This is a genomic window from Streptomyces sp. NBC_00490 (assembly GCF_036013645.1).
Taxonomy (GTDB): Bacteria; Actinomycetota; Actinomycetes; order Streptomycetales; family Streptomycetaceae; genus Streptomyces; species Streptomyces canus_F.
Map to the genome: position 1 here is coordinate 8,717,393 of NZ_CP107869.1, position 111,449 is coordinate 8,828,841.

Sequence of the window (111,449 nt, forward strand, 5' to 3'; positions counted from 1 at the left end):
GCGGGAGTCGCAGTCCCATCTCAACCGGGGTGACTCTCATGGTGGATAGCGCCGAACTCCTCGCCCTGTACGAGCAGATGGTCCTCATCCGCCGTACCGAGAAGGCCGCCCACGACCTGTTCCTCCAGGGACTCGTCAAGGGCACCACCCACCTCGCCGCCGGACACGAGGCGATCGCCGTCGGCGCGAGCGCCGCCCTGCGCGCCGACGACTACGTCTTCGCCACCTATCGCGGCCACCACCACGCCCTGGCCCGGGGCGCCACCCCCGAGGAGTGCCTCGCCGAACTCATGAGCCGCGCAACGGGGTTGTGCGGCGCCAAGGGCGGCTCCATGCATCTGACCAAGGCGGCCACGGGCATGCTCGGCTCCTACGCCATCGTCGGCGCGCACCTCCCGATGGCGGCCGGCGCGGCCTGGTCGGCGCGGCTGCGCGGCACCGACCAGGTCGCGGTGGCCTTCTTCGGCGACGGCGCGACCAACATCGGAGCCTTCCACGAGGCGCTCAACCTGGCCGCCGTGTGGAAGCTGCCCGTGCTGTTCGTCTGCGAGAACAACCTGTACATGGAGTACACGCCGATCGCCTCCGTCACCGCGGTCGCCCGGCCCGCCGCCGATCGGGCGCCCGCCTACGGCATCCCGGGCGAGACGGTCGACGGCAACGACGTCGTCGCGGTCCGGGACGCCGTCGCCGCCCTGGCGGGGCGGGCCCGGGCAGGAGACGGGCCCGCCCTGCTGGAGGCCGCCACCTACCGGCACTTCGGGCACAGCCGCTCCGACCCGGCGACCTACCGCCCGGCCGAGGAGGTCGAACGCTGGCTCAAGCACGACCCGTTGGACATCGCGCGGGGGCGGCTGACCGAGCTGGGGGTGTCCGAGGAGACGCTCACCGCGGCCGACGAGCGTGCCCTGGACGTCGTACGCAGGGCGGTCGAGGCGGCGAAGAGCGCGCCCGCGCCCGATCCGGAGCAGGCGCTGACCGATGTATGGGCCGACGGGAGTGCCGCATGGCGGACGTGATCACCTACCGGGAGGCGGTCGCCGAGGGCATCGCGCGGGAGATGCGCCGGGACGCGGCGGTCGTGTGCCTGGGAGAGGACATAGGAGAGGCCGGCGGGGTGTTCAAGACGACCGCAGGGCTGTTCAAGGAGTTCGGGCCGGAGCGGGTGTGGGACACGCCGATCTCCGAACAGGCCATCGTGGGCGCGGCGATGGGCGCGGCCATGACCGGGATGCGGCCCGTCGCGGAGATCATGTTCTCGGACTTTTTGGCCTGTTGTTGGGACTACCTCGCCAACGAGATACCCAAGGTGCGTTACATGACGGGCGGTCAGGTCACCGTGCCCCTCGTCGTTCGCACCGCCAACGGCGGCGGGCTCGGTTTCGGCGCCCAGCACTCGCAGGCCACCGAGAACTGGGCGCTCACCGTCCCCGGCCTGCAGATCGCGGCTCCGGCGACGCCCGCCGACGTGATCGGCATGATGGCGGCGGCGATCCGCAGCGACGACCCCGTGGTCTTCTTCGAGCACAAGGGGCTGCTGGCGTCGAAGGGTTCGCCCCCGCCGCCCGATCACGTGGTCGAGCTGGGGCGCGCCGCCGTCGTGCGCGAGGGTGCCGACGTGACCCTCGTCGCCCTCGCCGCGATGGTGCCGGTGGCGCTGCGGGCGGCCGCCCGGCTCGCCGAGGAGGGCATCGCGGCCGAGGTCGTCGATCTGCGCTGTCTGGTGCCGCTGGACATGAGTACCGTGCTCGCCTCGCTCGCCCGGACCTCGCGGCTCGTCACCGTCGAGGAGAACCCGTACCAGGGCGGCTGGGGCGCCACCGTCGTCTCGGTCGTCGCCGACGAGGGCTTCGGCCTGCTGGACGCGCCCGTGCGCAGGGTGGCGGGCGAGTGCGTCCCGTTGCCGTTCGCGGACGCGCTGGAGGAGCGGGTCATCCCCACCGTCGACAAGGTCGTGGCGACCGTCCGCGACCTCACCGCGTACTGAACACCCCGAAGGAGGAAGGGCGATGACCGTTCGGACACTCCTGCGCGCAGGTCACGTGATCTCGATGGACCCCGACATCGGGGACCTTCCCCGCGGGGACGTCCTCATCGAGGACGGAAGGGTCGCGGCCGTACGGCCCGAGATCAGCGCCGATGCCGAAGTCCTCGACATGAGCGGCCGGATCGTGATCCCCGGCTTCGTCGACACCCACCGCCACACCTGGGAGGCCTCGATCCGCGGGGTCGCGCCGGACGCCACGCTCGACGACTACTTCGTCGACATCCTCGACACCTTCGCGCCGCTCTACACCCCGGAGGACGTGTACGCGGCCAACCTGGCCGGCGCCCTGGAGTGCCTGAACGCCGGCATCACCACGCTCGTCGACTGGTCGCACATCAACAACACCCCCGAACACCCCGACGCCGCGATCCGGGCCCTCGCCGAGTCCGGCATCCGCGCCCAGTACGCCTACGGCAGCGCCAACACCTCCCTCGCCGACTACTGGTTCGAGAGCAAGATCGCGATCCCGGGCGACGACGTACGGCGGATCCGCGCCGAGCACTTCGCCTCCGACGACTCCCTGCTCACCATGGGCCTCGCCACCCGCGGCCCCGGCTTCTGTGTGAACGACGTCGTCACCGCGGAATGGGGTCTGGCCCGCGAACTGGACATCCCGCTCACCGTCCATGTCGGCATGGGACGGCTGGCCGGCCGCTTCGGCATGGTCAAGCAACTCCATGACCTGGGGCTCCTCGGTGCGGACACCACCTACATCCACTGCTGCTACCTCAGCGAGGAGGAGTGGCGGATGGTCGCCGACAGCGGCGGTACGGTGTCCGTCGCCCCGCAGGTCGAGACGCAGATGGGGCACGGCTGGCCGCCGGTGATGAAGGCGATCGAGTACGGACTGCGGCCCTCCTTGAGCATCGACGTCGTCACCACCGTCCCCGGCGACATGTTCACCCAGATCCGCGCGGCCTTCGGCGCCGAGCGCGCCCGCGTCAACGCCGAGTCCTGGCAGGCCGATGTCCCGGTGCCCGACACGATGCTGACGGCCCGTCGGATGCTGGAGATCGCCACGCTCAACGGTGCGCATGTCGCCGGACTGGAGGACCGCACCGGTTCGCTGACGCCCGGCAAGCGGGCCGACGTCGTCGCGATCGACGCCACCGCGCTGAACGTGGCGCCGGTGCACGACGCGGCGGCCGCGGTGACGCTGTCCGCCGATGTCTCCAACGTGGACACCGTGCTCGTCGACGGCGTGATCCGCAAGCGGGACGGGAAGCTGACCGGCGACGTGGCCCGCGCCCGGCGGCTCGTCGAGGAGTCCCGTGACCGGCTCCTGGCCGCGAAGGCCGCCCGGTGACCGCTCACCTGGTGCGCCGCGCCACCGACGTACCGCCACTGGAGTACGACGAACACGACTACCGGCGGCGGGAGTTGGTCGGCGAGGAAGACGGCAGCGTCCATACCGGCTTCGGCGTCTGCGAGTTGCTGCCGGACGGTGCGATCGGGCCCCACGTCCACTCGTACGAGGAGAGCTTCTGCGTGCTCGACGGGACCGTCGTCCTCGACGTGCCCGACGGGTCCTACCTCCTCGAAGAGGGCGACTACGGGCTGCTGCCGACCGGTGTCCCGCACGCCTGGCGGGGCGCCGGGGACACCGCCGCACGCTGGGCGGACATGCTCGCGCCCGTGCCGCGCGCCCGCTACGGCCACGACACCCAGGCGGTGCCCGCGCTGCCCCGCCGCAGCCCCGTCCGCCTCGACGTCCGTGACCCGCGCACCCGTTCCTTCGGGCACTTCGAGCCCGCGCAGATGGAACCCGGCAAGCAGTCCCAGGACGTGCTCGCGGTGTCGGCGAGCATGCGCACCGCGCTGCTGGTCTACAGCGGGATCACGGTGAAGATGATGGTCGACGGCGACCTGGGCGCGGTCGCCTCCACGATGTTCATGGTGCAGTACGCCCCGGACGGTGTCGCGGGCACGCACGACCATCCCTTCGAGGAGACGTACCTGATCCTCGAAGGGACCGTCGACGCCACCTTCGACGGCTCGGTGTACCGGCTGGGGCCCGGCGATGTGGCCTGGGCGGGCGCCGGATGTGTGCACGGGTTCACCAACGCCGGTGCGGGGCCGGTGCGTTGGCTGGAGACACAGGCGCCGCAGCCGCCGGTCCGCCACTCGTACCGGTTCACACGGGACTGGGAGTACCTGAGGGAGGTGCTGGAGTCATGAGCAGTGTGCTCGTCGTCGGCGGTACGTCGGGGATCGGCCGCGAGTTCGCCCGCTTCCGTGCGGGGCGGGGGGACGAGGTGGTCCTCACCGGCAGGGACGCCCATCGTGCCGACACGGCGGCCAAGGAGACCGGTGCGCTGCGCGGCATCGCGCTCGACCTGTCGCGGCCGCGGGAGATCGCGGCGGCGCTCGACGGCATCGGGCCTGTCGACCATCTGGTCCTGGCCGGCGTCGCCCGCGACGACAACCGGGTGAGCGCGTACGACATCGAGGCCGCCCTGAACCTGGTGACGCTGAAGCTCGTCGGCTACACCGAGGTCGTCCACGCGCTCCGGGACCGGCTGCACGACGACAGTGCCATCGTCGTCTTCGGCGGACAGGCCAAGGAGCGGCCCTACCCGGGCGCGACCACCGTGGCGACCGTCAACGCGGGCGTACGCGGGCTCGTGCACACCCTTGCCGTCGAACTCGCCCCCGTCCGCGTCAACGCCGTCCACCCCGGGGTCGTCGGGGACAGCCCGTACTGGCTGGCCAAACCGGGGGAGGTGCTCGCCGGACTGCGCACCAGGACACCCAGCGGCCAGCTCGCCACGATGGCGGACGTGGTGGACGCCGTGGACTTCCTGCTGCGCAACCGGTCGGTCAACGCCGTCGAACTCGCCGTGGACGGGGGATGGTTGCTGGGCTAGGACTTGATCCCGACGGCCCCGTACAGCGACACCGGGCCCTCGTCGGTGTCCGGGGTCTCGTCCACCGCGAGTTCGGGACGCCAGTCCTTGACCGACACGATCCCCGGCTCCAGCACGTCGAGTCCCTCGAAGAACCGGCCGAACTCGTCCCGCGTACGGGCCACCAGCGTCACCCCGCCCGCCGCGTAGGCCTCGATGCCCCGCCGTACGTTCTCCGGCTCGAAGTCGGCGGTCATCGCGGACAGCACCAGCGCGCTGCCCGGGGCCAGCGCGCCGACCAGCGTGTCCACCAGGTCGTACGCACCGTCCTTGTCGGCGACGAAGTGCATGAGCGCGATGAGCGACAGGGCGATGGGCCGGTCGAAGTCGAGGATGCGGCCCGCCTGTTCGAGGATCGTCCGCGGCTCCCGCACGTCGGCCTCGATGTACTCCGTCACGCCCTCCTCGGTGCCGCGCAGCAGGGCGCCGGCGTGGGCGAGGACGATCGGGTCGTTGTCGACGTAGACGACGCGGGCGTCCGCGGCGACCTGCTGGGCGATCTGGTGGAGATTGGGCTCGGTGGGAATACCGGTGCCGATGTCCAGGAACTGGCGGATGCCCGCGTTCGCGACCAACTGACGGGTGGCCCGGTTCATGAACCAGCGGTTGGCGCGCGCGGCCCGCGGGGCGTCGCCGCTGAGCGAGGCGATCTGACGGCCGAGGGCCTCGTCGACCGGGTAGTTGTCCTTGCCGCCGAGGTACCAGTCGTAGACGCGGGCCGGGTGCGGCTTCGTCGTGTCGATCCGCTGGACGGAGGCCGGCTCGGTCCCGGTCACGTGTGGCTCCTCTGCTCGCCGGTCAGGGTTGCGAGCAGTCTCGCACGATGATCCGGGCCGGGCGGAGTCGGTCTTCGGCCACCTGGTTCAGGTCAACTGCGGTGCTGTTCCTACGGTTTGAGCGGATCGTGGCCCAGCGTCATCAGCAGGTGCCGACGCGGTGTGTCCTCGGCCGCCGGCTCGTTCTCCGAGTCCGTCTGTGCCGAGACGGTGTCCACCACCTCGTACATCACCTGGACGTCGTCATCGGTGAGATCCGTGCGCCGTTTCTGCAGGATCGCCAGGACGTGCTGCCCGGTGGGCGACCCGGCGTGTTCCGGCAGCGGCTCGGCGTCCTCGGCGGCGTCGCTGACCCGCAGCCAGGCCGCCAGCTCCTGCGAGGTCATGTTCACCACGCGGTGGAAGTCCTCCCACAGCGCGTCGAGTTCGAGGGCGTCGGTCATCGTGTGCCCCTTCCGTACGTGCGGGTGGCGGTCAGTCCTTCGGCCAGTTCTCCGCGTCGAACATCCAGCGCTGCTTCTCCAGTTCCGCCGTGATGCCGATCAGCAGGTCCTGGGTGACCGGATCCGCCTTCTCGGTCGCGGCGATGCGCTCGCGCAGCCGGCCGATGGCCGTCTCCAGCGTCTCCATCATCAGGGCGACGACGTCGTTGTCCCGCTGCCAGCCCTCCTTCGAGCCGGGCAGGGTGTACGCGCTGGCGATCGTCTCCGGGCGGCCGTCGGGCGGCAGCCCGAGCGCCGCGGCGCGCTCCGCCACGGTGTCGGAGTAGTTGCGGGCCGTGTCCACCACTTCGTCCAGCTGGAGGTGGATGGAGCGGAAGCGCGGGCCGACGATGTTCCAGTGCGCCTGCTTCCCGATCAGCGACAGCCCGAGCAGATCCACGAGCGTGCTCTGCAGGGCGTCCCCGGCGATCCGTCGGGCGTCCTCGGGAAGGGTGCTCCTCACCACGGTCATACCGTGCTCCTCCTTCTGGCGTGGTTCGTGCCGATCCGGAGCGGTGCGACGCGTCCCTGGTCACAGGGGGTCTGCCGCGACCACTCCATGTCGGCGCGGGTGCCCAGGGCGAACCGCCGCAAACGCCGCGGGATCATCCGTCGAGCACCGCGTCCAGGAAACGAGTGAGGTCGGCGAGGACTTCTGCGCTGTTCGTCTCGTTGAACACCTCGTGCCGGGCGCCCGGATAGATCCGCTCGGTCAGGACACCCCCGCTGAGCTGCTCGACCCCGACGCGGCTGCCGGCGAGCGGCACCAGCCGGTCGTCGGCTCCGTGCAGCCACAGCAGCGGGAGCGGGCCGATGTCACCGCCCTGGGCCACGGTCTCCAGCGTGCGCAGGAACGACTCGACCGTCGGCCGCTTCATCGGCCCGTGCCACACCAGCGGATCCGCCGCGTACGCCGCTCCCACCGCGGGATCACGGGAGAGCGAGGCCGGGCTGACGGGCGTGTCCGGGATCTCGTCCAGGGCTAGCAGCCGCCTGGGCAGCTCCCAGTCGCCGATCACCGGTCCGGACAGGACGAGCGCGGCGAGTTCGGTGCCGTGGCGCTGTGCGAAGCGGGCGCAGATCAGACCGCCCATGGAGTGTCCGATCAGGACGACCGGCAGGCCGGGGTGGGCGGCTCGGGCGAAGTCGGCCACGGTGTGCACATCGGTGACCACGTCCTCGAAGTCCTCGACCAGCACCCGCTCGCCCGCCGACTTCCCGTGACCCCGGTGGTCGGGCCCGAAGACAGCCGCGCCGTGCCGGTGGAGGACGTCGGCGAGCTCCTCGTAGCGCCCGATGTGTTCGCCGTAGCCGTGCACGACGAGCGCGAGCCGGCGCGGCCGCGGGTGCGGCCACTCGCGTACGACGAGTCCGTCGAGGGTGTGCTCGCGGGCCTCGGTCATCTCTCCTCCAGCTGCGTCGGTGAAGGTCCCCGGGGATCTTCCCAGGGCGCGAGGGGGCGGTCTACACTCCGAAACTAGCAGTGCTAATTAATTCGACCGGGGAGACCAGCCGTGCGTCCCGTCCACTTCGCGGCCGCCCGCCGCACCCCCATCGGCAAGCTGCGCGGAGCCCTGTCCCGCGTACGCCCCGACGACCTCGCCGCGGCCGTCATCCGCGGGCTCGTCGCCGATGTGCCCGCCCTCGACCCCGCCCGCGTCGACGACGTCTACTGGGGCGCCGCCAACCAGGCCGGTGAGGACAACCGCAACGTCGCCCGCATGGCGGCGCTGCTCGCGGGCCTGCCCGAGACCGTGCCGGGCGCCACGGTGAACCGGCTGTGCGCCTCGGGGCTGGAAGCGGTGACGACGGCCGCCCGCACCATCGCCGCGGGCGAGGCCGACATCGTGCTCGCCGGCGGCTCGGAGTCGATGAGCCGCGCCCCCTTCGTCCTGCCGCGCCCCGACGAGGCCCTGCCGCACCGCATCGAGACGGTGGACACCCGGCTCGGCTGGCGGCTGGTCAACCCGGCGATGAAGGAACTGCACGGACTGCTGTCCATGGGCGAGACGGCGGAGGAGGTCGCGGACCGCTACGCCGTCTCCCGCGAACGCCAGGACGAGTTCGCCCTGCGCAGCCATCAACGCGCCGCCGCAGCCCGCAAGAACGGCCACTTCGACGACGAACTCCTGCCCGTGGAGCTACCGGACGGCGTGGTCGTGGACGCCGACGAGTGCATCCGTGAGGACACCTCGTACGAGAAGCTGTCCCGGCTGAAGCCGGTGTTCCGGCAGGGCGGGAGCGTCACGGCGGGCAACGCCTCACCCATGAACGACGGCGCGGCAGGCCTCCTCCTGGTCAGCGAGGAGGCGCTGAACGACCTCGGCCTGGAGTCGCTCGGCCGCTATGTCGCCGGTGGCTCGGCCGGCGTCCACCCCGACGTGATGGGCATCGGCCCCGTCCCCGCCACACAGAAGGTGCTCGCCCGCGCCGGCTGGACCGTCGGCGACCTCCAGGAGGCCGAGTTCAACGAGGCCTTCGCCGCCCAGGCCCTCGCCTGCGTGGACCGCCTCGGCATCGATCCGGAGCTGGTCAACCCGAGCGGCGGCGCGATCGCGCTCGGCCATCCGCTGGGCTGCTCGGGGGCCCGCATCCTCACGACACTGCTGCACCGCATGCGGCGCACGGGGGCCGCGCGGGGCCTCGCGACGATGTGCGTGGGCGTGGGGCAGGGGAGCGCGGTGCTGGTGGAGAGGCACTAGGCACGGGAAGGGCCATCAGGCGAGACGCTGCTTACGTCACTCGTTAGATGCGCATAGCATCGGGTCCCGCATGAACACGATGACGCTCTGGCACATCACCGGCTGGGAGTTCGCCGCCCTCGCCTTCGCTGCAACCCTCGTCGGCTTCTCCAAGACCGCCGTGAGCGGGGCCAACACGGTCAGCCTCGCCATTTTCGCCGCCGTCCTGCCCGCCCGCGCCTCGACCGGTGTGCTGCTGCCGATCCTCATCGCCGGGGACGTGCTCGCCGTCCTCACCTACCGGCGCCACGCCCACTGGCCGACCCTGTGGAAGCTGTTCCCGGCGGTCGCGGCGGGCGTGGTCGCCGGCACGCTCTTCCTGATGTGGGCCGACGACGAGATGGTCCGGACGTCGATCGGCGCCATCCTGCTGCTGATGGCCGCCGTGACGGTGTGGCGCCGCCGCACCGCCGACCAGGCCGACGAACCCGACTCGGTCGCCACGAGAACGGGCCGGATCAAGGCCCGTTCCTACGGCGTCCTGGGCGGCTTCACCACCATGGTCGCCAACGCCGGCGGCCCCGTGATGTCGATGTACCTGCTGTCGGCGGGCTTCCGGAAGCTCGGCTTCCTGGGCACCTCCGCCTTCTTCTTCCTGATCGTCAACACGTCCAAGGTGCCCTTCAGCGTGGGCCTCGGCCTCATCGACGGGCACTCGCTCCTGCTCGACGCCGCACTCGTGGCGTTCGTCGTGCCCGGCGCGTTCCTCGGCAAGTGGGCCGTGAACAGGATCAACCAGCGGCTCTTCGAACAGCTCGTGATCGCGGCGACGATCGTCGGCGGCCTCCAGCTACTGCTCCGCTGACCACGCCCGGAGCAACGCGGGCAGCTCCGCGAACGAGTCGATCACATGGTCCGGGGTGCCGCTCGCGTCCCGATGCGTCTGAGGCAGATACTTGCCCGTCCTGACCAGCACGCCCGTGACCCCGGCGGCCTGCGCCGCCAGTACGTCCGACTCCACGTCGTCCCCCACCATCACCGCCTCGTCCGCACCGGCCCCCAGCCGGGCCAGCGCCGAGGCGAAGAACGCCCGCGACGGCTTCCCCGTCACCACCGCGTCGGTACGGGCCGCCTTCTCCAGCCCCGCCAGGAACGCCCCCGCGTCCAGCTGAAGCCCGTCGTCGGTACGCCAGTACAGATTCCGGTGCATCGCCACCAGCCGCGCGCCGCGCTGGAGGTGCCCGAACGCCCGGTTCAGCGCCACATAGTCGAACTCGGGCCCCGCACCCCCGACGATCACGACGTCCGGCACGGCCCCGGTCTCCCCGGCACCGATCACGTCCACCTCCCCGAGATCCTCCCTGATGTCCCCGCTGTTCAGCAGCGAACAACGCGCCCCCGGGAAATGCTCGGCGATGTACGCGGCGGTGACGGCGGGCGCGGTGAGGATGTCCCGCGCCGTCACCGGGAACCCCGCCTCCGCGAGCGTCCCGGCGATCGACGCCCGTGTCCGGGACGTCGTGTTGGTGACCAGCGCGACGGCGAGACCTGCCTCGCGGAGCTCCCGCAACGCCTCGACCGCACCCGGCAACGGCTCCCACGACACGGTGAGAACCCCGTCGATGTCGATCAGTACGGCGCGCACGGAGTCCATGGCAGGACGATAGCGATCCGCCCGGCCCGGCGGAGCGATCCGAACTCATGCCACACGACCCTCACACTTCAGGGCGCGGTGATCGTGGACAGATCGAACGAGTCCCCCCGTGCCCGCTCTCCCGCACACCCTTCGTACGCTCTCCTTCATGGCCCCCCACGTCCTCATCCTCGGCGGCACCACCGAGGCCCGTGAAATCGCCGCCGCGCTCACCGCGCTGCCCGGTGTTCGCGTCACCACCTCGCTCGCGGGGCGCGTGAAGCGCCCCGGAGCGGTGACCGGGGACGTGCGGATCGGGGGCTTCGGCGGTGCGGACGGGCTCGCGGACTGGATGCGGGAGCAGCGTGTGGACGCCCTCGTCGACGCCACGCATCCGTTCGCCGAGGCCATGACGGAGAACGCGGCCCGGGCCGCCGCGGCGACCGGCGTACCGGCGGTGGTGCTGCGCCGCCCGGGGTGGCGGCCCGGTCCCGAGGACCGCTGGTACCCGGTCGGTTCACTGGCGGAGGCCGCCGGTCTGCTGCCGCTGCTGGGCCCCCGGGTGTTCCTGACCACCGGCCGCCTCGGCCTCGCTGCCTTCGCGCACCTGACCGAGCTCCACTTCGTCGTACGCTCCGTGGAACTGCCCGAGCCGCCGATGCCGCCGCGCACCGAAGTCCTGCTGGCACGCGGCCCGTTCACCGTGGACGACGAGTCCGCGCTGCTGACCACGCACTGCGTCGACGTCGTGGTCACGAAGGACAGCGGGGGAGCGGCGACAGCCGCCAAACTCACGGCCGCACGCCGACTGGCCTTGCCCGTCGTGGTCGTACGACGTCCCCCGCTGCCCGCGGGCGTGGAGATGGTGCCCGATGTCGCCGGGGTCCTGGAGCGGCTGGGCCTCAGCCGGAGATGACCGAGGCCCGCATGCGGTCGATGGCGCGCAGCACCTCGGTGCGGTTCTTGGCACTCTTGATCCAGGCGGGGAGCCGGCCGATGTACGTCATCTTGCGCCCGTGCTCGTACCAGGGGTCCCGCTCCCGCAGGTCCGCCGCCACGAACCGCCTGAGCAGGTCGAGGTGTTCGAGGTTGTACGCCGACACCGTGCCGTGACGGGTCTCGGTCCGCAGCCACAGCGTCGGCCAGGCGCACCGGCCCGTGGGCCGGCACAGACCGCAGGACCGGCAGATCACCCGGGGCTGCGGCGGCGCGCTCCGCTCGAAGTGCGCGATCCGGTCGCAGCGCGGGCAGCGGACCAGCATCGAGCCGCTGAAGTGGTGCGCGTCGAGGCCGGGATCGTGGAAGCGGAGGGGAGGCATGCCGGGAGTATGACGAGTGTCCGGCCCGTCCCGCACCCGGATTCTCAGCGGGTGGAGGCGAGTTCCCCGGACCGTTGCGTCAGCCCGTTGCCCAGGTCCTCCACCAGCAGACGCTTGGAGATCGTGTCGACCGCGGCCAGCAGATCCGTGCCCGCCGGGCGGCCGATGTCCTGCTGCACCCGCTCCTCCAGCCACGTGGCCCAGGCCTTCCCGATGACACGGGCCTCGCGGGTGCCCGCGTCGGTGTGTGAGAAGAGGTTGCCGGCGCGGGTCAGGTAGCCCTCGTCGATCATCCGGTCGAAGACCGGCAGCAGCACCTCGGGCGGCATGTGTCGGCGGGCGGCGATCAGGCCCAGGCTGGCGTGGCCCGTCATCCGTGTGAACAGCTCCACCTGCATCACCGCCCAGGCGCCGGCGATGTCCAGACGGGTGTCGGACGCCGCCACGATACGGCGCGCGTCCTCCACCCCCGTGGTGCCGATGATCTTCCCGACCGCCGCCTCCAGCACCCGCTGCGAGTCCGCCCCGGACGGCTGCCCGAAGCCCTCGCCCATGTCGGTGGAGCCCGCCCGCGCGCTGTCGCGCAGCTGGACCTGTTTGAGGAACAGGGCGACCACGAACCCCAGCGCCGCCACCGGCACCGTCCACAGGAAGACGGTCTGGATGGTGTCGGCGTAGGCGTCGATGATCGGGGCGGCCACCGCCGGCGGCAGGTCGTGCACGCCCTCCGGACTGGTCGCCGCCTTGGCGATGACCGCCGGGTCGAGACCGCTGCCGGTCTGCGCGGCCCGCGCGACGCCCTCCTCGAGGTTGGGCTTGAGGGAGTTGGCGTAGATGGTGCCGAAGACGGCCGTGCCGAACGAACTGCCCAGCGTGCGGAAGAAGGTGACACCGGAGGTGGCGGTGCCCAGGTCGGTGTAGTCGACGGTGTTCTGCACGGCGATCGTCAGCACCTGCATGCACAGACCGATGCCGGAGCCGAGCACGAACATGTACAGCGACTCCAGCCAGGCCCCGGTGTCCGGCCCCATCAGGGACATCAGATACAGCCCGACCCCCATCACCAGGGAGCCGACGATCGGGAAGATCCGGTACTGCCCGGTCTTGCTGACCACGTTGCCGCTCGCGACGGACGCGAGGAGCAGGCCGATGACCATCGGCAGCGTCCGCACCCCGGAGACCGTGGCCGAGTCGCCGTCGACGTACTGCAGATAGCTCGGCAGATACGTCATCGCGCCGAGCATGGCGAAGCCGACGATGAAGCTGAGGATCGAGCAGACGGTGAACACCGGGTTCCTGAACAGCCGCATCGGCAGCATCGGTTCGGGCGCCCGGGTCTCCACCCAGCAGAACAGACCGAGGGCGACGGCGCCGCCGACGAACAGGGCGATGATGACGCCCGAACCCCACGCGTACTCGTTGCCGCCCCAACTCGTCGCCAGGATCAAAGTGCTGGCCCCGGCCGCGACCAGAGCGATGCCGAGATAGTCGATGACCGGCCGGGAGGCCGACTTCACCACCGGGATCGTGCGGGCGGCCGCGAAGACGACGACGATCGCGATCGGGACGTTGACGTAGAACGCCCAGCGCCAGGTCAGATGGTCGGTGAACAGGCCGCCGAGCAGCGGTCCGATGACGGTCGCGACGCCGAAGACGGCACCGATGGCGCCCTGGTACTTGCCGCGCTCCCGCAGCGGGATGACATCGGCGATCAGGGCCATCGACGTGACCATCAGACCGCCCGCGCCGATGCCCTGCATCGCCCGCCAGGCGATGAGCAGCGTCATGTTCCCGGCGAGACCGCACAGGAACGAACCCGTGATGAACACGATCGCCGAGACCTGGAACACCACCTTGCGGCCGAACAGGTCGCCGAACTTGCCCACCAGGACCGTCGAGACGGTCTCCGCGAGCAGATAGGAGGTGACCACCCACGACATGTGCTCGGCGCCGCCCAGGTCCGACACGATCGTCGGCAGGGCCGTGCCGACGATCGTCTGGTCGAGGGCGGCCAGCAGCATGCCCAGCATGATCGTCACGAAGACGACGTTGCGACGACGCTTGTCCAGTACCGGCGGCTCTGCGGCGGGCGGCGCGACTTCCTCGGTGACGGTCACGAGGTCACGATCACACCGGCCACCCAGGGGCGCCTGCGGGACGGGCCGCTCGGGTGCCCTACCGCTGCCCGGGGTTGCGGCGCAGCAGATACGTGTCCATGATCCAGCCCTTGCGCTCCCGGGCCTCGGCCCGCAGCCGCTCGATCCGGGGCGCGGCCTCGGCGATCGGGCCCGAGGCGAGGATCTCGTCCGGGGTGCCGATGTAGGCGCCCCAGTAGATGTCGATGTCCTCGTCCGCGTACTGCCGGAACGTCTGGTGGGCGTCGAGCATCACGACCACGTCGTCCACGCCCTCGGGGAACCCCTCGGCGAGCCGCCGTCCGGTGGTGATCTGCACGGGCCGGGCGACCCGGTTCAGTCCGGTGCGATGCCGGGCGACGAGGGCGGAGACACTGCTGATGCCGGGCACGACGTCGTACGCGAAGCTGACGGCACCCCGCTCCAGGATCTCCTCCAGGATCCCGAGCGTGCTGTCGTACAGCGCGGGGTCACCCCACACCAGGAACGCGCCGCTCTCGTCCTCGCCCAGCTCCTCGGTGATCAGCCGCTCGTAGATCCCGGCACGGGCGCTGCGCCAGTCCCCGACGGCGGGCGAGTAGGCAGCGCCGCCCGCCTTACGGTCCCGCTCCGGGTCCCGCGCCTCGACGACGCGGTACGTCCCCTCCGGTATGTGCGCCTCCAGCATGTCCCGGCGCAGATCCGTCAGGTCGCTCTTCACCTCGCCCTTGTCCAGGACGAAGAACACGTCCGTGCTCCGCAGCGCCCTGACCGCCTGGAGCGTGAGCTGGTCGGGGTCGCCCGCGCCGATACCGATGACATGAATCTTTCGCACGCCCCGAGTCTGCCGTACGCCACTGACAGGGAGGTCACCGCGTCCGGGGGCGCGGCGCGGGGCCGCGGGGAGAGGGCCGCGCCCGAGGCCCGGTGCCGTGCCCCGGCGCCGCTTCCGGAGTCACCGTCGCATTCGTATCGGCTGCGGGCCGGAGGGGGCTGGTCGCGCAGTTCCCCGCGCCCCTTGGGTCGGGTGGCGGCCCGGAGTCGCAGGGTGCGGCTTCCGTGGCTGCGTCGGCTGCGGGTAGTCGTGATGGTGCGGGTGAGTGGGGGCTGGTCGCGCAGTTCCCCGCGCCCCTGAGGTCGGGTACCGACCCGAGTCGCAAGGCGAGGCATCCTTGCCTGCGTCGGCTGCGGGCGGTCGTGATGCTGCGGGCGGGTGGGGGCTGGTCGCGCAGTTCCCCGCGCCCCTGAGGTCGGGTACCGACCCGAGTCGCAAGGCGAGGCATCCTTGCCTGCGTCGGCTGCGGGCGGTCGTGATGCTGCGGGTGAGTGGGGGCTGGTCGCGCAGTTCCCCGCGCCCCTTGGGTCGGGTGGCGGCCCGGTGTCGCAGGGTGTGGCTTCCTCGGCCGCCTTTGTTCCTGTCCTGGACGTCGACGTCGTGGCTACCACCGGTGTCACCGGCGCAGGCGTGGTGCCCGTAGTCCCGCGTCCACGGCCTCGCCGCCCCGCTCCACATCGTCCGCCAGCTCCCGAGCCCACCCGGCGAGTCCGGCCAGGTCCATTCCGTACGGCCGCCGCGTTCCCGTGTCCGACGCCCAGTCCTCGACCGCCCCGGCGCCGCGCCGCAGCAGCCGCGCCCCGCCCGTGACGTTGCCGCGGGCCGCGTGTGTGAGGCCGACCGCGAGCTGGGCCAGGCCGCGCCACAGGGCCCGCTCCTCGTCGGGGCCGGACTTCCAGGCGTCCTCGAAGACCTCGTGCGCATGGAAGGGCTTGCCCGCGTCCAGCAGCTCCTGGGCCTCCGCGACGCTCCGCTCGGGGGTGCGTACCACCCCCTCCGGCTGCCGCTCCACCCCGTCCGCGCCGTACGGCAGGGGCCGCCCGAGCCCGTCCCGCGGCCGGGCGTTGCGCGCCCGGCCCTCGTCGTCCCGGTCCCTGGCGTCGGCCTGCTGTCCTGAGGATGTGCTGCCCATGTGCCGATTGTCCCGCGCGGCCCGGGCCGTCTTCGAGGCGGCCCACCAAGTGGGGTAAAGTGCTCTTCGCGCGATCACGCGGTTCGCCGCGCGAAAACGCACCGGGACGTGGCGCAGCTTGGTAGCGCACTTGACTGGGGGTCAAGGGGTCGCAGGTTCAAATCCTGTCGTCCCGACGGTGTTCACCGGCGGATCTGCCTGAGGCAGGTCCGCCGGTCGCGTTTCAGCGGTCGCCCTGCCGCGTCCGGCCCCGGTAACGCTCCGCCACCTCCCCCAGATACCCCCGCAGCATGACCTTCGCCTCGTCCAGCAGCGCCGCGTCCCCCGTCCTGTCCCGCCGGAACGCCTCCTGGGCGAGAGCGTCGGCCGCGAGCATGGCCGCGTGGCAGGTGCGGGCCAGCGCCTCGTCGTCCTCGGCGAGGTCGAGGGCGAGGAGGATACGGCGGATGCCGTCGGCCATGCGGCGCTTGTGCTCACGGTCGGCGGCGCGGGTCTGCTCGGTCAGACCGCTGCCGAACCACAGGGCCCGGAAACCGTGCTCGGTGCGGTAGATGGAGGCGAACGCGTCGATGAGGATGCCGACCGGGTCGACCCAGCGCTGCGCCGCGGCCGCGTCGACCAGGTCGTCCATCGCGGCCTCCAGCTTCGCGAAGTACCCGGCCGCGAGCGCCTCGATGATCGCCCCCCGGTCCGGCAGGTACTGGTACAGCGAGCCGACCGAGACCCTCGCCTCGGCCGCGATCCGGGTCGTGGTGAGCGCCTCGACGCCCTCCTCGACCAGCACGCGCTCGGCGGTCTCCAGGACCCGGGCGAGCCGGGCCTTGCTGCGGGCCTGCTGGGGCGTGCGGCGCAGCGAGGCGACGCCCGCCGCCCAGTCCGTGTCCGTGAGGGGATCGGCCACGCAACAACCTCCGAATGTGAACGTGACTTTGTTTCATGTTTAGGTTAGCGTCGCGCGCATGACCGACTCAAGCTCGGCGTGGAGCGTGGAGCGGGCCGCCGTTGCCGACGCCTGCCGTCGGCTGGGCGCCGAGGGACTCCTCATCGGCACGGCCGGGAACGTCAGCGTGCGCACGGAGGACCGCGTCGCGATCACCGCCACCGGCGCGGTCCTCGCCGACCTCACCCCGGACCAGGTGACCGTCGTCGACCTCGACGGAAAGATCGTGTCCGGAGGTCTCAGGCCGACCTCGGAACTGGACCTGCACCTCGGTGTCTACCACCGCTACGGCACCGGCGCCGTCGTCCACACCCATGCGCCCATGGCGACCGCGCTCTCCCTCGTCCTCGACGAACTGCCCTGCATCCACTACCAGTTGCTCACTCTCGGCGGCACCGTACGCGTGGCACCGTACGCCACCTTCGGCACCCCGGAACTCGCCGAGTCGGTGCTCACCGCACTGGAGGGCCGCGGCGGAGCACTGATGGCCAACCACGGCGCGGTCACCCACGCCCCGACGCTCGACAAGGCGGTCGAGCACGCCCTGCTGCTGGAGTGGGCCTGCGGGGTCTACCAGAGCGCGGCCGCCCTCGGACAGCCCCGCGTCCTCGACGAACAGCAGCAACTCGCGGTCATCGAGGCCGCTGTCGCGCGCAATTACGGCACCACACAATCCGTACCACCTGTGCAGGAGGGACCCTGATGAAGGTCGTCACGATGGGCGTGCACGTACTGGACGTGCTGGTACGGCCGGTGGAGGCCATACCCGAGGGGCAGGGCGCCACCCTGGTGGAGGACATCCGCATGACCGCCGCCGGTACGGCCGCCGGCACCGCGCTCACCCTCGCCAAGCTCGGCGCACGGGTGCGTACCGCCGGAGCGATCGGCACCGACCCGACGGGCGACCTGCTGGTGCGGCTGCTCGACCAGGCCGGCATCGACACCGGGTTGCTCGTCCGCCGTATCGACACCTCCACCTCCGCGAGCGTGCTGCCCATCCGCCCCAACGGCGACCGCCCCTCCCTCCACCTCCTCGGCGCCAACATCACCTACGGCCTCGACGACGTCCCCTGGGACGCGGTCGCCGAGGCGACCCATCTCCACCTGGGCGGACCGGAGTTGATCGGCGCCGAGGTCGCCGCGCGCATCCTGGCGCACGCCAAGGAGCATGGCGTCGTCACCTCCGTGGACCTTCTCGCCCCCGGTGAGCTCGGCACCTTCGACCAGATCGAACCGCTGCTCCCGTACGTCGACTACCTGCTGCCCAACGACGACCAGGTCCTCGGCTTCAGCGGCGAGGACGACCTCGTGACCGGCGCGAAGAAGCTGGTCGCCGCCGGGGCCGGGCTCGTCGCCGTCACCCGCGGCGGTGACGGCGCGCTGCTGGTGACCGCCGAGGGCACCGAGGACGTCCCCGCCTTCGAGATCGAGGTCGTCGACACGACCGGATGCGGCGACGCCTTCTCCGCCGGCTTCCTGCGCGGCATCAGCCTCGACCGCACACCGCGAGAAGCCGCCATCCTGGGCAGTGCCGCGGCGGCCCTGGTGGCCCAGGGGCTCGGCAGCGACCACGGGGACTTCGACCTCGCCGAGGCCGACGAGTTCTCCATGACCGCCAAGGTGCGCGCCTGAGCCGAGGCCCCAGGAGCACCACGGAGCGCGGGACGCCTCCGTGGTGCATCCGCCCCGGGGCCTGACCGCCGGTGCCCGCACCGAAGCTCCCGGGGCTGATAGACAGGGAGGCATGACCACCTTGATCTTCCGCCCGACCTGGAACGCCCGATGACCGCCGGCATCGACACCCCCGACGGCCGGGGCCGCACCGGACTGCACCGCACCGGCCTCGACCTGAGCGGCAACCCCCGTGTCAAGGTCCGCGACGTGAAACTCCTGTCCAGCCACTGGTACGTCGAGCGGGCCACCACCTTCGACCTCCAACGCGCCGACGGCACGTGGAGCACGCAGCAGCGCGAGACCCACGACCGCGGCAACGGCGCCACCATGCTGCTCTACGACGCCGAACGCGAAACCGTCCTGCTCACCCGGCAGTTCCGCTTCCCCGTCTACGTCAACGGCCACCCCGACGGCATGCTGATCGAGACGCCGGGCGGGCTGCTCGACGACGAGGACGAGCACCCGGAGATCGCGGTACGGCGTGAGGTCATCGAGGAGACCGGGCACACCATCGGCGAGGTCCGGCACGTCTTCGACGTCTACATGAGCCCGGGGTCCGTGACCGAACGGGTCAGCTTCTACGCCGCCGAGTACGGCCCCTCCACCCACACCCACGAGGGCGGCGGCCTGGACGAGGAGGGCGAGGACATCGAGATCCTCGAACTGCCCTTCCGCCGGGCCCTGGAGATGATCCGCGCGGGGGAGATCGCCGACGCGAAGACCATCATGCTGCTGCAATGGGCTGCTCTGGAGGGGCCGTTCGCCGCCAGGGCGTGAATCCCCTTGCGTTGAAGTGCACTTCACCTTGCAGACTCCCGTTTGCGCACCCCGAACGCGGATGCGTGAACGGGAGGGGTTTCCCATGAAGTACCGCACGATCGGCACCGACCCGACGACCCGCCGCGAGGTCAGTGTGCTCGCCCTCGGCGCGATGCTGTTCGGCTCGCGCACCGACGAGGAGACCGCCTTCGCCGTGCTCGACCGCTACGTCGAGGCCGGCGGCAACTTCATCGACACGTCCGACAACTACGCCTTCTGGATCGACGGCGGCCAGGGCGGCCAGAGCGAGGAGCTGCTCGGGCGCTGGCGGCGCAGCCGCGGCATCGGCGCCGAGATCGTGATCGCCACCAAGCTCGGCGCCCGCCCCCTCGCCCCCGGCACCAGCTATGTCGACAACGCGGAGGGCCTGTCCGCGAAGGTGATCCGTGAGGCCGCCGAGCGCAGCCGGGAACGGCTCGGCGTGGACAAGCTCGATCTGCTCTACGCCCACGTCGAGGACCACGCGGTGCCCCTGCGGGAGACCGTCGAGGGCTTCGCCGAACTGGTCGCCGAGGGCACGGTCGGCCTCCTCGGTGTCAGCAACCACGCCGTGTGGCGGGTCGAGCGGGCCCGGTCGATCGCCGCCGCGGCCGGACTGCCCGGCTACGAGGTGTTCCAGTACGCCCACAGCCACCTCCGCCCGCGCTACGACGTCCCCGACGACCTCTTCCCCGACGGCAGCCTCGGCCACGCGGGACCCGACCTCCTCGGCTATCTGCGCGAGGAGCCCGGACTGACCCTGGTCGCCTACTCGCCCCTGCTCAAGGGCGCCTACACGCACCCGGAGCGGCTGCCCGCCGACTTCGACCACCCGGGCACCCCGGCCCGCCTCCAGGTCCTGCGCGAGGTGGCCCGCGAGACCGGGGCGACCGTCAACCAGGTCGTCCTGGCCTGGCAGATCGGCGGCACGCTGCCGATCATCCCGCTGGCCGGAGTGTCCTCGGTGGCCCAGCTGGAGGAGAACCTGGCCGCGATCGACCTGGAGCTGACCGAGGAGCAGCGGGCCCGGCTGGACGGGGCGCACTGACCACGGCCGCAGTACGCTCCGAAGGACCCGAAGGGAGAGTGCGCCATGAGCCTGTTCCCCACCGAGCGGTCCGTCCGGACGACCCCCGAAGGCCTGCTGTGGGAGCCCGGCGAGCGGTGGGTGCGCGGGTACAAACGCGACGTCACCGTCGTCGACAGCCGCCACCCGGTCCTCGTCTGGGAGCCCGGCGTCCCCGTCCCGTGCTACGCGTTCCCCCGCGAGGAGGTCCGCACGGACCTCCTCCGCCCGGCGAAGAACCCGCGCACCGGCGCCCACACCGGATCGCAGACCTTCTACGACCTCGAGGTCGACGGCGAGCTCGTGGAGAACGCGGCGTGGACCTTCCCGGCCGACGACCTCGCCGGGCACATCGCCTTCGAGTGGTTCCGGCACTGGGACAGCGGCCTGGACCACTGGTACGAGGAGGAGGAAGAGATCTTCGTCCACCCCCGTGACCCGCACAAACGGGTGGACGCGCTGCCCAGCAGCCGCCATGTCGTGGTCGAGATCGCCGGTACCGTCGTCGCCGACAGCCGGCGACCGGTCCTGCTCTTCGAGACCTCGCTGCCCACGCGGTACTACCTCCCCCGCGAGGACATCCGCCTCGACCTGTTCACCCCGACCGACCACCGCACCGGCTGCCCGTACAAGGGCACGGCCGAGTACTGGAGTTGGCGCGGCGAGGGCGACATCCCCCGCAACATCCTGTGGAGTTACCCGGAGCCGCTGCTCGCGGTGGCCCCGGTCAGGGGACTCCTCGCCTTCTACAACGAGGCCGTCGACATCACCGTGGACGGCGAACGCCAGGAGCGGCCGGTCACGCCGTTCACCGCGAGCCTCACGACCTGACCAGCAGCTGGAAGTCGAACGCGTACCGGGACGCACGGTAGATGTGCGTCCCGTACTCGACCGGCCGGCCCGTGTCGTCGTAGGCCGTGCGCTGCATCGTCAGCAGCGCGGCCCCCGCCTTCTCGTCCAGGCGTGCCGCCTCCTCGGCGGTGGCGCAGCGGGCCCCTATGGTCTGGCGGGCGCTGTGCAGGGTGATGCCCGCCGAGCGCATCAGCCGGTACAGGCCCGTCGACTCCAGCCGGGCGGAGTCGAGTTCGAGGAGTGTCGCGGGCAGGTAGTTGCACAGGATCGCGACCGGTTGGCCGTGCGTGGCGCGCAGCCGTTCCAGGACGACGACGTCGCCGCCCTCCGCGACACCGAGCGCGGCGGCCACGTCGGCGGAGGCCGGGGTGTGCTCGTTGCGCACCACCACCGTGGTCGGCCCCTGTCCGGCGGCTTCCAAGTCGTCGTAGAGGCTGCTCAGTTCCAGGCCGCGCTTGACCTGGCTGTGCACCACCTGTGTGCCCACCCCGCGCCGCCGGACGAGCAGTCCCTTGTCGACGAGGGACTGGATCGCCTGGCGGACCGTCGGCCGGGACAGGCCGAGGCGTACGGACAGGTCTATCTCGTTGCCCAGGAGGTTTCCCGGGGCCAGGGCCCCGTGCTCGATCGCCGCCTCCAGCTGCTGGGCGAGCTGGTAGTAGAGCGGCACCGGACTGCCCCGGTCCAGGGCGAAGTCCAGGGAGTCGAGTGCGGGGGCGGTAGCGGCACGTGAGGAACCACCGGTCTTCGCCATGGAACGTCCCTCCCTTCTGAGGAAGCGTCAGGAGTGGCTGGGGAAGCCGAGGTTGATACCCGCGTCGGCCGGATCCGGCCAGCGCGTGGTGATCACCTTCCCCTGGGTGTAGAAGGCGACGCCGTCGTTGCCGTAGACATGCAGATCGCCGAAGAGGGAGTCCTTCCAGCCGCCGAAGGAGTGGTAGCCGACCGGGACCGGGATCGGCACGTTCACGCCGACCATGCCCGCCTTGACCTCCAGCTGGAACCGGCGGGCGGCGCCGCCGTCCCGGGTGAAGATCGCGGTGCCGTTGCCCCAGCGGGAGTCGTTGATCAGCTTGATGGCCTCGTCGTAGGACTGAGCACGGACCACCACCAGCACCGGGCCGAAGATCTCGTCCCGGTAGGCGTCCGCCGTCAGCGGCACCTTGTCCAGCAGCGAGACGCCGAGGAAGAAACCGTCCTCGTGGCCCTCGACGGAGTGTCCGGTGCCGTCGACGACGACCACCGCGCCCTGCTCGGCGGCCGACGTCACGTAGGACGCCACCTTGTCGCGGTGCTCGCGCGTGATCAGCGGACCCATCTCGGACGACGGGTCGTCGCCGGGGCCGATCGTCAGGTTCCTCGCGCGTTCGGCGATCTTGCCGACCAGTTCGTCCCCCGTGTCGCCGACCGCCACGACCACCGACACGGCCATGCAGCGCTCGCCCGCCGAGCCGTAGGCCGCGTTGATCGCCTGGTCGGCGGCGAAGTCCAGGTCGGCGTCGGGCAGCACCAGCATGTGGTTCTTGGCGCCACCGAGCGCCTGCACCCGCTTGCCGTGCTCGACCCCCTTGAGCTGGATGTACTTGGCGATCGGTGTCGAGCCGACGAAGGAGACCGCCTCGACGTCGGGGTGCTCCAGGAGGCGGTCGACGGCCACCTTGTCGCCCTGCACGATGTTCAGGACACCGTCCGGCAGACCCGCCTCGGAGGCGAGTTCGGCCAGCCGGAAGGAGGCCGAGGGGTCCTTCTCGCTGGGCTTGAGCACGAAGGTGTTCCCGCAGGCGATGGCGAGCGGGAACATCCACATCGGCACCATGGCCGGGAAGTTGAACGGGGTGATGCCCGCGACCACGCCCAGCGGCTGCCGGATCGAGGCGACGTCGACCCGGGTCGAGACCTGCGTCGACAGCTCGCCCTTCAGCTGCACGCTGATCCCGCAGGCCAGCTCCACGATCTCCATGCCGCGCGCCACCTCGCCGAGCGCGTCGCTGTGCACCTTGCCGTGCTCGGCGGTGATCAGCGCGGCGATCTCGTCGCGGTGGGCGTCCAGGAGCTCGCGGTACTTGAAGAGGACCGCCGTGCGCCTGGCCAGCGAGGAGGTGCCCCAGCTCTCGAACGCGGCCTTGGCGGAGGCCACGGCGGCGTCCACCTCGTCGACCGTCGCGAACGCGACCTGCTTCTCCTGCGCGCCGGTCGCCGGGTTGTAGACGGCGCCGTGGCGGCCGGAGAGGCCTTCGACGGGCTTGCCGTCGATCCAGTGGGTGAGGGTCTTCATGGTGCGGGGCCTTTCCTGAGCGGTGGTTCAGAGGTGGCGGCGGCGGTCGGCGACCTGGCGGTCGTACTCCCCGCGGGCCCGTACGGCCGCCTCGCGGGAGGCGGTCTCGGCGACCGGCACGTCCCACCAGGCCTCGGTCGGGGGAGCGGCCGGGTTGGCGGTGTCGGTCTCGACGTACACGCAGGTCGGCCGGTCCGAGGCGCGGGCCGCGGCCAGTGCCTCCCGCAGCTCGCGCACCGTCTTGGCGCGCAGCACGTCCATGCCGAGGCTGGCCGCGTTGGCGGCGAGGTCGACGGGGAGCGGGGCGCCGGAGAAGGTGCCGTCGGCGGCCCGGTAGCGGTAGGCGGTGCCGAAGCGCTCCGCGCCGACCGTCTCGGAGAGGCCGCCGATGGAGGCGTAGCCGTGGTTCTGGATGAGGACCAGGTTGATCGGCAGGCCCTCCTGGACGGCCGTGACGATCTCGGTCGGCATCATCAGATAGGTGCCGTCGCCGACCAGCGCCCACACGGGTGTGCCGGGGCTCGCCTGCTGGACACCGATCGCGGCCGGGATCTCGTAGCCCATGCAGGAGTAGCCGTACTCCAGGTGGTACTGGCGGGGGCTCCGGGCCCGCCAGAGCTTGTGCAGGTCGCCGGGGAGCGAGCCCGCCGCGTTGATCACCACGTCCTCGTCGCCGACCACCGCGTCGAGGGCGCCCAGGAGCTGGGTCTGGGTCGGGACGGCGTGCTCGTCGGCGGCGCCGAAAGCCGCGTCGACCACCTGCTCCCAGCGTTCCTTGCCGGAGCGGTACTCGGACTCGTAGGCCGGGTCCACCCGGTGGCCGGACAGCGCCTCCGTCAACGCCGTGAGCCCCGCCCGGGCGTCGCAGACCAGGGTCCGCGCCGCGAGTTTGTGGGCGTCGAAGCCCGTGATGTTGAGGTTGAGGAACCGGACGCCGGGGTCGAGGAAGAGCGTGCCCGAGGCGGTGGTGAAGTCCGTGTACCTGGTGCCCACGCCGATCACCAGGTCCGCGGTGCGGGCCAGGTCGTCGCTGACCGATGTCCCGGTGTGGCCGATGCCGCCGAGGTCGGCGGGGTGATCGTGGCGCAGCGAACCCTTGCCGGCCTGGGTCGAGGCGACCGGGATGCCGGTGGCGTCCACGAACGCCTTCAGCGCCTCCTCGGCCTTGCTGTGGTGGATGCCGCCGCCCGCGACGATCAGGGGGCGGGCGGCGGACCGTACGGCACGCACCGCCTCGGCCAGCTCGACGGGATCGGGAGCGGGACGCCGTACGCGCCACACGCGCTCGGCGAAGAACTCCTCCGGCCAGTCGTGGGCCTCGGCCTGCACGTCCTGGGGGAGGGCGAGGGTGACGGCGCCGGTCTCCGCGGGGTCGGCGAGGATCCGCATGGCGTTGAGGGCGGAGGGGATCAGGGCTTCCGGACGGGTGACGCGGTCGAACCAGCGGGAGACCGGGCGCAGGGTGTCGTTGACCGACACGTCCGCCTCCGTGGGGTGCTCCAGCTGCTGGAGGAGCGGGTCGGCGGTGCGGGTGGCGAAGTAGTCGCCGGGCAGGAGCAGGACCGGGATGCGGTTGATCGTCGCGAGGGCGGCGCCGGTGACCAGGTTGGTCGCGCCCGGGCCGATGGACGTGGTCACGGCCTGCGCGGAGAGCCGGTCGAGGTGGCGGGCGTGGCCGACGGCCGCGTGCACCATGGACTGCTCGTTGCGGCCCTGGTGGAACGGCATCACGCCCTCACCGGCCTCCAGCAGCGCCTGCCCGAGCCCCGCCACGTTGCCGTGGCCGAAGATGCCCCAGGTCCCGGCGATCAGCCGGTGCCGTTCCCCGTCCCGCTCGGTGTACTGGACGGACAGGAACCGCACCAGGGCTTGGGCGACGGTCAGGCGGCGGGCGGGCGTGCTCATCAGGACTTCTCCGGTGCCGTGTAGAGGGGGAGGCGGGGGTCGGCCGACTGGTCGGGCCAGGTGTCGCGGATGCGGGCGTGGTCCGGGCGGTCGCGGACCGGCCGGACACGCTCGGCCTCGGGGCCCGCCATGACGTCGAGGTAGTACATGGGGTGACCGGGTACGGCCATGGAGGGCCCGTGCCGGCCGTCCGGGCTCAGCACGACGTCACCGCCGCGCACTTCGGCCGAACCCTGTCCATCAGGGGCCTCCGGCGCGGGCGGCGGCACCGAAGTTGTCGACCTGCCGGGAGCAGTTGCCCCGGCCGGCCGACTCGGGGGACACGTCGACCAGGCAGGGGCCGCCGAGGGCCTTTCCCGGGGGAGGTGATGCGTCATCGGTGCCTCCGTGCCTTCCGTACCCGTCGTGTCACAGCAGCCCGACGGCCGTGTCGACCGCCGTCTCCACGCTGCCGTCGGCCGGGTAGAGCAGGGAGCGGCCCACGACCATGCCCTGGACCGTCGGCAGCCTGAGCGCCTTGCGCCAGCGCTCGTAGGCGGCCTCCTGGTCGTCGACCTCGCCGCCCAGCAGCACGGCGGGCAGGGTGGAGGCCTCCAGGACCTCCGCCATGTCGTCCGGGTCATGGGTCACGGGCAGCTTCAGCCAGGTGTACGCGGAGGTGCCGCCGAGGCCCGAGGCGATGGCGATCGACCTGGTGACGGCCTCGGGGGAGAGGTCGTTGACGACCCTGCCGCCGAGCCGCCGGGAGAGGAAGGGTTCCACGAACAGGGGGAGCCGGTGGGCCGCCATGTCGTCGATCGCGCGGGCCGTGGACTCCAGTGTGGTCAGCGAGCCCGGGTCGTCGTGGTCGATGCGCAGCAGCAGCTTGCCCGCGTCGAAGCGGAGCCGGGCGAGGTCCTGGGCGCGGTGGCCGGTGAAGCGGTCGTCCAGCTCGAAGGCGGCGCCCGCGAGGCCGCCGCGGTTCATCGAGCCCATGACGACCTTGTTCTCCAGCACACCGAGCAGGAGCAGGTCCTCCAGGATGTCCGCGGTGGCCAGCACCCCGTCCACGCCGGGCCGGGACAGGGCGATGCAGAGCCGTTCCAGCAGGTCGGCGCGGTCGGCCATGGCGAGCGGGCGGTCGCGGACACCGAGGGCGCCACGGGCCGGGTGATCGGCGGCGACGATCATCAGCCGGCCGCTGTCGCCCAGCAGCGGGCGCCGCGCGCGGCGGGCGGCCGCCTCGGCGATCGCCTCCGGATGCCGGGCCCTGAGGGAGGCGAGGTCGCGGATGCCCGTGCTCACGAGGGCACTCCGTCCAGCAGGCCCTCGACCTCGGCCGCCGTCGGCATCGCCGAGGAGCAGGCGAGACGGGAGGCGACGAGGGCGCCGGCCGCGTTGGCGTAGCGCATGATCCGCTCCAGCTCCCAGCCGGACAGCAGACCGTGGCAGAGGGAGCCGCCGAACGCGTCGCCGGCGCCGAGGCCGTTGACCACCTCGACCGGGACCGGCGGGACCTCGGCGGTCGTGCCGTCGCGGTGGACCGCGAGCACCCCCTTGGGGCCCTGCTTGACGACGGCCAGCTCCACTCCGGCCGCCAGCAGGGCCTCCGCGCAGGCGCGGGGTTCGCGGACGCCGGTGGCGATCTCGCACTCGTCGAGGTTGCCGACCGCGACCGTCACATGGCGCAGGGCCTCCGCGTAGTACGGGCGGGCCTCCTCGGGGTCGCGCCAGAACATGGGGCGCCAGTCGAGGTCGAAGACGGTGGTGCCCGCCTTGGCGCGGGCCTTCAGCGCGGCGAGCGTGGCCGAGCGGCTGGGCTCCTCGCTCAGACCGGTGCCGGTGATCCAGAAGATCCGGGCCGCGCGGATCGCGAAGTAGTCCAGCTCATCCGTGTGGATCTCCAGGTCGGGAGCCTTGGGCCGGCGGTAGAAGTACAGCGGGAAGTCGTCCGGCGGGAAGATCTCGCAGAACGTCAGCGGCGTCGGGTACGCGGCCACCGAGGTCACCCAGCGGTCGTCGACGCCGAACTCCTTGAGCGCGGTGTGGAGATAGGTGCCGAAGGGATCGTCGCCGGTACGGGTGATCACGGCGGCGGAGCGCCCCAGCCGGGCGGCGGCGACCGAAACATTGGCCGCCGAACCACCCAGAAACTTTCCGAACTTCTGCACATCGCCCAGTGGCACGCCGGTCTGGAGTGGGTAAAGATCAACTCCTATGCGGCCGATCGTGATCAAGTCGAAGGGCTGGGATGAATCGGCCATGTGTGACGCTCCTCGAGTCCCAGGGGGCCTGTCGCCTCCCAGATGTAGGACCCGGAGGGCAACCCTGTCAAGACTTTGTACTTACATTCGGACCTGATTGTGAAATGATGTCTTAACAAAGTATTGACAGCGGGCTCCGGAGGGGATGGAATCCCGTCCCAGTACAACCGCCGTATTTGCGGCACGCGACCCGGACATGCCAAGATCCCGGGCCTCGGAATCCCCCGGGATCTTTTTCTCCCTTTCCCCCGTAAGCACAGTGAGGTGCAGGAAAGATGGACCGCTCTTCTCACTCCCGTTCTCGTCGATTCGCCCCAGTTGTGGCGATCGCCGCGGCGGCTGCCCTGACCCTCGCCGGCTGCTCCAGCAGCTCCGGGGGCAAGAAGTCCGAGGAGAGCGCAGACGGCGCCTCAGCGGGCAAGGCCACCACTCCGCGCATGACGATCGCGCTGGTCACGCACCAGTCGCAGGGCGACACCTTCTGGGACATCGTCCGCAAGGGCGCCACGGCCGCGGCCGCCAAGGACAACGTCAAGCTGGTCTACTCGGCCGACCCGAGCGCGGCCAAGCAGGCCGGTCTCATCCAGAACGCCATCGACCAGAAGGTCGACGGCATCGCGGTCACCCTCGCCAAGCCGGACGCCCTCAAGGACGTCATAGGCAAGGCGAAGGCGGCGGGCATCCCCGTCGTCGGTCTGAACTCCGGAGTCAGCGAGTGGCAGAACCTCGGCCTGATGGAGTTCTTCGGCCAGGACGAGACCGTCGCCGGTGAGGCGCTCGGCAAGCGGCTGAACGAGGCCGGTGCCAAGAGTGCCGTCTGTGTCGTCCAGGAGCAGGGCAACATCGGCCTGACCCAGCGCTGCGACGGCGTCGACAAGACCTTCGACGGCAAGCTCCAGACGCTCAACGTCAACGGCACCGACATGCCGTCCGTGACGTCGACGATCACCGCCAAGCTCAGCGACAAGTCCATCGACTACGTCGTCACCCTGGGCGCCCCCTTCGCGCTGGCCGCTGTGCAGTCGGTGTCGGACGCGGGCAGCAAGGCCAAGATCGCGACCTTCGACCTCAACAAGGACCTGACGGGCGCCATCAGCAAGGGCACCATCGAGTTCGCGGTCGACCAGCAGCCCTACCTCCAGGGCTACCTGGCGATCGACTCGCTGTGGCTCTACAAGAACAACGGCAACTACATGGGCGGCGGCGAGCAGCCGGTGCTGACCGGACCCGCCTTCGTCGACAAGACCAACGTCGACAAGGTCGCCGAGTTCGCCTCGAAGGGCACCCGGTGATGGGTATGACCCAGCACGCCGAGCCGGCGGTGACCACACCGCCGGCCCCCGGCCCGAAGGAGACCGACGGCCGGACCGCTCAACGATCCCTGGCGCTGCGCCTGTTGGCGCGCCCCGACGTCGGTGTCTTCCTCGGCGCCGTGGCGGTGTGGGTGTTCTTCCTCATCTCCGCCCCGCCGGTGCGCGACGGCGGCTCGATGGCCAACATCCTGTACCAGTCCTCCACCATCGGGATCATGGCGCTGCCCGTGGCGCTGCTGATGATCGGCGGCGAGTTCGACCTCTCCTCCGGCGTCGCCGTCATCACCTCGGCGCTCACCGCGAGCATGCTCGCCTACCAGCTCACCATGAACGTGTGGGTGGGTGTCATCGCCGCACTGATCGCGTCGCTCGCGGTCGGGTTCCTCAACGGCTGGCTGGTGATGAAGACCGGCCTGCCCAGCTTCCTGATCACCCTGGGCACGTTCCTGATCCTCCAGGGCGTGAACCTCGCGGTCACCAAGCTGGTCACCGGCAACGTGGCCACCGACGACATCAGCGACATGGACGGCTTCGACGGAGCGAAGAAGATCTTCGCCTCGTCCTTCGAGGTCGGCGGCGTCCAGATCAAGATCACCATCGTCTACTGGCTGGTCTTCGCCGCGCTCGCGACCTGGGTGCTGCTGCGCACCAAGTACGGCAACTGGATCTTCGCCGTCGGCGGCAACAAGGACTCCGCGCGGGCCGTCGGTGTCCCGGTGACCTTCACCAAGATCTCCCTGTTCATGCTGGTCGGCTTCGGCGCCTGGTTCGTCGGCATGCACAACCTCTTCGCCTTCAACACCGTGCAGTCCGGCGAGGGCGTCGGCCAGGAGCTCATCTACATCTCCGCGGCCGTGATCGGCGGCTGTCTGCTCACCGGCGGCGCCGGCTCCGCGATCGGCCCGGTCTTCGGCGCGTTCATGTTCGGCATGGTGCAGCAGGGCATCGTGTACGCCGGCTGGAACCCGGACTGGTTCAAGGCCTTCCTCGGCGTGATGCTCCTCGGCGCCGTAATGATCAATCTGTGGGTCAGCCGTACGGCGACCCGGAGGTGACCGCAATGACATCCAGCAACGAAACCGGCACCCATGGCGCCGTCCTCGCCGACGACGCCCCCGCCACCGACGGGGCGATCGTCGAACTCCGCAACGCGGGCAAGTCCTACGGCAACATCCGCGCCCTGCACGGTGTCGACCTGAAGGTCTTCGCCAGCCAGGTCACCTGTGTCCTCGGGGACAACGGCGCCGGCAAGTCCACCCTCATCAAGATCATCTCCGGGCTGCACCAGCACACCGAGGGCGAGTTCCTCGTCGACGGCGTCCCGGTGCGCTTCTCCACCCCGCGTGAGGCCCTCGACAAGGGCATCGCCACCGTCTACCAGGACCTTGCCGTGGTCCCGCTGATGCCGGTGTGGCGCAACTTCTTCCTCGGCTCCGAGATCACCAAGGGTCCCTGGCCGATCCGCCGCCTCGACATCGAGACGATGAAGAAGACCGCCGACGAAGAGCTGCGCAACATGGGCATCGTCCTGGACGACATGGAGCAGCCCATCGGCACCCTCTCCGGCGGCCAGCGGCAGTGCGTGGCCATCGCCCGCGCCGTCTACTTCGGCGCCCGCGTCCTCATCCTCGACGAGCCCACCGCCGCCCTCGGCGTCAAGCAGTCCGGTGTCGTGCTGAAGTACATCGCCGCCGCCCGCGACCGCGGCCTCGGCGTCATCTTCATCACCCACAACCCCCACCACGCCTACATGGTCGGCGACCACTTCAGCGTGCTGCGCCTGGGCACCATGGAGCTCAACGCCTCCCGCGACGAGGTCAGCCTCGAAGAACTCACCAACCACATGGCCGGCGGCTCCGAACTCGCCGCCCTCAAGCACGAGTTGTCCCAGGTCCGCGGCGTCGATGTCGAGGAGCTCCCCGAGGAGCAGGACCTCAAGGCGCCGGTGGTGACGACCAAGGAGGACGCGTCGTGAGCGCCCTGGACCGCATCCGGGTCGGCTCCGCCCCCGACTCCTGGGGCGTCTGGTTCCCCGACGATCCCCAACAGGTCCCCTGGGAACGCTTCCTGGACGAGGTCGCCGAAGCGGGCTACTCCTGGATCGAGTTGGGTCCCTACGGCTATCTGCCCACCGACCCGGCCCGGCTGAACGACGAGGTGGCCAAACGCGACCTCAAGGTGTCGGCCGGCACGGTCTTCACCGGCCTGCACCGCGGCCCCTCCGTCTGGGAGTCGACCTGGGAGCACGTCAGCCAGGTCGCCGCCCTCACCCAGGCGATGGGCGCGCGGCACCTCGTCGTCATCCCGTCGTTCTGGCGCGACGACAAGACCGCCGAGATCCTCGAACCCCCGGAGCTGACCCACGAGCAGTGGGCCCACCTCACCAAGGGCATGGAGCGGCTCGGCCATGAGGTGAAGGAGGCGTACGGCCTCGACATCGTCGTGCACCCGCACGCCGACACCCACCTCGACACCGAGGACCACGTCGAGCGCTTCCTCGACTCGACCGACTCCGAGCTCGTCAACCTCTGCCTGGACACCGGTCACTACGCCTACTGCGGCGGCGACAGCGTCAAGCTGATCGAGACGTACGGCGAACGCATCGGCTACCTCCACCTCAAGCAGGTCGACCCGGCGATCCTCGCCGACGTCGTGGCGAACGAGGTGCCGTTCGGACCGGCCGTGCAGCGCGGGGTGATGTGCGAACCGCCCTCCGGTGTGCCGGAGTTGGAGCCGGTGCTGGTGGCCGCGCAGAAGCTCGGCGTGGAGCTGTTCGCGATCGTCGAGCAGGACATGTACCCGTGCGAGCCGGACAAGCCGCTGCCGATCGCCGTACGCACCCGCACGTTCCTGCGGTCCTGCGGAGCCTGATCCCGCGAAGCCTGAGAGGACGGTCATGACCCAGCGCGCACCGCTGCGAGTCGCGGTCATCGGCACGGGGAAGATGGGCGCCGACCATGTGCGCCGTATCGAAGAGGTCGTCAACGGCGCACGGGTGAGCGCCGTCGTGGACGTCGACGCCGAGCGGGCCAAGGCCGTCGCGGCCCGTGTCGACGGCTGCACCGCCTACACCGACGCGGCGACGGCACTCGCGGCGGCCGACGTCGACGCCGTACTGATCGCCTCGTCGGGTCCGGCCCACGAGGCGGCCCTGCTCGCCGCCCTCGCACGCGACCTCCCGGTCCTGTGCGAGAAGCCGCTCACCCCGGACTCGGCGTCGGCGCTGCGAGTGCTGGAGGCCGAGCGCAAGCTGGGCCACCGCCGGGTCCAGGTCGGCTTCATGCGGCGGTACGACGCCGAGTACATGAAGCTCAAGTCCCTGCTGGAGACGGGTCAGCTGGGTCGTCCTCTGATGGTGCACAACCGGCACCGCAACGCGGCCAGTCCGCCCTTCTTCACCAGCGACATGCTCGTCAGCGACTCGGTCGCGCACGAGACGGACGTGACCCGCTGGCTCCTCGGCCAGGAGATCACCGCCGTGACCGTGCTGCGGCCGAGACCGTCCGCGAACGCGCCGGAGGACCTCCAGGACCCGCAGTTCGTGGTGTTCGAGACGGACGGCGGTGCCGTCGTCGACGTGGAGATCTTCGTCAACTGCGGCTTCGGCTACCAGGTCCAGGCGGAGGTGGTCTGCGAACGCGGCACCGCCCGCATCGGCGACGGCCACGCCATGGTCACCAACATGGCGGGCCGCTGGGGCGGCACCATCTCCCAGGACTTCATCGACCGCTTCGCCGACGCCTACGACCGCGAGCTCCAGGTGTGGGTCGACGCGACCCGGCGGGGCGAGGTCACCGGGCCCAGTACCTGGGACGGCTACGCGGCCGCCGCCGTGTGCGAGGCGGGCGTGCGGGCCCTGAACGAAGGTGGCCGCGTGGAGGTGGAGTTGGTGGAGCGACCGCCCCTGTACTGATCCACTCCTGTGACCGGGGACGCGATCAGGGCGCCCCGGGAAGAGCTCGTGTGAAGACGACCATCGGCTGACCGGGGCCGTTGTACTCCTCCTCGACACGCGCCTCGAACCCCAGGCCGCGGTGGAAGGCGACCGAGCCCTCGTTGGTGACCGACGTGATCGCCTTCAGCCGGACGGCGCCCTGCTCGCGGGCGGCCTCGGTGAACGCGGCGTACAGAGCGCGGCCGAGACCGGTGCCGCGGGTGTCGTCACGGGTGGCGATCAGGTGGACGTACCCGGTGCCGTCGGGCGTCACGAAGCCGATGAGGTAGCCGCGGATGCCGTCGTCGGCGCGGGCGACCAGGCAGGTCGAGCCGAACTCCCGCACCAGGGCGAGGAGATGGAGCGAGCGCAGATCGCGGTCGCCCCAGTAGCGGGGGTGGTCCGCCAGGACCCGCTGGATGTCGGTGACTTGGGCGGGAGTGATCTGCACGGCCATGGGGTCGATCATGGCAGGGGTGCAACCGGGATGCCCTCGCGGCTGTCCTTCGTGTGAGGGTGACGGAGGTGCGCATGAGAGTCCTGCTGCCGGTGGCGCGCGGGCTGGCGAGGTTGGCGCCCGGGGTGGGCGAGCCGCTGCTCGGCGCCCTGTTGCTGCGCTGTCTCACGCCCGGCTGGGTCCTGCTGCGACCCAGTCCGCCCGCGCGTCTGCTCGCCTGGGCCGAGGAGGCGGTCGCCGTGGCGCGCCGCGCCCACCCGAGCCGCCCGGTCCGGCTGGCCCGGGCCCTGGCCCTGCACGCGCACGCGCTGGACGCGCTGGGTCGGCACGAGGAGGCGTGCGCGGTGGTGGCCGCCGCCGACGCCGTACCAGGGGCCGGGCTGTCACAGGCGCAGACCGCGTTCCTGCTGCACGTCCGGGCGCAGGCACTCCTGGGGAGCGGCAGAGCCGAGGAGGCGCTGGAGGCGGCCCGACGCTGCGTCGAGATGTACCGTCACGGCCCGGCTCCGGGCGGCCGGGACCGCTCCCTGGGCTCCCTGCCGGGCGCCCTGCGCACCTATGGGCTGGTGCTCGCGGCGCTCGGGCACACGGAACAGTCGGTGCTCGTGTACGAGGAGTGCGCCGGGCTGCTGCGGTCCATGTCGTTGCGGGAGTCCGGCAGGGTGCTGCTCGTCATGGCGCGCGTGTTCGTGGAGCTCGTCGGTGGCCTGAAGGCCCTCGGGCGCCACGAGGAGGCGCTGGCGCTCGGTCCCGAGGCGAGGGAGTCGCTGGGCGGAGGGATGGCCCTCGCGTACCCCGGGATCGTGACACCGCTGCGCGCACAGCTGCTCGTGGACCTGGCCGACTGCCACGGAGCCGGCGGTGACTGGGAGATGGCCCGTACGACGGCCGAGGAGGCGGTGGCCGGGACGCGGAGCCCCGCGGGTGCGGTATGGCTGCCCGTCGCGCTGCGGTGTCTGGCCGACACGCTCGCCGAAGTCGACGCGCCGGACGAGGAGTTGAGCACCCTCCAAGAGCTGGCCGACCTGTACTCCGAGGAGTCGCCGGAGACTGATCCGCTGCTCGCGAAGACCCTGGACGACCTGGCCCGCTGTCACCGACGGGCCGGCCGTCACCGCGAGGCCGTCGCGGCCACGGAGCGCGGCATCGCCGCCTACCGGCGCGCGGTGGCCCGCGACGCGGCGCACGAGCCCGAACTGGCCCGCGTGCTGGCCAATCTGAGCCTTCGTCAAGATGACGCGGGTGACGCGGAGTCGGCGGTGCTGAGCGCCCGCGAGGCGCTCACCCTCACCCGCAGGCTGGCCGAGTCCGACTGGGAGACGTACCACCCGCTCACCGCCCGCCGCCTCCGCGTCCTCGGCCAGGCCCTCGGGAGCGCCGGCGACCTCGCCGGAACCGTGTCCTGCTACGAGGAGGCGGAAGCCGTCCTGGGCGAACACCCGGACCGGCAGGGCGTCGAGGCCGAGCTCGCCACGATCCGTTCCGTACTCGCCGACGCCCTGCGCGCCGGGGCCGTCGTGACCGACCTCGACGCAAAGGTCACCGCCCTGCGCTCCCTCCTCGCCCTCACCCGCCGCGCGGACGCCACGGACGTCCACGCCACCTGCGTCCGGGCCTTCGCCGAGGCCCGGACGGACCGGACCGTGCAGGCGTGGGAGAGGGCGACGGGAGAGCCGTACCCGACGCTCTTCTACCGGCCGACGACCGACCGCGGCCGCGGCTCGAACCCGGCCGCCCGGTAGCTCTCGTCGATCAGCGTCATCGTCGCCACCGCGTCGTCCGCGTCGAGCGGCAGCGGCGTGCCCGCGCGGACCCGGGCCGCGAACGCCTCCAGCTGGTACGTGTACGAGGACCGCGTGCCGAGCCGCTCGGTCCGCTCGCCCTCGGCGGTGCGCACCACGACCCGGTCGTCCAGCTGGGGCAGCACGAAGTTCGGCGCGCTCGCCTCGCCCCGGCTGCCGGTGATCCGGATGCTCATCTCCAGCTCGTCGTACGCCATGTGACAGCGCGCCGACCCGCTGGCCCCGCCCGGGAACTCCAGCTCCGCGTCCAGCCACTCGTCGACGCCCGGCGCACCCGCGCGCTCCCCGCCCCGCGCCGAGACGAGCCGTGGGGCGCCGCCCGCGAAGGGGGCGAGCATCCGCAGGGCGTGGACGCTGTAGCAGCCCAGGTCCATCACCGCGCCGCCGGCCAGCGGCAGCGACCAGCGCGGGTCGGCATCCGGCGGCGCGGGGATCGCGACCAGGGCTTCCACCTGCCGGAGTTCGCCGATCTCGCCGCTCGCGAGGATCTCGTGCAGACGGCGGGTGACCGGGTGGAAGAGGTAGTGGAACGCCTCCATGAAGACGGTCCCGGACTTCGCCGCCGCCTCCCGGACCTCGGCGGCCTCCTCGGCGTTGCTCGCCGACGGCTTCTCGCTCAGCACGTGCTTGCCCGCCGCGAGGGCGGCGAGGTTCCACGGCCCGTGCAGACCGTTGGCGAGCGGGTTGTAGACGACGTCGACCTCGGGGTCGGCGAGCAGGTCGGCGTAGGAGTCCACGACCCGCTCCACGCCGTGCTCGCCCGCGAACGCCTCGGCGCGGGACCGGTCGCGGGCGGCCACCGCGACAAGGCGGTGGCCGGTGATCCGGGCCGGGTCGACGAGGGAGCGTTCGGTGATCCGTGCGGCTCCCAGCACTCCGATGCGCAGTGGTTCCCGGCCCGGCTCGCTCATGCCTGCCGTACCTCCTCGATGGTGACAGGACGGTGCTCGTGCAGGGACAGTGTGCACGCCTCGGCGATCCAGCCGGCCTCCAGGGCGTCCTCGACCGTGCACGGCGAGGTGCGGTTGCCCGCGACGACCTCGGTGAACGCGGTGAGTTCGGCGCGGTAGGCCTCGGTGAAGCGGTCCATGAAGAAGTCGTGCGGCGTCCCGGCCGGGAAGGTCACGCCCGGCTCGACCGAGCGCAGCGGCAGCTTGTCCTCCAGACCCACGGCGATGGAGTCCGTGAAGCCGTGGATCTCCATGCGGACGTCGTAACCCCGGGCGTTGTGACGGGAGTTGGAGATCACCGCGATGGTGCCGTCGTCGAGGGTGAGGAGCGCGCCGGTGGTGTCGGCGTCGCCCGCCTCCTTGATGTAGTCGGCACCCCGGTTGCCGCCGACGGCGTACACCTCGACGACCTCGCGGCCGGTCACCCAGCGGATGATGTCGAAGTCGTGCACCGAACAGTCGCGGAAGATGCCGCCGGACGCGGCGACGTACGCGGCCGGCGGGGGCGCCGGGTCCAGCGTGGTCGACCGTACGGTGTGCAGCTTGCCGAGCTCGCCGGTCTGCACGGCGGCGCGCGCGGCGACGAACCCGGCGTCGAAGCGGCGGTTGTAGCCGATCTGGATCGGCACGTCCTTGCCCTGGATCGCCTTGAGGACCTCGACGCCCTCGCTCATGTGCTTGGCGACGGGCTTCTCGCAGAAGACGGGGATGCCGGCCTCGACACCGGCCAGGATCAGCGCGGGGTGGGCGTCGGTCGCGGCGGCGACGACGATGCCGTCCACGCCGGCGGCCAGCAGGGCCTCGGGCGAGTCCACGACCTCGCCGCCGAACTTCTCCGCGGCGGTCTTGGCGGCGTCCGCGAACGGGTCGGTGAGGACGAGTGACTCGACGACGTCGAGTCCGGAGAGGGTTTCGGCGTGGAAGGCGCCGATGCGGCCGAGGCCGAGGATTCCGATGCGCATGGGGGTTGCAGCTCCTTGAGGGTTTTTACAGGAAACGGGAGGCCCGAAGAGCCTCAGTCGAGTCCGCCGAGCACGTTCTGGTCCCAGTCGATCACCGAACCGGTCACCACGCCCGACCGCTCCGACAGCAGCAGGACCACGAAGTCGGCGATCTCGTCCGGCTGGCCGAGCTTGCCCATCGGCAGCTTCTCGGCTGCCTGCTCCAGCCAGTCGTCCCCGGCGCCGTGGAACGCCTTCTGCGTGGCGTCCTCGCCCTCGGTCGCGGTCCAGCCGATGTTGAGGCCGTTGATCCGCACCCGGTCCCAGCGGTGGGCGTGCGCCGCGTTGCGGGTCAGTCCGATGAGCCCGGCCTTGGCGGCGACGTAGGGCGCGAGGAACGGCTGTCCGCCGTGCGCCGAGGACGTGATGATGTTGACGATCGTGCCGGGGGCCTTGCGGCCGACCATGTCGGCGACCGCGGCCTGCATCGCGAAGAACGGCGCCTTGAGGTTGATCGCGATGTGCTGGTCGAACAGCTCGGGCGTGGTGTCGAGGAGCGTGCCCCGGGAGGTCAGCCCCGCCGAGTTCACCAGGCAGTCGATCCGGCCGTACGCGGCGACCACCTCGGCCACGGACGCCTTGGCCTGCTCGGCGTCGGCGAGGTCGGCGCGCACGAACAGCGCCTTGCCGCCGGCCTCCGTCAGTTCGGCGACCAGTGCCTCGCCCGGCTCCGGCCGCCGCCCGGACACGGCGACCACCGCGCCCTCGCGTACCGCGGCCCGTGCGATCGCGGCGCCCACGCCCTGGCTGCCGCCGTTGACGAGGACGACCTTGTCGTCGAGAAGTCCCATGAAGTCCGGTCCTTTCAGCTCTCGCGCCGCTCGGCGCTCGCCCGCAGCTCGTCCCGCAGAGTCCGCGGCGTCCATCGCTCACGCAGGGCCCGCCGTACGAGGTCCGCCTGCGAGGGCGGGGCCAAGCCGTCGACCGGCGGGTCGCTGTCGAGGTTGGTGGGGAAGGGGTAGCCCTCGGCACTGGCGGCGATCACGTTCTCCAGCCACTCCGCGCCGACGCCCTCCGACGCGCGCCGCAGCAGCACGGGGTAGACCGCGTTGGTCACCGTCTCCCGGTCCACCGTCTCCATGGCGCGTCCGAAGGCCGACGACACCTGGAGCAGGTTGGCCATGCGGCGCACGTCCGTGGTGCGGTTGGTGCCGGCGGCGTGGAACAGCGCCGGGTTGAAGAAGACGGCGTCGCCCTGGGCGAGCGGGAGCTGGACGTGGTGCTTCTTGAAGTACTTCTGGAACTCCGGCCGCCGCCAGGCCAGGTAGCCCGCCTCGTACGCCTGCGAGAACGGCAGGTACAGCGTCGGCCCCGACTCCACCGGCATGTCGCAGTGCGCGACCGCGCCCTGGAGGGTGAGCACGGGGGAGAGGCGGTGGACATGCGCCGGGTAGGCCGCGGCGACCTCGTCGGAGAGGAATCCGAGGTGGTAGTCGCGGTGCACGGTCTGGGCGAGGCCGCCCGGGTTGACCACGTTGATCTGGGAGGTCACCTGGTAGCCGGGGCCGAGCCAGGCCTCGGAGACCAGCGCGAGGACGGGGTTGGCGTAGTAGTCGGCGAAGGTCGACGGGTCGTAGAGGGCGGCCTTCTCCAGCGCGTTCCACACCCGCTCGTTCGCGCCGGGCTTGGCGAAGTGGTCGCCGGCCGTGGCGCCCGAAGCGTCCTGCTCGCGGATCAGTGAGTCGAACACTTTGGAGGCGCGGTCGACGATCTCGTGATCGCGGAAGGCGCCCTTGAAGACCACCACTCCGGGCCCGTCGCAGAGGGCCCGGACGAGTTCCTCCTGGACCTCCCGGCGATGCCCGGCGCCCAGGAGGCGCTCGGTGTCGTACAGCAGGACGTTCCGCTCCACGCCGGCGGCGTGCGGATAGTCGGCGGGGTCGACGGTCCGCTCGACGAGCGCGCGGAAGGAGTCGAGGTCGCAGTCCTGCTCGGACAGCCAGGCACGGTGATGTACGGCGGTGAAGGACATCTGCGTCCTCTCGGTGACAGGGGCGACTCAGCGCTGCCATTCTTGTCAGTACAAACCCGTCGAACAACCAGCAGGCGACCATCAAAAACCCCTCAAGGAGCCACTGAATGGGCCACCCCTTCCCGATCCGGGAGATCGCACGACAGGCGGGCCTCAGCGAGGCGACCGTCGACCGGGTCCTGAACGGCAGGGGAGGGGTCCGGGAGAGCACGGTGCGTGAGGTCCGGCAGGCCATCGCCGACCTGGACCGGCAGCGCACCCAGGTCAGGCTGGTCGGACGCACCTTCATGATCGACATAGTGATGCAGGCGCCGGAGCGCTTCTCCACCGCCGTCCGGGCGGCCCTGGAGACGGAGCTGCCCGCCCTGCACCCGGCGGTCGTGCGCTCCCGTTTCCACTTCCGGGAGACCGGCCCGGCCCAGGAACAGGTCAGAATCCTGGACCGGATAGCCCGCCGCGGCTCACAGGGAGTGATCCTCAAGGCGCCGGACGTCCCCGAGGTCGCCGCCGCCGTCGGCCGCCTCGACCGGGCGGGCATCCCCGTGGTCACCCTCGTCACCGACCTGCCCGCCACCCCGCGCCTCGGCTACGTCGGCATCGACAACCGCGCCGCCGGCGCGACCGCCGCGTACCTCATGGGCCAGTGGCTCGGCGACCGCCCCGGCAATGTCCTCACCAGCCTGAGCAGCGGCTTCTTCCGCAACGAGGAGGAGCGCGAGATGGGCTTCCGCAGCGCCATGCGCGCCCGTCACCCCGACCGCACCCTGGTCGAGATCGCCGAGGGCCAGGGCCTGGACGCCACCCAGTACGACCTCGTCCGGGCCGCTCTGGAACGCGACCCGGACATCCGCGCGGTCTACTCGATCGGCGGCGGCAACATCGCCACCCTGAAGGCCTTCGAGGACCTCGGCCGAAAGTGCGCGGTGTTCATCGCCCACGACCTCGACCACGACAACGACCGGCTGCTGCGCGAGCAGCGGCTCTCCGCCGTCCTCCACCACGACCTGCGCCAGGACATGCGCGAGGCCTGTCACCTGGTCATGCGCGAGCACGGCGCGCTGCCGCCCGCGGGACCGACGGTGCCGTCCGCGATACAGGTCGTGACGCCCTACAACATGCCGGCGGTGCTCACAGGCTGACCCATGCGCCGGTCTGCGCCGACCGTGCCATCGCATCGAGTACGACGGCGCTGTGCACGGCGTCCGCGAGCGTGGCCCCGTACGAGGTGCCCTCCGCGATCGACCGCAGGAAGCGGTGCGCCTCGACCACCTTGAGGTCGTCGTAGCCCATGGCGTTGGCGGCACCCGGCTGGAACGCCCCGAACTCGCCGTCGCCGGGGCCGACGTAGACCGTGCTGACGGGCTGGTCCTGGTAGGCGGTGCCGCGGCTCACGCCGAACTCGTTCATCCGGCGGAAGTCCCAGAACACCGCGCCCTTGGTGCCGTGCACCTCGAAGCCGTAGTTGTTCTGCTCGCCGACCGAGACCCGGCAGGCCTCCAGGACACCACGGGCGCCGGAGGCGAAGCGGAGCAGGCAGTTGACGTAGTCCTCGTTCTCCACCGGGCCCAGCTCCCCGCCGGAAGCCCGGGAATGACCCGCCGTGGCACCGGTCGGGCGGGCCCGTTCCGGCACGAAGATCGCCGTGTCGGCGGTCAGCGACGCGATGTCCCCGAGTAGATACCGCGCCAGGTCCGCCCCGTGCGAGGCCAGGTCGCCCAGTACTCCGCTGCCGCCCCGCTCCTTCTCGTACCGCCAGGTCAGGGCGCCCTCGGGGTGGGCCGCGTAGTCACTGAAGAGCCGGATGCGGACATGCGTGACGGTGCCGATGTCACCGGAGGCGATCAGGGCGCGGGCCGCCTCGACGGCGGGCGCGTTGCGGTAGTTGAAGCCGACCGCGCTGTGGACCCCCGCCTTCCCGGCCGCGTCCGCCACCGCGCGGGCGTCCTCGGCGCTCAGCCCCACCGGCTTCTCGATCCAGAGGTGCTTGCCGGCCTGGGCCATCGCGACCCCGATCTCCCGGTGCAGGAAGTTCGGCGCGGTGACGCTGACGGCCCGCACCCGCGGATCGGCGGCCACGTCCCGCCAGTTCCGGGTCGTCGAGGCGAACCCGAACTGCGCGGCGGCCTCCTCGGCCCGCCCCGGCACCTCCTCGGCGACCGTCACGAGCTCCGGACGCAGGCCCAGCCGCGGGTAGTGGTGCAGGACGCGGGAGTACGCCTGGGTGTGCACCCGGCCCATCCAGCCGAACCCGACGACGGCGACCCCGAGCGAATCCACCATGACAGCCCCTCTTTGGACCGGTCCACAATCTGTCCAGGCCACCCTGGGTCGCATTCCCCAAGGTGTCAACCCTTTGACAGGACAATGGCCCTCATGGAACGGTCCATACCATGAGACCTCCGACGATCCGCGACGTCGCCGACCGGGCCGGCGTCTCCAAATCCCTGGTCTCCCTCGTGCTGCGCGGCTCCGAGCAGGTGCGCCCCGAGAAGCGCGAGGCGGTGACGCGCGCCATGGAGGAGCTCGGCTACCGGCCCAACGCCGCCGCCCGCAGCCTCAGCGAGCAGCGCACCCGCACGGTCGGCGTGCTCCTCAACGATCTGCGCAACCCCTGGTTCGTCGACCTGCTCGACGGCCTCAACTCACTGCTGCACGACAACGGCCTGCACATGCTGATGGCCGACACCCGCCTCAACCGCCGCATCGGCCAGGACATGACCGGCCCCTTCCTCGACCTGCGCGCCGACGGCCTGGTCGTCGTCGGCACCCTCCCCGACCCGGCCGCCCTCGGGGCGATCGCCGAGCGCATCCCGGTCGTCGTCGCGGGTGCCCGGGAGCCGGTCCTGCCGGGCGTGGACATGGTCGCCAACGACGACGAACAGGGCGCCCGCCTGGTCACCGAGCACCTCATCGGCCTCGGCCACCGGCGGATCGCCCACATCGCGGGATACGGCGCCGTCGGCGAACTGCGCCGGCGCAGCTTCGAGGCGACGATGCGGGCGCACGGCCTGGCCGGGGTGGTGGAGGCCAGCGACATGACGGAGGAGGGCGGCTACCGCACCACCGTCCGCCTGCTGAGCCGCCCCGACCGGCCCACCGCCGTCTTCGCCGTCAACGACATCGCCTCGGTCGGCGCCCTGTCGGCGGCCGAGGAACTGGGCCTGCGCGTCCCGCGCGACCTGTCCGTCGTCGGCTACGACAACACCCGCATCGCGAGCCTGCGCCACGTCTGGCTCACCACCGTCGACAGCGCCAACCACGAGGTCGGCCGCCGCGCGGCCCGCTGTCTCCTGGACCGCTTCGAGGGCGGCGGGGGAGCGGGCCGGGTGCAGCTGGCGGCGCCCACGCTGGAGATCCGGGGCACGACGGCTGCGCCACCGCCTACAGACTGATCGCGTACGCCTTCCGCAGCGTCTCGTGCACCGTCCACGTCGTACGGTCGCCCTCCCGCAGCACGGCCATGTCGCCCGGCCCGACCCTCAGCGTCGGTCCGCCCTCGACCTCGACGGTCGCCGACCCGCTGATCACCACGAACAGCTCGTCCGCCTCGGTGTCGGTGACGACCCCCGGCGTGATCTGCCAGATCCCGCGGATCTGCTTGCCGTTCGGTGACTCCCAGACCACCTTCCCGGTCACCTCGGGCGTGCCGGAGACGATCTGCTCCGGGGCGAGAGGCTCGGCCTCGAGCTCGGCGTCGGGGATGTGGACAACGAAACTGTGGGTCATGGCAGGACCCTAGCCCCGGCGAACCGATCACGGCCGTGGACAGGATGTGGGGTATCGGCCCAGGTAGGAGGACACTCCGTCGGGGCCGGGCGGACTGGCGGGGCGCCCGCCCCCGGGTGATCGTGGAGGGCATGGCGGACACCCGGGCTGCTGCCGCGTCCGAGCGGCACGCGCACGACACACGCGAGAGTCTCCTGTTCGGCGGTGTCTACGGCGCGGTCCTGGCCTGCTCGATGGTCGCCGCGCTCACCCAGTACGGCCACACCGACCGGGCGACCCGCCGTTACGACGCCGTCTGGCTCGTGGTCACGGCGCTGGCCTCCGCCCTCGCCCACGGCTACGCCCACTACATCGCGGAACGCACCCCGCACCGCCGCGGTGACGTCCTGCGCACCCTCGTCAACGAGTGGCCCCTGGTCACGGCGGTCCTGCCCACGGTCTTCGTCCTGGCGGGCGCGGGCTGGGGCTGGTGGCCCGCGAAGGGCGTGGAGTACCCGGCGTTCACCCTGAACATCACCCTGCTGTTCACCCTGGGCGTCGTGACGGCCCGCTGGTCGCGCCGCTCCTGGCCCTACGCCCTGCTGATCGGCCTCGTGGACGCGCTGCTCGGTGTGGGGGTCGTGGTGGCCAACGCGGTCATCAAGTGAGGCCGCGCGGGGGTTCGGCCGACGGGCGCGCAGGGGAAGGAGCCCACATGAGCGACGTCACCGACGAGGCGATCCGCAGCCTCCGCACCACCGCCGATCCGCGGCTGCGGGACCTGCTGACCGCCCTGATCCGCCACCTGCACGCCTTCGCGAGCGAGACCGGACTGACCCAGGAGGAATGGGAGGGCGCGATCCGGTTCCTGACGGCGACCGGACAGACCTGCACGGACACCCGGCAGGAGTTCATCCTCCTGTCGGACGTGCTCGGCCTGTCGATGCTGATGGAGACGATCAACGGCGGCCACGCCCCCGGCGCCACCGAGTCGACGGTCCTCGGCCCCTTCCACATGACCGAGTCACCGGCCCGCGGACTCGGTGCGAACATCGACCTGGTGGGCGGCGGCGAGCCGTGCGTGGTGAGCGGCCGGGTGCTCTCGACGGACGGAACTCCCGTGCCCGGCGCCGTGGTCGACGTCTGGCAGGCGAACGACCGGGGCTACTACGACGTCCAGCAGCCGGGGATCCAGCCGCCGGGCAACGGCCGCGGCCTGTTCACCACGGACGCCGAGGGCGGCTTCCGCTTCCGCACCTGTGTGCCCAGCTCGTACCCCATCCCCACGGACGGCCCGGTCGGCGACCTCCTGCGCGCCACCGGCCGGCACCCCTACCGCCCCGCGCACATCCACTTCATCGCCTCGGCCGACGGACACGACCCCGTCACCACGCACATCTTCGTGGCCGGCGACCCCTACCTGGCATCCGACGCGGTGTTCGCCGTCAAACAGAGCCTCGTCCGCGACTTCACCCCGACCGACGACCCTTCCCTGGCCGAGGAGTTCGGCGTCCCGAACCCCTTCCGGCACGCGCGCGTGGACCTCGTACTGGAGCGCTCATGACGGAGTTCGTCCACGAGTCCCCGCCCATGAGGGTCGTCCTGCGCCCCGGCGCCGCCACGACGGCGACCCCCGACGAGGCCCGGCGCCTCGGCCTGCGGCGGCTGTTGGTCGTCTCCGGCACACGCGGCGCGGACACGGCCCGGGCGGTCGCCGACTCCCTCGGCCAGGCCTGTGCGGGCCTGCACACCGGGGCCCGGATGCATGTCCCCGTGGTGGTCGCCGACCGGGCCGTCGAGGTGGCGCGGACCGCGGGCGCCGACGGATGCGTCGCGGTCGGCGGCGGCTCGTCCATCGGCCTCGGCAAGGCGATCGCCCTGCGCACCGGCCTGCCGCTGATCGCCGTACCCACCACCTACTCCGGCTCCGAGGCGACCCCGGTCTGGGGACTGACCGAACACGGCGCCAAACGCACCGGCCGCGACCCCTCCGTCCTGCCGCGCAGCATCGTCTACGACCCCGAGCTGACCCTCTCCCTCCCCGTACCGCTCTCCGTGACCAGCGGCGTCAACGCCCTCGCGCACGGCGTCGAGGCGCTGTACGCCCCGGACGCCTCGCCCCTGATCGCGCTGATGGCCGAGGAGGGCGTACGGGCGATGGCCCGCGCCCTTCCCGACGTGGCCGGCGACCCGGCCTCCCTGGACGCCCGCGGCCGTGCCCTGTACGGCGCCTGGCTCTGCGGCTCCTGCCTCGGCGCCACCACGATGGGCCTGCACCACAAGCTGTGCCACGTCCTCGGCGGCACCTTCGGCCTGCCGCATTCGCAGACCCACACGGTGGTCCTCCCGTACGTCCTCGCGTACAACGCGCCCGCGGTCCCGGACGCGGTGGCCGCCGTGGCGAGAGCCCTGGACGCGGACGAGGCCCCGACGGCCCTGTGGCAGCTGGCCGGGAGCCTCGGCGCTCCGCGATCCCTCGCCGAACTCGGTCTGAAGGAGGCCGACTTGGCGGTGGCGGCCGAGCAGGCGGCGGGCCAGGCGTACGCCAACCCCAGGGAGGTCACGCAGGACGGGGCGCTGGCGGTGCTGCGGGCGGCGTACGAGGGCGGACCGCCCTGACCGTCGTGGAAGAACACGGGTCCGCCCCCGGAGTAGGGAACTCCGGGGGCGGACCCGTGCTGTCGACGTGCCTCAGGCCTTGGCGCCCGTGACCTCCGCCGCCTCGCTCGGACTGTCCTGCGGCGCCTCCGCCGGGACAGCGGCCCGCTTCGCCGGGATGAAGGTGGCGATCAGGAAGGCGAGGAGGGCCGCTCCGGCGCCGAGGGCCATGACGACCTTGAAGCCGTTCTCCGAAGGCAGTGCGTAGCCGCCGAAGTCGGTGGTCATCTGGGCGAGGATGACACCGGCGATGGCGCTGGCGAAGCTGGTGCCCAGGGAGCGCATCAGGGTGTTGAGGCTGTTGGCGGCACCCGTCTGGGTGGGGTCGACCGCGCCCATGATCAGGGCGGGCAGGGCGCCGTAGGTGAAGCCGATGCCGCCGCCGATGACGCAGGAGACCAGGACGAGGTGCCAGACCTGCGACATGAGCACGATGTTGAGGCCGTAGCCGGCGGCCACGATCAGGGCGCCGATCATCAGGGTGAGCTTGGGGCCCTTGGCCTTGGTGATGGCGGCGGAGACGCCGGACATGACCATCATGACGATGCCCTGGGGGGCGAGGACCAGGCCGACGGTGAGCATCGACCTGCCGAGGCCGTAGCCGGTGGCTTCGGGGAGCTGGAGCAGCTGCGGCAGGACCAGGGACATCGCGAACATCGAGAAGCCGAGCGCGACCGAGGCGAGGTTGGTGAAGAGCACCTGGGGCTTGGCGGTGGTGCGCAGGTCCACCAAGGGCTGGCTGCTGCGCAGCTCGTAGCGGCCCCAGGCGAGCAGGATCACGACCGAGGCGATGCCGAGGCCCAGGATGCCTGCGGACGTCCAGCCCCAGTCGCCGCCCTTGGAGACGGCCAGCAGCAGGGTCACCAGTCCGGCGGACAGGCCCAGCGAGCCGACCAGGTCGAAGCGGCCGGCGGCCCGCACGTCGGACTCGGGCACGATCAGCAGCACGAGCAGGAAGGAGACGGCGCCCAGGGCGGCGGAGGCCCAGAAGAGGATGTGCCAGTCGAAGTTGTCGGCGATGAAGGCGGCGGAGGGCAGGCCGAGGGCGCCGCCGACACCGAGCGAGGCGCTCATCATGGCGGTGGACCCGGCGAGCCGTTCGGCGGGCAGTACGTCGCGCATGATGCTGATGCCGAGCGGGATGACACCGGCGGCCAGGCCCTGCAGGGCGCGTCCGGCGATCATCGGGATCACGGAGTCGGCCAGTGCGCAGACGACCGAGCCGGAGATCAGCAGGACGATGCTGACCAGGAGCATGCGGCGCTTGCCGTACATGTCGCCGAGGCGTCCGACCACCGGGGTGGCCACGGCGGCGGCGAGCAGGGTGGCGGTGACCGCCCAGGCGGTGTTCGACGCCGAGGCGTCAAGAAGCTTCGGCAGTTCGGGGACGATCGGGATGACGAGCGTCTGCATCAGCGCGACGACGATCCCGGCGAAGGCCAGCACCGCCACGACGGCGTTCGACCGCGACGGGGCGGCCCCCGCTGCGGCGGGTCGGGCAAGGGCGTCGGACATGGCAGGGCCTCCGTGAACCAGAAGGATTGCTTGAGTTACTCAACCATAAATGTGTTGCTTGACTTAAGCAAGCGAATGGGGGGTCATACGGGCAGTTCGGGGGTCCGGGAGGGGGAGGCGCGGCGCCGACGGAGCGCTCACGCCTCGCCGTCGAACGTGACGACCACCTTCTCCGCGGCCCCCGGCGTCAGCGCCAGCTCGAAGGCCCGCTCGACCTCGCCGAACGGGACCCGGTGACTGATCAGCCGGGCGAACCGCTCGTGGTGCTCGATGAGTTCGGGCGTGACCTCGAAGATCTCGGTCGGATAGCCCTGCGAGGCGATCAGCGTCAGCTCGCTGCGCAGCATGCCGCCGAGGTCGATGGCGTCGGACTTCTTCTGTACGGCGACCATGACCAGCTTGGCGTGCCACTTGGCGTTGTCGACGACGGCCTGGAAGACGGCGCCGGCGGCGTCGACGTAGATGTCGGTGCCGGGGCGGGGCTGGCCGAGGGCGTTGGCGGCCCGGCCGTGCAGTTCCGTCAGCCGCTCGGTGACGTTCTCCACGGCAGAGTTGATGACGGCGTCGGCGCCGACCGCCAGTGCCGTCTCGAGGCGCTCGGGAATGATGTCGACGACCACGACGTGCTCCACGCCCCGCAGCTTCAGCCAGATGGCTGCGCCCAGTCCGATGGGGCCGGCGCCGAAGACGACGACCTTGTCGGCGGGCTTCGCCTCGGAGCGGTTGACGGCGTGCCGGGCGACCGCCATCGGCTCGTTCAGCGCGGCGACCTCGAAGGGCACCGTGTCGGGGAAGACCGTGACGTTCTTACCGGTCTCGACGCCCTCGATCAGCAGGTACTCGCTCATGGCGCCGTGCGCGCCGCCGCAGCCGATGATCCCGGAGGGCACGCCCTGCGGGTTCACCACGACCCGGTCGCCGACCTTGACGTCGGTGACCTCGGCGCCGGCCTCGACGATCTCGCCGGCGGGCTCGTGGCCCAGCGGGATCGCCCGCATCGAGCCGTCGGCACCGGCCGGCATGCCGCCGAGATGGAGGAAGAAGGTGTCGGTGCCGCAGATCCCGCAGGCGCGGACCCTGACGAGCGCGTCCGCGGGGCCGGGGGTGGGGCGCTCGACGTCCCGCACGTCGACCTTGTCCTTGGCGGTGAGGACGGACTTCATCGTGGCCATGGAGCGTCTCGCTTTCTGGAGGTACTGCGAAGAGGTGTGACCGGACTCGGGCACGTCCTGACCGGTCGGGCACAAGGGCGACCCGACCGGCGTCGTGAACGGCACCGGGACCGGCGGAGGGCAGGGGGGAGTGGCCCGTCCGCCGGGCCCGGTGACCGCGCCGTACCCCGTCCCCACGGGTCGGGCGCAAGGGGCCGCATCCGCTCAATGCGGCCCCGGTCCGGGTGTGCGTGGTCGGGAGTGGTCGAGCACCCCGTCCCATGCGCACCGGTTTACTTGAGTTAGGCAAGCACGGTCGTGTTACTTAAGTCAAGCAACCAACAGCACATTGCTTAAGTTAGGCAAGTACCTCTAGGGTGGTGTCATGACCGCAGAAGCGCCGGCCCCGGCGACCCTGGCCGAGATAGAGCGAGTGCTCAGCCGGGTCGCCTACCTGGCCGGGCGGAGTCGACGGCACGAGCGCCTCATGGCGATGGCCGGGGTCCCGCTCGACCGCGCGGCCGTGGCGATTCTGCGGCACATCGCGGAGAGCGAGCCGCTGCGTCCCGGGGTGCTGGCGGTCCGGCTCTCCGTGGAGGCCTCCCATGTCACCCGCCAGCTACGGCAGTTGGAGCGGGGCGGCTATGTGATCCGGATCGCGGACCCGGAGGACCGCCGGGCCCAGCGCGTCCAGCTCACCGACACGGGTCTGGCCGCGGTCGGCCGGATCCGCGAGGTCGGCCGCCGCTACCTCGAACAGGCCCTGGGCGACTGGTCCGAGGACGACCTGCGACAACTGGCCCGCCTCTTCCGCCGACTCGTCGACGACTTCACCGACCATGCCGAGGACCCTGTCGGCCCGCCGCTCTCCGCCTGACCGTACCGCCGTCGTATCCCCCCACGATTGGTCGTGCCATGTACGCACATCTCCTGGAGAAACCGTCACCACCACGAGGCGACGGACAGCACGTCCTGGTCGTCGTGGGCGACCCCGGCGACGCCGAACTGCTCACCACCACACTGGAGTTGGCCGGATATCAGGTCGGCACCGCGGCCACCGGTGCCCAGGGCATGGCACGGCTCACCCGGCAGCGGTTCGACCTGGTGGTCCTGGACGCCGCCCTGCCCGACCTGCCGGACCTCGCCCGGGGCCGGCGGATGGCCCCCGCGGACCGGCCCCCACTGCTCTTCCTGGCCTCCTGCGACTCCCTGCACCGGCTCCTGCCCGAACTCGGCCCGGGCGAGGAGGACTACGTCATCAAACCCGTACGCGTCCCCGAGGTACTGGCCCGGGCGCAGGTACTGCTGCGCCGCCGATGTCCCGGGCCGCGCCCCGGGATGCCCGGATACGGCGACCTGCTCCTGGACGACACGACGTGCCGCGCCCGCCGCGGACCCCGGCCGCTCGACCTCACGCCCGCCGAGTACCGGCTGCTGCGCCATCTGCTCGCCAACGCGGGGCGCGTGCTGTCGAAGGAGCAGATCAGCCGGCATGTGTGGGGCGAGTTCCGAGGACACCAGGCGATCGAGAAGCTCGTCTCCCGACTGCGGCACAAGGTGGACGAGGAGGGACCCGCGCTGATCCATACGCGCCGGGGGTTCGGTTACTGGCTGGGCGGCTGAGCGCTCCGCTGGGAGGGCGGGGGTGAACGTGTGGGTCGCCGGGGCTGGCCAGGGCCGGAGCGGCATTCCGGCGACAGCCCCGCGCGCCTGGTGGGGCGCGGTATCGCACCGGATGCTGCTCGGACTGGTCGGGGCGGGTCTTCCGGAGGCTGGTGCGGGTGCGCGGCTGTGTCGAGCGGGCGGGGGCGTGACGGGGTCCTGGGTGATCGGCGGTGTGGATCGCGGTACTGCGGGCGGGGCGCCGGGCTCTCCTGTGGGAAGTGTTGATGCTCGGGGCGTTCGCCTGTCGCTGGGCGCTCATGGAGTGTTTTCTGGAGGCGGGCGCGGGGGCGCGGGGGCGCGGCTGCGTCGAGCGGGTGTGGGTGCCGTGACGGGGGCGGTCGGCGGGGCGCCGGGTCGTCCTGTGGGAGGTTCCGACGCTCGGCGCGTTCGCCTGTCGCCTGGCGCTCAGGGCGTGTCTTTCGGAGGTCGGTGCGGATGCGCGCCTGCGCCGAGCGGGCCGGGTCGGCCGTGATGGGGTCGTGGGTGATCGGCGGCGTGGATCGCGGCTCTGTCGGCGGGGCGTTGGGCCGTCCTGTGGGAGGTTCCGATGCACGGGGCATGCGCGTGTCGCCTGGCGCTCAGGGCGTGTCTTTCGGAGGTCGGTGTGGGTGCGCCGCGAGCGGGCGGGGGCGGCCTCGACGGGGTCGCGGGTGATCGGCGGTGCTGTCGGCGGGGCGCCGGGCCGTTCTGCGGGAGGTACCGATGCTCAGCGCGTTCGCCGTGACGACGGCTGCGATGCCCGCCCATTCCGGTCGGCCCAGTCGCTGGCCGAGGACGATCCACCCGACCATGGCCGCCAGGACCGGGTTGACGCTCATGAACAGGGCGAACGCCGGGGCCGGTACCCGGCGTAGCGTGAACAGGTCGGCGAGGTAGGGAACTGCTGAGGACAGCACACCGGCGGCCACCGCGCAGCCGACCGCCCACGCCGTCGGCGGGTGCCGCACGGCGACGACGATCCCGACCGGCAGGAACATCAGGGCGGAGAGTGCCGCCGCGGCGGCCGAGCCCTGCGCTCCGGGGATGCGGCGGCCCACGCTGCGGTTGAGGAGGATGTACGCCGCCCAGCACCCGGCGGCCAGCAGGCCGAGGCCCATGCCGACATGGTCGGCGGAGGGGCGCGGGCGCATCAGCGTGACGACACCCGCCACCGCCAGCAGCGCACAGCACACGTCCACGCGCCGCCGGGTGGAGGTCAGGGCGATGGCCAGCGGGCCGAGGAACTCCAGGGTCACCGCGAGCCCCAGGCCGACGCGGTCGACGGCGGTGTAGAGGGAGAGGTTCATCGTCCCGAACACCACGGCCAGCAGTAGTACCGGCCACCACTGACTCCAGGTGAACGACCGGAACCGGGGCCGGCCGACGGCGAGGAGGACGGCCGCCGCGACGTACTGGCGGACCGCGACGACCCCGATGGGGCCGATGACGGGGAAGGCGAGCGAACCGATCGCGGCACCGACCTGGTTGGACAGGCCGCTGCCCACCATGGTGGCCACCCCGGCCGGGCTCGTCCGGGACGGCCCGGTGGTGGGCGGGGGAGTGGCCGCGGGGCGTGCGGGTGCCTCTTGCATGGGCCGATCGTGCGCTCCCTCGACACTTGCGCAAAATGCATGGCCCGGCCTATCTATACGCTGGAGTCATGGATGTGGACCTCCGCCAGCTGCGCTGTCTCGTCGCCATCGTCGACGAGGGCACCTTCACCGACGCCGCCCTGGCCCTCGGGGTCTCCCAGGCGGCCGTCTCCCGCACCCTGGCCTCCTTCGAACGGGCTCTCGGGGTAAGGCTGTTGAGGCGTACCTCGCGCGAAGTGACCCCGACCCCGACCGGCCTGCGGGTTCTCGCGCATGCCCGGCGGGTGCTCGCCGAGGTCGACGACCTGGTCCGGGACGCCACCTCGGGCCACGCCCATCTGCGCATGGGCTACGCCTGGTCCGCGCTCGGCCGGCACACCCTCGCCTTCCAGCGCCGCTGGAGCCGGGAGCATCCGGGGACCGACCTGCACCTGGTCCGGGTCAACTCGGCCACGGCCGGTCTCGCGGAGGGCGCCTGTGACCTGGCCGTCGTACGCCGGTCCGTGGACGAGCGGCGGTTCGAGTCGGTCATCGTCGGCCTGGAGCGGCGGCTGTGCGCGATGGCCGCCGACGATCCGCTGGCCCGGCGCCGGTCCGTGCGGCTGGCCGACCTGGCGGGGCGCGTCCTGCTCGTCGACCGGCGTACCGGTACCGCGACCGCTGACCTGTGGCCGCCGGAGGTCCGCCCGGCCACCGAGGAGACGCAGGACGTCGACGACTGGCTGAACATCATCGCCACCGGCCGCTGTGTCGGCATGACGCCGGAGTCGACGGCCAACCAGTACCCGCGCCCCGGTGTCGTGTACCGGCCGGTGCGCGACGGCGAGCCCATCGCCGTGCGGCTCGCGTGGTGGCGGGACGACCCGCATCCGGCCCTGCCGGCGGTGAGGGAACTGCTCACGACGCTGTATCGCGAGGGCTGAGCTGCGACCATGGACGACAAGCATGCCTGCAATACAGCGGACAAAATTGTTGACAATGTTGTCTGGCTAGATTTAGGTTCGACAGGCACTCACTCAGGGAGGGCACGATGCCGAAAGAAGCCCGTCCGAGCACCGGGGAGCAGGCCAAGCAGCATGCGCTCGCGCAGCTGCGGCAGGCGATCCTGCACGGCGAGATGGCACCGGCGCAGCGGCTGGTGGAGAACGAGCTCGCCGAGCAGTTCGGTGTGACGCGGGCCAGCATCCGCGCGGCACTCATCGATCTGGAGTCCCAGGGGCTCGTGGAGCGGATCCGCAACCGTGGTTCACGGGTGCGGGTGGTGACCGTGGACGAAGCGGTCGCCATCACCGAGTGCCGGATGGTCCTCGAAGGGCTGTGCGCGGCGAAGGCGTCGGTCGCGGCGAGCGACGAGCAGCTGGTCGAACTCACCGACCTGGGTACGGCCATGTCCAAGGCCGTCGCCGACGGGGAGCCGGTCACCTACTCCGAGCTCAACCACGAACTGCACGTCCGTATCCGGGAGTTCTCCGGCCAGCAGACCGCACAGGAACTGCTGGAGCGGCTCAATGCCCAACTGGTCCGTCACCGCTTCCAGTTGGCGCTGCGTCCGGGGCGTCCGCAGCAATCCCTGAACGAGCATCTGACCATGATCGAGGCGATCAGGGCCAGGGACCCGCAGGCGGCCGAGACGGCCGTCCGCGCCCACCTCACCAGCGTGATCGAGGCGCTGCGCGACTGATCACGTGCGGGGCGGGCGCCCACTTGTCAGCAAGGAGATTTCAGCATGACCCAGGCCAATGCGCCCGCCGGCCCACGATCGACACTTGTCATCACCGCGCACGCCGGCGACTTCGTGTGGCGTGCGGGTGGCGCCATCGCCCTGGCGGCGTCCCGCGGCGAGAAGGTCACCATCGCCTGTCTGACCTTCGGTGAGCGCGGTGAGTCCGCCAAGGCGTGGCGCGAGGGCAGGAAGCTGGACGAGATCAAGGCGATACGCCGGGACGAGGCGGAGCGGGCCGCGGCCACCCTCGGCGCCGAGGTCCGCTTCTTCGACGCCGGCGACTACCCGCTGCTGGTCACCCCCGAACTGACCGACCGGCTCGTCGAGGTCTACCGCGACACCCAGCCCGACGTCGTGCTCACCCACCCCGTCGAGGACCCGTACAACGGCGACCACCCGGCCGCCAGCCGCATGGCCCTGGAGGCCCGCGTCCTGGCGCAGGCCATCGGCTACCCCGGCCCCGGCGAGATCATCGGCGCCCCGCCGGTCTTCTTCTTCGAGCCGCACCAGCCCGAGATGAGCGGCTTCAAGCCCGAGGTCCTCCTCGACATCACCGAGGTCTGGGACACCAAGCGCGAGGCCATGGAGTGCCTGGCGGCCCAGCAGCACCTGTGGGACTACTACACCGACCTCGCCGTCCGCCGGGGCGTCCAGCTCAAGCGCAACGCCGGCCCGAACCTGGGCCTGGCCCACAAGACCATGGCCGAGGCGTACATGCGTCCCTACCCGCAGATCGCGAAGGAGCTGGCGTGAGCGGCGTGATCGTCACCGACCCGCCGAAGGCGGACCTGAAGGACGTCGACGCGCTGGCACAGTACGGCGTGGCCACCGTCAGCGAGGCGATGGGCCGAACCGGCCTGCTGGGCCCGGAGATCCGCCCCGTCCAGCAGGGCGTACGGGTCGCCGGTACGGCCGTCACCGTGCTCAGCTGGCCCGGCGACAACCTCATGATCCACGCCGCCGTCGAGCAGTGCGGCGAGGGCGACATCCTGGTCGTCACCACCACCTCGCCGTGCACGGACGGCCTGTTCGGCGAGCTGTTCGCGACCGCCCTGAAGCAGCGCGGGGTACGCGGCGTCGTCACCGGCACCGGCATCCGCGACACCCAGGAACTGCGCGACATGGGCTTCGCCGCCTGGTCGCGCGCGGTCTCCTCGCAGGGCACGGTCAAGGCCACCGGCGGCTCGGTCAACGTGCCGATCGCCATCGACGGCCAGGTGATCCGCCCCGGCGACGTGATCCTCGCCGACGACGACGGCGTCGTGGTCGTCCCGCGTGAGCGCGCCCGGGAGACGGCTCTGAAGGCCGAGGCCCGGGAGGCCAAGGAGGCCGCCACCCGCGCCGCCTTCATCGAGGGCCAACTCGGCCTGGACCGCTACGGGTTGCGGGACACCCTCGAGCGGCTCGGCGTCGAGTACCGGTCGTACGAGGAGTACGCGGGGGAGACCTCGTGACCTCCGTGCCCGAGGAGGTGCCCTGTCTGCTGATGCGGGGCGGCACCTCCAAGGGCGCCTACTTCCTCGCCGGCGACCTCCCCGCCGAACCCGCCCTGCGCGACGACCTGTTGCTGCGCATCATGGGCAGTCCGGACGAGCGGCAGATCGACGGTCTGGGCGGCGCGCACCCGCTCACCAGCAAGGTGGCCGTCGTCTCGCCGTCCGCCGATCCGCAGGCAGACGTCGACTATCTCTTCCTCCAGGTCGTCGTCGACCGACCGGAGGTGAGTGACCGTCAGAACTGCGGGAACATCCTCGCGGGCGTCGGCCCCTTCGCCGTCGAGCGCGGACTGGTCCCGGCGGGGGAGGAGCGCACCTCCGTCCGGATCCGCATGGTCAACACCGGCGACCACGCCACGGCGACCTTCCCCACTCCGGGCGGCCGGGTCGACTACACCGGCGACGCACGGATCTCCGGCGTGCCGGGCGCAGCCGCTCCGGTGGTCATCGAGTTCCCGGCCGGCGCGGGCGAACTGCTGCCTACGGGAAGCGTCCGCGACGAGATCGACGGCGTCCAGGTGACCTGCGTGGACAACGGGATGCCGACCGTGCTGATCGCCGCCACTTCGCTGAAGGTCACCGGGTACGAGTCGCCCAAGGACCTGGAGGAGGACCTGACGCTCGCCGACCGGCTGCGCCGGATCCGCCTGGAGGCGGGCCGGCTGATGGGCCTGGGCGACGTCTCGGACACCACCGTCCCCAAGCTCACCCTCCTCGCCCCGCCCCGCGACGGCGGCGCGGTCACCACCCGAACCTTCATACCGGTGCGCTGTCACACGTCGATCGGTGTGCTCGGCGCGGCCAGTGTGGCCGCCGGGCTGCGGATCGACGGCAGTGTGGGGGCGGATCTCGCGGAGCTGCCGCCCGGCAGCGATCGGATGCGCATAGAACATCCCACCGGATTCCTCGACATCGAAAGCAGCCTCGGGACCACCCCCGAAGGCCTTCCCACCGCCCGCCGCACGGCCGTGGTCCGCACGGCCCGCAAGATCTTCGACGGCAGCGTCTTCCCCCGGGCTGCCGCACGACCCCAAGGAGGTCACCGATGACTCCGCCGCTCGGCGACATCGCGCACATCGGCCACGCCCAGCTGTTCACCCCGGACCTGGACGCCAGCGTCGGCTTCTTCACCGACTACCTGGGCCTCACGGTCAACGGACAGGACGGCGACACCGTCCGGCTGCGGACCTTCGACGACTACGAGCACCACAGCCTGGTCCTCACCGCCCGCGAACAGCCCGGCCTCGGCCGGCTCGCCCTGCGCACCTCCAGCGAGGAGGCCCTCCACCGCCGCATCGAAGCGATCGAGGCGGCGGGAGGCACCGGCAAATGGGTCGAGGACGAACCGGGTATCGGCCGCCTCTACGTCACGACCGACCCGGACGGCCATGAACACGCCCTGTACTGGGAGAGCGAGCACTACCGGGCCCCCGACGAGCTCAGGCCCGCGCTGAAGAACCAGCCGCAGGCCAAACCCAACCGGGGCGTGGGCGTACGGCGCTTGGACCACGTCAACTTCCTCGCCGCCGACGTGCTCGCCAACGCCGAGTTCCAGCAGAACGTCCTCGGCGCCCGGCCCACCGAGCAGATCCGGCTGGACAGCGGGAGGATCGCGGCGCGCTGGCTGACGTACACGAACAAGTCGTACGACGTCGTCTACACCTCGGACTGGACCGGCAGCACCGGGCGGCTGCACCACATCGCCTTCGCGACGGACTCCCGCGAGGACATCCTGCGCGCGGCCGATCTCGCCATCGACAGCGGGGTGTTCATCGAGACGGGCCCGCACAAGCACGCCATCCAGCAGACGTTCTTCCTCTACGTCTACGAGCCGGGCGGCAACCGCGTCGAGCTGTGCAACCCGCTCACGCGGCTCGTCCTCGCGCCCGACTGGCCGCTGATCACCTGGACCGAGGAGGAGCGCAAGAAGGGGCAGGCCTGGGGTCTGCAGACCATTGAGTCGTTCCACACGCACGGGACGCCACCGGTGGTCTGAGCTGGGCAAAGGGCCGCCCGCCGATGATTGTCGATGAGATTGTTGACAAAAACGTTGACTCTCGGCGGGCGGCTCCTTAGCGTCTAGCGCACCAAGCACGAGAGGTAACCAACGATGTCTTCCTCCCCCTCCCCCGCTCTGTCCGCCCGCGGCAGCAGACTGGCCCTCCTGGTCGTCGGTCTGTGCTGGCTGGCCGTGCTCTTCGACGGCCTCGACATGTTCATCTACGGCTCGGTGCTGCCGCACCTGCTGGAGACGAAGACCTTCGGCCTCACCGCCGACCAGGCCGGCGACCTCGGCTCCTACGCCACCTTCGGAATGCTGATCGGCGCGCTCACCGCCGGCACCGTCGCCGACCGCATCGGCCGCAAGAAGCTCATGGTCGGCTGCGTGACCCTCTTCTCGCTGGCCTCCGGCGTCTGCGCCATGGCGGGCAGCGTCGAGGTCTTCGGCCTCGGCCGCACCCTGGCGGGCATCGGCCTCGGCGGCCTGCTGCCCACCGCGATCAGCATGGTCTCCGACTACGCCCCGCGCGGTCGCGGCGCCCTCGTCATCGGCCTGTTGATGACCGCCCACCACGCGGGCGGCATCCTCTCCGCCTACGTCGCCAAGTGGCTCATCGACCCCGTCGGCTGGCGCGCCGCCTTCTGGGTCTGCGTGCTCCCGCTGCTCTTCGCGCCGGTGCTCGCCCGGTTCCTGCCCGAGTCGCTGAGCTTCCTCGTCGCCAAGGGCCGCACCGAGGAGGCCCGCGCGCTGGCCGAGCGGTACGAGGTCGCACTGCCCGCCGCCAAGGGCGGCAGGCAGGCCGCGGCCGAGCGCTGGAACTCGCTGCTCAACCTGTTCCGCGGCGGCGAGTGGATCCAGACCCTGCTGTACTGGCTCGCCTCCTTCGGCGGACTGCTCCTCGTCTACGGCGTCGCCACCTGGCTGCCCACCCTGATGCGCGCCGAGGGCTACGAGCTCGCCAACGCGCTGACCTTCGTCGTCGTCTTCAACCTCGGCGGCATCGTGGGCATGCTCGTCGCGGGCCGGGCCGCCGACCGCTTCGGTGCCCCGCGCATCTCGGCACTCTGGTTCGCGCTGACCGCCGCGGGCGTCTTCCTGCTCAGCGTCCACATGCCGATGGGCGTGACCATGGCGGTCGTCTTCCTCACCGGAGTCTTCCTCAACAGCGCCCAGACGATGATCTACGCGACGGTCTCGATCGCCTCCACCCCGGACAGCCGTGCCACCGCCGTCGGCTGGACCTCCGGCATGGGCCGCTTCGGCGCCGTCTTCGGCCCGTGGCTCGGCGGCCAGCTGCTCGCCGCGGGCAACGGGGAGTTCGGCTTCACCGCCTTCGCGATCGCCGGACTGTCGTCCATGGTCTTCATCGGCATTGCCGCACTGCGCGGCTCCAGGCCGGCCGCGCGGAGCGGTGCGGACCAGGAGTTGGTCGGCGCCCACTGACCGGGGCGAGGGGCAAGGACGGAAGCCGGTCACCGCATGCGCTGCGGCGACCGGCTTCCGGCATGTCAGAGATCCACGACGAGGTCCGGGGCGGCGATGCCGAGGGGGCCGGCGAAGGCTTCACCGGCCGCTTCCAGAGCCGCCGCCGTGTCGGTGCCCGGCCACAGGTGCGTGAGCAACAGCCTTGCCGTGCCCGCCTGTCGGGCGTACCGGCCGGCCAGGCGCGCGGTCAGCAGATACGGGGCGTCGCCGGGCGACGGGACCCGGTGGACGTACGTCGCCTCGGACAGGAAGAGATCCGCACCCTCGGCGAGGCGCGGGATGTCCTCGCTCGGACCGGTGTCCCCGGTGTAGACCAGCACGGCCTCCGGAGTGCTGATCCGCAGGCCGGCGTTGGGCACGAAGTGCGGCAGGAGCCGGGTGCCGACGGTGAAGGGGCCGATCCTCAGCCGGCCACCGGGACGGAACTCGTGCAGGCGGTAGGCGGCGGCGAGCATGCTGGGCTTGTCGAGGGCGAGCACGGCGTCGAGGGCACCCTGCGGGGCGTACACCGGCAGCGCGGGCGGCGGATCGTCGCTCAACCCCCGTGCGCGGAGCAGGGGATTGAGGTCGGCGCAGTGGTCGGGGTGGCCGTGGCTGACCAGGACGGCGTCCACGGCGTCGACCGTGAGGCGCGTCAACAGGCGCGGCAGCGTCGCGTATCCGGGGTCGACGAGGAGGCGGAAGCCGTCGTCCTCGACCACGTAGCCGCTGCATGCCTGCGTGGCGGTGGGCCAGGCGCCGCAGCCGCCGAGAACTGTCAATCGCATGGCCCAGGAGCTTAGTTCGGCTCGGTCGTCACCCGACGGCTTCCCGCAGGTGCCGGGCGATGAGCGCGTACGACTCCCGTGCCTTCACCTCGTCCTTGCCGTCGTAACCGTGGTCGGCGCCGGTCACGTCATGGTGCCCGGCCAGCGCGCCCAGGGGTCGCAGCCGGTCGGCGTAGCGCTGCGCCTCCGCCTTCAGGAGGTCGTACTCGGCCGTGACGATCAGCGCCGGGGCGATGCCCTTCAGGTCGGCGGTGTCCGACGGGTGCGCGGGGGAGGCGAGCCGGTCGCGGCGCAGCCGTACGTCCGGGATGTACGAGGTGTCAAAGACGTCGGCCATCCAGGGCCGCAGCATCGGCCGGGCGACGGCCGCCCTCTTGTGCCGGGCGCCGGTGGCCAGGTCGAGCGGCGGATAGTGCAGGACCTGGAGGGCGATCCCGGGCCCGGCCTCCTCCAGCGCCTGGCGGGCCACGGCTGCCGCGAGCCCGCCGCCGGCGCTCTGCCCGCCCACCGTGAGCCGGCCGCCGTCCCAGCCCTGCTCGGTGCCGTGCTCGGCGACCCAGCGGACGACCTCGTAGGCCTGCCGGACCGGCGCCGGGAACGGGTGCTGCGGGGCGACCACGTAGTCCACGTTGATCACCACCACGCCGGCCTCCGCGGCCAGGAACCGGCACAGCGGGTCGTCCAGCTCGGTCAGCGTCATGACGTATCCACCGCCGTGGAAGTTGACGTGCACCGCGGGCGTCGCACCCTCGGTGACGGTCGGCAGATAGACCGTGGCGCGGGCCGGGGCGACCGACGTCGGGATCGTCAACTCCCTTACCTTGCGCGGGAATTCGGGGAATCGGGCGTACGACGAGATGGTCAGACGCCGGCCGGCCAGCCGGGTCGTTCGCTGCATCGCCCTGGCCGCGAGGGCGGCGATCGGGGGTCGAGCCAAGAGGGGCATACGGCCGAACTTAGTTGAGTCAGGCAAGGAGAAGCTAGACCTTCGTGCGGACGCCGTCCAGGGCGATCGACATGACCCGTCTGCGCTGGGCGTCGTCGTCGAAGGAGGTCGCGGTGATGCCCGCGACCATGCGCAGCAGATCGGTGAAGTCCATGTCGGTGCGCGCCTCGCCCGCCCGCTGGGCCCGCTCGAGCAGCGGGGTGCCGGCGCCGTACATCGACGTGCGACAGGCGGCGAAGATCTCCGTCTCGTCATTGAGGGCCTCGCGGACGGCGCGCTTGGTCACCATGTAGTCCGCGAACCGGTCGAGCCACGCGGTCAGGGCCTCCCAGGGCTCCCGGTCGGCCACCTCCTCGGCGACCCGCACCAGGGTGTTCACCTCGTCCGCGTACACGGTCTCGAAGAGATGGCGCCTGGTGGGAAAGTTCCGGTACAGCGTGCCGATGCCGACGCCCGCCCGCCGGGCGATGTCCTCCAGGGAGGCCTCCGCCCCGTGCTCCGCGAAGGCCTCGCGGGCGGCGGCCAGCAGGGCGTCGTAGTTGCGGGCGGCGTCCTTCCGGGTGGGACGGCGGGCCGCGACGATCTCGCTGACGGGGGACGGCTGGGCGGTCACGGAAGCCTCCCGGGGCTGAAACGGAGGTCTACCTCCGTTCCGGGTTGAAGCGGAGGTGTGCCTCCGCTAGAGTGGAGGCGTGCCTCCACTTTATCAGTCGAGGTGCGTCCCTGCCCTTTCCGCGACCGCTTCCCACGAGGCTCCGGCCGCACTCTGTGTTCGGAGAGGCTCTCCATGCCCCGCACGTCCACCCGCCTCACCTTCGCGGTCCTCGCGACCGGTGCCGGCGTCTTCGCCATGCTGCAGTCGCTGATCGCGCCGGCCCTGCCGACCGTCCAGCACGCGCTGCACACCTCGCAGTCCACATCGACCTGGGTGATGACGGCGTATCTGCTGTCCGCCTCGGTCTTCACCCCGATCCTCGGCCGCATCGGCGACCTGATCGGCAAGAAGCGCACCCTCGTCGCCGTCCTGCTCGTCGTCCTGGCCGGCTGTCTGCTCGCCGCCCTCGCGCCGAACATCGGCATGCTGATCGTCGCCCGGGTCGTCCAGGGCGTCGGCGGCGCCCTGTTCCCACTCTCCTTCGGCATCATCCGCGACGAGTTCGCCCCGTCCGAGGTCCCCGGCAGCATCAGCAACCTGTCCGCCGTGATCGCCGCGGGCGGCGGCGTCGGCATCGTCGCGGCCGGACCCATCGTCTCCGCGCTCGACTACCGCTGGCTGTTCTGGATCCCCGTCGCGGTCGTCGCGGCGACCACTCTGATCGCCCTGCGCTACGTACCCGAGTCACCCAACCGGGCCGAGGGCAAGGTCAGTTGGCTCGGCGCCGTCCTGCTGTCGGCGTGGCTGGTGGCCCTGCTGCTGCCGCTGAGCCAGGCGGGCACCTGGGGCTGGGGGTCGGCCCGGGTGCTCGGCCTGTTCGCCGTGGCCGTCGTCCTGTTCGCGCTGTGGCTGCTGGCCGAGGCCCGCTCGCGCTCCCCGCTGATCGACCTGCGGATCATGCGACTGCCCGCGGTGTGGACGACCAACACCGTCGCGCTGCTCTTCGGCGCGGGCATGTACGCGCTCTGGTCCTTCCTGCCGGCCTTCGTGCAGACGCCGAGCTCGGCCGGGTACGGCTTCGGCGCGAGCGTCACGACCTCCGGACTGCTGATGCTGCCGATGCTGCTGGCGATGTTCTGCTCCGGCATCCTGAGCGGCCGGCTGGCACCCGTGGTCGGGGCGAAGGCACTGCTCACCACCGGCGCCGCGCTCGGCGCGGTGGCCCTCGGGTTCCTCGCCCTCTGGCACGCCGCGCAGTGGCAGATCGCCGTCGTCGCGGGAGTGTTCGGCCTCGGTATCGGACTGGCCTTCGCCTCGATGGCCAACCTGATCGTCGGCAGCGTGCCGCCCGAGCAGACCGGCGCCGCCACCGGTATGAACGCCAACATCCGCACCATCGGCGGCTCCATCGGCGCCGCGGTCACGAGCGTCCTGGTCACCGGCCGGCTCCAGCCCTCCGGGCTGCCGTACGGCTCCGGCTACACCCACGGCTTCACCCTGCTCGCGGTCCTGTGCCTGGCCGCCGCCCTGGCCGCCCTGCTGGTGCCGGTCCGCCGGGCGGGCCGTGCGACCGGGACGGCACGGGCCACGGGCGAACCGTCGGAGGCCGGCCGGCCGGCGGCCGTACGCGGCTGACGTCCGCCGTCGTCACGTCCATGCGGTAGGGTTTACCTGCGTGTTCCCGCGGTTCGTCCGGGGGAGTCGCACCGGGACGTGGCGCAGCTTGGTAGCGCACTTGACTGGGGGTCAAGGGGTCGCAGGTTCAAATCCTGTCGTCCCGACGGTGTGAAGGGCCCTCGCGGGCAGCAGCCCGCGAGGGCCCTTCGTCGTTCCGTCAGCGCAGGCCCAGCCGCTGCCGGTACTGCGGCAGCGGTCCGGCGCTCGCCAGTACGGCGGCGCAGCGGGTGTCGGCCGCGCAGGCCTGTCCGGGGTCGCGCGAGGGGAGCAGGGTGTTGCCGGTGAACTCCAAATCGTGCGGGTCTCCGCACCCCTCGTCGGGGTGTTCCTTGTCGGCCGGGGGCCAGGCCCCGGGGAAGTCCCGCCGCTCCAGCCACGAGGGCACCGCGTCGTCCCAGAAGTTGCCGCGGTAGCGCACGTGGCGGACGGGGCGGTCGCCCCATTCCTCGCTGCATCCGCCGATGGCGGCGACATAGTCGTAGACCGCGTTGCCGTCCACGGTGGTCCAGTTGGTGCTGTCGTCGGTGTAGATCCCGACGTTCCACTCGCCGTACCTGCTGCTGGTCACCGCGTTGCCGCTGATGACGGCGCCGTCGGCGAACGAGGTGCCCTGTTCGCCCCGCAGGTAGATGCCGCCGCCGTCGGCCAGGAGCCGGTTCGTCGCGAAGACGCGGTTGCCGAGGATGCGGTTGCCGCGCATGATGCCCCGCAGGTCGTCGGCGGGACCGGACAGGATGCCGGTGTAGGGGACGTGGTCGACCTGGTTGTGCGCGATGGTGGTGTGCTGGGTCGCGGTGTCCCAGATGGCGGAGGCGGCGTGGTACTCCGCGCCGATGTGGTGGATCCGGTTGTTGGTGATCCGGTTGCCGCGGTTGGTGCCCTTCTGGTCCGGCGGGGCCACTCCGAGCAGGATGCCGCCGTCGGAGACGTCGTCGACGAGGTTTCCGTCGACGGTGTTGTACGAGCTGTTCCGCGACAGCTCCAGTGCCTGGGCGCCGAGACGGGTGAACCGGTTGCCCTCCAGCGTGATGCGCTCGGCGGTGCGGAAGGCGACCGCACCGGGCACCGTCAGCAGCCGCGCGTCGTCGCCCTTTCCGGGGCGCAGATACATGCTCCACGCGGAGGGGAACCCGGCGGGCTCGCTGGGCGCCAGCCAGGTGGCGTCCGCGAACGTCAGGCCCCGGAAGTCGACGTCGTGCAGGGGGCGGCCCGGTCGGCCGGTGCCGGTGACCAGGTTCTCCAGGACCGGGGCGATCACCTCGGCGCGGCGCATGTCCTGACCGGCGCGCGGGAAGTACAGCAGCTCGTGGTGACCGGGGCGGGAGCGGTCGAGGTACCAGCTGCCGGGCTCGGGCCGGAAGCTGGGTGAGTTCTCGACGGCCGTCGGCTCCGTCAGCAACTCCGGCCCCCCGTAAAGGGCTTGGGCAAGGTCCCAGCAGGGCTGGTCCATCGTGATGGCGGTGCCGGAGACGGCGGCGACCCCGCAGCGGCCCTCGACATAGCCGCCGCGGTAGACGAACTCGATGTCGGCGGGGTTCTTCCAGCTCCGCGGCACTGCGCTGGTGGTGACGTAGCCCTTCTTCGTCACCTTCAGCGTGCCGTCGAAGCCGGCGCCCTCGCGGGAGAGCCGGGTGGCGCGGCGCCCGTCGACGTAGAGTTGCCGGGTCTCCAGACCGCCCACGTCCGCGCGCCAGAACCCACGCGACCCCGGGTCCGGTCGCCAGCCGGAGATCCGGCGGCCGCCGCTGAGGGTGACCCGCTCCTGCCGCGGGGTTCCGTAGCCGTACGCCTGGTAGATCACCCCGGAGTCACCAGCGGCCTCCGACAGCCGCAGCGGCTTCTTGAGGGTGTACGTCCCGCCACGCAGGTTCACCACCAGGCCGGACGTCCTCTCCGGTGCCCGGGTGCGCGCGGCCTGTTGTGCGCGTGCCGGGGTGGCGAAGGGGTGGTCCAGGGTGCCGGGCCAGGAGTCCTTGCCCCACGGGGCGACGTACAACTGCGGTTCTGTTGTGGGCTGTTCGGCCGACGCCGAGGTCGGTAGGGCCGTCATCGCCGCTGCCATCGCCAGCGCCACCGCGGTCGGCGCGCCCGCTCTCGTCCGCTTGTGCAGGATCACCATGCTTCCCCCAGGGTGAGTTGTGTCTTCACCCTGGGGGAAGCGGGAGATGGCGGGCATCGGGCGATCGTCGAGGGAAGAACCATCCTCGGATGGCACGGCGGCTACCAAAGTAGGCGGACCGCGCCCCCCGCTTGTCATGCGTACGGGTCGAAGGGGATACCCGAGGGCTTCGAGGCGGCGAGGTGGTACGGGAAGTCGCCGTCGTCGATCTTGAGGGTCGCCGAGCCGAAGTCCGCGCTGGTCAGCTTGTCGCGGTAGCCGGCCGGATAGCCGTTCCAGCCGACGAGCCGGGGGAAGAACCAGCTGCCGGTGGCGTTCTCCGCCGGTTCGTCGTTGCCGCCGGCGAAGCGGAAGCAGTGGGTCGAGATGCCGTCCTTGTGATAGACGATCTTCGGGTGGGTGCCGTCGAAGCGGACCGCCGAGCGGGCGGCCACCTGGTAGCCGCTGTGCTGGGACACCGACACGTACTGGACCTGGTCGTTGCTGACCCACACCACGACGTGCTCCCAGTCGTGCCGGTGTCCGATGGCCGCCGGGCCGAGCGTCGCCTGGTCCTTCTCGAAGTAGCTGGCGTACATCACGGCACACCAGCCGTTGTTGCACTTCGCGCGTGAGTAGGTGTTGGCGTTGGCCAGTTGGGCGGGGTCGTGGCACTTGCCGTTGACGTCGCCGCCGAGCTTGAGGCCGGGGTTGAGGGTGCCGTCGGCGCCGATCGCCGCGGTGGCGTAGCAGCCGTCGCGGTCGTAGTCGTACGCGGGGGAGAAGGTCTGCTCCAGGCCGTCGGCGTTCTGGGGGAGCAGGGTCAGCACGTCCGCGTGGGCGGTGGCCGGGACGGCCACGACGAACGTCAGCGCGCCGAACGCGCCGAGGAGCGCCTGGGCGAGGGGTCTGAACCGGAACTTCGACTCGGTCATCTTCGGGCCGCCTTGTCAGCAGTAGAGGTTGGCGCCCGGCGCGACGCCGAGGATCGAGGTGAACCGGTTGTAGGCGTCGACGCGGCTCTGTACCTGGGCCGGGTTCTTGCCGTCGCACTCCAGGGAGCCGTTGATGCTGCGGATCGTCTGCCCGAAGCCGGCCTGGTCGACCATGGCGTTGTGCGGGGTCATCGTGCCGGGCCCGGACTGGGTGTTCCAGTACCACAGGCCCGTCTTCCATGCCACGGCCGAGTCGTTCTGCACCAGCCAGGGGTTGCCCAGGAGGTCGATGCCGAGGGCGTCGCCCGCGGCCTTGTAGTTGAAGTTCCAGCTGAGCTGGATCGGTCCGCGGCCGTAGTAGGCGGCCTGGCCCGCCGGGCAGCCGTACGGGCGGCTCCAGTCGCAGTAGGTGGGGTAGTTGGCGGTGTTCTGCTCGACGATGTGGACCAGTCCGCCGGTCTCGTGGTTGACGTTGGCCAGGAACGCGGCCGCCTCCTGCTTCCTCACCGTGTCACTGCCGGTGCCCGCGAAGCCGGGGTAGGCGCTGAGGGCCGCGGTGAGGCCGCCGTAGGTGTAGAAGGAATTCCGGTTCGGGAACATCTGGTTGAACTGGGCCTCGGAGACGACGAACCCGGACGGCGTGGTGCCTCCGCCGCTCGCGGGCGCGTTCCACTTCTGGTTCGCCCCTCCGGAACAGGTCCAGAGCTGCAGCCGGGTGCCGTTGGCGCTGCTGTTGTCCCGGACGTCCAGGCACTTGTTCGCGGCCGGATTGACGATGTCGCGCGCCGCGGTGACCACCCACTGCTGGTTGGCGCCGCCCGAGCAGCCCCACAACTGGATGGCCGCGCCGTCGGCGGTGCCGCGGTCGACGACGTCCAGACACTTGCCGAGCGCGCGCAGGGTGCCGTCACCGGAGTTGGACCAGATCTGGGCACCTGTTCCGTTGCAGTCGTAGAGCTGTACGGCGGTGCCGTCGGCGCTGCTCGCGCCCGCGACGTCGACGCACTTGCCCGCGAGGCCGGTGATCGAGCCGGTGGCCGCCTGGGCGGGCGTCGCGGTGAAGGTGAACAGGGCGGCGAGGACGGCGAGGAGTGTGCCGAGGATCGTGAGCCGGGTGCGGGATCTTGTGCGATCGGAGAGGGGCATGGCTGAGGACGCTCCTGGGGTGTGTGGGGGTGAGTGCGTCGCAGGTGGCGGTGCTGACCCGTGAAGCTAAAGGTATGGACCAGTCGCGTCAAGAGTTGAAGTAAGTATTGAAGGAGGCGAGTTGAGGCGCCCGGGTCCGCCGTCGGCCCGGGCTGACCGGTCAGCCGAGTCCGCGGCAGTAGAGGGCGTCCGGCGTGCGGGAGGAGCCCACCCGGCCGGTGTACGCGATCCCGGCCGCGTACTCGTCGTCCGCGCACTGCCCCTTGTACCGGCCGTCCGCGAAGTCGCCGCCCTTGGGGCCCGCGCCCCTGTTGTCGCCCCGGTCGAACCAGACGGTACGACCGCTCGTACCGAGCCTTTCGGGCGGGGCGGCCGCGCACAGGGCGGTGGAGACGGCGGCACCGCGGACGCTGTACCCGATGAGGAACTGCCCGTCGGCGCACTGGAGTTTGGTGTACCCGGACGCCCAGTCCCGACCCGGCGTGACGTGCCGCTCGTCCACGACCACCTCGTGTCCGCCGGCCGGATCCCACAGGCCTCCGGTGGACACGTCCGAGCACAGCCCCCGGTTGCCGGTGTGGCTGAGTCCGAGCAGCCGCTGCCCGTCGGGGCAGACGGCCTTGCGGGCGCCGGAGTCCCAGTCGGGCCGCGCCCGCATCCGCCGTGACGCCACGAAGTCGCCGTGGTCGGGGCTGAGCATGGACCAGTCCGGTACGCGGGCCACCGCACCCGTCCGGCCCTCGGCCTCGATGAGCCGGGTCCAGGCGGCGGCCCGCCAGTCGTCCCCGTCGTACACGCCCATACGGCGGCCCTCGGCGTCCCAGTGCAGCAGCGCCCAGCCGTTGCCCTTGCGGTTCTCGTGCAGGCCGACGAGCGGCCAGTAGGCGAAGTCGGCGTCGGTGCGGATGAGTTGGTCCACGAAGTTCTCGAACCAGGCCCGCTGCTTCACACCCGTCTCGTCGCGTCCTCCGACGCCGAACTCGCTGATCCAGACGGGGGCGGTGAAGTGCCGGTCCTGCTCCGCCGTCACGAAGAAGGCCTGGCGGTTCAGGGTGCCGATCAGTTCGGCGGGGCCGAGGTCGCGGTAGCGGGGGTCGCTGGTCTCGCCCGTTCCGGTGGCGCCGCTGTGGTTCGGGCCGGTGTAGTCGTAGAAGTGGGCCGAGTACACGAGCTTGTCGGAGTCGACGAGGGTGTGCGACAGCCGGCGTACCGGCTCCAGGGTGGGGCGTTCGTGGGCGAGTCCGTCGACGGGGACGCCGGTCCAGTTGATGCCCTCGACGATGATCAGGAGGTCCGGGTTGGCCTCCGTGAGGATGCGGTCACCCACGCGCTGCGAGGCGGCGAACCAGTCGTGGTCGTCGCCGAGCCCCCAGTTGGGGTCGTCCCAGACGTTGCGGCGGACCTCGTTGTAGAGATCGGCGCCGACGACCCGCTTGTTGTGCTGGTAGCGGCGGGCCATGAACAGCCAGTCGCTCTCCCAGGCCGCGGCGGACCGACTCGTGTTCCAGCGTTCGTTGCCGTCGACACCGCAGCACCAACGGGTCGTGTTGGTGTGGTTGTTGAGGATCACGGCGAGGCCGGAGGCGGTGAGTGCGTCCACCACGGCGTCGTAGACCTGGAGCGGTGTTCTGCCGCGCAGGACGGGGTTGGCGGCGACGGACCCGTCCGTGACCGGACGGGTGTCGTGGATCATCTCGTTGGAGAAGGGCAGCCGGACGCTGTTGATCCCGATCTCCTGGAAACCGGCGATGATCTCGGCCATGGGCGCACGGTCCAGGCCGAGCGGCATCCGGCCGGAGTTCTCCCCGGCGTGGTGGTTCGCGTCGTCCTCCGTGCTGCCCGATCCGTTCCACGTGCCGCTGGCGCCGTGCCAGTTGCCGGAGCGCAGCTTGAAGCGGTCGCCGTCGGCGTCCACGATCCAGCGGCCCCGGGTGCTCAGCGGAGCCGTCCAGCCCGGTGCGGCCGCCGCTGCCTCGGGGGCGGTCGTCAGGGGTGTCATCAGGAGTACGGCGGCCAGTGCGGCCCTGACGAGGAATCCGAGCATGGCCACCATCCCGAGGACCGCGTCGACACTGCTGTTGTCATGGCAGCGTCATCATGGAGGGTGGCCCGGCATTGGTCCAGTCCTGGCGCGCCGCGGGTTGCCGTGGCGGGGCGGCGACCGGTGACTTCCGGCCGGTTGGCCTGTGCGCACCCGTCCCGCGACCGCGGCAGGCGAAGGCATGATGGCGTCGAGCGTGCGTTCCCCATGAACGGAGGCACACATGGACATCGGAATCGGCCTGCCCAACACGGTGCCCGGCACCGATCCCCAGTCCCTTCTCGACTGGGCCCGGCGGGCGGAAGAGGCCGGATTCAGCACCCTCGGCACCATCGGACGGCTGGTGTACGGCGGTTACGAGGAACTGATCGCCCTCACCGCCGCGGCCGCGGTGACCAGCCGGATACGGCTCACCACCAGCGTGCTGCTGGCGCCGCTCCATACGAACTCCGCCCTGCTCGCGAAGCAGGCCGCCTCGCTGGAGCGGATATCGGGCGGCCGTTTCGTCATCGGTGTGGGGCTGGGCGGCCGGGACGACGACTTCGCGGCCAGTGGCGTGTCCATGCAGGGCAGAGGCCGGCGCCTGGACGAGCAGCTCGCCGAGATGAAGCGCGTCTGGGCCGGAGAGGAGTACGGGTTCGCCGGACCGATCGGGCCCCGCACCGGGCGCGAGGGCGGCCCCGAACTCGTCCTGGGCGGTTCCACGGAGGCGAGCTTCCGGCGCGTCGCCGAGTTCGCCGACGGCTGGATCATGGGCGGCGGTTCGCCGGACACGTTCGCCGAGGCCGCGGCCGGTGTCGACGCCGCCTGGCAGAAGGCGGGGCGCGCGGGCACGCCGCGCAAGCTGTCGCTGGCCTACTTCGGGCTGGGCCCCGAAGCCCGCACGCAGGCGGACGCCTACCTGCTGGACTACTACGGCTTCCTCGGCGACTTCGCCCGGCAGATCGCGGACAGTGCCGCGGTGAGTGCCGAGATGGTCACGTCCTACGTCGACGCGTTCGCCGCCGGCGGCTGCGACGAACTCATCTTCGTCCCCACCGGATCGGGGCTCGACCAGATCGACCTGCTCGCCGAGGCGATCACCTGAGTCGGAGCAGGACGGTCAGCCGCACGGAGACGTCGTCACCGGCCGCGATGTGCTGCGGCTTGCGTACGGCGTTCTTGAGCGGCAGCAGATAGCGGCCGTCCTTGGGGAAGAGCGACGTCGTGAAGGCGGTCGCGCCGATGTGCGCCTCGACCGGGATCACCCCCCAGCCGTAGGAGGCCGTCGTCGCCACCTCGCGGATGTCGGCGGACTCGTCGTCCGGAACGGGGAGGAAGTAGTAGGGCGCCGGACCACGCCATTCGATGACGCGGCCGGTGAAGGAGAGCTCCATGAGGTCATTGTCCGGCCCGGAGCTCCCGGTGCAGCCGCCGGGTCCAGGGGTGGTCCCCGCTGAAGACGCGTGTGAAGAGGGGCAACAGCTCGGCGAGCCGGGTGTCCCCGGCCGACGGGTTCCGGTGGAGCCGGGTCAGCCGGCCCACGTGGAAGGCGTTGAGGAGGGTGTGCGGGTGTTCGTGGCCGAGGGCGGCGGTGCGGTCCTCGAGAAGGGTGGTGAACAGGCCCAGCGATTCCCGGGGTTCGCCCTCGGCCTCGGTCCAGCCCGCGATGTTGTGGCGTACGGCGAGGGTGTGCGGATGGGCCGGACCGTTGACCCGGTGCGCGTCGTCGAGCAGAGCGCGGCATTCGGCCAGGGCTTGGGCGCGGGCACCATGGGCTGCCGTCCAGTAGGCCGTGTTGTGGCGGGTCAGGAGGGTTTCCGAAGCCTCGGGGCCCAGGATCCGTTCGGTGTCGCGGTGGAGCTCGGCGTACCGCCGCGCGGCGTCCTGGGCGTCGCCCGTCTCGCCGGTCCAGCGGGCGAGATCGTCGCGCAGCAGCCGTAGGGCGCGGTGGTCGCGGTCGTCGAGGCGCTCCCGGTACACGTCCAGCAGGTCCTGGGTCCGCTGTCTGGCCTGCGGGGCCCGGCCGCACACGCCGGTCCAGTACGCGACACCGTGCCGTACGACGAGGGTGAACCAGGCGTCGTCCCCGAGCCGGGTACGGCAGTCCGCCTCCAGCCCGGTGAGCAGCCGCAACGCGGCGGGGGCGTTGCCCGCGGCGCCGATCGTGGACGCGTTCAGATGGCGCTCGCGCAGCAATGCCATGGAGCCCGCCCCCGCCCGGATCGTCGGCCGCGCTCCCAGAGTAGCCAGCGTCGTCGCACCCCAGAAGACGGACGTCCCCACCCGCGTCGGTGACCGCCTCGTGGACGCCCTCTTGACGTCCTCGCGCGGCCGATCGACACTCCAGATGGGAATCCTAGTGAACAGGTAGGGAAACATGAGGCGCCTTGAGTCGGCAGTCGGCCGAGTGAGCCGTACCTCTCGGCCGTCGCCTCTTCTGACCTCCCGCCGTCACATCGACCTGCAGCGCGTCTGCAGCGCGATCCGCCGGCTCGGCTGAGCCCGGCCCGTCCCCGAGCCTCGCCGCCGCATACCGGCGCACCCCCTGTCCTGGCCCGACGTCGCTTCCGCCGCGCGTACGTCCGCGCGCCCACACCCGGGGAGATCCATGTCCGTCACACCGCTCGCTCCCGCCTCGACCGCGCAGTCCACCGCCGCGTTCCGGGGCCGGATCGGCCGGGACGCGCGCAGCGGGCACTACGCCGTGCCGCGCCGCTACCGGCTGCATCTGTCGCCCGCCTGTCCGGACGGACTGCGCATCGCCGTCGTCCACAGCCTGCTCGGCCTCGACGACGCCTGTCCCGTGACGTTCCTCGACGCGATCCCCGACTGTCCCGACGGCGGCCACACGGCGCTGCGCCCCCTCTACGAGGCCAGCGCGCACCGGTACAAGGGCGCCGCCGTCGGCCCCGTGCTCAGCGACGACTGGTCGGGCCGCATCGTCAGCACCCATGCCCCGGACATCACCCGCGACCTCGCCCGCTTCGGCGGCGACCGCCCGGCGCTGTACCCGTGCGGCGCGGAGTCGGAGACCGAGGCCGTGGAACGGCTGTGCGCCCAGGGCATCGAGCGGGCCGCGCAGGAGGCCGGCACGGCGGGCACCGACCCGGACGCACGTGCCGCGGCGCTCGACACGCTGCTGGAGACCCTGGCCTCGCTGGAGAACTGGCTCACCGGACGGGAGTACCTGATCCGGGATCAGATCACCGCCGCAGACGTCGAGTTGTGGGTCACGCTGGTCCAGCTCGACACCGTGCACCGCCATCACCTGGACGCCTCCGCCGTGCAGCGGATCGCCGCCCACCCCGCACTGTGGGCGTACGCCCGCCGGCTGGCGGCCCACCCCGCCTTCGGCGCGCACCTCGACCTCGACGGCATCGCCCGTCGCCACCACGCCCACTGCCGTGGCCTGGAGGCCGCGGGATCGGCCGTGCAGATCCTGGACTGGGCGGCGCACGCCGCGCGGACCCGCTAGGCGTTCCACCTGGTGGACCGGCGTTGACAGACGCTCGGACAACTGGCTTCACTTACGGCACTCTTGACGCAGAAGGGCCCTGGCGGCCCCTGAGAACGATGACGGTGACGGACATGTACGCAGCTCCCAGGACGGCCACGCGCCGTACCTCGAGCTGCGTACCGCCGTACGCGAATCTCCTTGTCGCCGATCGCTCCGTCGACCTCCTGCGCGTGAACAGCGCACTGTGTACCGCACCGGGCCGAGCCCGCTGTCGGGGCTGACGTCCCCCTCCGCAGCCCCCGCGTTCCCGACGAACACCGCCCGCGCGGTGTGCCGTTGTCCGCCCAGCCCCCGGTTCCCGTGCGTCCCCGTGTGCCACGACCCGCCGTAGAGCGGCCGTCGTAGCCGCGTTCCGTGCGCCCGTGTCCGGGGATCCGAACCCGCCGGAGCCCCTCATGAGTGAACCCCCAGGCGCCGCCGTCTCCGTCACGGAGCCACCGCCGATCGCCGACAGACCGTCAAAACAGCTGACCGCACAGCGGGTTCTGCCGCTGCGGCACCCCGGACGCTGGATCGCCACCGCCGTCGTCCTGGTCCTCACGGCCCAGTTCGTGCACGGCCTGGTGTCCAACCCCTTCTACCAGTGGGACCGGTTCGGCTACTGGTTCCTGCGGCCGACGATCCTCGACGGGCTGCTGATCACCCTCGAAGTCACCGCCTACAGCGCGGTGCTGGGCCTCCTCGGCGGTGTCGTCCTCGCGCTGGCCCGGCTCTCGAAGAGCCCTGTCCTGCGGGCGGTCAGCTGGATCTACATCTGGACGTTCCGCTCCATACCGCTGATCGTCATCCTGCTCTTCCTCTACAACTTCAGCGCCCTGTACCAGACGCTCAGCGTGGGCGTCCCCTTCGGGCCCGCCTTCTTCACCTTCGACGAGTCCCGGCTCGCCACCGACATGGCCGTCGCCGTCGTCGGTCTGAGCCTGAACCAGGCGGCGTACGCCGCCGAGGCGGTCCGCGGCGGCATCCTCTCCGTCGACCAGGGCCAGCACGAGGCGGCCGCCGCACTCGGGCTGCCCAAGGGCTACCAGTTCCGCAAGGTCGTCTTCCCGCAGGCCCTGCGCTCCATCACGCCGAACTACGTCAACCAGCTCATCGACCTGGTCAAGGCCACCTCGCTGGTGTTCTACGTCTCGCTGCTCGACCTGTTCGGCGCAGCCCAGACCATGGGCGCCACCTACCCCGGCGACATCGTGCCGCTGCTGCTGGTCGTCACCGTCTGGTACCTCATCCTGACCACGGTCGTCTCCGTCATCCAGTTCTACGTCGAGCGGTACTTCGCCCGGGGCGCCACCCGCACCCTGCCGCCGACCCCGTTGCAGAAGCTGCGCACCGCCCTCACCGACCTGCGCGCCCGTATCCGCAGGGAGGCCGCCGTATGACCACCGCGACCGTCAAGGCCGTGCCCGCCGCCGTCGAGGTCCACGACGTGCACAAGTGGTACGGGACCCACCGGGTCCTGGACGGCGTCGACCTGAGCGTGCGGCCCGGCGAGGTCACCGTGATCCTCGGCCCGTCCGGCTCCGGCAAGTCCACCCTGCTCCGGGTCGTCAACCACCTGGAGAAGCCGGAGATCGGCCACGTCAGCATCAACGGCGAACTGATCGGCGTACGCCGGCACGGCGACCGGCTCAAGGAGCTGAGCGAGCGTGCCATCCTCGCCCAGCGCAGCAGGATCGGGTTCGTCTTCCAGAACTTCAACCTCTTCCCGCACCTGACCGTCCTGGAGAACGTCGCCGCGGCCCCGGCGGCCACCGGACAGCTCGACCGGACCGCGGCCCGGCAACTCGCCCGCGAACTCCTGGACCGGGTCGGCCTCGCCGACAAGGGGGCCGCCTATCCGCGGCAGCTGTCCGGCGGACAGCAGCAGCGCGTGGCCATCGCCCGCGCCCTCGCGCTGCGGCCCGGCGTCATCCTCTTCGACGAGCCCACCTCCGCCCTCGACCCCGAACTCGTCGGCGAGGTCCTCGCCGTCATCAAGGACCTCGCGAAGAGCGGCACCACCCTGGTGATCGTCACCCACGAGATCGGCTTCGCCCGGGAGATCGCCGACCGGGTCGTCTTCATCGACGACGGCCGGATCGTCGAACAGGGCCCGCCCGCCGAGGTCCTGGACAGGCCGCGGCACGAGCGGACCCGGGACTTCCTCAGCAAGGTGCTCTGAACCGCGAGGCGTTCTGACACGCCGTGTCCTGACACACGGTGCGCTGAGCACCGCCCACGACTTCCCCCCACGGCATCACCCTCACCACCCGCTCCCAGCCACAAAGGACAGTCATGCCTACCCAGTTCTCCCGACGCAGCCTGATACGGGGCATCACCGCGGCCACCGCCGCCGTCACCCTCGCCGCCGGGCTCGCCGCCTGCGGGGGCGAGAGTGACGCCGCGACCAAGACCTCCGACACCGCCGGCACGGTGACCGTGGGCCGGCTCTCCAACGGCGCGGCCACCGAGACCGCCCTGAAGGTCGCCGAGGTGAAGTCCATCAGCTCCCTGCTGCCCGACGACATCAAGAAGAGCGGCAAGCTGGTCATCGGGTCCGGCACCCTGCCCTCCGGCAGCCCGCCGCTCGGCTTCATCGGCAGCGACCAGAAGTCGCTCACCGGTTCCGAGATCGACCTCGCCCGCCTGGTCTCCGCCGTCCTCGGGCTCGAGCCGCAGGTGCGGCGCTCGACGTGGGAGAACCTGTTCATCGGCCTCGACAGCGGCAAGGTCGACGTGGCCTTCTCCAACGTCACCGACACCGAGGAGCGCAAGCAGAAGTACGAGTTCGCCTCCTACCGCAAGGACGATCTCGCGTTCGAGGTGAAGAAGGACGACACCTGGAACTTCGACAACAACTACGAGAACCTCGCCGGCAAGACGGTCTCCGTCAGCAACGGCACCAACCAGGAGAAGCTCCTCCTGGAGTGGAAGGCCAAGCTGGAGAAGGAGGGCAAGAAGCTCACCGTCAAGTACTTCCAGGAGACCAACAGCCTCTACCTGGCGCTGAACAGCGGCAAGATCGACGCCTACTTCGGCCCCAGCCCGAGCCTGTCCTACCACGCGACGCAGACGGCCAAAACGCCTCAGGCGACCCGTGTCGCGGGCCAGTTCTCGGGTGCCGGTGAGAGCCTTCAGGGGCTGATCGCCGCGACCGCCAAGAAGGACAGCGGCCTCGCGAAGCCGCTCGCCGCAGCCATCAACCACCTGATCGAGAACGGTCAGTACGCGAAGTGGCTCAAGGCCTGGAACCTCTCGGGCGAGGCTGTCGCCACGTCCGAGGTCAACCCGCCCGGGCTGCCGCTCACCAACTCGTGATCATCCGTCAGAACGCGCTGTGAGAAAGGCCGTCGTGGTCCACCAGATCGCCCTCGGAACCCGTCTCCTGGACAACCCCGTCTGGGCAGCCCTGGACGGACCGCACGCGGCCTTCGCCGAACGGGTCGGCCGGGCGGCGCGCTATCCGGCGGACGTGTACGCGTTCGCCGCGCTCGCCGACCTGGCGGATCCGGCCGCCTGGAGTGACCTGCACAGCCTCCTCGGCCCGGCAACCACCGCACGCGTGAAGGGAGTCGAGACCGTCCCCGACGGATGGGACGTCGTCGGCGGCGGCCAGGGCGTCCAGCTCGTCGACACCCACCTGCGGGCCGAACCCGCCCCGGAGGCCGTACGGCTCGGCCCCGACGACGTACCCGACATCCTGGACCTGGTCGCCCGCACCCGACCAGGACCCTTCCTCGCCCGCACCGTCCACCTCGGCACCTACCTCGGCATCCGGCACCACGGCAGGCTCGTCGCCCTGGCCGGCGAACGGCTCCACCTGCCCGGCTGGACCGAGATCAGCGCCGTCTGCACCGACCCGGCACACCGTGGCCGCGGCCTCGGCACCCGTCTGGTGCGGGCGGTCGCGGCGGGCATCAGGGAACGCGGGCAGACCCCGTTCCTGCACGCCGCCGCGAACAACGCCACCGCGATCCGGCTGTACGAGTCGATCGGCTTCACCCTGCGCCGCCGCACGACCATCCTCCAGGTGCGCACGCCGGGAACAGATGCCCGGGCGAGGGCGTTGTGAGTCGGGACGAGACACGCACCACCAGGGCGGGAGGCGGGGACGTGCGGCGCATCGACCGACTCCTTCTGCACTCCCGTCCCTACATCGACCTCCAGCGTGTCGCCGGCGCTCTCTGTCGCCCCTGACCTCCTTCTCCGCCACCGTGCCCTGAGTGCCGCATGCCCGGGCCGGTGATCTCGTACGGATCTCCAGGAAGGCACCCACTCGTGTCCCCTTCTTCCTCCCTGCACCTCGCCGTGGCCCTCGACGGCACCGGCTGGCACCCGGCCTCCTGGCGTGAGCCGGTGGCCCGCCCCCGGGACGTGTTCACCGCCGCCTACTGGGCCGACCTGGTCGCCGAGGCCGAGCGCGGCCTGCTCGACTTCGTGACCTTCGAGGACGGCCTCGGCCTGCAGTCGTCGGTCTTCGGTGAGCTGGACGGCCGCACCGACCAGGTCCGCGGCCGTCTGGACGCCGTACTCATCGCCTCCCGCGTCGCGCCCCTGACCCGGCACATAGGGCTGGTGCCGACCGTGATCGCCACCCACACCGAGCCGTTCCACATCTCCAAGGCGATCGCCACCCTGGACTACGTCAGTACCGGCCGGGCCGGGCTGCGCGTGCAGATCTCGCCCCGCCCCGACGAGGCCGACCACTTCGGGCGCCGCACCGTCCCGCCGCTGAGCCTGGCCGAGCTCCAGAGCCCCGCCGGACAGGAACTCGTCAGCGACCTCTTCGACGAGGCCGCCGAATATGTCGAGGCCGTCCGCCGGCTCTGGGACAGCTGGGAGGACGACGCGGAGATCCGGGACGTCGCCACCGGCCGCTTCATCGACCGCGACAAGCTGCACTACATCGACTTCGAGGGCAAGCACTTCAGCGTCAAGGGCCCCTCCATCACCCCGCGCCCGCCGCAGGGCCAGCCCCTGGTCAGCGCCCTCGCGCACCAGACCGTCCCGTACCGGCTGGTGGCCCGCCAGGCCGACATCGGCTACGTCACCCCGCACGACACCGACCAGGCCCGGGCGATCGTCGCCGAGATCCGCGCCGAACAGGACAGGGCCGGCCGCGCCGACCAACCCCTGCACATCTTCGGGGACCTGGTGGTCTTCCTCGACGACGACCCCACGGCCGCCGCGGCACGCCGTGAGCGCCTCGACGCCGCCGCGGGAGAACCGTACGAGAGCGACGCCCGCGTCTTCACCGGCACCCCGGCCCAACTCGCCAACCTGCTCCAGGAGTTGCAGTCCGCCGGGCTGACCGGCTTCCGGCTGCGCCCCGCCGTCCTCGGCCACGACCTCCCGGCCATCACCCAGGGCCTGGTCCCCGAACTCCAGCGCCGCGAAGCCTTCCGCGACGCCTACGAGGCCGACACCCTGCGCGGTCTGCTGGGCCTCGCCCGCCCCGCCAACCGCTACGCCGCCTGAGCCGGAAGGACCCCGCAGAGCCATGACCAAGCCGCTGAAGCAGATCCATCTGGCCGCCCACTTCCCGGGCGTCAACAACACCACCGTGTGGAGCGACCCCGAGGCCGGCAGTCACATCGAGTTCAGCTCCTTCGCCCACTTCGCGCAGACCGCCGAACGCGCCAAGTTCGACTTCCTGTTCCTCGCCGAGGGACTCAGGCTGCGCGAACAGGGCGGGAAGATCTACGACCTGGACGTCGTCGGCCGCCCCGACACCTTCACCGTCCTCGCCGCGCTCGCCGCCGTCACCGACCGCCTCGGCCTGACCGGCACCATCAACTCCACCTTCAACGAGCCCTACGAGGTGGCCCGGCAGTTCGCCAGCCTCGACCACCTCTCCGGCGGCCGCGCCGCCTGGAACGTGGTCACCTCCTGGGACGCCTTCACCGGCGAGAACTTCCGCCGCGGCGGCTTCCTCCCGCAGGAGGAGCGCTACTCCCGCGCGAAGGAGTTCCTGGCCACCGCGAACGAGCTCTTCGACTCGTGGCAGGGCGACGAGATTCTCGCCGACCAGGCCTCGGGGCAGTTCCTGCGGGACGCCAAGGCCGGCTCCTTCGTCCACACCGGTCAGCACTTCGACATCCACGGCCAGTTCAACGTCCCCCGCTCCCCGCAGGGCCGCCCGGTCATCTTCCAGGCGGGCGACTCGGAAGAGGGCCGCGAGTTCGCCGCGTCGAGCGCCGACGCCATCTTCAGCCGGTACGCCACGCTGGACGCAGGCCAGGACTTCTACCAGGACGTCAAGAAGCGCCTCGCCAAGTACGGCCGCCGCCACGACCAGTTGCTGATCCTGCCCGCCGCGAGCTTCGTCCTCGGCGACACCGACGAGGAGGCCGAGGAACTCGCCAAGCAGGTGCGCCGCCAGCAGGTCAGCGGGGCCACCGCCCTCAAGCACCTGGAGTTCGTCTGGAACCGGGACCTCTCCTCGTACGACCCGGAGGGCCCGCTCCCCGACATCGACCCGGACGTCAGCGGCGACCACATCGCCAAGGGCCGCGCCCAGGTCCGTATGTACCGCGACCCGCTGGCCACCGCCCGTGAATGGCGCGAGCTCGCCGCCGCCAACAACTGGTCCATCCGTGACCTCGTCATCGAGTCGGGCAACCGGCAGAACTTCGTCGGCTCCCCGGCGACGGTCGCGAAGACCATCAACGACTACGTCCAGGCCGACGCGAGCGACGGGTTCATCCTGGTCCCGCACATCACCCCGACCGGCCTCGACGTCTTCGCCGACAAGGTCGTCCCGCTGCTCCAGGAGCAGGGCGTCTTCCGCACCGAGTACGAGGGCACGACCCTGCGCGACCACCTCGGCCTCGCCCATCCGGACGAGACCTCGGGCGAGCAGCGGGTGGCCTCGTGAAGTTCCTCGCCATCACGCTGATCGTGCACCGGCCGGACCCGGTCACGGGCGTGCGGAAGTCGACGCACGACCGGTTCCGTGAAGTGCTCGACAACGCCGTGCTGGCCGAGGAGTTGGGCTTCGACGGCTTCGGGGTGGGGGAGCGGCACGAGCGGCCGTTCATCTCCTCCTCGCCGACCGTCGTCCTCAGCCACATCGCCGCCCTGACCCGGCGCATCAGGCTCTTCACGGCGGTCACGACCCTGAGCCTGCTCGACCCCGTGCGCGCCTACGAGGACTACGCCACCCTCGACCATCTCTCCGGGGGCCGCCTCGACCTGATCATCGGCAAGGGCAACGGCGCCGCCCAGCGTGAGCTGTTCCAGGTCACACCGGAGGACCAGTGGGACCGCAACGCCGAGAGCTACGAGGTCTTCCGGAAGATCTGGCGCCAGGACAAGGTCACCGCCAAGACCCGTTTCCGGCCGGAGCTGACGGACGCGGAGGTATGGCCGAGGCCGTACCAGCGGCCGATCCGGGTCTGGCACGGCAGCGCCACCAGCAGGGAGTCGGTGGACCTCGCGGCACGGTACGGCGACCCGCTGTTCTCGGCGAACGTCACCCACCCCATCGAGCCGTACGCCGAGTTGATCCGCCACTACCGTGAGCGCTGGGAGCACTACGGGCACGACCCCGCGCGGATCGCGGTCGGCGCCGGGACGGCCGGGCTCCTGGTGACGCCCACCTCCCAGGAGGCGTTGAAGATCTACCGGCCGATCTTCGAGTCGACCCTGGCGTTCCAGAAGCAGTTCGGTCTGCCGGTCGTCTTCGAGACCGTCGAGGACTTCATCGAGCGCAGTTCCGCACTGATCGGCAGCCCGCAGCAGATCGTCGACAAAGTGCGGCGCTACCACGAGCAGTTCGGTCACACGGTGCTCCATCTGCACGCGGACGCCAGCGGGTTGACGGACACTCAGCACCGGGACTCGCTGGAGCTGTTCCAGTCCGAGGTCGCCCCGGTGCTGCGGCGCGACATCCCGGACCCGCCGTTCCCCTGGGAACCCGTACGGGAGGAGTCCGCCCATGCCTGAGATCCCCCTCGGCGTCCTGGACCTGGTCCCCGTCCCGAGCGGCTCCACCGCCGCCGACGCCCTGCGCAACTCCATCGACCTCGCCCGGCAGGCCGAGCGGTTCGGCTACGCCCGCCACTGGTTCGCCGAGCACCACCTCAACCCGGGCGTGGCCGGCACGTCACCGGCGGTCGTCCTCGCCCTGACGGCCGCCGCGACCTCCACGATCCGGCTCGGCTCCGGCGCCGTCCAGCTCGGCCACCGCACCGCGCTGAACACGGTCGAGGAGTTCGGTCTGCTCGACGCCCTGCACCCGGGCCGTTTCGACCTGGGCCTGGGCCGCTCGGGCGGCGGACCACCGGCGGAGAAGCCGGCCACCCCCTCCGAGACCGCGGGCCGGGCCCCGAACGGCCTGCTCATCCCGCCCCGTTTCTCCTTCGCCCGCCTCCTCGGCTCGCCCCGGATAGCCCTCCAGCGCAAGCTCCTCCTGCTGCCCGGTGCCGAGTCGCAGGACTACGCCGAGCAGATCGACGACATCCTCGCCCTGCTGGCCGGCACCTACCGCTCCCCGGAGGGCATCGAGGCACACGTGGTGCCCGGCGAGGGAGCCGACGTCGAGCTGTGGATCCTGGGCAGCAGCGGCGGCACGAGCGCCGAGACGGCGGGCGCGCGGGGCCTGCGGTTCGCGGCGAACTACCACGTCAGCCCGGCCACCGTCCTGGAGGCCGTGGACGGCTACCGGTCCTTCTTCGAGCCCTCCGAGACCCTCGACAAGCCGTACGTCAGCGTCTCGGCCGACGTCGTCGTCGCCGAGGACGACGAGAGCGCCCGTGAACTGGCCACCGGCTACGGCCCGTGGGTCCGCAGCATCCGCACCGCCGAGGGCGCCATCCCGTTCCCGACGCCGGACGAGGCCCGCGCCCACGCCTGGACCGACGAGGACCGGGAGCTGGTGCAGGACCGCCTCGACACCCAGTTCGTCGGCTCCCCGGCCACGGTCGCAGACCGCCTCGAACAGCTCCAGGAGGCCACGGACGCCGACGAGTTGCTCATCACCACCATCACCCACGGCCACACCGACCGGGTGCGCTCCTACGAACTGCTCGCCGAGGAGTGGCGCCGGCGAGGTCACTCCACCCGGTCGAGCTGACGCCCGGCCCGGCCACACTTCCGGCGGTCCTCGGACCGCCGGAAGCAAGGGAGTTGACGGCGGAGACGGTACGCCGACGGCCGGTCGCTACTGGACGATCAGGGCAGCGGCACCCCAGCAGGCGGCGAGGAACAGCGCGAGCATCCCGGTCGCCACGGCGTTCCGCGCCTTCGCGGTCGCGGCGTAGGTCTCACCGGCCGCCCGCAGCCTGCGTCCGGCGCCGTAGAACATCCCACAGGACACGGCACACAGCCCCGCCGTGACCGGCAGCAGCCACAGGACCGTCAGAAGGAAGCCCCGCAGCTCATCACCCGTGCCACCGTCCGAAGCAAGCATGAACGGATCCTAGGCGGGCGGACCCGCGGCGGCAACGGCCGCGAGCAGGACCTCCAGCGACTCCTCGGGAGTCTGCCCCGCGGTGTCCACCACCACCCGCCGGCGCTCCCACGGCTCGTACTCCCGGCCCACGATCTCCTCCCAGCCGGGCAACGGCAGTCCCGGCACATCGACCGACCGGGAGGCGACCCGACGGCGGTGCTCGACGGGATCGGAGCACCTCACCTCCACCTCGACGACCCCGACACCGGCGCGCACAGCGGCCTCCCGCCAGGCGTCCCGCGTGACGGTCAGCGGATTGACCGACTCGGCGACGACCGTCAGCCCCTGCCGCAACTGCTCCTCGGCGAGGGCGTATCCGACGACGTACCCCACCGGCCCCACCGGATGATCCGCGAGCCCCGACCGTACGATCGCCTGCTCGATGGTGTCGATCCGCAGATGAACCGCCCCGACACGGGCGGCCAGGAGCCGGGAGAGCGTGGTCTTTCCGGACGCGGGAAGCCCGCCGACGACGATGAGCATGCCGTCATCCTGCCGCAGCCGGCGAATGTTCATACGGGCGCAATGCCACGCCCTGGCGATTCCCGGAGCCGCCCGCCTACCGTGAAGAGGTGACCGGTCAGGCGTTCTTCCGCAGGCTGCACGTGGACCTGGCGCGCATGGGCGCGTCCCGCTGTCCGCGCGTCTGACGCCCACCCGCACCCGGCGCCCTTCGTCGCGCCCGGCTGCCTCGTCGTCCCCGCACGACGACCCTCCCCGCACACCAGCCCGAGGAGCAGGCATGACCACTGCCGCACGCCCCGACATCCGCCGCGCAGGCCCCCGCTTCGGGGCCGAGATCGACGGAGTGGACCTCACCCGGCCCGTCGACGACCTCACCGCGGGTGAACTGCGCCGCGCCTTCGCCGAGCACAAGGTCCTCGTGTTCCGCGGCCAGCATCTGACGCCCGATCAGCAGGTGGCCGCCGTAAGGATCTTCGCCGAACCCTTCGACCACCCGACCGCCCTGCGTCACCCCGAGAACCCGCTCGTCTACCCGTACAACGTGCGCCAGACCGGCAAGGCCAGCACCTGGCACATCGGCGGACTGTGGCGCACCCCCGTCTTCGCCATCGAGTCCCTCGTCTACGAGGAGGTCCCCGAACTCGGCGGCCACACCCTGTGGGCGGACCTCCAGGCCGCCTACGACGACCTCTCCGAGCCCTTCAAGCAGCTCCTCACCTCGGTGAACGCCGTCTACGACGGCAACGCGGAGAACTACGCCCAGGGCAGCAGGAAGACCGCGCAGGGCGACCCCGTCGAGCACCCGGTCGTCCTCGAACACCCCCTCACCGGACGCAAGGGGCTGTTCATCAGCTCCTCGGCCCAGCGCCTCACCGGAGTCACCCCGCAGGAGGGCCGGGTCCTTCTCGACCATCTGCTGCGGCACGCCTCCTCGCCCGACTACACCATCCGGTTCGGCTGGCGGCCGGGCGACTTCGTGCTCTGGGACAACCAGGCCACCTGGCACTACGCGGTCGACGACTACGGCGACGGGGCCCGCGTCTACCGCAAGGTCCTCGCCGTGGAACCGTTCCACCCGGCGCCCACGGAGTAGGCCGGCCGGACGTGCTCCGGCCGGCTCCCCGGCACTGCGGACAGGCGTGGGCGGCGACAGTCCCCCTCCCCCGAAGGAGACTGTCGCCGCCGCTTCCCCCGGCGCCGGACAGTGGCCGGCATCGCCCGTGTGCGGTCTGTACGCGCTGTCACCAGCACATGACCGCGGTTTCCCCCGAACCCCACGCGGAGTACAGGCGCACACGGACGAAGTATCGACGGCCCTTGACGAGACGGGCCTTGACGGTGGCGTTGTGCGGCGCTCCTCCGTCGTCCTGGCCGGCGAGGTAGCGGGGTTCCCCGTCCCGCTCCTCGAAGACCACCACGACGGTGTCGCTGTCGCCGAAGGTGCCCACGCTGTACTCGCGGGTCTCCGGCGGCTCGACGGTGAAGTCGGCCTGCTCGCCCGGGCCGAGCCCGAGCGGGGCCGAACGGAACGGCACCAGTCCGGGCGGCCGCGACGGGCCGGCCGACGGGTACCAGCGCAGGACGTACTCCTTGTCGGAGGGCGAGAGCGTGCCCGGCGGGTTCAGCCCCGCACGGAACTGCTCCGGCTCCAGGATCAGTCCCCCCGAGAAGGGATACTCCATGATCGAGTGCGGATCCCAGACGGAACCGTTCACCTCACGCGCGTCGAGCTTGCGCAGGATGTTGAAGAACGTCCGGTCCCGGGTCCAGAAGTTCGGCGGGCCCGCCAGATCGGCGTAGACGGCCTCGTCGTCCCAGAGGATCCCGGCGAACGGGTTCTGGTGCTCGTGGTGCATGCCGAGCGCGTGCCCGATCTCGTGCAGGGCCGTCCCGCGCTCCCCGGGCGCGGTCAGGTCCCACCCGAAGTTCATGGTCCGCTCGTGCAGTCCGACCCGCAGCGCGTCCTTGCCCACGGTCGACCAGGAGCCGTCGCCGAGCTGGAACCCGATGCGCAGTTCCGCCTCGCCGCGGTCGCCGACCTCGGCGAAGGTGACGCCGACGCCGAGGTCCTGCCACTCCTGGAAGCACTCGCGCACCACGTCCCGCTGCTCCTTGGCGCCGACCCACGACACCCGCCGGGTCGCCCCGCTGCCCGGTACGGCGATGACCGAGGCATCGGACTCGCCGTCGAAGAAGTGGTAGTGCAGCACGGTGTTGTTGACCCACATCCGGCTTCCGCCGATGAGCGCACTGAGCCTCTCGGCGGCCAGCCCCGGTGCGAAAGCGGGGGCCGGCTGCTGCGCGAGGGAGCAGTAGCGGAAGGTCATGCGCCAAGAGTGCCGTCGGTGCTCGGCGGGCGCCTGAGTCGAGGGCTACTCAAGTCCCTGTGTATCAGGTGTGAGTACTCGGGCTCTTGTAGTCGTGACGATTTTCGAACGGGACGCGAAGACCCTGGAACTGCCCTGGCCGTTCACCGGCCGGGAGGACGAACTGGAGCTGATCCGCCGGTCCTCGGCCGCGGGTCACCACGGCATCGTGGTGACCGGTCCGGTGGGTTGCGGCAAGACCCGGCTCGTCACGGAGGCCGTACGCGGCACCGACTGCGCCAGGGTGGCCGGGACGCCCGAGACCCGGCACATTCCCTTCGCCGCGTTCGCCCCTCTGCTGCCCGAGGCGGTCTCCCTGCACCGGGCCGTCCAACTGCTCTCCGCGGTACGGCTGTTGCTGGTGGACGACGCGCACCTGCTCGACGACGCCTCGGCCGCCCTGGTCCACCAGCTCGCGGTGCACGGCCGCACCCGGCTCCTGGTGGTGGCGACGGACGACGTCCCCGTCCCGGGCGCGGTGTCCCGGCTGTGGACCGGGGAGCTGCTGCCCCGCCTCGCTCTGGAGTCACTGCCCCACGAGGAGACGGCCCAGCTGCTGGCGGCGGGCCTCGGCGGCGGCCTGGAGCCGCTCACCGTGAACCGGCTGCACCACCTGTGCCGGGGAGATCTGCGGTTGATGCGCGAGATGGTCGGTGCCGTACGCGACGGCGGGCAGCTCGTCCGGCTGCCGGGCTCGGACGAGCGGGCGTGGCGCGGGCCGGTGCCCGTGACGGCGACCGTGCGGGAACGGACGGCCGGCCTCCTGGAACGGCCGGAGCGCGAGACGCTCGAACTCCTGGCATTCGCCGAGCCGTTGACGCTCGACATGGACGGACTCGACCTGCGCGTCCTGGAGGACCTGGAGGCCGAGGGCCTGGTGCGGGTCGACGACCACGGCGGTGTGGGCCTGGCCCACCCCCTGCACGGCCCCGTCCTGCGGGCGGCGGCCGGCCGGCTGCGGGCGCGGCGGCTCGCCCGTACGCCGGAGCAGTGCAAGGCGGCCCTGGAGGACGAGGCGGCCGAGCTGACAGAGGCGATGGAGCGGGCCGACGTACGGACCCTGAACGCGCCCGTGGGGGAGTGGCTCGTCGCGGAGGGCGAGCCGGTGCCGTCCTGGTACGCGGCCGTCCGTGCGGGGTTCGCGCGGCTGCGGGGAGAGCTGCGGGAGGCGGCGGCCTGGGCGAGGGAGGGGCTGCGGGACACGGCGGGCGATCCGGCCTGCGGTGCCGAACTCGCCCTGGCCGTCCTGCAGTCCGGCGAGATGACCGACCCCGGCGCGGACCCCCGGGTGCCCACCGACCCCCGTACGGCGCCCTGGCTGGCGGCCGCACGCGGCGACCTCGACGGGGCGCTGGAGACGGTCACCGACGCCTACGACGCCGTACGCCTGGGAGCCCCCGGCGAGTCGCCCGGCGCGGAGGTCTTCGCGCTGCACGCCGACGCGCTCGCCCGGGGTGACGGGCCCGCCCTGGACCGGGCGGCCGAGCGGCTGGAGGAGCGGGGGTTCCTCCTCTTCGCCGCCGAGGCCCGCGCCCAGGCCGTGCACATCCACAGCGACCCACGGGCCGCCCGCACCTCACGCACCCGCGCGGTCGACCTGGCCCGCCGCTGCCAGGGAGCCCGCACTCCGGCCCTGTCCGGTCTCGTCCTCGGTGAACTCACCGCCCGCCAGCGGCAGATCGTCACCCTCGCGGCCGCCGGCCTCAGCAACCGGCAGATCGCCGAGAAGCTGACCCTGTCCATCCGCACCGTCGGCAACCACCTCTACAGCGCCTACGCCCGGCTCGGCGCGGGCGGCCGGGGCGCCCTGCCGTGGCTCGTGGAACTGCCCGACGCACAGCCGGCCTGAGCCGGCCCACGGACCGGCGGTCTGACCCCCGTGATCGGGGGAGGGGTCAGGCCGCCACATCGTCGCCACGCCCTCGGCGCCGTCCAGGACGTCAGGCCGCACCGAACGCCGAGAACGCCCACCCCGTGGCCTGATGCGTGGCGTCCCCGGGCAGCGCGGCCCGCGCGTCGCGCAGCGCCTCCGCCAGGGACAGCCCCGCGTCGAGCCCCTTGTGCAGCGCGAGCATCAGCGGCACCACCGCCGCGTCGTTGACGGGCGCCGTGCACGCGACCACGCCCGCGGTGCCCAGCGGCAGCAGCGCGGTGACCAGGCCGAGCAGCTCGTCGGCGCCGACCGACGCGAAGCGGGCGGTGTCGCAGCAGGACAGGATGATCCGGTACGGGCTGCGGTCCAGCCGCTCGAAGTCGTGCACGATGAGCGGGCCGTCCGCCATCCGCAGCGACGAGAAGAGCGGGCTGTCCGCCCGGAAGGTGCCGTGCGCGGCGATGTGCGCGAGAGCGGCCCCGTCGAGCTCCTCCAGCACCCGCGGCACCCGCGCGTCGTCGTCCTCCAGCACCGTCGACCCGCCGTACCGGTCCGCCAGTTCGGGCACCTCGGCGCCCTCGGTCGCCAGCCCCGGCCCCCGCACCAGCACCTGGCGCCCACCGGGCGGCGGCTCGGTCTCCCGGGCCCGCAGCCAGCCGCTCGCCGACGGCGACACGCTGAGCACCCGCTCCCGCAGTGACGGCAGCAGCGCCCACGGCACCCGGTGCAGCCGGCCCGGGGGGACGACGACGACCGGGCCGGACCCGAGCTGCGCCGCCGCCGGACCGAGCAGCAGTTCCTCCAGCCGGCGCCCCGCCTCCAACACCAGCGGAAGCCGCGCCTCCGCCCCGGGGTGGGCCAGCCGCCGCAGCCCCGCCTGCACATGCTCGGCCTCGGTCACCGCGTCCGCCAGCAGCCCCGCCTCGAACCGCCGCACCCGCCCCTGCCCGCACAGCAGCACCTGGACCCGCCCGTCCAGCACGGCGAGTTCGACCAGACGTATCCCGTCCCCCAGCCGCTCCAGCAGTCTCGCCGGGTCGAACCGGCTGCCGTAGCCGGGCGCGTCCCCGCGGATGTGCAGGGTCCGGGAGCGGATCTCCCGCTCCAGCCGGCGCTGTTCGCGATCCAGCGCCGGCACCGGACGGCCCTCCATGCGGGCCTCCTCCGCGCGGGCCGCGATCTCGCGGAACGCGGTCAGATCGCCGAGAAGCGTCGGATCGGCCGGCGGACGGGTGGGCGGCGTGGACAGCGCGGTGGCCCGCCAGCGCTCGCTCCACACCAGCAGCCGGCGCGGACCGGAGCCGAGACTGGCCTGCTGGGCCAGCGCGGCGAGTTCGGCACCCTGGGCGGTGGCCCGGGCCCGCAGCTCCGCCGCGCCCAGCGTCATCCGGTGATCGTCGAGCACGTCCAGGCCGCGTCGGCAGGCCTCCAGCACGCCCCGCCCCGACCCGGCCGCCCGGGCCCGCAGCGCCTGTGCCGCCCAGCCCGTCATCCGGGCCAGCGGCGGACCGCTGTGCCTGCTGCGGGCGGCGACGGCCAGATGCCGTTCCGCATCGGCCGTCCAGCCCAGCCCGAGCGCGATCCGGCCCGCGAGCAACGAGGCCTCCGGCGCGGCCGGCGCGCCGAACGAGGCCAGTTTCTCGGCCACTTCGGCCGCGTCGGCGACCAGCCGCCCCGAACCACGCCCCGCCATGACCCGCGCCTCGATCAGCACCAGCCGGGCATGCGTCTCCCACCAGGGGCGGCGCTGCGCGGCGAACAGCCGCACCGCGAGCGCGGCCCGCGCGATCGCCGTATGGGGATCGCCCGCGAGACGGGCGGCACGCGCGGCGGCCAGCAGCAGCTCCGCCTTGCGGGTGGACTGCCCGCCGATCCGGTCGAGCACTCCGATCGCCGCGTCCGCCTCGGCCAGCGCCTCCGGGACGAGTCCGGCGGCCATCAGGACCTCGCAGCGCCGGATGTAGAGCATGAACGACGGCGTGCCGAGCTTGGCGTACCGCTCCTCGGCCTCGTCCAGCAGCCGTAGCGCGACCGGGACGTCCCCCGACCGGAACGCGGCCAGCCCCCGGCTCTCCACCACGTCCGCCTTGTCGTGGTCCTGGCCGGTGGTGTCCCACAGCGCCTCGGCCGCGGTGAAGTCGGCGTCCGCCCGCTCCGCCGCGCCCAGCGCCAGATGCACGGTCGCGCGCAGGGTGAGCGCCCGCGCGGTCCAGATCACGTCGTCCGCCTGCCGCAGCACGGGGATCGCCCGGCGTACGTCCTCCAGCGCCTCCCGGTGCCGGCCGAGGACCCACGAGGCGAAGGCGCGCCGGAACAGGACACGCGCGCGGGTGTGCCCGCTGCCGATCGCGACACCCCGCTCCAGCGCGTCCAGACCCTCCCGGGTGCGCCCCGCGTGCACCAGCGCCACCCCGAGCGCGGCCAGCACATCCGCCTCGCGGTCGGCCGACTCGGCGCGCGCCGCGAGGTCGCGGGCGCGCCGCAGATGCTCCAGCGCGATCCTCAGATCGCCCCAGTCCCGTTGCCAGATACCGATGACCTGGTGGGCGACGGAGGCGTGCAGCGGTAGGGGATCGGAGCCGAGTACCTCTTCCGCCCTCGCCAGCGCCTGGTTGGGGGCGGCGAACACCATGGGCAGCAGTTCGAGAACCGAGTCGCTTCTCGCCGTCACTCAACGGATGGTAGTGCTCCGGGTAGGGCGCCACACAGGTTTGGCGCTGTATCAATCAACGGCCCCGCGACTCTGACTGACGACCACCGCCCAGTGGGAGGACACGCCATGGCACCACAGCGATTCACCGAACAGTTCGACCAGATCCAGCGTTCCATGCCCGACGTCGCCCTGGCACTGGGGCCCGACGATTCGGCCGAGTTCATCTACGAGAAGGGTGTGGTCCTCGCCCGGGACGGTGAGGAGGCGGCACTCGTCGAGGACACCGTGCGCAGCCACTTCACCGCCGCGACCGGTCTGAGCGGCGACCAGGTGCGCCGGGCCGGACCGCAGACCAACCGCTCCGGCATCACCCGTATCCAGGTCGGCGACCCCGGCCACGGCGACCGGCGCGCCGACCGGGCCGTCGCGGGCGCCCTGCGCGCCATGCGTGAGCCGGAGGGACGCGCCGGACGCCGTCTCGTCAGCCGCAACCACGTCGTGTCGATCGCGGTGAACTCCTGTCCCGGCGACGAGCCCGTGCCCGCACCGCTCAACCAGGGCACCAACCCGGCCCCCGCCGAGGCGGGTCACGACCCGGACACCGCCGTCGGCGTCCTCGTCATCGACAACGGCCTCACCCACGACCACCAGCTGGTCCCGCTCCTGGCCCACGTCCAGGGCGACCTGCACGGCAACGAGAGGGACCCGCAGGGCAACCTGCTCCAGTACGTCGGCCATGGCACCTTCATCGCCGGGATACTCGCGGCCATCGCGCCCAACACGGACATCACCGTGCGCAACACCCTCAACGACGCCGGCGCCATCCTCGAATCCGACTTCGGCGAGGCCCTGTTCGCCGCCGTCGACGAGGGCGGCTGGCCCGACATCATCAGCCTGTCCGCGGGCACCTCCAACGGCCGCACCGACGGCCTGCTCGGCGTGGACGCCTTCATGCGGGAACTCCGGCAGCAGCGCACCCTGTTGGTCGCCGCGGCCGGCAACAACGCCAGCGCCACACCCTTCTGGCCCGCCGCCTACGCCTCGCTGCCCGACTACGCGGGCTCGGTCCTGTCGATCGGCGCGCTGCGCACCGACGGCGACCACGGCGCCTGCTTCAGCAACCACGGCTCCTGGGTCGACGCCTACGCCCCCGGCGAGCGCCTCACCAGCACCCTCACCGGCTTCGACGCGCCGATCCCGTACGTGTACCAGCACTCTACGTACGAGGCCTGCCGCTTCCACTTCAGCTACCTGTGCACCTGCCAACACCCGCGCCACGCGGGCGTGCTGAGCGACGACGGCACCCCCGCCAAGCCGGACCAGGTGATGTTCGACGGCTTCGCGCACTGGAGCGGCACCTCCTTCGCCACCCCTGCCGCCGCCGGCATGGTGGCCGCCTACATGACCGCCAACAAGGAGGGCGACCCGCGGGCCGCCCGGCAGCAACTGATCGCCGCCAACACCGAGTTCGCGGAGGTGCGAGGGGCGCACGTCACCGCCCTCATTCCGCCGACCTGGCGCCCGAGCACGGCTGTCCGACTGTGAGGGCCGAACTCACCCCCGTCACGGCGTACGATGACATGCCGTACACGAGGGGTGGGGCCGTGGACCGAGCAGATGTCGGCGCGCTGGTCCAGTCCGCCGTCGACGGTGACGCTGCGGCCTGGAAGGCGCTCGTGGAAGGGCTGAGCCCACTGGTGTGGTCCGTCGTGCGCGCGCACCGGCTGTCCGACGCCGACGCGCACGAGGTGTACCAGACGGTGTGGTTCCGCTTCGCCCAGCATCTCGGCCGGATCCGTGAACCGCAGAAGGCCGGCTCCTGGCTGGCGAGCACCGCGCGGCACGAATGCCTGAAGGTGCTCAAGAGCTTAAGGCGGCTGACGCCCACGGACGATCCGCACCTGCTCGACCGGGTCAGCGAGGACCGCACCCCCGAGCAGTCGCTGCTCGACTCCGAGGAGGCGGCCGCGCAGAGCGAGCGGATCCGTCATCTGTGGCAGGAGTTCGAGGAACTCGGCGACCGCTGCCGGCAGTTGCTGCGCATCCTGATGGCCTCACCGCCGCCCAGCTACCAGGAGGTCTCCTCGGCCCTGGGTATCGCCGTGGGCAGCATCGGACCCCTGCGCCAGCGCTGTCTGCGCCGGCTGCGGGCACGCATGGAAGCAAGGGGGGCGGTGTGAACACCGTGAACGACGAATTCGACGAAGAGGCCCACGACGGCGAGGAGTTCGACGTCGACCTGCTGGAGGAGGAACTCCGTCAGGCAGCCTCGATCCTCGATCCGGTACCGGCCCACCTGCGCGAGATGGCCGTCGCGGCCTACGCGCTGCACGACCTGGACGCCCGCATCGCCGAGCTGACCTTCGACTCGGTGGTCGACGCCATCCCCGTGCGGGGAGCCGTCGACGCACCGCGGATGCTGACCTTCCGCGCGGGCGAGGTCACCGTCGACGTCGAGGTGACCGGACAGGAACTGCTGGGGCAGGTGCTGCCGCCCCAGCAGGCACTGATCGAGGTGCTCACCGGCCCTCAGGCGGTCGCGCCCCTGGTCACCGACGACATGGGCCGCTTCACCGGCGACGCGCCGCCCGTCGGCCCCTTCGCGCTGCGGCTGCGGGCGGGCGGGGACGTCGTGGTCACGGAGTGGCTGCGGGTCTGAGCCCGCCGCGAGGGCCGGCCTACCAGGTCACGGGGAGCGTCCGGGGTCCGCGGATCATCGTCCTGCGGCGCCAGGGGACCTGGTCGGCCGGGACCGCGAGACGCAGACCGGGCAGCCTGTCGAGCAGGGTGTCGACCAGCAGCTCGATCTGCAGCCGGGCGAGGACGGCGCCGGTGCAGTAGTGGACGCCGTTGCCGAAGGACAGGTGCGGGTTGGGGTCGCGGTCGGCGTCGATCCGGTCGGGGGACGGGAAGACGTCGGGGTCGCGGTTGGCGGCCAGGTAGGAGACGTAGACCGCCTCGCCCGCCCCGATCCGCACCCCGTGCAGGTCGACGTCCTCCAGGGCGATCCGGGCCAGGCCGACCGAGGAGCGGTGCGGGATGTAGCGGAGCAGTTCGTCGAGGACGGGGCCGCGCTCCGCGGGCCGTTCCCGCATCCTCGCCATCAACTCGGGGCGCGTGAGCAGCAGATACAGCATCTGGCCGCAGTTGTGGGTGACGGCCTCACCGCCGATCTGCAACGGCGCGGCCAGCCCGACCGCCTCCGCCTCGCTGATCTCGCCTCGCCGCACGGCCGAGCCGATCAGCGAGTACACGTCGTCGCCCTCGCTGTGGGCGCGTGCCCGGACGGTGTCCGCGATCCAGCCGAACATGCCCTTCTTGGCCTCCGCGGACGCCTCGGCCCCGCCCTTGGTGGAGACGATCTGCGCCGCCCAGGCGTGCATCCGCTCCCGGTCGGCGGCGGGCACCCCCATGACCTCGCAGATCACGGCGACCGGGAAGGGCTCCAGCACCCGCTCGACGAGATCGGCGGGCGGCCCCTCCCGCAGGACACCCTCCACCAGCGGGTCCAGGATCTCCTGCGCGCGAGGCCGCAGCCGCTTCATCGCGCTCACCGTGAAGGCGCCGGCCACCGTCTTGCGCAGCCGGTTGTGATCGGGCTGGTCGGCCCACGCCGGGGAGCCCGGCTGGGGACTGAAGTGCGGGGCGATCCGGGTGACCTGACGGGTCATTCCCGCGGTCCGGCTGAAGCGCGGATCGTTGGTGATGGCCCTGACGTCCTGGTAGCGGGTGGCCAGCCACGCCCAGCCCTCGCCGAACGGCAGCCGGATGCGGGTCAGCGGCCCTTCCCGCATGAGGTCGGCAAGGATCGGATCGAACTCGGTGCCGTCGAGGTCGAGGGTGGGCCAGTCCCGTACGTCGGGCAGGTCCTGGCCGGTCAGCGTGCTGGTCTCCTCGGTCATGCCCCCAGCCTCACGGGCCCTGTGGTGCCTGTCGCGCGGGAGTGCTCCAGCCGGAGGTCAGCGGGTGACGGCGTCGACGAGCGTGGCGAGGGCCGACGCCAGAACCCGCAGCCCGGGGCCGGCGGGTCCGCCGGGTTCGCTCATGTAGGTGTCCCGCCGGATCTCCACCATCAGCGCGGACACTCGGGGGTCACGGCCGTAGAACTCCAAGGGCACGTACGTCCCGCTGAACGGACTGTCCAGCCCGATCCCCCCACACCCCGCGAACGCCTCCTGAGCGGCTTCGACCAGTTCGGGAGGGGTGTGGAAGGCGTCGGTCCCCAGACACACCGGCGGTCTCGGGCCGTCGCCGTGCAGCTCGTAGGGGAGCGGTGCGGTGGGGTAGGAGTGCACGTCGACGATCACGGCCCGCCCCGTGGCGGCGAGCCGCCGGGCCACGGCATCGGTCATGGCCCGCGCGTACGGCCGGAAGTACCGCGCGATCAACGGCTCGGGATCGAAGCCCTCGGGCCGCAGGGGCGCGCGCTGCGTCGTCCGGGTGTACACGGCGCCCATCCCGACGGCGAGCATCTCCTCCCGCTCGTCCGGGAAGCGCTCGGGATCGACGACCAGCCGGGAGAGCCGGTTCACGAACCGCCACGGGGCGACGCGCGACGCCCCGGCCGCCTGTGCGGCGAGCTCCGCGGTGTGGGCGTCGACGATGTGGTCCAGCTCCCGCTCCAGTGCGGCGCCCTTCGGCACGATCTCCGCCCGCACCTCGGCCGGTGTCTCCCGCGCCGAATGCGGCACATGCAGGATCACGGGCGACTCCCCGGCTCCGGGCACCAGCTCGAAGGACGGTTCGGCAGAGGTCATGCGGCGGCTCCGGAGGCATTGTCAGTGGCGTGGTGCACGATCACAGCATGAACATCGGCAATCCGCAGGTGGCCGCGCACCCGTTCCTCGAGGCGCTGTACGCGGACGACTACTACCCCGACCACGTGCTGGACCGGGGCAGGCAGATCCTGCTGCGCCTGTGCGAGCGGATCGAGACGGAACGCCCCGCCGATCTCACCGCGCTGTACGCGCTGACGCACGCGGCCACCGAGGAGTTCAACGACCTCGAGGCGGTCTTCGACGAGGCGGGCAGCGAGATCGAGACCGTCGCGCGGGAGGAGATTGGCGAGCAGTTCTGGTTCATCGCCCACGCCTACGGCTTCACGGACGCGGACGCGGAGGAGCTGATCTCCGGGCGGAACTGGTGAGACGCACCCCGCCCCGGCCGGGAGAACCCGACCGGGGCGGAGCCGTACGGAGTGTGAGCGTCAGCTCAGGGACGCCAGTGCGTCGTTCCACGTCGTGGACGGGCGCATGATCTTCGCGGCCTTGGCCGGGTCGGGCTGGTAGTAGCCGCCGATGTCGGCCGGCTTGCCCTGGACGGCGCCCAGCTCGTCGATGATCTTCTGCTCGTTGGAGGCGAGGGTCTCGGCGAGCGGCGCGAAGGCCTTCGCGAGGTCCGCGTCCTCGGTCTGCGCCGCCAGCTCCTGCGCCCAGTACAGGGACAGGAAGAAGTGGCTGCCGCGGTTGTCGATGCCGCCGACGCGACGGGTCGGGGACTTGTCCTCGTTGAGGAAGGTCGCCGTGGCGCGGTCGAGGGTGTCGGCGAGGACCTTGGCCTTCGGGTTGTCGGTGGCCGTCGCGCACTGCTCCAGGGACGGGACCAGCGCGAAGAACTCACCGAGGGAGTCCCAGCGCAGGTAGTTCTCCTTGACCAGCTGCTGGACGTGCTTGGGGGCCGAGCCGCCGGCGCCCGTCTCGAAGAGGCCGCCGCCCGCCATCAGCGGGACGACCGACAGCATCTTGGCGCTGGTGCCCAGCTCCAGGATGGGGAAGAGGTCGGTGAGGTAGTCGCGCAGCACGTTGCCGGTGACCGAGATGGTGTTCTCGCCGCGGCGGATGCGCTCCACCGACAGCTTCGTCGCCTCGACCGGGGCGAGGATCCGGATGTCCAGGCCCTCGGTGTCGTGCTCCGGCAGGTACGCGTTGACCTTGGCGATCAGGTTGGCGTCGTGCGCGCGGGTCTCGTCCAGCCAGAACACGGCCGGGTCACCGGTGGCGCGGGCGCGGGTGACGGCGAGCTTCACCCAGTCCTTGATCGGCGCGTCCTTGGTCTGGCAGGCACGGAAGATGTCGCCCTCGGCGACCGGCTGCTCGATGAGGACGTTGCCGGCCTGGTCGACCAGCCGGACCGTACCGGCCGCCTTGATCTCGAAGGTCTTGTCGTGGGAGCCGTACTCCTCGGCCTTCTGCGCCATGAGGCCGACGTTGGGGACCGAGCCCATGGTCGAGGGGTCGTAGGCGCCGTTGGCGCGGCAGTCGTCGACGACGACCTGGTAGACACCGGCGTAGGAGGAGTCCGGGAGGACCGCGAGGGTGTCGGCCTCCTGGCCGTCCGGGCCCCACATGTGGCCGGAGGTGCGGATCATGGCCGGCATCGAGGCGTCGACGATGACGTCGGACGGCACGTGCAGGTTGGTGATGCCCTTGTCGGAGTCGACCATGGCCAGGGCCGGGCCCTCGGCGAGCTCGGCGTCGAAGGACGCCTTGATCGCGGCACCCTCCGGCAGGGACTCCAGGCCCTTGTAGATGCCGCCCAGACCGTCGTTCGGGGTCAGGCCGGCCGCGGCGAGCGCGGTGCCGTACTGCGCGAAGGTCTTCGGGAAGAAGGCGCGGACCACGTGACCGAAGATGATCGGGTCGGAGACCTTCATCATCGTGGCCTTCAGGTGCACGGAGAACAGCACGCCCTGGGCCTTTGCCTCGGCGATCTGCGCGGTGAGGAACTCCCGCAGCGCGGCCACGTGCAGCACGGACGCGTCGACGACCTCACCCTCGAGGACCGGTACCGACTCGCGCAGCACCGTGGTGGCGCCGTCCTCGGCGACCAGCTCGATCCGCAGCGCGCCCGCCTCGGAGATCACGACGGACTTCTCGGTGGAGCGGAAGTCGTTCTGCCCCATGGTCGCCACGTTCGTCTTGGACTCCGACGACCAGGCGCCCATGCGGTGCGGGTGGTTCTTGGCGTAGTTCTTGACCGAGGCGGGGGCGCGACGGTCGGAGTTGCCCTCACGCAGGACCGGGTTCACCGCGGAACCCTTGATCTTGTCGTAGCGGGCCTGGATGTCCCGCTCCTCGTCGGTCTTCGGGTCGTCGGGGTAGGCCGGCAGCGCGTAGCCCTGCGCCTGCAGCTCGGCGACCGCGGCCTTGAGCTGCGGGATGGACGCCGAGACGTTCGGCAGCTTGATGATGTTCGCCTCGGGCGTCTTCGCCAGTTCGCCCAGCTCGTGCAGGGCGTCCGGGATGCGCTGGTCCTCGGTCAGGTACTCCGGGAACACCGCGATGATGCGCCCGGCCAGCGAGATGTCCCGCGTCTCCACGGCGACACCCGCCTGCGAGGCGTACGCCTGGACCACCGGCAGGAAGGAATACGTCGCCAGGGCCGGGGCCTCGTCAGTGTGCGTATAGATGATGGTCGAGTCAGTCACCGGGTGCTCCGCTCCACGTCTGCAACATTGCTCGACATCAAGATATCTCCTGTCCGTCCGGGGCTCGACAGCGGTCCGCGCACGCTGTCCGAGAACCGGCGCATCCGCAGAGCCGTTCGAAGCGTCTGATCTTGCGGTCAAGCATGTTGATCACACGTCTTCCGACGGCCGGACCCGACCAGCCGGCCGCCCGAACGAAAGCGGACCATGAGATATCGCACCAGAGTGACGGCCCCCGCCGCCCTGCTCGGCACCGCGGCGGTGCTGAGCGTGGCATCCCCGGCACTCGCGGCCCCCGAGACCGGCACCCCGGGCCCGGAGACCCTCGGCGACGCCGTCTTCCCGAGCCTCGGCAACGACGGCTACCGCGTCTCGGCGTACCACCTCGACCTCGCGTACGACGCCACGACCAAGCTCGTCGACGCGACGGCCACCCTCTCGATCACCCCCACCCAGGACCTGAGCCGCTTCTCGCTCGACGCCCTCGGCCTGGACATACGCACCGTGACCGTGGCCGGTGCCGCGGCCGCCTTCGAGCAGGCGGGCGAGAAGCTGCGGATCACCCCCGCGGAGCCGCCGGCCGCGGACGTCCCGGTGGATGTCACCGTGGCCTACTCCGCGGACCCGCGCCGCACCCTCGCGCACACCGCCTGGGTCCCCACCCCGGACGGCTTCGCGGTGTGCCCCCAGCCGGACTCGGCGCACACCGTCTTCCCCTGCAACGACCACCCGGCGGACAAGGCGGACTTCACCTTCCGCGTCACCGTCCCGGCGGGTCTGCGCGGTGTCGCGAGCGGCGGTCTGGTGGGCACCGAGGAGCTCGGGGACGGCCGTACCGCGTACACGTACCGCTCCCGCGAGCCGATGGCCACCGAGCTCGTGCAGATCACGGTCGGCGACTACGTGATCAAGGACCGGCCCGGCCCCAACGGGCTGCCGCTGAGGGACGTCGTACCCACCGCCCGGGCCGCGGCCCTGGAGCCCGCGCTCTCGCTCACCCCGAACCTGGTGAGCTGGATCGAGCAGCGGCTCGGGGCGTACCCGTTCGAGACGTACGGCCTTCTGCCGTGCAACAACGACGCCTCGGACGCCTTCGACTTCACGGGTCTGGAGACCCAGACCCTCACGCTGTACAAGCCGAACTACCTGCTCCAGGCCGAGCCGAAGATCGGCTCGCACATGATGCACGAGCTGGTCCACTCCTACTTCGGCAACAGCGTGAGCCCCGCCACCTGGTCCGACCTGTGGCTCAACGAGGGCCACGCCGACTTCTACGGGCTGCTGTACCGCTACGAGCGGGGCTGGACCGACTCCCTCGGGCTGGTCACGATGGAAGCCCGGATGAAGGACACGTACGCGCGCGGCGACCAGTGGCGCAAGAGCTCGGGCCCGGTCGCGTCACCCAACGCGGCCAACCTCTTCGACAGCCAGCGCTACCTGGGCGGCGTCCTCGTCCTGTACGCGCTGCGTCAGCTGGTCGGCGAGAGCGTCTTCGGCGGCATCGAGCGGACCTTCCTGGAGCGCTTCCGCAACTCCTCCGCGACGACGGACGACTACATCGCCGTCGCCTCGGAGGTCTCCGGTACCGACCAGTCAGGGTTCCTGCGGGACTGGCTCTACGGCACGAAGACCCCGCGGATGCCCGGCCACCCGGACTGGACGGTGACGCCGGTGAGTTCGGCGCTGCGTCAGCCCCAGACCAGGCCGAGCAGCGGTTATCACGACAACTCGGCCACTCTGTAAGGCGATCGGCGGGCCCGTCAGTCGAAGCGGGCGGAGGTCACTTCGCCCGCTTCCCCGGCACCCCGCTGCTGCGGGATGACCACGGCACCCTGCTGAAGGGCCACCGTGCGCGTCGGCGCGGGGATGCGGATGCCCTCGGCGCGGTAGCGCTTGTGCAGGCGCTTGATGAACTCGTGCTTGATGCGGAACTGGTCGCTGAACTCGCCGACGCCCAGGATGACCGTGAAGCCGATCCGGGAGTCGCCGAAGGTGTGGAAGCGGACCAGCGGTTCGTGGTCGGGGACCGCGCCGGTGATCTCGGTCATCACCTCGGCGACGACCTCGATGGTCACCCGCTCGACGTGCTCCAGGTCGCTGTCGTAGGCGACCCCGACCTGGACCAGGATCGTCAACTGCTGCTCGGGGCGCATGAAGTTGGTCATGTTCGACTTCGCGAGCTCCCCGTTGGGGATGACGACGAGGTTGTTGGAGAGCGCCCGGACCGTCGTCTGACGCCAGTTGATGTCCTCGACATAGCCCTCCTCACCGCTGCTCAGCCGGATGTAGTCACCGGGCTGGACGGTCTTGGAAGCGAGGATGTGGATGCCCGCGAAGAGGTTGGCGAGGGTGTCCTGGAGGGCGAGCGCGACGGCCAGGCCGCCGACGCCGAGGGCGGTGAGCATCGGCGCTATGGAGACGCCCAGCGTCTGCAGCACCACCAGGAAGCCGATCGCCAGGACCAGCACGCGGGTGATGTTGACGAAGATCGTGGCCGAGCCGGCGACGCCGGGGCGGGACTGGGTGACCGACCGCATCAGGCTGGCCACCAGCCGGGCCGCCGCCACCGTGACCACGAAGATCAGCAGAACGGTCAGAACCTGGTTGGTGGTGCGCTGGGTCGTCTTCGTCAGCGGCAGCGCCGCCGCGGCGATGGCGATGCCCCCCGCGATCGCCGCCGCGGGTACCACCGTGCGCAGTGCGGCCACGATGACGTCGTCACCGCTCCACTTCGTGCGGTCGGCGTGCTTGCCCAGCCACTTGAGCAGGATCCGCAGCAGGAACGCGGCAACCAGGCCCGCGACCACGGCGATTCCGGGGACGACGAGGTCGTCCATGGTGAGATCCCGTTGAAATGCTGTCACATTGCCACCTGTTCGGAAGTGCTGGATGAGCGGCCGCGCGGACCGTGCGGCGCCACGACGGGCGCGACCGCTCATCCTGCCGTATCCGGCACAGGGGTTCGTAGACGGCCTGGGGGCGGGCGCCCCCGCTCAGACGATTCCCTCGGCCAGTTCCGCCTGGTCACGGTCGGAGCCGTACGCCGCCGTGGTGGGCGTCCCGTACGAACGGCGGGCGGCGTACCACCACACGGTGGCGAGAACGAGTACGACGGCGAGCGCCACGGACGCGTAGTTCATCGTGTCGACCGTCACCGGCGAGGACTGCGGCAGGCAGAAGAGCACCGTGACGAACGCCACCCACACCACCGCGACCCACCCGATCGGTCTGCTCCACCGCCCCAGGCTCCAGGGGCCCGGCTGGAACCGGTCGCCCGCGCGCAGCCGCAGCAGTACGGGGATGGCGTACGCGGGGGTGATGCCGATGACGTTGATGGCGGTGACCGCGCCGTAGGCCGTCGCCGAGTACAGGGACGGCAGGGCGAGCAGGCCGGCCACCGAGACCGACAGCCACACGGCCGCGACCGGGGTCTGGGTGCGGGCGCTGACCTTGCGCCACAGGGCCGAGCCCGGCAGTGCGCCGTCCCGGCTGAACGCGAACACCATCCGGCTGGCGGCGGCGACTTCGGCGTTGCCGCAGAACAGCTGGGCGACGATCACCACGACGAGCAGCGCGCTCGCGCCGTCCGTGCCGAGGCCGTCCAGCAGGATCTGCGCCGGCGGCACCCCGGTGTCGGTGGCCCGGGTGGCGTCGTAGTCCTGGATGGCGAAGGTGAGACCGGCGAGCAGGACGAAGCCGGCTATCCAGGAGACCCAGATGGAGCGGACGATGCCCTTCGCGGCCGACACGGAGGCGTTGGAGGTCTCCTCGGACAGATGGGCGGAGGCGTCGTAACCGGAGAACGTGTACTGGGCCAGGAGCAGGCCGATCGCCGCCACGTACAAGGGGCTCGACCAGCCGGTGTCGTTGACGAACTCGGCGAAGACGAAGGACGGCGACTGGTGGTGGTCCGGGACGATCGCCAGCGCGCCGACGATGAGGGCGACGCCCGCCAGGTGCCACCACACGCTGATGGAGTTGAGGACGCTGACCAGGCGCACGCCGAAGAGGTTCAGTACGGCGTGCAGCAGCAGGATCACGACGAAGATGAGCATCGTCTTCTCCGGCGTCGGCTCGAAGCCCCACTGGAGGTTGGCGAACGCGCCCGCGAACAGGGCCGCGCCGTAGTCGATGCCGGCGATCGCCCCCAGCAGACCGAGCAGATTCAGCCAACCTGTGTACCAGCCCCAGCGGCGGCCGCCGAGCCGGTCCGCCATGTAGTAGAGCGCGCCGGATGTCGGGTATGCGCTGGTGACCTCGGCGAGCGCGAGGCCCACACATAAGACGAACAGGCCGACGCCGGCCCAGCCCCACAGCATCACCGCGGGGCCGCCCGCGCCGAGCCCGAAGCCGTACAGGGTCATGCAGCCGGACAGGATCGAGATCACCGAGAAGCTGATCGCGAAGTTGCCGAAGCCGCCCATGCGCCGGGCGAGGACCGGCCGGTAGCCGAGTTCGCGCAGGCGCTGCTCCTCGTCGTGCGGTGGGCGGCCGTCGGTGGTGCGGGACATGCGTACCTCCGGGACTGGTGGGGGATCAGGCGGGGCGGCAGCGCGCCCGGGCCTGGAGGAAGACCTCCACGGCCTGGGCGGTGTCGCCCTGATCGGGGGTGCGGTACGCCCAGGGCTGGGGCGTCCAGTACGGGCCGAGCGCCTCGAACACCCGTGTGGCGTCGGTGAACTGGAGGGCTCCCCACAGGGCGTGGGCGACATGGTTCAGGTCCAGCAGGGAGCGCTCGGCGGTGAAGGTCTGCTCGAACCAGGCGTACAGCGCGCGCTGGGCCTCGCGGGTGGCGTCCTCGGCGACCCAGTGCAGGTCGAGCGCGGCGTCGCGGCCGCCGGAGCGGCGGTAGCGCTCGACCCGGACGTAGAGCGGCAGGACGTGCAGGGCGGAGCCCGGGGGAGCGGTGTCGGTGGCCCAGTGCGCGTAGCCGGCGGCCTCCGCGAGCCGCCCCGAGGTGCCGTGCTCGTAGAGGAACTGGAGCATCCGGTGGTGGGCCTCGCGGTTGTACGGGTCGCGCTTGTCGGCCTCGGCGAGCAGTCCCCACGGGCCCGGCGGCAGCATCGGCCCGGGCGGTGCCACCCGGTGCTCGGCCCACTGCCGCTCCCGGTCGAGCCGGGCCAGCGCCAGCAGGCACACCCAGGGGACGGGGTCCGGCGGGGCGGCCCGGGTCGCGGTGTGGCTCGCCCGCCAGGCCTCGTGCCACAGGTCGAGGGTGTGGGGGTGGCCCTCGCGGTGTGCCCGCAGCGCCCGTTCCACGCAGACCCTGGCGTGCATCACCGTGGCCGGGACGCTGTGCGGTTCCTCCTCGAGCCAGGTGCGCACCACGTCGGTGCCGGCGGCCGCGGTGGCGAGGACCTGGGTGCGCCGGGTCCACTGCCACCAGGCCGTGGTCTCCGTGAGGAGCCGGCGCATCGACATCCAGCGTCCCGTGCGTAACTCCTGGAGGGTGGCGCGCAGTGCGGTGTCGTGGCCTGCGGGATCGTAGGCGGGGCGGGCTCCGTCTCTGGCCATCAGCCTCCCGCCCCGGGCAGCGGGCGGATTCTGACGGCAGGGTGGAGTAACAACAGCCCTCCTCTGGGCGGCAGTTGAGGAGCTCACGTCGGTCGCGGCGGTCACTATAGAGGCGCCGGTTCCGCATCTCCTCCCGTTTCCCGATCTTTTCGAACTCCTTTGCGGGGTCGGAGGGTTGACTCACAGTCAGCCTCGCTTGACGCGATGTGTCCGGCGACGGCAGGCTGGCGCACGGTGATCGCCGAGGGACGATCCGACGACACGCCCCGGGGAGGGCTCGATGACAGGTCCGGTGCTCGCTGTCGACCAGGGCACATCCGGCACCAAGGCCCTCGTCGTCTGCCCCGAACGCGGTGTCATCGGCACCGGCTTCGCCGAGGTGCGGCCGCGCCATCTGCCCGGCGGACTGGTCGAGGTCGACCCGGAGGACTTGTACGCCTCTGTCGTCGACGCCGGCCACCGCGCGCTGGCCGAAGCGGGTGAACCCGTCGTCGCGCTGGGCCTCGCCAACCAGGGCGAGACCGTGCTCGCCTGGGATCCCGGCACCGGCCGCCCGCTCACCGAGGCGCTCGTCTGGCAGGACCGCCGCGCCGACTCGGTGTGCGAGGAACTCGCCCCGTACGCCGACGAGTTGCGCGAACTGACCGGCCTGCCCCTCGACCCGTACTTCGCCGCGCCCAAGATGGCCTGGATACGCTGCCACCGCACCCGCGAGGGCGTCGTCACCACCACCGACGCCTGGCTCGTCCACCGTCTCACCGGCGCCTACGTCACCGACGCCGCGACCGCCGGCCGCACCCAGCTCCTCGACCTCGACCGGGTCCGCTGGTCACCGCGCGCCCTCGACCTGTACGGCCTCGCCGACGAACGGCTCCCCGAGGTCGTCGACAACGCCCAACCAATCGGTGTGACGAAGGAGTTCGGGCCCGAGATCCCGCTGACCGGCCTCGCCGTCGACCAGCAGGCCGCCCTGCTCGCCCAGCGCGTCACCGCACCCGGCGCCGCCAAGTGCACCTACGGCACCGGGGCCTTCCTCCTCGCCCACACCGGCGACTCCCCGAGACGCGGCACCTCCGGGCTGGTCAGCTGTGTCGCCTGGCGGCTCGGCGGAGCAGCGAGCTACTGCCTCGACGGCCAGGTGTACACGGTCGCGTCCGCCGTGCGCTGGCTCACCGACCTCGGCGTCATCAAGGGCGCCGCCGACCTCGACACCGTCGGCGCCACGGTGCCCGACAGCGCCGGTGTCACCTTCGTGCCCGCACTGGCCGGGCTCGCCGCCCCCTGGTGGCGTGGCGACCTGCGCGGTTCACTCACCGGGCTCGGCCTCGACACGGGTCCCGGCCACGTCGTGCGCGCCCTGTGCGAGGGCATCGCGGCCCAGGTCGCCGAACTCGCCGACGCGGCCGGCACCGACCTCGGCGCGCCCTTCACCACCCTGCGCGTCGACGGGGGCCTCACCCGCTCCGCCCTGCTCATGCAGACCCAGGCCGACCTGCTGCAACTCCCCGTCGAGGTGGCCGCCCTGCCCGACGCCACCGCGCTCGGCGTCGGCGCCCTGGCCCGGCTGGGCGCACAGCCCGGCCTGACGGTCGCCGAAGCGCTGCCCGGCTGGAGGCCGGCCGCCGTCTACGAGCCGCGCATCACCCCCGACGAGGCCGCCGAGCGCCGGGCCGGCTTCCGCACGGAGGTCGCCGCCCTGCTCGACCGGACACCCGCATGACGGTCACCACGACCGGACCGCTGCCCGCCACGACCTACGACGTGGCCGTCATCGGCGCCGGAGTGGTCGGCTGTGCCATCGCCCGCGAACTCGCCCGCCACCCGCGGCTGCGCGTCGCGCTCGTCGAGGCGCGGGACGACGTGGGCCAGGGCACCTCGAAGGCCAACACGGCGATCCTGCACACCGGGTTCGACGCGGTCCCCGGCTCGCTGGAGGCGCGGCTCGTCCGCGAGGGATCTCGCCGACTGGCCCAATTCGCCGCCGAGTCGGGTATCGCCGTCGAGCCGGTCGGCGCCCTTCTCATCGCCTGGGACGAGGAGCAGCTCGCCGCGCTGCCCCGCCTCGCGGAGAAGGCCGAGCGCAACGACCACAAGGAGTCCCGGCTGCTCGGCGCGGCGGAGGTGTACGAGCGCGAGCCGCACCTGGGCCCCGGCGCGCTGGGGGCGCTGGAGGTCCCCGGCGAGAGCATCATCGACCCCTGGACCACCACGCTGGCCTACGCCACGCAGGCCGTCCGGCACGGAGTGGACCTGCACCTCAACTGCCGGGTGGAACAAGGCGTCCAGGGCACGACGCGAGGTGCCCTCCACGCCCGTTGGGTGGTCAACGCGGCCGGTCTCGACGCCGACACCCTCGACCGGCGGCTCGGCCACCACGACTTCACCGTCACCCCGCGTCGCGGCCAGCTCATCGTCTTCGACAAGTTCGCCCGGAGCCTGGTCCGGCACATCCTCCTGCCCGTCCCGACAGCCCTCGGCAAGGGCGTCCTGGTGGCACCCACCGTGTACGGCAACGTCCTCCTCGGACCCACCGCCGAGGACCTCGACGACCGACAGGCCACGCAGTCCTCCGCCGAGGGCCTGTCCCAGTTGCGCGAGAAGGGCCGCCGCGTCCTGCCCGCACTGCTCGACGAGGAGGTCACCGCCGTCTACGCCGGACTGCGCGCCGCCACCGAGCACGACGACTACCGCATCCACGTCCACCCGGAACAGTCCTACGTCACGGTGGGCGGCATCCGCTCCACCGGCCTGACCGCCTCGCTCGCCATCGCGGACCATGTCGTCGGGCAACTCGCCGAGAACGGGCTCGACCTGGGACCCGCGCGTGAACTGGACCCCGTGCACATGCCCAACCTCGGCGAAGCCTTCCCCCGCCCCTACCAGCGTCCCGAACTCATCGCCGCCGACCCGGAGTACGGCACCCTCGTCTGCCACTGCGAACGCGTCTCCCGCGGCGAGATCCGCGACGCCCTGGCCAGTACGGTTGCGCCGGGCGGCCTCGACGGGCTGCGCCGCCGCACCCGGGCCCGGTCGGGACGCTGCCAGGGGTTCTACTGCGGGGCGGCCGTGCGGGAACTGTTCGAGGAGGCCCGGAGGTGACGCGCAGGGTCGACGTCCTCGTGGTGGGCGCCGGTCCCGCGGGCCTCACCGCCGCGGCCCGCCTGGCCGTCGGCGGCGCCGGCAGGGTCGAGGCGCTGGACCGGGAGCAACGGGCCGGGGGAGCGCCACGGCACTGCGGGCACGGCGGCTACGGCACCTGGCTGCATCCGCTGACCGGTCCCGGGTACGCCCGGCTGCTCGTGGACGCGACGCTGCGGGCCGGGGCGGTCCTGCGGACCGGAGTGAGTGTCCTCGACTGGGCGGGCCCGCCCCACGGCCCCCTCGCGCTCGCCACCGTCGGCCGGGACGGCCCCGAGACCGTAGAGGCGCGGGCCGTGATCCTGGCCACCGGCGCCCGCGAACGCCCGCGCGCCGCCCGCCTGGTGCCCGGGACCCGGCCGGCCGGCGTCTACACCACCGGTGAACTTCAGCAGGCCGTCCACCTGTACGGGCAGCGGATCGGGACGCGGGCGGTGATCGTCGGTGCGGAAGGCGTCTCGTACTCGGCCGCCGACACCGTACGGGCCGCGGGAGCCGACGTCCTCGCCATGGTCACGGAGTCGGACCGGGCACGGACCACCCGGCTCCGCGCCCAGGACGCCCGCCTTCGCCGACGCGTCCCCCTGCTCACCGGGACCGCGGTCGTCGAACTCCTCGGCCACGGACGGCTGTCCGGCGTCCGCGTCCGGCACCGAGACGGCCGTACGGCCGTCCTGGCGTGCGACACCGTCGTGTTCACCGGCGACTTCGTGCCCGAGAACGAGCTGGCGCGCAGAGCAGGGCTGACCCTGGCCGCCGAGACCTCACGGCCCGGAGTCTTCGCCGCCGGCGGTCTGCTGCACCCGGGGCAGAGCGCGGCCGACGCCGCCCGTGCCGGCGCGCGGGTGGCCGTCACCGTCCAGGGGTTCCTGAACGACCCGCGCCGCCCGGTCGGGCGGCCGTCCTTCAGATGACCTTCATGCGGACCAGCGCCCCGAGCGTCAACGCCCCCGGAACCAGCGGAAGCCACACGGTGATGATCCGGTACGCCAGCACCACGGCCGTCGCGATCGCCGCCGGACCGCCCGCCGCCACCAGCGCCACGACCAGCGCCGCCTCCACCGAGCCGATCCCGCCGGGTGTCGGCACCAGTGCGACGGCGACCGTCGCCGCGAGATACGCCACCGCGATGTGCAGCGGCGGCACCGGCAGCCCCAACGCCTGCCCCACCGCGACCAGTCCGGCCGCCTGGAGCGCGGGGAAGGCGAGCGAACCGCCCCACAGGGCGAACGCCCGGGCGGGCCGGGTGTGCACCTCGCGTGCCTCGCAGAGCGCCGTGCGCAGGAACGAGGTCACGGTCGTACGCACCCGCCGTACGAACACGAGCACGCCCGCCGCCACGGCCAGCACCAGGCCCAGGGCGGGCAGCAGCGCGGCGAGCGCGCCCTCGGGAAGGAGGGCTCCCAGGCTCAGCGCGTCGGGGAAGGCGATCAGCAGCGCGGCCAGCAGGCCCAGCCGGCCGATCGACTCCGCCAGCAGATACAGGGCGAGGGCGGCCGAGGAACGGGCCAGCGGGAGCCCGCACACCGTCATGAACCGGAGGTTGACCGCGCTCGCGCCCAGGCCGGTGGGCAGCAGGTGATTGGCCGCGCCGGCCGCGAACTGGGTTGCCAGCAGCCGCCCTTTGGGCAGCCCCTCCACGACCGCGCCCTGGCGGGTGCAGGAGGCGGCGACCCAGGTCAGACAGGTCGTGCAGACCGCGACCAGCAGCCAGGGCCACTCGGCGGACTCCAGATGGCCGAAGCCCTCGGCGAGGACCGTGCGGTGCTGCACGGCGACCACCGTGACGAGCAGAAGCGGAAGCAGACACAGGATCTGACGGACCCTGCGGGCGGGGACGCGACGGTGGCTCACGTCCTCAGAGGTTCTCGGTGCCGTGCCAACCGCGGGTTGCGGAAGGGCGGCCGGGGGATTGCGTACGGTCATCGGATCCTTCGAGCGGGGAGAGGTACTGAGGACGGACATCCTGGGGACGGACGTCCAGGGGGTGTTGACCTCAACAACGCTTGAGGTCGTACGTTCGCTCCCATGAGCATGGAAACCACAGCCTGGACACAGCTGCAGAGCGTGATGCACGCCGAGCAGGAGACGCGGCCCTTCGCCCGCACGACGCTGCGCCGCATCGGCGCGTTCGCCCGACCGCACCGCACCCGCATCGCCCAGTTCGTGGCGCTCGGGGTGGCGACCGCGCTGCTCGCCGTCGCGACCCCGGTGCTCGCCGGGCATGTCGTGGACGCGATCGTGACGGGCGACGACGAGGGCACCGTCGTACGGCTCGCCCTGCTCATCGCGCTGATCGCGGTCGCCGAGGCGGCGCTGGGCATCCTCGGGCGACGGCTGTCGTCGACGCTCGGAGAGGGGCTCATCCTCGATCTGCGGACGGCTGTGTTCGATCATGTGCAGCGCATGCCGGTCGCGTTCTTCACACGGACACGTACGGGAGCGCTGGTCTCCCGACTCAACAACGACGTCATCGGTGCGCAGAGGGCGTTCAGCAACACGCTCTCCGGAGTCGTCAGCAACCTCGTCACCCTGCTGCTCACCCTCGCCGTCATGCTCACCCTGTCCTGGCAGATCACCCTGCTCGCGCTGGTCCTGCTGCCGGTCTTCGTGATCCCGGCCCGCCGCATGGGGCGCCGGATGGCCCGGATGCAGCGGGAGGCGGCCGCGCTGAACGCGGCGATGGGCACCCGTATGACCGAGCGCTTCTCGGCGCCCGGTGCCACGCTGATCAAGCTGTTCGGCCGCCCCGAGCAGGAGTCCGAGGAGTTCGCGGCCCGCGCCCGCAGGGTCGCCGACATCGGTGTCCGCACGGCCACCGCGCAGTCGGTGTTCATCACCGCCCTCACCCTGGTCTCCGCCCTGGCGCTGGCCCTCGTCTACGGCCTCGGCGGCTGGTTCGCCCTGCGCGGGACCCTGGAGCCGGGCGCGGTCGTCTCCCTCGCCCTGCTGCTGACCCGGCTGTACGCCCCGCTCACCTCGCTCGCCGGGGCCCGCGTCGAGGTGATGAGCGCCCTGGTCAGCTTCGAGCGGGTCTTCGAGGTGCTCGACCTGAAGCCGCTGATCGAGGAGAAGCCGGACGCTCTCGACGCCCCCGAGGGGCCGGTCGCGGTCGAGTTCGAGGACGTCCGCTTCGGCTACCCGTCCGCCGACAAGGTCTCCCTGGCCTCCCTGGAGGAGGTCGCCTCCCTCGACACCCGCGGCGGCGACGAGGTCCTCAAGGGCATCTCCTTCCGTGCCGAACCGGGCCAGACGATCGCGCTCGTCGGCTCCTCGGGCGCGGGCAAGTCGACGATCGCCGGACTGCTCCCGCGGCTGTACGACGTCGACGAGGGCGCCGTGCGGATCGGTGGCACCGACGTCCGCGACCTGACCGCGGGTTCGCTGCGCGCCACCCTCGGCATGGTCACCCAGGACGGCCACCTCTTCCACGACACGGTCCGCGCCAACCTGCTGCTGGCCCGCCCGGAGGCCACCGAGGACGACCTCCGCGACGCCCTGCGCCGTTCCCGCCTCGAAGCTCTCGTGGACTCCCTCCCCGACGGCCTCGACACCGTGGTCGGCGAGCGCGGATACCGCCTCTCCGGCGGCGAACGCCAGCGCATGACCATCGCCCGGCTGCTGCTGGCCCGCCAGCGCGTCGTCATCCTCGACGAGGCCACCGCCCACCTGGACAACACCTCGGAGGCAGCGGTCCAGGAGGCGCTGACCGAGGCGCTGCAAGGGCGGACCGCCATCGTCATCGCCCACCGTCTGTCCACGGTCCGGGCGGCCGACCAGATCCTGGTGGTCGAGGGCGGGCGGATCGTCGAACGGGGCACGCACGAGGAGCTGTTGGCGGCCGGCCGGCGGTACGCCGAGCTGTACCGGACGCAGTTCGCGGAGCGGCCGGGCGACGTCGCGGAGGTCGAGACGGCCGCATAGATCAGTCGCACGCGGCACGTCAACCCCGCAGGTTCGCACAAAGACCGACAACATCATTGCCTCGCTCGGGACGACAACCTAGTGTGCGTTCGGTTTCCCAACAGCACCGAACAGGATCTGACGCTCACTCAAGCAGTGCCCCCACACTGTCGTCCCGAGGAAGGCCACGGTCATGTCGCACTTTCCCGTGTCTCCCGTCAGCCGCCGCCGTCTGCTGGAGGGAGGTGCCGCCGTCCTCGGCGCGCTCGCCCTGCCCGGATCGATCACCGCGGCGCGAGCGGCCGACGCGGCGGCCACTCCCGAGTGGAACGGCAACATCGCCGTCTTCCGCCTGGGCTCCGAGCCGGCGCACACCACCCTCATGCCGTACGCGGACGTGAGACAGGCCCTGGCCGCGGACCGCTCCCGCTCCCTGTACCGGATGAGCCTCGACGGCAAGTGGAGGTTCGCGTACGCCGACCGCCCCGACGACCGCGACGCGGACTTCTACCGCACGGACGTCGACGACAGCGACTGGGACACCATCCCCGTCCCCTCCGCCTGGCAACTGCACGGCTACGACCGCCCGATCTACATCAACATCACCTACCCCTGGTGGGGCCCCAACGGCCTGGGCGAGGAGGCGCAGCCACCGGCCGCGCCGACCCGCCGCAACCCCGTGGGCCAGTACCGCCGCACCTTCACGGTCCCGCGCGACTGGAAGGGCCGGCGGACCTTCCTCCACTTCGAGGGGGTCAAGTCCGCCCACTACGTGTGGATAAACGGCGAGTTGGTCGGCTACCACGAGGACTCCTACGACCCCGCCGAGTACGACATCACCCCGCACCTGAAGCCGGGCACCAACCAGATCGCGGTCGAGGTCTACCGCTACTCCGACGGAGACTGGCTCGAGGACCAGGACATGATCCGGCTGAGCGGCATCTTCCGCTCGGTCTACCTGTACTCCACGCCCGCCGTGCACCTGCGCGACTTCAGGCTCGACACCCCGCTGAGCGACGACTACAAGGCGGCCGAACTGTCGGTCACCGCGAGCGTGCGGGACTACGGCGGCCGGGGCGGCGGGCGGTACTCCGTCGAGACCCAGCTGTACGACCCGAACGGGCACCCGGTCTGGCCCAGACCGCTCCAGCAGGCCGTCGCACTCGACTCCGGCAAGGAGGAGACCGTACAGGCCGCGAAGTCCGTCCCCCGGCCGCGGCTGTGGTCGGCCGAACACCCCGACCTCTACACCGCCGTGCTCCGCCTGCGCGACCCGGCGGGCAAGGTGATCGAGACCCTCTCCCACCGCGTCGGCCTGCGCGAGTTCGCGCTCAAGGACGGCCTGATGCGCATCAACGGCAAGCCGGTCTCCTTCCGGGGCACCAACCGCCACGAGATGCACCCGGTGCGCGGCTCGGCCCTCACCCGCGCGGAGATGATCCAGGACATCGAGATCATCAAGCGGCTGAACATCAACAGCGTCCGCACCTCGCACTACCCCAACAACCCGCAGTGGCTCGAACTCGCCGACGAGTACGGCCTGTACCTCGTCGACGAGACCAACCTCGAGACCCACGGCATCCGCGGCGAGTACCCCGGCAACCATGCCGACTGGACCGAGGCGTGCGTGGACCGCGCCCGCAACATGGTCCACCGCGACAAGAACCACGCCTCGGTGGTGATCTGGTCGCTCGGCAACGAGGCGGGCGGCGGCAGCACCTTCAACGCCATGTACGACTGGATCAGGTCGTACGACACCACCCGGGTCATCCAGTACGAGGGCGACGACCGCCCGGGCATGAGCGACATCCGCTCCGAGATGTACGACAGTCCCTCCCGCGTCGAGGCGCGTGCGAAGGACACGAACGACACCCGGCCGTACGTGATGATCGAGTACTCGCACGGCATGGGGAACTCCAACGGCAACTTCAAGAAGTACTGGGACATCGTCCGCCGCTACGACGTCCTCCAGGGCGGCTGGATATGGGACTTCGTCGACCAGGCCCTCGAGTGGCCCACGCCCACGCGCAAGCGGTTCACCGAGTCCGGACCGGCCGCACTGCGCGGCGAGATCCAGGCCCCCGCCGGCACGTTCACCCGCGCCGAGGGCATCTGTGGCGGCACCGTCTTCGCCCGCGACCCGGGCCTCGACCTCACCGGCTCCCTCACCCTGGAGGCCTGGGTCACCCCGCACGTGACCGGCTACCACCAGCCGATCCTCGCCAAGGGCGACACCCAGTACGCCCTCAAGCAGACGGACAGGAACCTGGAGTTCTTCATCTACGGCGGCGGCCAGTGGGTCAGCGTGAGCTGGGCGCTGCCGGACGACTGGACCGGGCGCGAGCACCACATCGCGGGCGTCTTCGACGCGGACGCGGGCACCCTGACCCTCCATGTCGACGGCGAGCCACGGGCCACCCGCACCACCACCCGACGCCCTTCGAACAACACCGCGTCCCTGTCCCTGGCCACCGACGTCGACAACCCCACCCGGGAGTTCAGCGGCACCATCCGACGGGCCCGGGTGTACGCCCGCGCACTGAGCGCCGCCGACCTCGCCGCCGCGGGCCGGGGACCCGGCGACGACGGCGTACGGTTCTGGTTCGACGCCGCCACCGTCGGCCTCACCGAGGAGCGGCCCCGGGACAGGACGTTCTACGCCTACGGCGGCGACTGGGCCGACAACCCCAACGACGGGGCCTTCTCCGGGGACGGCATCGTCACCGCCGACCGCGGACTCACCGGCAAGTCCGCCGAGGTCAAGCAGATCTACCAGGCGATCAACGCGGCCTGGGCGTCCGGTGGTCCGGGGACGGTGACCCTCACCAACGAGTACCTCTTCACCAACCTCCGTGAGTTCGACGGACGGTGGGAGCTCGTCGCCGACGGAAAGGCG

General features: G+C 71.6%; 103 protein-coding genes, 2 tRNA genes and 2 pseudogenes (2 of these 107 running past the window's edge). 61 read left to right on the top strand and 46 right to left on the bottom strand.

The genetic code is table 11. From position 1 onward, the window contains the following. The 6 genes in view from OG381_RS39675 to OG381_RS39700 are tightly spaced (at most 22 nt apart) and all read left to right on the top strand, a layout consistent with a single transcriptional unit that may run on beyond the window. On the top strand, positions 1–49 hold the 3' portion of the coding sequence (locus tag OG381_RS39675; protein WP_327720797.1) for a M24 family metallopeptidase. Its footprint begins 1,286 nt before the window's first position; the window shows 49 of its 1,335 coding nt (coding positions 1,287–1,335); its start codon lies off the left edge, out of view; it ends in the stop codon at positions 47–49. Next, entirely contained in the window at positions 42–1,019 is a 978-nt protein-coding gene (locus OG381_RS39680; protein WP_327722677.1) for a thiamine pyrophosphate-dependent dehydrogenase E1 component subunit alpha, read from the top strand. Before OG381_RS39675 ends, OG381_RS39680 begins: the two co-directional genes overlap by 8 nt. Then, on the top strand, positions 1,007–1,987 hold the full coding sequence (locus OG381_RS39685) for an alpha-ketoacid dehydrogenase subunit beta (RefSeq protein ID WP_327720798.1): 981 nt from the start codon (positions 1,007–1,009) through the stop codon (positions 1,985–1,987). Before OG381_RS39680 ends, OG381_RS39685 begins: the two co-directional genes overlap by 13 nt. Before the next feature lie 22 nt (positions 1,988–2,009). Then, complete coding sequence (locus tag OG381_RS39690; RefSeq protein ID WP_327720799.1) at positions 2,010–3,353, top strand: amidohydrolase family protein; 1,344 nt, start codon at positions 2,010–2,012, stop codon at positions 3,351–3,353. Further along, positions 3,350–4,225 carry a cupin domain-containing protein gene (locus tag OG381_RS39695; RefSeq protein ID WP_327720800.1) on the top strand — a complete coding sequence of 292 codons (876 nt, stop codon included), beginning with the start codon at positions 3,350–3,352 and terminating at the stop codon, positions 4,223–4,225. The genes OG381_RS39690 and OG381_RS39695 overlap by 4 nt, the downstream gene beginning before the upstream one ends. Continuing rightward, positions 4,222–4,914, top strand: a complete 693-nt coding sequence (locus tag OG381_RS39700; protein ID WP_327720801.1) for an SDR family oxidoreductase — start codon at positions 4,222–4,224, stop codon at positions 4,912–4,914. The genes OG381_RS39695 and OG381_RS39700 overlap by 4 nt, the downstream gene beginning before the upstream one ends. Here the strand turns inward: OG381_RS39700 and OG381_RS39705 are convergent. The 4 genes from OG381_RS39705 to OG381_RS39720 form a co-directional block, all read right to left on the bottom strand. After that, a complete protein-coding gene (locus tag OG381_RS39705) occupies positions 4,911–5,729 on the bottom strand; it encodes an SAM-dependent methyltransferase (protein WP_327720802.1) in 819 nt (272 codons plus the stop codon). The genes OG381_RS39700 and OG381_RS39705 overlap by 4 nt on opposite strands. A gap of 110 nt (positions 5,730–5,839) precedes the next feature. Then, positions 5,840–6,172, bottom strand: coding sequence for a DUF3140 domain-containing protein (locus OG381_RS39710; protein ID WP_327720803.1), 333 nt, complete (start codon positions 6,170–6,172; stop codon positions 5,840–5,842). A gap of 31 nt (positions 6,173–6,203) precedes the next feature. Next, the gene (locus tag OG381_RS39715; RefSeq protein WP_327720804.1) at positions 6,204–6,683 is read right to left on the bottom strand and encodes a Dps family protein; all 480 of its coding nucleotides are present in this window, start codon (positions 6,681–6,683) and stop codon (positions 6,204–6,206) included. A 133-nt stretch (positions 6,684–6,816) separates the two neighbouring features. Beyond that, positions 6,817–7,614: an alpha/beta hydrolase gene (locus tag OG381_RS39720; RefSeq protein WP_327720805.1), complete on the bottom strand. Its 798-nt coding sequence runs from the start codon at positions 7,612–7,614 to the stop codon at positions 6,817–6,819. Positions 7,615–7,725: 111 nt separating this feature from the next. Here OG381_RS39720 and OG381_RS39725 point away from each other — a divergent pair, with 111 nt between their 5' ends. Continuing rightward, on the top strand, positions 7,726–8,913 hold the full coding sequence (locus OG381_RS39725) for a thiolase family protein (protein WP_327720806.1): 1,188 nt from the start codon (positions 7,726–7,728) through the stop codon (positions 8,911–8,913). Between the two features lie 70 nt (positions 8,914–8,983). Next, positions 8,984–9,757 carry a sulfite exporter TauE/SafE family protein gene (locus OG381_RS39730; RefSeq protein ID WP_327720807.1) on the top strand — a complete coding sequence of 258 codons (774 nt, stop codon included), beginning with the start codon at positions 8,984–8,986 and terminating at the stop codon, positions 9,755–9,757. Here OG381_RS39730 and OG381_RS39735 read toward each other — a convergent pair. Then, positions 9,743–10,546, bottom strand: a complete 804-nt coding sequence (locus tag OG381_RS39735) for a TIGR01458 family HAD-type hydrolase (RefSeq protein ID WP_327720808.1) — start codon at positions 10,544–10,546, stop codon at positions 9,743–9,745. The two genes, OG381_RS39730 and OG381_RS39735, sit on opposite strands and share 15 nt — an antisense overlap. Before the next feature lie 148 nt (positions 10,547–10,694). Here OG381_RS39735 and OG381_RS39740 point away from each other — a divergent pair, with 148 nt between their 5' ends. Continuing rightward, positions 10,695–11,441, top strand: a complete 747-nt coding sequence (locus tag OG381_RS39740; protein WP_327720809.1) for a cobalt-precorrin-6A reductase — start codon at positions 10,695–10,697, stop codon at positions 11,439–11,441. Here the strand turns inward: OG381_RS39740 and OG381_RS39745 are convergent. The 4 genes from OG381_RS39745 to OG381_RS39760 form a co-directional block, all read right to left on the bottom strand. After that, the gene (locus tag OG381_RS39745; protein WP_327720810.1) at positions 11,428–11,844 is read right to left on the bottom strand and encodes a hypothetical protein; all 417 of its coding nucleotides are present in this window, start codon (positions 11,842–11,844) and stop codon (positions 11,428–11,430) included. The two genes, OG381_RS39740 and OG381_RS39745, sit on opposite strands and share 14 nt — an antisense overlap. A gap of 44 nt (positions 11,845–11,888) precedes the next feature. Then, the gene (locus OG381_RS39750) at positions 11,889–13,961 is read right to left on the bottom strand and encodes an MDR family MFS transporter (protein ID WP_327720811.1); all 2,073 of its coding nucleotides are present in this window, start codon (positions 13,959–13,961) and stop codon (positions 11,889–11,891) included. Positions 13,962–14,019: 58 nt separating this feature from the next. Then, positions 14,020–14,793 carry a precorrin-6A synthase (deacetylating) gene (gene cobF / locus OG381_RS39755; protein WP_327720812.1) on the bottom strand — a complete coding sequence of 258 codons (774 nt, stop codon included), beginning with the start codon at positions 14,791–14,793 and terminating at the stop codon, positions 14,020–14,022. 616 nt (positions 14,794–15,409) lie between these two features. Continuing rightward, the gene (locus tag OG381_RS39760; RefSeq protein WP_327720813.1) at positions 15,410–15,925 is read right to left on the bottom strand and encodes a DUF309 domain-containing protein; all 516 of its coding nucleotides are present in this window, start codon (positions 15,923–15,925) and stop codon (positions 15,410–15,412) included. 102 nt (positions 15,926–16,027) lie between these two features. On the opposite strand from OG381_RS39760, the gene OG381_RS39765 reads away from it, so the two are divergent. Beyond that, positions 16,028–16,101 (top strand) — tRNA-Pro (locus tag OG381_RS39765). A 47-nt stretch (positions 16,102–16,148) separates the two neighbouring features. Here OG381_RS39765 and OG381_RS39770 read toward each other — a convergent pair. Next, complete coding sequence (locus tag OG381_RS39770; protein WP_327720814.1) at positions 16,149–16,826, bottom strand: TetR/AcrR family transcriptional regulator; 678 nt, start codon at positions 16,824–16,826, stop codon at positions 16,149–16,151. A gap of 58 nt (positions 16,827–16,884) precedes the next feature. Between OG381_RS39770 and OG381_RS39775 the strand changes: the two genes are divergently transcribed. The 5 genes from OG381_RS39775 (at position 16,885) to OG381_RS39795 (ending at position 21,234) form a co-directional block, all read left to right on the top strand. Then, positions 16,885–17,568, top strand: coding sequence for a class II aldolase/adducin family protein (locus OG381_RS39775; RefSeq protein ID WP_327720815.1), 684 nt, complete (start codon positions 16,885–16,887; stop codon positions 17,566–17,568). After that, positions 17,568–18,497, top strand: coding sequence for a carbohydrate kinase family protein (locus OG381_RS39780; RefSeq protein ID WP_327720816.1), 930 nt, complete (start codon positions 17,568–17,570; stop codon positions 18,495–18,497). The genes OG381_RS39775 and OG381_RS39780 overlap by 1 nt, the downstream gene beginning before the upstream one ends. A gap of 150 nt (positions 18,498–18,647) precedes the next feature. Beyond that, positions 18,648–19,316: an NUDIX domain-containing protein gene (locus OG381_RS39785; RefSeq protein ID WP_327720817.1), complete on the top strand. Its 669-nt coding sequence runs from the start codon at positions 18,648–18,650 to the stop codon at positions 19,314–19,316. Positions 19,317–19,401: 85 nt separating this feature from the next. Continuing rightward, positions 19,402–20,385: an aldo/keto reductase gene (locus tag OG381_RS39790; RefSeq protein WP_327720818.1), complete on the top strand. Its 984-nt coding sequence runs from the start codon at positions 19,402–19,404 to the stop codon at positions 20,383–20,385. 45 nt (positions 20,386–20,430) lie between these two features. Further along, entirely contained in the window at positions 20,431–21,234 is an 804-nt protein-coding gene (locus OG381_RS39795) for a DUF427 domain-containing protein (RefSeq protein ID WP_327720819.1), read from the top strand. On the opposite strand, the gene OG381_RS39800 is transcribed toward OG381_RS39795, so the two are convergent. The 6 genes and pseudogenes from OG381_RS39800 to iolC form a co-directional block, all read right to left on the bottom strand. Next, a complete protein-coding gene (locus OG381_RS39800; protein WP_327720820.1) occupies positions 21,224–22,009 on the bottom strand; it encodes a GntR family transcriptional regulator in 786 nt (261 codons plus the stop codon). The genes OG381_RS39795 and OG381_RS39800 overlap by 11 nt on opposite strands. 27 nt (positions 22,010–22,036) lie before the next feature. Further along, entirely contained in the window at positions 22,037–23,530 is a 1,494-nt protein-coding gene (locus tag OG381_RS39805) for a CoA-acylating methylmalonate-semialdehyde dehydrogenase (protein WP_327720821.1), read from the bottom strand. 27 nt (positions 23,531–23,557) lie between these two features. Further along, positions 23,558–25,435 (bottom strand): 3D-(3,5/4)-trihydroxycyclohexane-1,2-dione acylhydrolase (decyclizing), encoded by a 1,878-nt coding sequence (gene iolD, locus OG381_RS39810; RefSeq protein ID WP_327720822.1) that lies wholly within the window; start codon positions 25,433–25,435, stop codon positions 23,558–23,560. Continuing rightward, positions 25,435–25,662: pseudogene (locus OG381_RS39815) on the bottom strand (5-deoxy-glucuronate isomerase); the annotation flags it as partial. The pseudogene OG381_RS39815 and the gene iolD, both read right to left, overlap by 1 nt. Positions 25,663–25,843: 181 nt before the next feature. Beyond that, a complete protein-coding gene (locus OG381_RS39820) occupies positions 25,844–26,719 on the bottom strand; it encodes a Cgl0159 family (beta/alpha)8-fold protein (protein ID WP_327720823.1) in 876 nt (291 codons plus the stop codon). Further along, entirely contained in the window at positions 26,716–27,678 is a 963-nt protein-coding gene (gene iolC / locus OG381_RS39825; protein ID WP_327720824.1) for a 5-dehydro-2-deoxygluconokinase, read from the bottom strand. Before iolC ends, OG381_RS39820 begins: the two co-directional genes overlap by 4 nt. A gap of 275 nt (positions 27,679–27,953) precedes the next feature. Here iolC and OG381_RS39830 point away from each other — a divergent pair, with 275 nt between their 5' ends. From OG381_RS39830 to OG381_RS39850, 5 genes are read left to right on the top strand one after another with little or no spacing between them, the layout of a single operon-like run. Next, the gene (locus OG381_RS39830; protein ID WP_327720825.1) at positions 27,954–28,970 is read left to right on the top strand and encodes a sugar ABC transporter substrate-binding protein; all 1,017 of its coding nucleotides are present in this window, start codon (positions 27,954–27,956) and stop codon (positions 28,968–28,970) included. Continuing rightward, positions 28,970–30,046, top strand: coding sequence for an ABC transporter permease (locus tag OG381_RS39835; RefSeq protein ID WP_327720826.1), 1,077 nt, complete (start codon positions 28,970–28,972; stop codon positions 30,044–30,046). The genes OG381_RS39830 and OG381_RS39835 overlap by 1 nt, the downstream gene beginning before the upstream one ends. A gap of 5 nt (positions 30,047–30,051) precedes the next feature. After that, on the top strand, positions 30,052–30,966 hold the full coding sequence (locus OG381_RS39840) for an ATP-binding cassette domain-containing protein (RefSeq protein ID WP_327720827.1): 915 nt from the start codon (positions 30,052–30,054) through the stop codon (positions 30,964–30,966). Beyond that, positions 30,963–31,862: a sugar phosphate isomerase/epimerase family protein gene (locus OG381_RS39845; RefSeq protein WP_327720828.1), complete on the top strand. Its 900-nt coding sequence runs from the start codon at positions 30,963–30,965 to the stop codon at positions 31,860–31,862. The genes OG381_RS39840 and OG381_RS39845 overlap by 4 nt, the downstream gene beginning before the upstream one ends. Before the next feature lie 25 nt (positions 31,863–31,887). Then, on the top strand, positions 31,888–32,904 hold the full coding sequence (locus OG381_RS39850) for a Gfo/Idh/MocA family protein (protein ID WP_327720829.1): 1,017 nt from the start codon (positions 31,888–31,890) through the stop codon (positions 32,902–32,904). A 25-nt stretch (positions 32,905–32,929) separates the two neighbouring features. Here the strand turns inward: OG381_RS39850 and OG381_RS39855 are convergent, their stop codons facing one another. Next, positions 32,930–33,382, bottom strand: coding sequence for a GNAT family N-acetyltransferase (locus tag OG381_RS39855; RefSeq protein WP_327720830.1), 453 nt, complete (start codon positions 33,380–33,382; stop codon positions 32,930–32,932). A gap of 74 nt (positions 33,383–33,456) precedes the next feature. Here OG381_RS39855 and OG381_RS39860 point away from each other — a divergent pair, with 74 nt between their 5' ends. Then, positions 33,457–35,124 carry a tetratricopeptide repeat protein gene (locus tag OG381_RS39860; RefSeq protein ID WP_327720831.1) on the top strand — a complete coding sequence of 556 codons (1,668 nt, stop codon included), beginning with the start codon at positions 33,457–33,459 and terminating at the stop codon, positions 35,122–35,124. Here the strand turns inward: OG381_RS39860 and OG381_RS39865 are convergent. The 4 genes from OG381_RS39865 to OG381_RS39880 are packed head-to-tail and all read right to left on the bottom strand — an operon-like array spanning position 35,073 to position 39,107. Next, positions 35,073–36,095: a Gfo/Idh/MocA family protein gene (locus OG381_RS39865; RefSeq protein WP_327720832.1), complete on the bottom strand. Its 1,023-nt coding sequence runs from the start codon at positions 36,093–36,095 to the stop codon at positions 35,073–35,075. The genes OG381_RS39860 and OG381_RS39865 overlap by 52 nt on opposite strands. Continuing rightward, positions 36,092–37,096, bottom strand: a complete 1,005-nt coding sequence (locus OG381_RS39870) for a Gfo/Idh/MocA family protein (protein WP_266885345.1) — start codon at positions 37,094–37,096, stop codon at positions 36,092–36,094. The genes OG381_RS39865 and OG381_RS39870 overlap by 4 nt, the downstream gene beginning before the upstream one ends. A 53-nt stretch (positions 37,097–37,149) precedes the next feature. Continuing rightward, the gene (locus OG381_RS39875) at positions 37,150–37,926 is read right to left on the bottom strand and encodes an SDR family oxidoreductase (protein ID WP_266820129.1); all 777 of its coding nucleotides are present in this window, start codon (positions 37,924–37,926) and stop codon (positions 37,150–37,152) included. A gap of 14 nt (positions 37,927–37,940) precedes the next feature. Beyond that, positions 37,941–39,107 carry a phytanoyl-CoA dioxygenase family protein gene (locus OG381_RS39880; protein ID WP_327720833.1) on the bottom strand — a complete coding sequence of 389 codons (1,167 nt, stop codon included), beginning with the start codon at positions 39,105–39,107 and terminating at the stop codon, positions 37,941–37,943. A 107-nt stretch (positions 39,108–39,214) separates the two neighbouring features. On the opposite strand from OG381_RS39880, the gene OG381_RS39885 reads away from it, so the two are divergent. Then, positions 39,215–40,246, top strand: a complete 1,032-nt coding sequence (locus OG381_RS39885) for a LacI family DNA-binding transcriptional regulator (RefSeq protein WP_327720834.1) — start codon at positions 39,215–39,217, stop codon at positions 40,244–40,246. Here OG381_RS39885 and OG381_RS39890 read toward each other — a convergent pair. Then, positions 40,236–41,387, bottom strand: a complete 1,152-nt coding sequence (locus OG381_RS39890) for a Gfo/Idh/MocA family protein (RefSeq protein WP_327720835.1) — start codon at positions 41,385–41,387, stop codon at positions 40,236–40,238. The two genes, OG381_RS39885 and OG381_RS39890, sit on opposite strands and share 11 nt — an antisense overlap. 110 nt (positions 41,388–41,497) lie before the next feature. Between OG381_RS39890 and OG381_RS39895 the strand changes: the two genes are divergently transcribed. Next, the gene (locus tag OG381_RS39895) at positions 41,498–42,499 is read left to right on the top strand and encodes a LacI family DNA-binding transcriptional regulator (RefSeq protein WP_327720836.1); all 1,002 of its coding nucleotides are present in this window, start codon (positions 41,498–41,500) and stop codon (positions 42,497–42,499) included. Here OG381_RS39895 and OG381_RS39900 read toward each other — a convergent pair. Next, complete coding sequence (locus OG381_RS39900; RefSeq protein WP_327720838.1) at positions 42,489–42,833, bottom strand: cupin domain-containing protein; 345 nt, start codon at positions 42,831–42,833, stop codon at positions 42,489–42,491. The two genes, OG381_RS39895 and OG381_RS39900, sit on opposite strands and share 11 nt — an antisense overlap. Before the next feature lie 131 nt (positions 42,834–42,964). Between OG381_RS39900 and OG381_RS39905 the strand changes: the two genes are divergently transcribed. Genes OG381_RS39905 through OG381_RS39915 form a run of 3 tightly spaced genes read left to right on the top strand, consistent with a single transcriptional unit; the run spans position 42,965 to position 45,431 of the window. Beyond that, on the top strand, positions 42,965–43,480 hold the full coding sequence (locus tag OG381_RS39905) for a hypothetical protein (protein ID WP_327720839.1): 516 nt from the start codon (positions 42,965–42,967) through the stop codon (positions 43,478–43,480). Positions 43,481–43,527: 47 nt separating this feature from the next. Beyond that, positions 43,528–44,376 carry an intradiol ring-cleavage dioxygenase gene (locus OG381_RS39910; protein WP_327720840.1) on the top strand — a complete coding sequence of 283 codons (849 nt, stop codon included), beginning with the start codon at positions 43,528–43,530 and terminating at the stop codon, positions 44,374–44,376. Then, positions 44,373–45,431, top strand: a complete 1,059-nt coding sequence (locus OG381_RS39915; protein WP_327720841.1) for a maleylacetate reductase — start codon at positions 44,373–44,375, stop codon at positions 45,429–45,431. The genes OG381_RS39910 and OG381_RS39915 overlap by 4 nt, the downstream gene beginning before the upstream one ends. 72 nt (positions 45,432–45,503) lie before the next feature. On the opposite strand, the gene OG381_RS39920 is transcribed toward OG381_RS39915, so the two are convergent. Both OG381_RS39920 and OG381_RS39925 read right to left on the bottom strand, forming a co-directional pair. After that, on the bottom strand, positions 45,504–46,985 hold the full coding sequence (locus tag OG381_RS39920; protein WP_327720842.1) for an MFS transporter: 1,482 nt from the start codon (positions 46,983–46,985) through the stop codon (positions 45,504–45,506). Between the two features lie 137 nt (positions 46,986–47,122). After that, positions 47,123–48,157, bottom strand: coding sequence for a zinc-dependent alcohol dehydrogenase (locus tag OG381_RS39925; RefSeq protein WP_327720843.1), 1,035 nt, complete (start codon positions 48,155–48,157; stop codon positions 47,123–47,125). Positions 48,158–48,521: 364 nt separating this feature from the next. Here OG381_RS39925 and OG381_RS39930 point away from each other — a divergent pair, with 364 nt between their 5' ends. Both OG381_RS39930 and OG381_RS39935 read left to right on the top strand, forming a co-directional pair. Beyond that, positions 48,522–49,013 carry a MarR family winged helix-turn-helix transcriptional regulator gene (locus OG381_RS39930; RefSeq protein WP_327720844.1) on the top strand — a complete coding sequence of 164 codons (492 nt, stop codon included), beginning with the start codon at positions 48,522–48,524 and terminating at the stop codon, positions 49,011–49,013. 38 nt (positions 49,014–49,051) lie between these two features. After that, complete coding sequence (locus OG381_RS39935; RefSeq protein ID WP_327720845.1) at positions 49,052–49,759, top strand: response regulator transcription factor; 708 nt, start codon at positions 49,052–49,054, stop codon at positions 49,757–49,759. Between the two features lie 620 nt (positions 49,760–50,379). Here OG381_RS39935 and OG381_RS39940 read toward each other — a convergent pair. After that, positions 50,380–51,372, bottom strand: a complete 993-nt coding sequence (locus OG381_RS39940; RefSeq protein ID WP_443061975.1) for an EamA family transporter — start codon at positions 51,370–51,372, stop codon at positions 50,380–50,382. Between the two features lie 68 nt (positions 51,373–51,440). Between OG381_RS39940 and OG381_RS39945 the strand changes: the two genes are divergently transcribed. The 7 genes from OG381_RS39945 to OG381_RS39975 all read left to right on the top strand — a co-directional run bounded on the left by OG381_RS39945 (position 51,441) and on the right by OG381_RS39975 (position 58,036). Then, positions 51,441–52,295 carry a LysR family transcriptional regulator gene (locus tag OG381_RS39945; protein ID WP_327720846.1) on the top strand — a complete coding sequence of 285 codons (855 nt, stop codon included), beginning with the start codon at positions 51,441–51,443 and terminating at the stop codon, positions 52,293–52,295. Between the two features lie 107 nt (positions 52,296–52,402). After that, positions 52,403–53,053: a GntR family transcriptional regulator gene (locus OG381_RS39950; RefSeq protein WP_307023386.1), complete on the top strand. Its 651-nt coding sequence runs from the start codon at positions 52,403–52,405 to the stop codon at positions 53,051–53,053. A gap of 45 nt (positions 53,054–53,098) precedes the next feature. Further along, positions 53,099–53,848 carry a PIG-L deacetylase family protein gene (locus OG381_RS39955; RefSeq protein ID WP_327720847.1) on the top strand — a complete coding sequence of 250 codons (750 nt, stop codon included), beginning with the start codon at positions 53,099–53,101 and terminating at the stop codon, positions 53,846–53,848. After that, a complete protein-coding gene (locus OG381_RS39960; protein WP_327720848.1) occupies positions 53,845–54,549 on the top strand; it encodes a 4-carboxy-4-hydroxy-2-oxoadipate aldolase/oxaloacetate decarboxylase in 705 nt (234 codons plus the stop codon). The genes OG381_RS39955 and OG381_RS39960 overlap by 4 nt, the downstream gene beginning before the upstream one ends. A gap of 32 nt (positions 54,550–54,581) precedes the next feature. Continuing rightward, positions 54,582–55,640 (top strand): 4-oxalomesaconate tautomerase, encoded by a 1,059-nt coding sequence (locus OG381_RS39965; RefSeq protein ID WP_327722679.1) that lies wholly within the window; start codon positions 54,582–54,584, stop codon positions 55,638–55,640. Further along, positions 55,637–56,587, top strand: coding sequence for a VOC family protein (locus tag OG381_RS39970; protein ID WP_327720849.1), 951 nt, complete (start codon positions 55,637–55,639; stop codon positions 56,585–56,587). Before OG381_RS39965 ends, OG381_RS39970 begins: the two co-directional genes overlap by 4 nt. Positions 56,588–56,701: 114 nt before the next feature. Beyond that, positions 56,702–58,036 (top strand): MFS transporter, encoded by a 1,335-nt coding sequence (locus tag OG381_RS39975; protein WP_327720850.1) that lies wholly within the window; start codon positions 56,702–56,704, stop codon positions 58,034–58,036. 65 nt (positions 58,037–58,101) lie between these two features. Here the strand turns inward: OG381_RS39975 and OG381_RS39980 are convergent, their stop codons facing one another. From OG381_RS39980 to OG381_RS39990, 3 genes are read right to left on the bottom strand one after another with little or no spacing between them, the layout of a single operon-like run. Next, a complete protein-coding gene (locus OG381_RS39980; RefSeq protein WP_327720851.1) occupies positions 58,102–58,845 on the bottom strand; it encodes an MBL fold metallo-hydrolase in 744 nt (247 codons plus the stop codon). 28 nt (positions 58,846–58,873) lie between these two features. Continuing rightward, entirely contained in the window at positions 58,874–59,791 is a 918-nt protein-coding gene (locus OG381_RS39985) for an alpha/beta hydrolase fold domain-containing protein (RefSeq protein WP_327720852.1), read from the bottom strand. Positions 59,792–59,825: 34 nt separating this feature from the next. Beyond that, positions 59,826–60,404, bottom strand: coding sequence for a TetR/AcrR family transcriptional regulator (locus tag OG381_RS39990; protein WP_327720853.1), 579 nt, complete (start codon positions 60,402–60,404; stop codon positions 59,826–59,828). A 174-nt stretch (positions 60,405–60,578) separates the two neighbouring features. On the opposite strand from OG381_RS39990, the gene OG381_RS39995 reads away from it, so the two are divergent. After that, the gene (locus OG381_RS39995; RefSeq protein WP_327720854.1) at positions 60,579–62,021 is read left to right on the top strand and encodes an MFS transporter; all 1,443 of its coding nucleotides are present in this window, start codon (positions 60,579–60,581) and stop codon (positions 62,019–62,021) included. 72 nt (positions 62,022–62,093) lie between these two features. Beyond that, positions 62,094–62,167, top strand: a tRNA-Pro gene (locus OG381_RS40000). A 53-nt stretch (positions 62,168–62,220) separates the two neighbouring features. Here the strand turns inward: OG381_RS40000 and OG381_RS40005 are convergent. From OG381_RS40005 to OG381_RS40020, 4 genes are all read right to left on the bottom strand, one after another. Beyond that, entirely contained in the window at positions 62,221–64,182 is a 1,962-nt protein-coding gene (locus OG381_RS40005; protein ID WP_327720855.1) for a right-handed parallel beta-helix repeat-containing protein, read from the bottom strand. 134 nt (positions 64,183–64,316) lie between these two features. Continuing rightward, a complete protein-coding gene (locus OG381_RS40010; RefSeq protein ID WP_327720856.1) occupies positions 64,317–65,096 on the bottom strand; it encodes an NPP1 family protein in 780 nt (259 codons plus the stop codon). A 15-nt stretch (positions 65,097–65,111) separates the two neighbouring features. Beyond that, positions 65,112–66,242, bottom strand: coding sequence for a glycoside hydrolase family 19 protein (locus OG381_RS40015; protein WP_327720857.1), 1,131 nt, complete (start codon positions 66,240–66,242; stop codon positions 65,112–65,114). 160 nt (positions 66,243–66,402) lie between these two features. After that, complete coding sequence (locus OG381_RS40020) at positions 66,403–68,286, bottom strand: glycoside hydrolase family 5 protein (protein WP_327720858.1); 1,884 nt, start codon at positions 68,284–68,286, stop codon at positions 66,403–66,405. Positions 68,287–68,506: 220 nt separating this feature from the next. Between OG381_RS40020 and OG381_RS40025 the strand changes: the two genes are divergently transcribed. After that, a complete protein-coding gene (locus OG381_RS40025; RefSeq protein ID WP_327720859.1) occupies positions 68,507–69,370 on the top strand; it encodes an LLM class flavin-dependent oxidoreductase in 864 nt (287 codons plus the stop codon). Here OG381_RS40025 and OG381_RS40030 read toward each other — a convergent pair. Both OG381_RS40030 and OG381_RS40035 read right to left on the bottom strand, forming a co-directional pair. Then, complete coding sequence (locus tag OG381_RS40030; protein ID WP_327720860.1) at positions 69,363–69,659, bottom strand: DUF1905 domain-containing protein; 297 nt, start codon at positions 69,657–69,659, stop codon at positions 69,363–69,365. The genes OG381_RS40025 and OG381_RS40030 overlap by 8 nt on opposite strands. A 4-nt stretch (positions 69,660–69,663) precedes the next feature. Further along, positions 69,664–70,467: a hypothetical protein gene (locus OG381_RS40035; protein ID WP_327720861.1), complete on the bottom strand. Its 804-nt coding sequence runs from the start codon at positions 70,465–70,467 to the stop codon at positions 69,664–69,666. A gap of 175 nt (positions 70,468–70,642) precedes the next feature. Here OG381_RS40035 and OG381_RS40040 point away from each other — a divergent pair, with 175 nt between their 5' ends. The 11 genes from OG381_RS40040 (at position 70,643) to OG381_RS40090 (ending at position 80,837) form a co-directional block, all read left to right on the top strand. Beyond that, entirely contained in the window at positions 70,643–70,765 is a 123-nt protein-coding gene (locus OG381_RS40040) for a putative leader peptide (RefSeq protein WP_323185116.1), read from the top strand. 108 nt (positions 70,766–70,873) lie between these two features. Further along, positions 70,874–71,740: a glutathione S-transferase C-terminal domain-containing protein gene (locus OG381_RS40045; RefSeq protein WP_327720862.1), complete on the top strand. Its 867-nt coding sequence runs from the start codon at positions 70,874–70,876 to the stop codon at positions 71,738–71,740. Positions 71,741–72,177: 437 nt separating this feature from the next. Continuing rightward, positions 72,178–73,161, top strand: a complete 984-nt coding sequence (locus tag OG381_RS40050; RefSeq protein WP_327720863.1) for an amino acid ABC transporter permease — start codon at positions 72,178–72,180, stop codon at positions 73,159–73,161. Continuing rightward, a complete protein-coding gene (locus tag OG381_RS40055; protein ID WP_327720864.1) occupies positions 73,158–73,943 on the top strand; it encodes an amino acid ABC transporter ATP-binding protein in 786 nt (261 codons plus the stop codon). Before OG381_RS40050 ends, OG381_RS40055 begins: the two co-directional genes overlap by 4 nt. A gap of 113 nt (positions 73,944–74,056) precedes the next feature. Next, positions 74,057–75,079 carry an ABC transporter substrate-binding protein gene (locus tag OG381_RS40060; RefSeq protein ID WP_327720865.1) on the top strand — a complete coding sequence of 341 codons (1,023 nt, stop codon included), beginning with the start codon at positions 74,057–74,059 and terminating at the stop codon, positions 75,077–75,079. Between the two features lie 19 nt (positions 75,080–75,098). Further along, complete coding sequence (locus OG381_RS40065) at positions 75,099–75,833, top strand: GNAT family N-acetyltransferase (protein ID WP_327720866.1); 735 nt, start codon at positions 75,099–75,101, stop codon at positions 75,831–75,833. Between the two features lie 41 nt (positions 75,834–75,874). Beyond that, complete coding sequence (locus tag OG381_RS40070) at positions 75,875–75,958, top strand: putative leader peptide (RefSeq protein ID WP_327722680.1); 84 nt, start codon at positions 75,875–75,877, stop codon at positions 75,956–75,958. A 33-nt stretch (positions 75,959–75,991) separates the two neighbouring features. Then, positions 75,992–77,239 (top strand): LLM class flavin-dependent oxidoreductase, encoded by a 1,248-nt coding sequence (locus OG381_RS40075; RefSeq protein ID WP_327720867.1) that lies wholly within the window; start codon positions 75,992–75,994, stop codon positions 77,237–77,239. Between the two features lie 22 nt (positions 77,240–77,261). Continuing rightward, a complete protein-coding gene (locus tag OG381_RS40080) occupies positions 77,262–78,638 on the top strand; it encodes an NtaA/DmoA family FMN-dependent monooxygenase (protein WP_327720868.1) in 1,377 nt (458 codons plus the stop codon). After that, entirely contained in the window at positions 78,635–79,708 is a 1,074-nt protein-coding gene (locus OG381_RS40085) for an LLM class flavin-dependent oxidoreductase (protein ID WP_327720869.1), read from the top strand. The genes OG381_RS40080 and OG381_RS40085 overlap by 4 nt, the downstream gene beginning before the upstream one ends. After that, positions 79,701–80,837: an LLM class flavin-dependent oxidoreductase gene (locus OG381_RS40090; RefSeq protein ID WP_327720870.1), complete on the top strand. Its 1,137-nt coding sequence runs from the start codon at positions 79,701–79,703 to the stop codon at positions 80,835–80,837. The genes OG381_RS40085 and OG381_RS40090 overlap by 8 nt, the downstream gene beginning before the upstream one ends. Positions 80,838–80,924: 87 nt before the next feature. Here the strand turns inward: OG381_RS40090 and OG381_RS40095 are convergent, their stop codons facing one another. Together OG381_RS40095 and OG381_RS40100 are read right to left on the bottom strand one after the other, a co-directional pair. Further along, on the bottom strand, positions 80,925–81,173 hold the full coding sequence (locus OG381_RS40095; RefSeq protein WP_327720871.1) for a hypothetical protein: 249 nt from the start codon (positions 81,171–81,173) through the stop codon (positions 80,925–80,927). Positions 81,174–81,182: 9 nt separating this feature from the next. Then, a complete protein-coding gene (locus tag OG381_RS40100; protein ID WP_327720872.1) occupies positions 81,183–81,698 on the bottom strand; it encodes an AAA family ATPase in 516 nt (171 codons plus the stop codon). Between the two features lie 259 nt (positions 81,699–81,957). Between OG381_RS40100 and OG381_RS40105 the strand changes: the two genes are divergently transcribed. Further along, on the top strand, positions 81,958–82,773 hold the full coding sequence (locus OG381_RS40105; protein ID WP_327720873.1) for a TauD/TfdA dioxygenase family protein: 816 nt from the start codon (positions 81,958–81,960) through the stop codon (positions 82,771–82,773). A gap of 148 nt (positions 82,774–82,921) precedes the next feature. Here the strand turns inward: OG381_RS40105 and absR1 are convergent, their stop codons facing one another. After that, on the bottom strand, positions 82,922–84,007 hold the full coding sequence (gene absR1, locus OG381_RS40110; RefSeq protein ID WP_327720874.1) for a beta-glucuronidase AbsR1: 1,086 nt from the start codon (positions 84,005–84,007) through the stop codon (positions 82,922–82,924). 94 nt (positions 84,008–84,101) lie between these two features. Here absR1 and OG381_RS40115 point away from each other — a divergent pair, with 94 nt between their 5' ends. After that, positions 84,102–85,895 (top strand): LuxR family transcriptional regulator AbsR2, encoded by a 1,794-nt coding sequence (locus tag OG381_RS40115; protein ID WP_327720875.1) that lies wholly within the window; start codon positions 84,102–84,104, stop codon positions 85,893–85,895. Between the two features lie 91 nt (positions 85,896–85,986). Here the strand turns inward: OG381_RS40115 and OG381_RS40120 are convergent, their stop codons facing one another. Beyond that, positions 85,987–88,551 (bottom strand): CHAT domain-containing protein, encoded by a 2,565-nt coding sequence (locus tag OG381_RS40120; RefSeq protein WP_327722681.1) that lies wholly within the window; start codon positions 88,549–88,551, stop codon positions 85,987–85,989. A gap of 147 nt (positions 88,552–88,698) precedes the next feature. Between OG381_RS40120 and OG381_RS40125 the strand changes: the two genes are divergently transcribed. Genes OG381_RS40125 through OG381_RS40135 form a run of 3 tightly spaced genes read left to right on the top strand, consistent with a single transcriptional unit; the run spans position 88,699 to position 91,231 of the window. Further along, complete coding sequence (locus tag OG381_RS40125; protein WP_327720876.1) at positions 88,699–90,117, top strand: S8/S53 family peptidase; 1,419 nt, start codon at positions 88,699–88,701, stop codon at positions 90,115–90,117. Between the two features lie 59 nt (positions 90,118–90,176). Next, entirely contained in the window at positions 90,177–90,752 is a 576-nt protein-coding gene (locus OG381_RS40130) for an RNA polymerase sigma factor (RefSeq protein WP_327720877.1), read from the top strand. After that, positions 90,749–91,231: a hypothetical protein gene (locus tag OG381_RS40135; RefSeq protein ID WP_443061976.1), complete on the top strand. Its 483-nt coding sequence runs from the start codon at positions 90,749–90,751 to the stop codon at positions 91,229–91,231. The genes OG381_RS40130 and OG381_RS40135 overlap by 4 nt, the downstream gene beginning before the upstream one ends. Before the next feature lie 19 nt (positions 91,232–91,250). On the opposite strand, the gene OG381_RS40140 is transcribed toward OG381_RS40135, so the two are convergent. Both OG381_RS40140 and OG381_RS40145 read right to left on the bottom strand, forming a co-directional pair. After that, positions 91,251–92,474, bottom strand: coding sequence for a cytochrome P450 (locus tag OG381_RS40140; RefSeq protein WP_327720878.1), 1,224 nt, complete (start codon positions 92,472–92,474; stop codon positions 91,251–91,253). A 57-nt stretch (positions 92,475–92,531) separates the two neighbouring features. Continuing rightward, positions 92,532–93,329, bottom strand: coding sequence for an N-formylglutamate amidohydrolase (locus tag OG381_RS40145; protein ID WP_327720879.1), 798 nt, complete (start codon positions 93,327–93,329; stop codon positions 92,532–92,534). A 47-nt stretch (positions 93,330–93,376) separates the two neighbouring features. On the opposite strand from OG381_RS40145, the gene OG381_RS40150 reads away from it, so the two are divergent. Continuing rightward, complete coding sequence (locus OG381_RS40150) at positions 93,377–93,718, top strand: DUF5713 family protein (RefSeq protein ID WP_327720880.1); 342 nt, start codon at positions 93,377–93,379, stop codon at positions 93,716–93,718. 60 nt (positions 93,719–93,778) lie between these two features. Here the strand turns inward: OG381_RS40150 and OG381_RS40155 are convergent, their stop codons facing one another. Beyond that, positions 93,779–95,998, bottom strand: coding sequence for an NADP-dependent isocitrate dehydrogenase (locus OG381_RS40155; RefSeq protein WP_327720881.1), 2,220 nt, complete (start codon positions 95,996–95,998; stop codon positions 93,779–93,781). 207 nt (positions 95,999–96,205) lie between these two features. Here OG381_RS40155 and OG381_RS40160 point away from each other — a divergent pair, with 207 nt between their 5' ends. Further along, positions 96,206–97,741, top strand: a complete 1,536-nt coding sequence (locus OG381_RS40160; protein ID WP_327720882.1) for a M1 family metallopeptidase — start codon at positions 96,206–96,208, stop codon at positions 97,739–97,741. Positions 97,742–97,758: 17 nt separating this feature from the next. On the opposite strand, the gene OG381_RS40165 is transcribed toward OG381_RS40160, so the two are convergent. The 3 genes from OG381_RS40165 to OG381_RS40175 all read right to left on the bottom strand — a co-directional run bounded on the left by OG381_RS40165 (position 97,759) and on the right by OG381_RS40175 (position 101,512). Further along, complete coding sequence (locus tag OG381_RS40165; RefSeq protein ID WP_327722684.1) at positions 97,759–98,835, bottom strand: mechanosensitive ion channel family protein; 1,077 nt, start codon at positions 98,833–98,835, stop codon at positions 97,759–97,761. A gap of 156 nt (positions 98,836–98,991) precedes the next feature. Next, the gene (locus tag OG381_RS40170) at positions 98,992–100,509 is read right to left on the bottom strand and encodes an amino acid permease (RefSeq protein WP_327720883.1); all 1,518 of its coding nucleotides are present in this window, start codon (positions 100,507–100,509) and stop codon (positions 98,992–98,994) included. 25 nt (positions 100,510–100,534) lie between these two features. Next, positions 100,535–101,512 carry a hypothetical protein gene (locus OG381_RS40175; RefSeq protein ID WP_327720884.1) on the bottom strand — a complete coding sequence of 326 codons (978 nt, stop codon included), beginning with the start codon at positions 101,510–101,512 and terminating at the stop codon, positions 100,535–100,537. Positions 101,513–101,792: 280 nt separating this feature from the next. On the opposite strand from OG381_RS40175, the gene OG381_RS40180 reads away from it, so the two are divergent. The 3 genes and pseudogenes from OG381_RS40180 to OG381_RS40190 form a co-directional block, all read left to right on the top strand. Further along, the gene (locus OG381_RS40180) at positions 101,793–103,232 is read left to right on the top strand and encodes an FGGY family carbohydrate kinase (protein WP_327720885.1); all 1,440 of its coding nucleotides are present in this window, start codon (positions 101,793–101,795) and stop codon (positions 103,230–103,232) included. After that, a complete protein-coding gene (locus tag OG381_RS40185) occupies positions 103,229–104,611 on the top strand; it encodes an FAD-dependent oxidoreductase (protein WP_327720886.1) in 1,383 nt (460 codons plus the stop codon). Before OG381_RS40180 ends, OG381_RS40185 begins: the two co-directional genes overlap by 4 nt. Next, positions 104,608–105,540, top strand: a pseudogene (locus tag OG381_RS40190) (NAD(P)/FAD-dependent oxidoreductase); the annotation flags it as partial. The gene OG381_RS40185 and the pseudogene OG381_RS40190, both read left to right, overlap by 4 nt. A gap of 16 nt (positions 105,541–105,556) precedes the next feature. Here the strand turns inward: OG381_RS40190 and OG381_RS40195 are convergent. Next, positions 105,557–106,576 (bottom strand): lysylphosphatidylglycerol synthase transmembrane domain-containing protein, encoded by a 1,020-nt coding sequence (locus OG381_RS40195; RefSeq protein ID WP_327720887.1) that lies wholly within the window; start codon positions 106,574–106,576, stop codon positions 105,557–105,559. Between the two features lie 108 nt (positions 106,577–106,684). Between OG381_RS40195 and OG381_RS40200 the strand changes: the two genes are divergently transcribed. After that, a complete protein-coding gene (locus OG381_RS40200; RefSeq protein ID WP_327722685.1) occupies positions 106,685–108,574 on the top strand; it encodes an ABC transporter ATP-binding protein in 1,890 nt (629 codons plus the stop codon). 172 nt (positions 108,575–108,746) lie between these two features. Next, on the top strand, positions 108,747–111,449 hold the 5' portion of the coding sequence (locus OG381_RS40205) for a glycoside hydrolase family 2 TIM barrel-domain containing protein (protein WP_327720888.1). The gene runs 1,158 nt beyond the window's last position; the window shows 2,703 of its 3,861 coding nt (coding positions 1–2,703); its start codon is at positions 108,747–108,749; the stop codon falls past the right edge of the window.

What these genes read in the sequence shown, in the direction of transcription:
- OG381_RS39830 (WP_327720825.1), top strand. Translation starts at nt 27,954, where the DNA reads ATGGACCGCTCTTCTCACTCCCGTTCTCGTCGATTCGCCCCAGTTGTG.
- OG381_RS39985 (WP_327720852.1), bottom strand. Translation starts at nt 59,791, where the DNA reads ATGCCCCTCTTGGCTCGACCCCCGATCGCCGCCCTCGCGGCCAGGGCG.
- OG381_RS39950 (WP_307023386.1), top strand. Translation starts at nt 52,403, where the DNA reads ATGCCGAAAGAAGCCCGTCCGAGCACCGGGGAGCAGGCCAAGCAGCAT.
- OG381_RS39935 (WP_327720845.1), top strand. Translation starts at nt 49,052, where the DNA reads ATGTACGCACATCTCCTGGAGAAACCGTCACCACCACGAGGCGACGGA.
- OG381_RS40060 (WP_327720865.1), top strand. Translation starts at nt 74,057, where the DNA reads ATGCCTACCCAGTTCTCCCGACGCAGCCTGATACGGGGCATCACCGCG.
- OG381_RS40120 (WP_327722681.1), bottom strand. Translation starts at nt 88,551, where the DNA reads ATGGTGTTCGCCGCCCCCAACCAGGCGCTGGCGAGGGCGGAAGAGGTA.
- OG381_RS40175 (WP_327720884.1), bottom strand. Translation starts at nt 101,512, where the DNA reads ATGGCCAGAGACGGAGCCCGCCCCGCCTACGATCCCGCAGGCCACGAC.
- OG381_RS39955 (WP_327720847.1), top strand. Translation starts at nt 53,099, where the DNA reads ATGACCCAGGCCAATGCGCCCGCCGGCCCACGATCGACACTTGTCATC.
- OG381_RS40195 (WP_327720887.1), bottom strand. Translation starts at nt 106,576, where the DNA reads ATGACCGTACGCAATCCCCCGGCCGCCCTTCCGCAACCCGCGGTTGGC.
- OG381_RS40050 (WP_327720863.1), top strand. Translation starts at nt 72,178, where the DNA reads ATGAGTGAACCCCCAGGCGCCGCCGTCTCCGTCACGGAGCCACCGCCG.
- OG381_RS40105 (WP_327720873.1), top strand. Translation starts at nt 81,958, where the DNA reads ATGACCACTGCCGCACGCCCCGACATCCGCCGCGCAGGCCCCCGCTTC.
- OG381_RS40185 (WP_327720886.1), top strand. Translation starts at nt 103,229, where the DNA reads ATGACGGTCACCACGACCGGACCGCTGCCCGCCACGACCTACGACGTG.
- OG381_RS39720 (WP_327720805.1), bottom strand. Translation starts at nt 7,614, where the DNA reads ATGACCGAGGCCCGCGAGCACACCCTCGACGGACTCGTCGTACGCGAG.
- OG381_RS40095 (WP_327720871.1), bottom strand. Translation starts at nt 81,173, where the DNA reads ATGCTTGCTTCGGACGGTGGCACGGGTGATGAGCTGCGGGGCTTCCTT.
- OG381_RS39875 (WP_266820129.1), bottom strand. Translation starts at nt 37,926, where the DNA reads ATGGGACTTCTCGACGACAAGGTCGTCCTCGTCAACGGCGGCAGCCAG.
- OG381_RS40030 (WP_327720860.1), bottom strand. Translation starts at nt 69,659, where the DNA reads ATGGAGCTCTCCTTCACCGGCCGCGTCATCGAATGGCGTGGTCCGGCG.
- OG381_RS39965 (WP_327722679.1), top strand. Translation starts at nt 54,582, where the DNA reads ATGCGGGGCGGCACCTCCAAGGGCGCCTACTTCCTCGCCGGCGACCTC.
- OG381_RS40040 (WP_323185116.1), top strand. Translation starts at nt 70,643, where the DNA reads ATGAGGCGCCTTGAGTCGGCAGTCGGCCGAGTGAGCCGTACCTCTCGG.
- OG381_RS39685 (WP_327720798.1), top strand. Translation starts at nt 1,007, where the DNA reads ATGGCGGACGTGATCACCTACCGGGAGGCGGTCGCCGAGGGCATCGCG.
- OG381_RS39710 (WP_327720803.1), bottom strand. Translation starts at nt 6,172, where the DNA reads ATGACCGACGCCCTCGAACTCGACGCGCTGTGGGAGGACTTCCACCGC.
- OG381_RS39915 (WP_327720841.1), top strand. Translation starts at nt 44,373, where the DNA reads ATGACGGAGTTCGTCCACGAGTCCCCGCCCATGAGGGTCGTCCTGCGC.
- OG381_RS40045 (WP_327720862.1), top strand. Translation starts at nt 70,874, where the DNA reads ATGTCCGTCACACCGCTCGCTCCCGCCTCGACCGCGCAGTCCACCGCC.
- OG381_RS40145 (WP_327720879.1), bottom strand. Translation starts at nt 93,329, where the DNA reads ATGACCTCTGCCGAACCGTCCTTCGAGCTGGTGCCCGGAGCCGGGGAG.
- OG381_RS40035 (WP_327720861.1), bottom strand. Translation starts at nt 70,467, where the DNA reads ATGGCATTGCTGCGCGAGCGCCATCTGAACGCGTCCACGATCGGCGCC.
- OG381_RS39895 (WP_327720836.1), top strand. Translation starts at nt 41,498, where the DNA reads ATGAGACCTCCGACGATCCGCGACGTCGCCGACCGGGCCGGCGTCTCC.
- OG381_RS39785 (WP_327720817.1), top strand. Translation starts at nt 18,648, where the DNA reads ATGACCGCCGGCATCGACACCCCCGACGGCCGGGGCCGCACCGGACTG.
- OG381_RS39850 (WP_327720829.1), top strand. Translation starts at nt 31,888, where the DNA reads ATGACCCAGCGCGCACCGCTGCGAGTCGCGGTCATCGGCACGGGGAAG.
- OG381_RS39880 (WP_327720833.1), bottom strand. Translation starts at nt 39,107, where the DNA reads ATGTCCTTCACCGCCGTACATCACCGTGCCTGGCTGTCCGAGCAGGAC.
- OG381_RS39835 (WP_327720826.1), top strand. Translation starts at nt 28,970, where the DNA reads ATGGGTATGACCCAGCACGCCGAGCCGGCGGTGACCACACCGCCGGCC.
- OG381_RS39855 (WP_327720830.1), bottom strand. Translation starts at nt 33,382, where the DNA reads ATGGCCGTGCAGATCACTCCCGCCCAAGTCACCGACATCCAGCGGGTC.
- OG381_RS39690 (WP_327720799.1), top strand. Translation starts at nt 2,010, where the DNA reads ATGACCGTTCGGACACTCCTGCGCGCAGGTCACGTGATCTCGATGGAC.
- OG381_RS40025 (WP_327720859.1), top strand. Translation starts at nt 68,507, where the DNA reads ATGGACATCGGAATCGGCCTGCCCAACACGGTGCCCGGCACCGATCCC.
- OG381_RS39775 (WP_327720815.1), top strand. Translation starts at nt 16,885, where the DNA reads ATGACCGACTCAAGCTCGGCGTGGAGCGTGGAGCGGGCCGCCGTTGCC.
- OG381_RS39975 (WP_327720850.1), top strand. Translation starts at nt 56,702, where the DNA reads ATGTCTTCCTCCCCCTCCCCCGCTCTGTCCGCCCGCGGCAGCAGACTG.
- OG381_RS40170 (WP_327720883.1), bottom strand. Translation starts at nt 100,509, where the DNA reads ATGTCCCGCACCACCGACGGCCGCCCACCGCACGACGAGGAGCAGCGC.
- OG381_RS39840 (WP_327720827.1), top strand. Translation starts at nt 30,052, where the DNA reads ATGACATCCAGCAACGAAACCGGCACCCATGGCGCCGTCCTCGCCGAC.
- OG381_RS39760 (WP_327720813.1), bottom strand. Translation starts at nt 15,925, where the DNA reads ATGGGCAGCACATCCTCAGGACAGCAGGCCGACGCCAGGGACCGGGAC.
- OG381_RS40005 (WP_327720855.1), bottom strand. Translation starts at nt 64,182, where the DNA reads ATGGTGATCCTGCACAAGCGGACGAGAGCGGGCGCGCCGACCGCGGTG.
- OG381_RS40140 (WP_327720878.1), bottom strand. Translation starts at nt 92,474, where the DNA reads ATGACCGAGGAGACCAGCACGCTGACCGGCCAGGACCTGCCCGACGTA.
- OG381_RS39715 (WP_327720804.1), bottom strand. Translation starts at nt 6,683, where the DNA reads ATGACCGTGGTGAGGAGCACCCTTCCCGAGGACGCCCGACGGATCGCC.
- OG381_RS39995 (WP_327720854.1), top strand. Translation starts at nt 60,579, where the DNA reads ATGCCCCGCACGTCCACCCGCCTCACCTTCGCGGTCCTCGCGACCGGT.
- OG381_RS40180 (WP_327720885.1), top strand. Translation starts at nt 101,793, where the DNA reads ATGACAGGTCCGGTGCTCGCTGTCGACCAGGGCACATCCGGCACCAAG.
- OG381_RS40100 (WP_327720872.1), bottom strand. Translation starts at nt 81,698, where the DNA reads ATGCTCATCGTCGTCGGCGGGCTTCCCGCGTCCGGAAAGACCACGCTC.
- OG381_RS40055 (WP_327720864.1), top strand. Translation starts at nt 73,158, where the DNA reads ATGACCACCGCGACCGTCAAGGCCGTGCCCGCCGCCGTCGAGGTCCAC.
- OG381_RS39795 (WP_327720819.1), top strand. Translation starts at nt 20,431, where the DNA reads ATGAGCCTGTTCCCCACCGAGCGGTCCGTCCGGACGACCCCCGAAGGC.
- OG381_RS40075 (WP_327720867.1), top strand. Translation starts at nt 75,992, where the DNA reads ATGCCCGGGCCGGTGATCTCGTACGGATCTCCAGGAAGGCACCCACTC.
- OG381_RS39920 (WP_327720842.1), bottom strand. Translation starts at nt 46,985, where the DNA reads ATGTCCGACGCCCTTGCCCGACCCGCCGCAGCGGGGGCCGCCCCGTCG.
- OG381_RS40160 (WP_327720882.1), top strand. Translation starts at nt 96,206, where the DNA reads ATGAGATATCGCACCAGAGTGACGGCCCCCGCCGCCCTGCTCGGCACC.
- OG381_RS40015 (WP_327720857.1), bottom strand. Translation starts at nt 66,242, where the DNA reads ATGCCCCTCTCCGATCGCACAAGATCCCGCACCCGGCTCACGATCCTC.
- absR1 (WP_327720874.1), bottom strand. Translation starts at nt 84,007, where the DNA reads ATGACCTTCCGCTACTGCTCCCTCGCGCAGCAGCCGGCCCCCGCTTTC.
- OG381_RS39910 (WP_327720840.1), top strand. Translation starts at nt 43,528, where the DNA reads ATGAGCGACGTCACCGACGAGGCGATCCGCAGCCTCCGCACCACCGCC.
- OG381_RS39865 (WP_327720832.1), bottom strand. Translation starts at nt 36,095, where the DNA reads ATGAGCGAGCCGGGCCGGGAACCACTGCGCATCGGAGTGCTGGGAGCC.
- OG381_RS39940 (WP_443061975.1), bottom strand. Translation starts at nt 51,372, where the DNA reads ATGCAAGAGGCACCCGCACGCCCCGCGGCCACTCCCCCGCCCACCACC.
- OG381_RS39790 (WP_327720818.1), top strand. Translation starts at nt 19,402, where the DNA reads ATGAAGTACCGCACGATCGGCACCGACCCGACGACCCGCCGCGAGGTC.
- OG381_RS39700 (WP_327720801.1), top strand. Translation starts at nt 4,222, where the DNA reads ATGAGCAGTGTGCTCGTCGTCGGCGGTACGTCGGGGATCGGCCGCGAG.
- OG381_RS40200 (WP_327722685.1), top strand. Translation starts at nt 106,685, where the DNA reads ATGGAAACCACAGCCTGGACACAGCTGCAGAGCGTGATGCACGCCGAG.
- OG381_RS39945 (WP_327720846.1), top strand. Translation starts at nt 51,441, where the DNA reads ATGGATGTGGACCTCCGCCAGCTGCGCTGTCTCGTCGCCATCGTCGAC.
- OG381_RS39970 (WP_327720849.1), top strand. Translation starts at nt 55,637, where the DNA reads ATGACTCCGCCGCTCGGCGACATCGCGCACATCGGCCACGCCCAGCTG.
- OG381_RS39885 (WP_327720834.1), top strand. Translation starts at nt 39,215, where the DNA reads ATGGGCCACCCCTTCCCGATCCGGGAGATCGCACGACAGGCGGGCCTC.
- OG381_RS39980 (WP_327720851.1), bottom strand. Translation starts at nt 58,845, where the DNA reads ATGCGATTGACAGTTCTCGGCGGCTGCGGCGCCTGGCCCACCGCCACG.
- OG381_RS39905 (WP_327720839.1), top strand. Translation starts at nt 42,965, where the DNA reads ATGGCGGACACCCGGGCTGCTGCCGCGTCCGAGCGGCACGCGCACGAC.
- OG381_RS39740 (WP_327720809.1), top strand. Translation starts at nt 10,695, where the DNA reads ATGGCCCCCCACGTCCTCATCCTCGGCGGCACCACCGAGGCCCGTGAA.
- OG381_RS39805 (WP_327720821.1), bottom strand. Translation starts at nt 23,530, where the DNA reads ATGAAGACCCTCACCCACTGGATCGACGGCAAGCCCGTCGAAGGCCTC.
- OG381_RS39925 (WP_327720843.1), bottom strand. Translation starts at nt 48,157, where the DNA reads ATGGCCACGATGAAGTCCGTCCTCACCGCCAAGGACAAGGTCGACGTG.
- OG381_RS40020 (WP_327720858.1), bottom strand. Translation starts at nt 68,286, where the DNA reads ATGCTCGGATTCCTCGTCAGGGCCGCACTGGCCGCCGTACTCCTGATG.
- OG381_RS39745 (WP_327720810.1), bottom strand. Translation starts at nt 11,844, where the DNA reads ATGCCTCCCCTCCGCTTCCACGATCCCGGCCTCGACGCGCACCACTTC.
- OG381_RS40165 (WP_327722684.1), bottom strand. Translation starts at nt 98,835, where the DNA reads ATGGACGACCTCGTCGTCCCCGGAATCGCCGTGGTCGCGGGCCTGGTT.
- OG381_RS39900 (WP_327720838.1), bottom strand. Translation starts at nt 42,833, where the DNA reads ATGACCCACAGTTTCGTTGTCCACATCCCCGACGCCGAGCTCGAGGCC.
- OG381_RS39930 (WP_327720844.1), top strand. Translation starts at nt 48,522, where the DNA reads ATGACCGCAGAAGCGCCGGCCCCGGCGACCCTGGCCGAGATAGAGCGA.
- OG381_RS39890 (WP_327720835.1), bottom strand. Translation starts at nt 41,387, where the DNA reads ATGGTGGATTCGCTCGGGGTCGCCGTCGTCGGGTTCGGCTGGATGGGC.
- OG381_RS39800 (WP_327720820.1), bottom strand. Translation starts at nt 22,009, where the DNA reads ATGGCGAAGACCGGTGGTTCCTCACGTGCCGCTACCGCCCCCGCACTC.
- OG381_RS40150 (WP_327720880.1), top strand. Translation starts at nt 93,377, where the DNA reads ATGAACATCGGCAATCCGCAGGTGGCCGCGCACCCGTTCCTCGAGGCG.
- iolD (WP_327720822.1), bottom strand. Translation starts at nt 25,435, where the DNA reads ATGAGCACGCCCGCCCGCCGCCTGACCGTCGCCCAAGCCCTGGTGCGG.
- iolC (WP_327720824.1), bottom strand. Translation starts at nt 27,678, where the DNA reads ATGGCCGATTCATCCCAGCCCTTCGACTTGATCACGATCGGCCGCATA.
- OG381_RS40080 (WP_327720868.1), top strand. Translation starts at nt 77,262, where the DNA reads ATGACCAAGCCGCTGAAGCAGATCCATCTGGCCGCCCACTTCCCGGGC.
- OG381_RS39780 (WP_327720816.1), top strand. Translation starts at nt 17,568, where the DNA reads ATGAAGGTCGTCACGATGGGCGTGCACGTACTGGACGTGCTGGTACGG.
- OG381_RS39735 (WP_327720808.1), bottom strand. Translation starts at nt 10,546, where the DNA reads ATGGACTCCGTGCGCGCCGTACTGATCGACATCGACGGGGTTCTCACC.
- OG381_RS39730 (WP_327720807.1), top strand. Translation starts at nt 8,984, where the DNA reads ATGAACACGATGACGCTCTGGCACATCACCGGCTGGGAGTTCGCCGCC.
- OG381_RS39860 (WP_327720831.1), top strand. Translation starts at nt 33,457, where the DNA reads ATGAGAGTCCTGCTGCCGGTGGCGCGCGGGCTGGCGAGGTTGGCGCCC.
- OG381_RS39870 (WP_266885345.1), bottom strand. Translation starts at nt 37,096, where the DNA reads ATGCGCATCGGAATCCTCGGCCTCGGCCGCATCGGCGCCTTCCACGCC.
- OG381_RS40010 (WP_327720856.1), bottom strand. Translation starts at nt 65,096, where the DNA reads ATGACCGAGTCGAAGTTCCGGTTCAGACCCCTCGCCCAGGCGCTCCTC.
- OG381_RS40125 (WP_327720876.1), top strand. Translation starts at nt 88,699, where the DNA reads ATGGCACCACAGCGATTCACCGAACAGTTCGACCAGATCCAGCGTTCC.
- OG381_RS40090 (WP_327720870.1), top strand. Translation starts at nt 79,701, where the DNA reads ATGCCTGAGATCCCCCTCGGCGTCCTGGACCTGGTCCCCGTCCCGAGC.